Source organism: Desulfovibrio biadhensis (assembly GCF_055388615.1).
In genome coordinates this window covers 401006-514276 of sequence record NZ_AP042477.1, presented here as the reverse complement: position 1 = coordinate 514276, position 113271 = coordinate 401006, and the positions used below count along the sequence as shown (strand labels likewise).

The 113271-nt window shown below is 54.7% G+C and carries 108 protein-coding genes and 1 pseudogene (2 of these 109 only partly in view); 28 read left to right on the top strand and 81 right to left on the bottom strand.

Features of this window, described 5'->3' with window-relative positions; all coding sequences use genetic code 11:
* From fdnG to ACZ5EH_RS02215, 6 genes and pseudogenes are all read right to left on the bottom strand, one after another.
* A protein-coding gene (fdnG, locus tag ACZ5EH_RS02240) for a formate dehydrogenase-N subunit alpha (RefSeq protein ID WP_464276516.1) crosses the window boundary here: on the bottom strand, nt 1–940 show its start. It extends 2105 nt beyond the left edge of the window; 940 of the gene's 3045 nt are visible here — the first part of the coding sequence; its start codon is at nt 938–940; its stop codon lies beyond the left edge, outside the window.
* A 570-nt stretch (nt 941–1510) separates the two neighbouring features.
* Nucleotides 1511–2296 (bottom strand): ethanolamine ammonia-lyase subunit EutC, encoded by a 786-nt coding sequence (gene eutC, locus ACZ5EH_RS02235; protein ID WP_464276515.1) that lies wholly within the window; start codon nt 2294–2296, stop codon nt 1511–1513.
* Between the two features lie 23 nt (nt 2297–2319).
* Nucleotides 2320–3675: pseudogene (locus ACZ5EH_RS02230) on the bottom strand (ethanolamine ammonia-lyase subunit EutB).
* Nucleotides 3676–3799: 124 nt separating this feature from the next.
* The gene (locus ACZ5EH_RS02225; RefSeq protein WP_464276514.1) at nt 3800–5125 is read right to left on the bottom strand and encodes a TRAP transporter large permease; all 1326 of its coding nucleotides are present in this window, start codon (nt 5123–5125) and stop codon (nt 3800–3802) included.
* Nucleotides 5122–5658: a TRAP transporter small permease subunit gene (locus tag ACZ5EH_RS02220; protein ID WP_464276513.1), complete on the bottom strand. Its 537-nt coding sequence runs from the start codon at nt 5656–5658 to the stop codon at nt 5122–5124. The genes ACZ5EH_RS02225 and ACZ5EH_RS02220 overlap by 4 nt, the downstream gene beginning before the upstream one ends.
* Before the next feature lie 228 nt (nt 5659–5886).
* Complete coding sequence (locus tag ACZ5EH_RS02215; RefSeq protein WP_464276512.1) at nt 5887–6945, bottom strand: TRAP transporter substrate-binding protein; 1059 nt, start codon at nt 6943–6945, stop codon at nt 5887–5889.
* Between the two features lie 724 nt (nt 6946–7669).
* On the opposite strand from ACZ5EH_RS02215, the gene ACZ5EH_RS02210 reads away from it, so the two are divergent.
* From ACZ5EH_RS02210 to ACZ5EH_RS02175, 8 genes are all read left to right on the top strand, one after another.
* Nucleotides 7670–8698 carry a molybdopterin-binding protein gene (locus ACZ5EH_RS02210; protein WP_464276511.1) on the top strand — a complete coding sequence of 343 codons (1029 nt, stop codon included), beginning with the start codon at nt 7670–7672 and terminating at the stop codon, nt 8696–8698.
* 92 nt (nt 8699–8790) lie between these two features.
* Nucleotides 8791–11508, top strand: coding sequence for a molybdopterin-dependent aldehyde oxidoreductase (locus ACZ5EH_RS02205; RefSeq protein WP_464276510.1), 2718 nt, complete (start codon nt 8791–8793; stop codon nt 11506–11508).
* Between the two features lie 96 nt (nt 11509–11604).
* Entirely contained in the window at nt 11605–13938 is a 2334-nt protein-coding gene (locus tag ACZ5EH_RS02200; RefSeq protein ID WP_464276509.1) for a pyridine nucleotide-disulfide oxidoreductase/dicluster-binding protein, read from the top strand.
* Nucleotides 13935–14141 carry a DVU_1557 family redox protein gene (locus tag ACZ5EH_RS02195; RefSeq protein WP_464276508.1) on the top strand — a complete coding sequence of 69 codons (207 nt, stop codon included), beginning with the start codon at nt 13935–13937 and terminating at the stop codon, nt 14139–14141. Before ACZ5EH_RS02200 ends, ACZ5EH_RS02195 begins: the two co-directional genes overlap by 4 nt.
* Nucleotides 14142–14143: 2 nt before the next feature.
* Nucleotides 14144–14881 carry a DVU_1556 family methyltransferase gene (gene trsM / locus ACZ5EH_RS02190; RefSeq protein WP_464276507.1) on the top strand — a complete coding sequence of 246 codons (738 nt, stop codon included), beginning with the start codon at nt 14144–14146 and terminating at the stop codon, nt 14879–14881.
* A gap of 3 nt (nt 14882–14884) precedes the next feature.
* Nucleotides 14885–15349, top strand: a complete 465-nt coding sequence (locus tag ACZ5EH_RS02185; RefSeq protein WP_464276506.1) for a DVU_1555 family C-GCAxxG-C-C protein — start codon at nt 14885–14887, stop codon at nt 15347–15349.
* A gap of 25 nt (nt 15350–15374) precedes the next feature.
* The gene (trsS, locus tag ACZ5EH_RS02180; RefSeq protein ID WP_464278249.1) at nt 15375–16742 is read left to right on the top strand and encodes a radical SAM (seleno)protein TrsS; all 1368 of its coding nucleotides are present in this window, start codon (nt 15375–15377) and stop codon (nt 16740–16742) included.
* A complete protein-coding gene (locus tag ACZ5EH_RS02175) occupies nt 16739–18067 on the top strand; it encodes a DVU_1553 family AMP-dependent CoA ligase (protein ID WP_464276505.1) in 1329 nt (442 codons plus the stop codon). The genes trsS and ACZ5EH_RS02175 overlap by 4 nt, the downstream gene beginning before the upstream one ends.
* Nucleotides 18068–18087: 20 nt before the next feature.
* Here ACZ5EH_RS02175 and ybaK read toward each other — a convergent pair whose 3' ends face one another.
* From ybaK to ACZ5EH_RS02005, 34 genes are all read right to left on the bottom strand, one after another.
* On the bottom strand, nt 18088–18555 hold the full coding sequence (gene ybaK, locus ACZ5EH_RS02170; protein WP_464276504.1) for a Cys-tRNA(Pro) deacylase: 468 nt from the start codon (nt 18553–18555) through the stop codon (nt 18088–18090).
* Nucleotides 18556–18695: 140 nt separating this feature from the next.
* Complete coding sequence (locus tag ACZ5EH_RS02165; RefSeq protein ID WP_464276503.1) at nt 18696–20207, bottom strand: outer membrane homotrimeric porin; 1512 nt, start codon at nt 20205–20207, stop codon at nt 18696–18698.
* Between the two features lie 219 nt (nt 20208–20426).
* Nucleotides 20427–21938: an outer membrane homotrimeric porin gene (locus ACZ5EH_RS02160; protein ID WP_464276502.1), complete on the bottom strand. Its 1512-nt coding sequence runs from the start codon at nt 21936–21938 to the stop codon at nt 20427–20429.
* Nucleotides 21939–22226: 288 nt separating this feature from the next.
* On the bottom strand, nt 22227–22394 hold the full coding sequence (locus ACZ5EH_RS02155; RefSeq protein ID WP_464276501.1) for a FeoB-associated Cys-rich membrane protein: 168 nt from the start codon (nt 22392–22394) through the stop codon (nt 22227–22229).
* Nucleotides 22395–22442: 48 nt separating this feature from the next.
* Complete coding sequence (locus tag ACZ5EH_RS02150) at nt 22443–23162, bottom strand: FeoA family protein (RefSeq protein ID WP_464276500.1); 720 nt, start codon at nt 23160–23162, stop codon at nt 22443–22445.
* Nucleotides 23163–23172: 10 nt separating this feature from the next.
* A complete protein-coding gene (locus ACZ5EH_RS02145) occupies nt 23173–25287 on the bottom strand; it encodes a heavy metal translocating P-type ATPase (protein ID WP_464276499.1) in 2115 nt (704 codons plus the stop codon).
* Entirely contained in the window at nt 25284–25562 is a 279-nt protein-coding gene (locus tag ACZ5EH_RS02140) for a hypothetical protein (RefSeq protein WP_464276498.1), read from the bottom strand. Before ACZ5EH_RS02140 ends, ACZ5EH_RS02145 begins: the two co-directional genes overlap by 4 nt.
* Before the next feature lie 260 nt (nt 25563–25822).
* Complete coding sequence (locus tag ACZ5EH_RS02135) at nt 25823–26173, bottom strand: YtxH domain-containing protein (RefSeq protein WP_464276497.1); 351 nt, start codon at nt 26171–26173, stop codon at nt 25823–25825.
* A gap of 48 nt (nt 26174–26221) precedes the next feature.
* A complete protein-coding gene (locus tag ACZ5EH_RS02130) occupies nt 26222–26614 on the bottom strand; it encodes a hypothetical protein (protein ID WP_464276496.1) in 393 nt (130 codons plus the stop codon).
* Nucleotides 26611–27654 (bottom strand): hypothetical protein, encoded by a 1044-nt coding sequence (locus ACZ5EH_RS02125; RefSeq protein ID WP_464276495.1) that lies wholly within the window; start codon nt 27652–27654, stop codon nt 26611–26613. Before ACZ5EH_RS02125 ends, ACZ5EH_RS02130 begins: the two co-directional genes overlap by 4 nt.
* A complete protein-coding gene (locus tag ACZ5EH_RS02120; protein ID WP_464276494.1) occupies nt 27654–27929 on the bottom strand; it encodes an HMA2 domain-containing protein in 276 nt (91 codons plus the stop codon). Before ACZ5EH_RS02120 ends, ACZ5EH_RS02125 begins: the two co-directional genes overlap by 1 nt.
* A complete protein-coding gene (locus ACZ5EH_RS02115; RefSeq protein WP_464276493.1) occupies nt 27901–30198 on the bottom strand; it encodes a heavy metal translocating P-type ATPase in 2298 nt (765 codons plus the stop codon). The genes ACZ5EH_RS02120 and ACZ5EH_RS02115 overlap by 29 nt, the downstream gene beginning before the upstream one ends.
* A 57-nt stretch (nt 30199–30255) precedes the next feature.
* Nucleotides 30256–30423, bottom strand: coding sequence for a hypothetical protein (locus ACZ5EH_RS02110; RefSeq protein ID WP_464276492.1), 168 nt, complete (start codon nt 30421–30423; stop codon nt 30256–30258).
* Entirely contained in the window at nt 30423–31670 is a 1248-nt protein-coding gene (locus ACZ5EH_RS02105) for a DUF2325 domain-containing protein (protein ID WP_464276491.1), read from the bottom strand. Before ACZ5EH_RS02105 ends, ACZ5EH_RS02110 begins: the two co-directional genes overlap by 1 nt.
* 15 nt (nt 31671–31685) lie before the next feature.
* Nucleotides 31686–32018 carry a hypothetical protein gene (locus tag ACZ5EH_RS02100; RefSeq protein ID WP_464276490.1) on the bottom strand — a complete coding sequence of 111 codons (333 nt, stop codon included), beginning with the start codon at nt 32016–32018 and terminating at the stop codon, nt 31686–31688.
* Nucleotides 32019–32342: 324 nt separating this feature from the next.
* Entirely contained in the window at nt 32343–33623 is a 1281-nt protein-coding gene (locus tag ACZ5EH_RS02095) for a DUF4857 domain-containing protein (protein WP_464276489.1), read from the bottom strand.
* Nucleotides 33623–34294 carry a hypothetical protein gene (locus ACZ5EH_RS02090; protein WP_464276488.1) on the bottom strand — a complete coding sequence of 224 codons (672 nt, stop codon included), beginning with the start codon at nt 34292–34294 and terminating at the stop codon, nt 33623–33625. The genes ACZ5EH_RS02095 and ACZ5EH_RS02090 overlap by 1 nt, the downstream gene beginning before the upstream one ends.
* Before the next feature lies 1 nt (nt 34295).
* Nucleotides 34296–35174: an ABC transporter ATP-binding protein gene (locus ACZ5EH_RS02085; RefSeq protein ID WP_464276487.1), complete on the bottom strand. Its 879-nt coding sequence runs from the start codon at nt 35172–35174 to the stop codon at nt 34296–34298.
* 96 nt (nt 35175–35270) lie between these two features.
* Entirely contained in the window at nt 35271–36065 is a 795-nt protein-coding gene (locus tag ACZ5EH_RS02080; protein ID WP_464276486.1) for a DUF4198 domain-containing protein, read from the bottom strand.
* An 85-nt stretch (nt 36066–36150) separates the two neighbouring features.
* Nucleotides 36151–36468, bottom strand: a complete 318-nt coding sequence (locus ACZ5EH_RS02075) for a hypothetical protein (protein WP_464276485.1) — start codon at nt 36466–36468, stop codon at nt 36151–36153.
* Between the two features lie 12 nt (nt 36469–36480).
* Nucleotides 36481–39045: a ferrous iron transport protein B gene (feoB, locus tag ACZ5EH_RS02070; RefSeq protein ID WP_464276484.1), complete on the bottom strand. Its 2565-nt coding sequence runs from the start codon at nt 39043–39045 to the stop codon at nt 36481–36483.
* Nucleotides 39046–39151: 106 nt separating this feature from the next.
* On the bottom strand, nt 39152–39448 hold the full coding sequence (locus tag ACZ5EH_RS02065) for a FeoA family protein (RefSeq protein ID WP_464276483.1): 297 nt from the start codon (nt 39446–39448) through the stop codon (nt 39152–39154).
* A 237-nt stretch (nt 39449–39685) separates the two neighbouring features.
* Nucleotides 39686–40627 (bottom strand): nickel/cobalt transporter, encoded by a 942-nt coding sequence (locus ACZ5EH_RS02060; protein WP_464276482.1) that lies wholly within the window; start codon nt 40625–40627, stop codon nt 39686–39688.
* Nucleotides 40624–41343 carry a DUF1007 family protein gene (locus ACZ5EH_RS02055; protein WP_464276481.1) on the bottom strand — a complete coding sequence of 240 codons (720 nt, stop codon included), beginning with the start codon at nt 41341–41343 and terminating at the stop codon, nt 40624–40626. Before ACZ5EH_RS02055 ends, ACZ5EH_RS02060 begins: the two co-directional genes overlap by 4 nt.
* Before the next feature lie 89 nt (nt 41344–41432).
* Nucleotides 41433–42572 carry a sensor domain-containing diguanylate cyclase gene (locus tag ACZ5EH_RS02050; protein ID WP_464276480.1) on the bottom strand — a complete coding sequence of 380 codons (1140 nt, stop codon included), beginning with the start codon at nt 42570–42572 and terminating at the stop codon, nt 41433–41435.
* A gap of 55 nt (nt 42573–42627) precedes the next feature.
* On the bottom strand, nt 42628–43035 hold the full coding sequence (locus tag ACZ5EH_RS02045; RefSeq protein ID WP_464276479.1) for a DUF1987 domain-containing protein: 408 nt from the start codon (nt 43033–43035) through the stop codon (nt 42628–42630).
* Between the two features lie 5 nt (nt 43036–43040).
* Nucleotides 43041–43586, bottom strand: coding sequence for a SiaB family protein kinase (locus tag ACZ5EH_RS02040; RefSeq protein WP_464276478.1), 546 nt, complete (start codon nt 43584–43586; stop codon nt 43041–43043).
* Nucleotides 43583–44812 carry a SpoIIE family protein phosphatase gene (locus ACZ5EH_RS02035; protein ID WP_464276477.1) on the bottom strand — a complete coding sequence of 410 codons (1230 nt, stop codon included), beginning with the start codon at nt 44810–44812 and terminating at the stop codon, nt 43583–43585. Before ACZ5EH_RS02035 ends, ACZ5EH_RS02040 begins: the two co-directional genes overlap by 4 nt.
* Nucleotides 44813–44845: 33 nt before the next feature.
* Entirely contained in the window at nt 44846–45544 is a 699-nt protein-coding gene (locus ACZ5EH_RS02030; RefSeq protein ID WP_464276476.1) for an HD-GYP domain-containing protein, read from the bottom strand.
* A 409-nt stretch (nt 45545–45953) separates the two neighbouring features.
* Complete coding sequence (locus ACZ5EH_RS02025) at nt 45954–46409, bottom strand: Fur family transcriptional regulator (RefSeq protein ID WP_464276475.1); 456 nt, start codon at nt 46407–46409, stop codon at nt 45954–45956.
* A 191-nt stretch (nt 46410–46600) separates the two neighbouring features.
* Nucleotides 46601–47872, bottom strand: a complete 1272-nt coding sequence (locus tag ACZ5EH_RS02020) for a sensor histidine kinase (protein WP_464276474.1) — start codon at nt 47870–47872, stop codon at nt 46601–46603.
* 70 nt (nt 47873–47942) lie between these two features.
* The gene (locus ACZ5EH_RS02015; protein WP_464275709.1) at nt 47943–49400 is read right to left on the bottom strand and encodes an IS1182 family transposase; all 1458 of its coding nucleotides are present in this window, start codon (nt 49398–49400) and stop codon (nt 47943–47945) included.
* 42 nt (nt 49401–49442) lie between these two features.
* Nucleotides 49443–50069 (bottom strand): hypothetical protein, encoded by a 627-nt coding sequence (locus ACZ5EH_RS02010; RefSeq protein ID WP_464276473.1) that lies wholly within the window; start codon nt 50067–50069, stop codon nt 49443–49445.
* Nucleotides 50070–50095: 26 nt separating this feature from the next.
* Nucleotides 50096–50872, bottom strand: a complete 777-nt coding sequence (locus ACZ5EH_RS02005) for a substrate-binding periplasmic protein (RefSeq protein WP_464276472.1) — start codon at nt 50870–50872, stop codon at nt 50096–50098.
* 395 nt (nt 50873–51267) lie between these two features.
* On the opposite strand from ACZ5EH_RS02005, the gene ACZ5EH_RS02000 reads away from it, so the two are divergent.
* Complete coding sequence (locus tag ACZ5EH_RS02000; protein ID WP_464276471.1) at nt 51268–52272, top strand: zinc-binding alcohol dehydrogenase family protein; 1005 nt, start codon at nt 51268–51270, stop codon at nt 52270–52272.
* An 84-nt stretch (nt 52273–52356) separates the two neighbouring features.
* On the opposite strand, the gene ACZ5EH_RS01995 is transcribed toward ACZ5EH_RS02000, so the two are convergent.
* A complete protein-coding gene (locus ACZ5EH_RS01995) occupies nt 52357–52782 on the bottom strand; it encodes a rhodanese-like domain-containing protein (RefSeq protein WP_464276470.1) in 426 nt (141 codons plus the stop codon).
* Nucleotides 52783–53133: 351 nt separating this feature from the next.
* Between ACZ5EH_RS01995 and ACZ5EH_RS01990 the strand changes: the two genes are divergently transcribed.
* A complete protein-coding gene (locus ACZ5EH_RS01990) occupies nt 53134–54258 on the top strand; it encodes a metal-dependent phosphohydrolase (protein WP_464276469.1) in 1125 nt (374 codons plus the stop codon).
* A 110-nt stretch (nt 54259–54368) separates the two neighbouring features.
* Here the strand turns inward: ACZ5EH_RS01990 and ACZ5EH_RS01985 are convergent, their stop codons facing one another.
* A complete protein-coding gene (locus ACZ5EH_RS01985) occupies nt 54369–54965 on the bottom strand; it encodes a hypothetical protein (RefSeq protein ID WP_464276468.1) in 597 nt (198 codons plus the stop codon).
* A gap of 593 nt (nt 54966–55558) precedes the next feature.
* Here ACZ5EH_RS01985 and dctP point away from each other — a divergent pair.
* Together dctP and ACZ5EH_RS01975 are read left to right on the top strand one after the other, a co-directional pair.
* The gene (gene dctP, locus ACZ5EH_RS01980) at nt 55559–56581 is read left to right on the top strand and encodes a TRAP transporter substrate-binding protein DctP (RefSeq protein WP_464276467.1); all 1023 of its coding nucleotides are present in this window, start codon (nt 55559–55561) and stop codon (nt 56579–56581) included.
* Nucleotides 56582–56666: 85 nt separating this feature from the next.
* Nucleotides 56667–59183 carry an ATP-binding protein gene (locus tag ACZ5EH_RS01975; RefSeq protein ID WP_464276466.1) on the top strand — a complete coding sequence of 839 codons (2517 nt, stop codon included), beginning with the start codon at nt 56667–56669 and terminating at the stop codon, nt 59181–59183.
* Between the two features lie 69 nt (nt 59184–59252).
* Here the strand turns inward: ACZ5EH_RS01975 and ACZ5EH_RS01970 are convergent, their stop codons facing one another.
* From ACZ5EH_RS01970 to ACZ5EH_RS01935, 8 genes are all read right to left on the bottom strand, one after another.
* Complete coding sequence (locus ACZ5EH_RS01970) at nt 59253–60062, bottom strand: DODA-type extradiol aromatic ring-opening family dioxygenase (protein ID WP_464276465.1); 810 nt, start codon at nt 60060–60062, stop codon at nt 59253–59255.
* Nucleotides 60063–60090: 28 nt separating this feature from the next.
* Entirely contained in the window at nt 60091–61170 is a 1080-nt protein-coding gene (locus ACZ5EH_RS01965; RefSeq protein ID WP_464276464.1) for an ADP-ribosylglycohydrolase family protein, read from the bottom strand.
* A gap of 205 nt (nt 61171–61375) precedes the next feature.
* Nucleotides 61376–62563 carry a hypothetical protein gene (locus ACZ5EH_RS01960; protein ID WP_464276463.1) on the bottom strand — a complete coding sequence of 396 codons (1188 nt, stop codon included), beginning with the start codon at nt 62561–62563 and terminating at the stop codon, nt 61376–61378.
* A 10-nt stretch (nt 62564–62573) separates the two neighbouring features.
* Entirely contained in the window at nt 62574–63440 is an 867-nt protein-coding gene (locus ACZ5EH_RS01955; RefSeq protein WP_464276462.1) for a glycosyltransferase family 2 protein, read from the bottom strand.
* Nucleotides 63437–64639 carry an alcohol dehydrogenase catalytic domain-containing protein gene (locus ACZ5EH_RS01950; protein ID WP_464276461.1) on the bottom strand — a complete coding sequence of 401 codons (1203 nt, stop codon included), beginning with the start codon at nt 64637–64639 and terminating at the stop codon, nt 63437–63439. The genes ACZ5EH_RS01955 and ACZ5EH_RS01950 overlap by 4 nt, the downstream gene beginning before the upstream one ends.
* 6 nt (nt 64640–64645) lie before the next feature.
* Entirely contained in the window at nt 64646–65353 is a 708-nt protein-coding gene (locus tag ACZ5EH_RS01945; protein ID WP_464276460.1) for an acylneuraminate cytidylyltransferase family protein, read from the bottom strand.
* 166 nt (nt 65354–65519) lie between these two features.
* The gene (locus ACZ5EH_RS01940) at nt 65520–66566 is read right to left on the bottom strand and encodes an Ldh family oxidoreductase (RefSeq protein ID WP_464276459.1); all 1047 of its coding nucleotides are present in this window, start codon (nt 66564–66566) and stop codon (nt 65520–65522) included.
* Nucleotides 66567–66950: 384 nt separating this feature from the next.
* Nucleotides 66951–67916, bottom strand: coding sequence for a mechanosensitive ion channel family protein (locus ACZ5EH_RS01935; protein ID WP_464276458.1), 966 nt, complete (start codon nt 67914–67916; stop codon nt 66951–66953).
* A gap of 209 nt (nt 67917–68125) precedes the next feature.
* Between ACZ5EH_RS01935 and ACZ5EH_RS01930 the strand changes: the two genes are divergently transcribed.
* Both ACZ5EH_RS01930 and ACZ5EH_RS01925 read left to right on the top strand, forming a co-directional pair.
* On the top strand, nt 68126–68989 hold the full coding sequence (locus ACZ5EH_RS01930; protein WP_464276457.1) for a transporter substrate-binding domain-containing protein: 864 nt from the start codon (nt 68126–68128) through the stop codon (nt 68987–68989).
* A gap of 4 nt (nt 68990–68993) precedes the next feature.
* Nucleotides 68994–69215 (top strand): hypothetical protein, encoded by a 222-nt coding sequence (locus tag ACZ5EH_RS01925; RefSeq protein WP_464276456.1) that lies wholly within the window; start codon nt 68994–68996, stop codon nt 69213–69215.
* An 83-nt stretch (nt 69216–69298) separates the two neighbouring features.
* On the opposite strand, the gene ACZ5EH_RS01920 is transcribed toward ACZ5EH_RS01925, so the two are convergent.
* From ACZ5EH_RS01920 to asnS, 3 genes are all read right to left on the bottom strand, one after another.
* Nucleotides 69299–69886: an HU family DNA-binding protein gene (locus ACZ5EH_RS01920; protein WP_464276455.1), complete on the bottom strand. Its 588-nt coding sequence runs from the start codon at nt 69884–69886 to the stop codon at nt 69299–69301.
* A 641-nt stretch (nt 69887–70527) separates the two neighbouring features.
* A complete protein-coding gene (locus ACZ5EH_RS01915) occupies nt 70528–70746 on the bottom strand; it encodes a hypothetical protein (RefSeq protein WP_464276454.1) in 219 nt (72 codons plus the stop codon).
* Nucleotides 70747–70974: 228 nt separating this feature from the next.
* A complete protein-coding gene (gene asnS, locus ACZ5EH_RS01910; protein ID WP_464276453.1) occupies nt 70975–72363 on the bottom strand; it encodes an asparagine--tRNA ligase in 1389 nt (462 codons plus the stop codon).
* A 125-nt stretch (nt 72364–72488) separates the two neighbouring features.
* Here asnS and ACZ5EH_RS01905 point away from each other — a divergent pair, with 125 nt between their 5' ends.
* Entirely contained in the window at nt 72489–73727 is a 1239-nt protein-coding gene (locus tag ACZ5EH_RS01905; protein ID WP_464276452.1) for a glycosyltransferase, read from the top strand.
* A 112-nt stretch (nt 73728–73839) separates the two neighbouring features.
* On the opposite strand, the gene ACZ5EH_RS01900 is transcribed toward ACZ5EH_RS01905, so the two are convergent.
* From ACZ5EH_RS01900 to ACZ5EH_RS01880, 5 genes are all read right to left on the bottom strand, one after another.
* Nucleotides 73840–74709 carry a methyltransferase domain-containing protein gene (locus tag ACZ5EH_RS01900; protein ID WP_464276451.1) on the bottom strand — a complete coding sequence of 290 codons (870 nt, stop codon included), beginning with the start codon at nt 74707–74709 and terminating at the stop codon, nt 73840–73842.
* 315 nt (nt 74710–75024) lie between these two features.
* A complete protein-coding gene (locus ACZ5EH_RS01895) occupies nt 75025–75492 on the bottom strand; it encodes a hypothetical protein (RefSeq protein ID WP_464276450.1) in 468 nt (155 codons plus the stop codon).
* A 65-nt stretch (nt 75493–75557) separates the two neighbouring features.
* Nucleotides 75558–75926 carry a response regulator gene (locus ACZ5EH_RS01890; RefSeq protein ID WP_464276449.1) on the bottom strand — a complete coding sequence of 123 codons (369 nt, stop codon included), beginning with the start codon at nt 75924–75926 and terminating at the stop codon, nt 75558–75560.
* A 95-nt stretch (nt 75927–76021) separates the two neighbouring features.
* Nucleotides 76022–77746, bottom strand: a complete 1725-nt coding sequence (gene hflX / locus ACZ5EH_RS01885) for a GTPase HflX (RefSeq protein ID WP_464276448.1) — start codon at nt 77744–77746, stop codon at nt 76022–76024.
* A gap of 51 nt (nt 77747–77797) precedes the next feature.
* The gene (locus ACZ5EH_RS01880; RefSeq protein ID WP_464276447.1) at nt 77798–78397 is read right to left on the bottom strand and encodes an IMP cyclohydrolase; all 600 of its coding nucleotides are present in this window, start codon (nt 78395–78397) and stop codon (nt 77798–77800) included.
* 266 nt (nt 78398–78663) lie between these two features.
* Here ACZ5EH_RS01880 and ACZ5EH_RS01875 point away from each other — a divergent pair, with 266 nt between their 5' ends.
* Nucleotides 78664–80757, top strand: a complete 2094-nt coding sequence (locus ACZ5EH_RS01875) for a response regulator (RefSeq protein WP_464276446.1) — start codon at nt 78664–78666, stop codon at nt 80755–80757.
* 173 nt (nt 80758–80930) lie between these two features.
* Here the strand turns inward: ACZ5EH_RS01875 and ACZ5EH_RS01870 are convergent, their stop codons facing one another.
* Nucleotides 80931–81494, bottom strand: coding sequence for a tetratricopeptide repeat protein (locus tag ACZ5EH_RS01870; protein ID WP_464276445.1), 564 nt, complete (start codon nt 81492–81494; stop codon nt 80931–80933).
* A 741-nt stretch (nt 81495–82235) separates the two neighbouring features.
* On the opposite strand from ACZ5EH_RS01870, the gene flgB reads away from it, so the two are divergent.
* The 7 genes from flgB to ACZ5EH_RS01835 are packed head-to-tail and all read left to right on the top strand — an operon-like array spanning nt 82236 to nt 88212.
* The gene (gene flgB, locus ACZ5EH_RS01865) at nt 82236–82646 is read left to right on the top strand and encodes a flagellar basal body rod protein FlgB (RefSeq protein WP_464276444.1); all 411 of its coding nucleotides are present in this window, start codon (nt 82236–82238) and stop codon (nt 82644–82646) included.
* Complete coding sequence (gene flgC, locus ACZ5EH_RS01860) at nt 82646–83083, top strand: flagellar basal body rod protein FlgC (protein ID WP_464276443.1); 438 nt, start codon at nt 82646–82648, stop codon at nt 83081–83083. Before flgB ends, flgC begins: the two co-directional genes overlap by 1 nt.
* Nucleotides 83084–83101: 18 nt before the next feature.
* A complete protein-coding gene (fliE, locus tag ACZ5EH_RS01855) occupies nt 83102–83434 on the top strand; it encodes a flagellar hook-basal body complex protein FliE (RefSeq protein WP_464276442.1) in 333 nt (110 codons plus the stop codon).
* Nucleotides 83435–83492: 58 nt separating this feature from the next.
* Nucleotides 83493–85100, top strand: a complete 1608-nt coding sequence (fliF, locus tag ACZ5EH_RS01850; RefSeq protein WP_464276441.1) for a flagellar basal-body MS-ring/collar protein FliF — start codon at nt 83493–83495, stop codon at nt 85098–85100.
* The gene (gene fliG / locus ACZ5EH_RS01845) at nt 85093–86094 is read left to right on the top strand and encodes a flagellar motor switch protein FliG (protein ID WP_464276440.1); all 1002 of its coding nucleotides are present in this window, start codon (nt 85093–85095) and stop codon (nt 86092–86094) included. Before fliF ends, fliG begins: the two co-directional genes overlap by 8 nt.
* Nucleotides 86081–86893, top strand: coding sequence for a FliH/SctL family protein (locus ACZ5EH_RS01840; RefSeq protein WP_464276439.1), 813 nt, complete (start codon nt 86081–86083; stop codon nt 86891–86893). The genes fliG and ACZ5EH_RS01840 overlap by 14 nt, the downstream gene beginning before the upstream one ends.
* Nucleotides 86890–88212 (top strand): FliI/YscN family ATPase, encoded by a 1323-nt coding sequence (locus ACZ5EH_RS01835; RefSeq protein ID WP_464276438.1) that lies wholly within the window; start codon nt 86890–86892, stop codon nt 88210–88212. Before ACZ5EH_RS01840 ends, ACZ5EH_RS01835 begins: the two co-directional genes overlap by 4 nt.
* Nucleotides 88213–88359: 147 nt before the next feature.
* Here ACZ5EH_RS01835 and ACZ5EH_RS01830 read toward each other — a convergent pair whose 3' ends face one another.
* Entirely contained in the window at nt 88360–91074 is a 2715-nt protein-coding gene (locus ACZ5EH_RS01830; RefSeq protein ID WP_464276437.1) for a PAS domain-containing protein, read from the bottom strand.
* A gap of 213 nt (nt 91075–91287) precedes the next feature.
* On the opposite strand from ACZ5EH_RS01830, the gene ACZ5EH_RS01825 reads away from it, so the two are divergent.
* Together ACZ5EH_RS01825 and ACZ5EH_RS01820 are read left to right on the top strand one after the other, a co-directional pair.
* Nucleotides 91288–91725 carry a hypothetical protein gene (locus ACZ5EH_RS01825; protein WP_464276436.1) on the top strand — a complete coding sequence of 146 codons (438 nt, stop codon included), beginning with the start codon at nt 91288–91290 and terminating at the stop codon, nt 91723–91725.
* Nucleotides 91726–91730: 5 nt separating this feature from the next.
* Nucleotides 91731–92906, top strand: a complete 1176-nt coding sequence (locus tag ACZ5EH_RS01820; protein WP_464276435.1) for a DNA polymerase IV — start codon at nt 91731–91733, stop codon at nt 92904–92906.
* A 54-nt stretch (nt 92907–92960) separates the two neighbouring features.
* Here the strand turns inward: ACZ5EH_RS01820 and ACZ5EH_RS01815 are convergent, their stop codons facing one another.
* The gene (locus tag ACZ5EH_RS01815; RefSeq protein WP_464276434.1) at nt 92961–93938 is read right to left on the bottom strand and encodes a hypothetical protein; all 978 of its coding nucleotides are present in this window, start codon (nt 93936–93938) and stop codon (nt 92961–92963) included.
* A gap of 280 nt (nt 93939–94218) precedes the next feature.
* Here ACZ5EH_RS01815 and ACZ5EH_RS01810 point away from each other — a divergent pair, with 280 nt between their 5' ends.
* A complete protein-coding gene (locus tag ACZ5EH_RS01810; protein WP_464276433.1) occupies nt 94219–94953 on the top strand; it encodes a ZIP family metal transporter in 735 nt (244 codons plus the stop codon).
* Nucleotides 94954–94995: 42 nt separating this feature from the next.
* Here the strand turns inward: ACZ5EH_RS01810 and ACZ5EH_RS01805 are convergent, their stop codons facing one another.
* From ACZ5EH_RS01805 to ACZ5EH_RS01720, 18 genes are all read right to left on the bottom strand, one after another.
* The gene (locus tag ACZ5EH_RS01805) at nt 94996–95484 is read right to left on the bottom strand and encodes an RICIN domain-containing protein (RefSeq protein WP_464276432.1); all 489 of its coding nucleotides are present in this window, start codon (nt 95482–95484) and stop codon (nt 94996–94998) included.
* A gap of 219 nt (nt 95485–95703) precedes the next feature.
* Complete coding sequence (locus ACZ5EH_RS01800) at nt 95704–96129, bottom strand: iron-sulfur cluster assembly scaffold protein (RefSeq protein ID WP_464276431.1); 426 nt, start codon at nt 96127–96129, stop codon at nt 95704–95706.
* A 65-nt stretch (nt 96130–96194) separates the two neighbouring features.
* Nucleotides 96195–96800, bottom strand: a complete 606-nt coding sequence (locus tag ACZ5EH_RS01795; RefSeq protein ID WP_464276430.1) for a DUF4125 family protein — start codon at nt 96798–96800, stop codon at nt 96195–96197.
* Nucleotides 96801–96820: 20 nt separating this feature from the next.
* Complete coding sequence (locus ACZ5EH_RS01790) at nt 96821–97711, bottom strand: DUF4037 domain-containing protein (RefSeq protein ID WP_464276429.1); 891 nt, start codon at nt 97709–97711, stop codon at nt 96821–96823.
* 311 nt (nt 97712–98022) lie between these two features.
* Nucleotides 98023–99030, bottom strand: a complete 1008-nt coding sequence (locus ACZ5EH_RS01785; protein ID WP_464276428.1) for a methyltransferase — start codon at nt 99028–99030, stop codon at nt 98023–98025.
* 27 nt (nt 99031–99057) lie between these two features.
* A complete protein-coding gene (locus tag ACZ5EH_RS01780; protein WP_464276427.1) occupies nt 99058–99516 on the bottom strand; it encodes a MarR family winged helix-turn-helix transcriptional regulator in 459 nt (152 codons plus the stop codon).
* A 165-nt stretch (nt 99517–99681) separates the two neighbouring features.
* On the bottom strand, nt 99682–101346 hold the full coding sequence (locus tag ACZ5EH_RS01775; protein ID WP_464276426.1) for a nickel-dependent hydrogenase large subunit: 1665 nt from the start codon (nt 101344–101346) through the stop codon (nt 99682–99684).
* Between the two features lie 30 nt (nt 101347–101376).
* Nucleotides 101377–102339: a hydrogenase small subunit gene (locus ACZ5EH_RS01770; RefSeq protein ID WP_464276425.1), complete on the bottom strand. Its 963-nt coding sequence runs from the start codon at nt 102337–102339 to the stop codon at nt 101377–101379.
* 116 nt (nt 102340–102455) lie between these two features.
* Nucleotides 102456–102857, bottom strand: a complete 402-nt coding sequence (locus ACZ5EH_RS01765) for a cytochrome c3 family protein (RefSeq protein ID WP_464276424.1) — start codon at nt 102855–102857, stop codon at nt 102456–102458.
* 409 nt (nt 102858–103266) lie between these two features.
* A complete protein-coding gene (locus ACZ5EH_RS01760) occupies nt 103267–103641 on the bottom strand; it encodes a DsrE family protein (RefSeq protein WP_464276423.1) in 375 nt (124 codons plus the stop codon).
* A gap of 32 nt (nt 103642–103673) precedes the next feature.
* Nucleotides 103674–104600 carry a (Fe-S)-binding protein gene (locus ACZ5EH_RS01755; RefSeq protein ID WP_464276422.1) on the bottom strand — a complete coding sequence of 309 codons (927 nt, stop codon included), beginning with the start codon at nt 104598–104600 and terminating at the stop codon, nt 103674–103676.
* Nucleotides 104600–104902 (bottom strand): 4Fe-4S dicluster domain-containing protein, encoded by a 303-nt coding sequence (locus tag ACZ5EH_RS01750; protein ID WP_464276421.1) that lies wholly within the window; start codon nt 104900–104902, stop codon nt 104600–104602. Before ACZ5EH_RS01750 ends, ACZ5EH_RS01755 begins: the two co-directional genes overlap by 1 nt.
* A 38-nt stretch (nt 104903–104940) precedes the next feature.
* Nucleotides 104941–105276 carry a winged helix-turn-helix domain-containing protein gene (locus ACZ5EH_RS01745; RefSeq protein WP_464276420.1) on the bottom strand — a complete coding sequence of 112 codons (336 nt, stop codon included), beginning with the start codon at nt 105274–105276 and terminating at the stop codon, nt 104941–104943.
* Nucleotides 105277–105288: 12 nt separating this feature from the next.
* Entirely contained in the window at nt 105289–107181 is a 1893-nt protein-coding gene (locus ACZ5EH_RS01740; RefSeq protein ID WP_464276419.1) for a CoB--CoM heterodisulfide reductase iron-sulfur subunit A family protein, read from the bottom strand.
* Nucleotides 107168–108487 (bottom strand): FAD-dependent oxidoreductase, encoded by a 1320-nt coding sequence (locus tag ACZ5EH_RS01735; RefSeq protein WP_464276418.1) that lies wholly within the window; start codon nt 108485–108487, stop codon nt 107168–107170. The genes ACZ5EH_RS01740 and ACZ5EH_RS01735 overlap by 14 nt, the downstream gene beginning before the upstream one ends.
* A 52-nt stretch (nt 108488–108539) precedes the next feature.
* Nucleotides 108540–108974: a hydrogenase iron-sulfur subunit gene (locus tag ACZ5EH_RS01730; RefSeq protein WP_464276417.1), complete on the bottom strand. Its 435-nt coding sequence runs from the start codon at nt 108972–108974 to the stop codon at nt 108540–108542.
* Between the two features lie 13 nt (nt 108975–108987).
* Nucleotides 108988–109242, bottom strand: coding sequence for a sulfurtransferase TusA family protein (locus ACZ5EH_RS01725; protein WP_464276416.1), 255 nt, complete (start codon nt 109240–109242; stop codon nt 108988–108990).
* Between the two features lies 1 nt (nt 109243).
* Nucleotides 109244–109477 (bottom strand): sulfurtransferase TusA family protein, encoded by a 234-nt coding sequence (locus ACZ5EH_RS01720; protein ID WP_464276415.1) that lies wholly within the window; start codon nt 109475–109477, stop codon nt 109244–109246.
* A gap of 231 nt (nt 109478–109708) precedes the next feature.
* Here ACZ5EH_RS01720 and ACZ5EH_RS01715 point away from each other — a divergent pair, with 231 nt between their 5' ends.
* On the top strand, nt 109709–111100 hold the full coding sequence (locus ACZ5EH_RS01715; protein WP_464276414.1) for a sigma-54 interaction domain-containing protein: 1392 nt from the start codon (nt 109709–109711) through the stop codon (nt 111098–111100).
* Between the two features lie 189 nt (nt 111101–111289).
* The gene (locus tag ACZ5EH_RS01710; protein WP_464276413.1) at nt 111290–112009 is read left to right on the top strand and encodes a DUF599 domain-containing protein; all 720 of its coding nucleotides are present in this window, start codon (nt 111290–111292) and stop codon (nt 112007–112009) included.
* A 23-nt stretch (nt 112010–112032) separates the two neighbouring features.
* Here ACZ5EH_RS01710 and ACZ5EH_RS01705 read toward each other — a convergent pair whose 3' ends face one another.
* Nucleotides 112033–112704: an energy-coupling factor ABC transporter ATP-binding protein gene (locus tag ACZ5EH_RS01705; protein WP_464276412.1), complete on the bottom strand. Its 672-nt coding sequence runs from the start codon at nt 112702–112704 to the stop codon at nt 112033–112035.
* Nucleotides 112701–113271 carry the 3' portion of a cobalt ECF transporter T component CbiQ gene (cbiQ, locus tag ACZ5EH_RS01700; RefSeq protein WP_464276411.1) on the bottom strand. The gene runs 185 nt beyond the window's last position, so the window shows 571 of its 756 coding nt (coding positions 186–756); its start codon lies beyond the right edge, outside the window — the gene reads right to left on this strand; its stop codon occupies nt 112701–112703. The genes ACZ5EH_RS01705 and cbiQ overlap by 4 nt, the downstream gene beginning before the upstream one ends.

Genomic DNA, 113271 nt, shown 5'->3' with positions numbered 1-113271 from the left:
CATCAACGAAGTCAAAGTCCGGCCCCACGATAAAGGAAGCGTTGGTGTATTCCTTGACGTAGAAGTCGAAGAACTTCTCTTGTTCCAGAATGTAGTTGATCATGCCGCCAAGGAAGGCGATGTCCGTGCCGGAACGCAGGGGGACATGGAAGTCAGAGCGCGCAGAAGTACGCGAGAACTTCGGGTCCACGTGCATAACCACGGCGCCCTTGTTGTACTTGGCCTCGAGAACCCACTTGAAGGAAATGGGGTGGTGTTCGGCAGCATTGCTGCCCATTATAAGGATGGCGTCGGCATTTTTAATGTCGACCCAGTGATTCGTCATCGCACCGCGTCCGAACGACTCTCCCAGAGCCGCAACAGTAGCGCTGTGTCAGATACGGGCCTGGTGGTCCATGTGCACTACACCAAGGCTACGCATAGCCTGGTGCGCGAGGGCGCACTCCTCATTATCGGCGTGGGAAGTGCCCAACAGGAACATCCCATCCAGACGGTTAACGGTGTTGCCCTTCTCGTTTTTGATCAGAAGGTTTTCATCACGGGTTTTTTTGACGCGTTTGGCGATTTCCTGCAGCGACCACTCCCAGGACTTCTCTTCCCACTTGTCGGAGTTGGGAGCCCTGTACAGGGGTTTCTCCAGGCGATGCTCGTTGCGTGTCATGGAGAGCATGGCTGCTCCCTTTGCACACAAAGAGCCCTGGTTGATGGGGTAGTCCGGGTCACCCTCGGTGCCCACCAGCTTGCCATCCTTCACGTATGCGACGATGTGGCAGCTGACAGAGCAGAAAGGGCAGACCGTGAGGACTTCCTTGGCCCCCTCGATCTTCAACCCGGCCGCGTAAGCGTTCACCGGGGAGAGATCGAGGCCAAGCTGCGTCAGGCTCAGGCCAACGACTCCTGCACCTGTGAGCTTGAGAAAATCTCTGCGGTTACAATCCATAATCCTGCATCCTCCATTGGCTGGTGCTTCCGCTGCGAGCGCGCTTCACAGCAGTCGCAGTGTACCGGTTACATCGAGAATCCTGATCCTGCCATTCTCGATTATCTTGAAACCATTTATGCCAAGACGGAAACCTTCGGTCAAGAAAAATTCAATTATTTTAACATGTTAAAAATAGCATTTCAAGATTTTTACAGGCGCGGCCAATTCATTTGCATGACAATTCAACAGGTTTGCAGAACGCTGCTCGCGAAATCCTACCTCCCCAAAAAAATGGGATGCCCAGCAAAGGATTTTCTGTTGGCTGCCATCCAAGGATGGTAGAGCGCAGATGCCAAGAGAAAAGGCCGCCTGTTGACTTCGTGGCTTGAGTTACCCTCTGGAATCAAAGAGCTTTTCTTCTATCTATGTCAAAAATGGCATAGTTGCGCATTTGCGTCAATTCACCCTGCAAAACAGTTGAATTGTTTTGCACAAAGGGAGAGCGCTAACGTGCCCCCCGGAAACAATAAATTGCCGTTTCCGGGGGGCACGAAAGAATCCAGAAAAACCAGAAAAGGGGGATGACAGCTATTTTTCGGTGAGTATGCCGAGTTGGCTGAAAGGCAGGTAGTTGGCGGGCATCTTGTCCTTGAGTTGCACGCCGGAGGTCTTGATAAGAAACGCGTTCTCCACCAGGTAGGCCAGTTTGAGCGCTGCCTCTGTGGTGCTGTACCCACCGTGACGGACGTTGGAGATGCAGTTGCGGGATTCGTCCGTGGTTCCCGGTCGAGGGGCGTATGTCATGTAGATGCCCATGGAGTTGGGTGAACTCAGGCCGGGGCGTTCGCCTATCAGAATGATGGAAAGCTTGGCGTCCAGTGTTTTGGTTATTTCATCCGCTATGGCCACGCGACCGTTTTCCACTATGCTCAAAGGGGCAGGACGTAAGCCCGTGGGCGTGAGCAGCTTGAGAAACTCCTGAGCAAAAGGCACCGCGTTTTCATGGATGGCACGTGAAGACAGGCCGTCGCTGATGACCATGCACACGTCGTAGCCAGTTGGCTGCTTTGCAAGAAGATCACGGGAGGCGTCGCTGAGGATGCGCCCCTTGTCGGGACGGGTGAGATATTCCATGCGATCCGCCACGCTGCTTGCCAGTCGCAAGGTGGAATAGCCGGCAACTTCCAACTCCTTTTGCACCGTGTCAGCATTAAAAGGACTCCAGACAGCGTCGCGGGCTTTGGCGTGAGCGAGCTTGAAGGAAAGGCTTTCGTGCAGTGGCAGGCTGGAGCCGCAACGCCCTAGAGAGATTCTGGCGTCGGTAAACGCCTTGAGTTCGTACCAGGCGTCAGGGGTGAAGGGTTTTTTGTCCATGGCAAAAATCCTTTGACCGCAGATTAAAGAGTATCCGGCAATGCCAGCAATTTGCTGCCGGCGCCTATGGGCAACAACTCACCTTTTTTGTCCAGAATTCCCAGGTTCTCCAGCCAGGCGGCAAACTCTGGCGCAGGTGTGAGCCCGAGCAGCTTGCGCAGATACGCCGCGTCGTGAAAAGAGGTGGACTGGTAGTTGAGCATGATGTCGTCTGCGCCCGGCACGCCCATGATGTAGGTGCACCCCGCCGCGCCAAGCAATGTGAGCAGTGCGTCCATGTCATCCTGATCCGCTTCGGCGTGGTTGGTGTAGCAGATGTCCACGCCCATAGGCAGCCCGAGAAGCTTGCCGCAGCAATGGTCTTCCAGTCCCGCCCGCGTAATTTGCTTGCCATTGAACAGGTATTCCGGCCCGATGAAGCCGACCACCGTGTTGACGAGCAGGGGCTTGTACTTTCTGGCTACTGCATAGGCGCGGACTTCCAGGGTTTGCTGATCCACGCCGTGGTGGGCGTTGGCCGAAAGCGCACTGCCCTGACCGGTCTCGAAATACATGACATTTTCGCCAACAGTCCCACGTTTTTGCGAAAGAGTGGCCTCGTAGGCCTCTTGAAGCATGGCCAGGTGGATGCCAAAGCTCGAATTGGCTTTTTGCGTGCCAGCGATGGACTGGAAGCAGAGATCCACAGGCACGCCGCTCTCTATGGCTTCCATGGCAGTGGTCACATGCGTCAGCACGCAAGACTGCGTCGGTATTTCGTAACGCTGGATGATGGAGTCCAGCATTCAGAGGAGGCGCGAGATATTGTCTAGGTTGTCGGTGGCAGGGTTGATGCCGATTACCGCGTCGCCGCACCCGTAGCACAGACCGTCCAGAGTGGAGGCGGCAATGCCCTTCATATCATCTATAGGGTGGTTGGGCTGCAGGCGTACGGAAAAATGGCCCGGCAGGCCGATGGTGTTGCGGAACCGCGTAACCACGGAACATTTGGAAGCGACAAGCACCAGGTCCTGCAGGCGCATGAGCTTGGAGACCGCGGCAGCCATTTCCGGAGTTATGCCGGGGGTAAGCGCTGTAAGCGCCTCTGTGGAGGCGTCATCGGTCAACAGCCAGTCCCGGAATTCACCCACGCTGAAATGCTTGATCGGGGCAAAGGCTTCCTGGTCATGCTCGTCGATGATCAACCGCGTGACCTCGTCTTCCTCATAAGGGATGACAGTTTCGTTCAGAAATCTTGTGAGGGGCGTTTCGGCCAGTTCCATCTGGGCCTGAATACGCTCTTCCTCGCTTTCCGCTGCGATTCCGGCCAAAACATCGCCGGAGCGCAAGGGAGTGGCCTTTGCAAGTAGTTCACGAAGAGGGGTATTGCGCGATGCCATGCTGTTCGCTCGATCTGGACCTGTAATGGAAATCAAAGGGCGTTTGCGAGTTCATAAGTGAGCGCCCGGAGCGGAGCAGACCGCTCCGGACACTCGTTTGCACAGTAGTTTTCAGAAGCTGAGATCAGTTTCCATAATATGCGTTCGGCAGAAACATCGCAATCTCAGGAAACATCATTATTAAGATCAACCCTATGGTCATGAGTATTACAAAGGGGATGATTGACGCGTAGATGTCTACGAGCGTTATCTCCTTTGGCGCCATGGCCTTCATCAGAAACAGGTTGTATCCAAAGGGCGGCGTCATATAGGCGATCTGACAGGTAACAGTGTACAGCACGCCGTACCACACCGGGTTGAAGCCCAGGTGGATGATCAGCGGGATGTACAGGGGCGCTACGATGACCAGCATTGCCGTATCGTCCAGGAACATGCCCATGACGATGTAGGACACCTGCATCATTATCAAAACACCCCAGGGGCTGAGCCCCCAGTCTTCGATGAACAGCTTCTCGATTGCGTGCACGGCGCCCAGGCCATCGAAAACAGCGCCGTAGCAAAGCGCCGCCAGAATGATCCACATGAACATGCAGCTGACTGAAAGGGTCTTGTGCAGGGAGTCGTCCAACACCTTGCGCGAGAGACGCCCTTTCACCAGGGCGGCCAGGGTTGCCGCAGCAGCGCCCACGGCAGAACTTTCCACCAGGCTGGTGACGCCCATCATGAACAGACCAGTAACGGTGAAGATGATGACCAGGGGCAATATGCCGGCGCGCAAAAGTCGGATCTTTTCTTCCATGGTTATCTCTGCGCGTTCTTCGGCAGGAAGAGAAGGCCCGAGATCTTTCTGGAAATGGCAGCGGATGACAATGTACCCGGCGAAGAGCACCGCCAACAGCAGGCCGGGAAACACACCGGCCAGCCAGAGCTGGCTCACGGGCTGCCTGGCGATCATGCCGTAGAGCACGAGTACGATGCTGGGGGGCACCATGATGCCCAGGGAACTGCCCGCCTGGATGACGCCCGTGACCATACGTTTGTCATACCCGCGCTTGAGCATCTCAGGCAGGGCTATGCTTGTGCCGATGGCCATGCCGGCAACGCTCAGGCCGTTCATGGCGGAAATGGCCACCATCAGCACGACGGTGCCCAGCGCAAGCCCGCCATTCAGTGGCCCCATCCATACATGGAACATCTTGTAGAGGTCGTTGGCTATGCCGGAGTCGGAGAGGATGTACCCCATGAAGATGAACAAGGGCAGCGTCAGCAAGGGGAACCAGTTCAACAACTGGATGCTGGCGTTGAACGGCATCTCCACGCCACCTTCGCCCCAGAGAAACATGGACGCGGCAGCGCCGACAAAGCCGACAATGGCGAAGACCCGCTGCCCTGAAAGCAACAGGAGCAGCAAGCTTGAAAACATTAACAAGGCGATCATTTCATGGCTCATGGCAGGTAATCCCCAAAGATTTTTTTCGTGTCGAGGCCCCTGGCAGTGGCGATGTCTTTAATCAGACGGGCGGTGCACTGCAGCAGCATCAGCAAAATGCCGATGACCATGATGATTTTGATTGGCGACATGGGCGGCGCCCAGGCCGAGTAGTTGGTCTGATTGTATTGCAGGGAGTACGCGGTGCTGGAGATGCCGCCGTACAGCAATACAGCCAGGTAAAAGAGCAGGAAGAAGGCGGTTATCACGTCCATGATGGCGCGGGTTCTGGGGCTCCATCTACTATAGAGCACGTCCATGCGTACGTGCCCCCGAAGGATGACGGAGTAGCCGCCGCCAAGGATATAGAACGCGGCCATGGTGAACTGAGCCATTTCCACGGCCCAGATGACGGGCGAGTTCAAGATGGTTCTCGACAACGATGCGTACAGCAGGATGAGCATCATCACAAAGACGAGATACATGGCGAACTTGCCGACAAGCCGGTTCACAGCTTCTACGTATTTTACGTATGTTATTAGTGCTTTTGGCAAAATCCACCTCGTGGGCAGAGTTGTCCTGACGGCATGATGGCCGTGAGGCGTCGATAAAAAAATAACCGCTCCCTTGCTTGTCGAAAAAGAGGCCAGGATGCCGTCATTTCCGCTGGGACAAGGGAGCGACTGGCTTGCCGTTGGAGGCCATTCCCGGCCGGTCACAGCACCGGGAATGGCATGAAGCATCAAACGACATGCGCATGGCACAGCCATGCGGTGCGGTTTCTAGGAAGAATAACGGTAGGGCTTGCCTGCCTTCTTCATCATTTCGTTGTACTCTTTCAGTATTTTTACGACCTTGGCGCAACGGGGGCTGGTTTCGGCAACCTCGTCCCAGTACTTGTGGGCTTCTTCTTCAACCTTGTCCCACTCGCTTTCAGGAATAGAGGTCAGTTCCAGCTTGCCGCCGGTAACGCGGTAGTAGGCCTCACCCCACCAGTACCAGTACAGGCGGTAGTAGTTGGAGCTGTCCATGGTGACCTGGAACAGGGCTTTGAGGTGCTCGGGAACTTCTTCCCAGCGGTCGGAGTTGGCAAAGTAGGAACCGATCCAGCCACCGCTGATGTTGTTGGTAAGGTAGTACTTGGTAACGTCGGCCCAACCCACGGTGTAGTCTTCGGTGATGCCGGACCAGGCAATGCCGTCCAGTTCGCCCGTTTGCAGGGCGACTTCCACGTCTTCCCAGGGCAGGGTTACGGGCACTACGCCAAAGCGGGACATGAACTTGCCGCCAGTGGGGAAGGAGAAAACGCGCTTGCCTTTCAGGTCTTCCAGGGAGCGGATGGGCTCCTTGGTGGCGAAGTTGCAGGGATCCCAGGCGCCAGCGCCAAGCCAGGTCACGCCTTCCACTTCACTATAGGCTTCTTCCCAGATTTCCTTCAGTCCGTACTTGTGGAACAGGGTGGGGATGTCCAGGGAATAGCGGGTGGCAAAGGGAAAGTAGGCAGCGAAAATGGAAACATCCACGGGTGCTGCGATGGAATCGTCATCGCTCTGCACGGCGTCGATGGTGCCGCGCTGTACGGCGCGGAACAGTTCAGGAGTAGGTACCAACTGGTCGGCATTGTAGAGTTCAATGACCATATCGCCGGCGGCAATTTTGTTAAACGCTTCAATTTGCGGCTTGATGACATGCTCGGCAAGGGCAGGGCCAGCGTAGGTCTGCAAACGCCACTTGATGGGCGTTTTTTTGGAAGCGTGTACGAAAGGCGCGTTGACGATGCCGGTTGCCACTGCTGCGGTTGCGCCGACACCAGCCTTCTTCAGAAAATTTCTGCGTTTCATCGAGAGAGCTCCTGTAACTGATTATGTATTGTGTAACTAACAGTAAACCTTGCCGAATTTAATCTGTCCTCAAAGTTGCGCCGTGCGGTCTTGACCCATTGCACTGTGCGCTTCGTGGGCATTGGCTGTGGGCGTGCACCCGGCTAAACAGATTCGCTTTTTAGGCAATGTTTGTGCCCTCTATAAATAAATTGTGAAAAGACAGAGCGTTGTGGAAATTATCTGGATTCAAAGAGCGATAATCTGTAGAGAAAAATTAACAACTGTAACTTTATTGTAAAATTTTAGCAATAAAAAATTACGATTTTGTAATACATGGTAATCACTTACACTCCTTATTATTTATTCTGAATGCTGCGACCACGTTGCATTGGTATTGCAAATGGGACGAAGCCGCGCTCCCGCCACATTTCTTCTGTCGAAAAAATCAGTTCAAAAAATAGATTGTAGTGCCTGTTGCAGTATGAAACGTACCTTGAATTTATACTGAATAAGTATGAATATGGCGTTTTATACTGTAAAAGTGGCTGTGCTGTTAGCACTACAAGCACGTGTGGATGTATTTGTCGTGCTGTTTTATGTTTCGTATGGTGAAATTGACTGTAAATTTTGGGGCAGTAATGCAACAGTAGCGCGTATTCTTGACTTGTCACGAATAGGGGAGCATAAAAGAACAACAGAAGATATTATGTTAAGTTTAACATAGATTGGTGTGGAGTGTTTAATGGTAAAAGTTATTCCAGTAGAAGAGTCTGTCGGCACAGTTTTGTGTCACGATATCACGCGAATTGTTCCCGGAAAAACCAAAGGTCGCGCTTTCAGCAAAGGGCATGTGGTGCGGGAAGAAGATGTTCCCGTACTGCTCGAGCTTGGCAAGGAGCATTTGTACGTATTGCCGCTTTTGGATGGGCAGATTCACGAAAATGAAGCTGCAGAACGCATTGCCAGGGCGGTTGCCGGTCCGGGCATAGCATTTAGCGAAATTTGCGAAGGCCGCATGAATTTGCTGGCCGCGCGCAGAGGGCTTTTGTGCGTCAATGTGGAGGCGCTTTTTCAGATCAACAGTGAAGAAAATGTTGTTGTCGCAACAGCGCACACGCATCAGCGGATTCCTGAAGGTCGGCCCGTGGCGGGGGCGCGCATCGTGCCACTGCTCATCGAGGAAGACCGTATCCAACGGGTGGAAGCCATTTGCGCAGCGGCAGGGCCTGTTGTCCAGGTCAAGGAATTCAAGCCCATGCAGGTGGGGCTGGTTACCACTGGCAGTGAAATCTACCACGGCAGGATCAAGGACGCCTTTGGTCCGGTCATCCGCCGCAAGCTGGCGAGCTACGGCAGCACTGTCATGCACCAGGCTTTCGTCTCCGACGACAAGGAAACCACCGTGGCGGCAATTTTCGATTGTATCGAACGCGGTGCGGAAATGGTGCTGTGCACGGGGGGCATGAGTGTGGACCCGGACGATCAGACGCCTTCGAGCATTATGGCGACGGGGGCGGAGGTCATCACCTACGGTTCACCGACTTTCCCGGGCGCCATGTTCATGCTGGCGAACCTGAACGGTGTGCCCATCATGGGCTTGCCAGGGTGCGTCATGTACCACAAAGCCAGTATTTTCGAGCTGGTACTGCCTCGTGTACTGGCAGGCGAAACCGTCACCAGAAAAGACATTGTCGCCATGGGGCATGGCGGTTTTTGTAATGGCTGCGATGTTTGCCACTTTCCTATCTGCCCTTTTGGCAAGGGCGTTTGAGGCTTAACGCTGCGCGGCCATGGCTGGCGCGTGGTGGAAGTTACATAGAACCTGACGTGAGAAACACTGAGGAATCTTTTAAGGAGGACAGAATGAAAGGCAAGACGATTTTCGTCAACGGCGCGCCAAAAACCGTTGTGGCCAGCGATGACGTGATGCTGTCCGAGGTGCTGCGCGAGCAGTTGCTGCTTACAGGCACCAAGATCGGTTGCGGTCAGGGCCAGTGCGGCGCCTGTAACGTCATTATGGACGGCAAGCTGGTGCGCTCCTGCATCACCAAGATGAAGCGCGTGCCTTATGGCGCCCAGATCATGACCATTGAAGGCATCGGCGGCCCCAATGGCCTGGATCCTGTGCAGTTGGCCTGGATTGCCCACGGTGGCGCCCAGTGCGGTTTCTGCACCCCTGGCTTTATTGTCTCGGCCAAGGCTCTTTTGACCGAGAATCCGAAACCCACTCGCGAAGACGTCCGCGATTGGTTCCAGAAGCACAACAACGTTTGCCGTTGCACAGGTTACAAGCCCCTGGTCGACGCCACCATGGATGCTGCCAAGGTCATCAACGGTGAAATGAAGGTTGAGGATCTGGAATTCAAGATGCCGGCTGACGGCCGCATCTTCGGCACCAAGTACCCGCGCCCCTCTGCTGTTGCCAAGGTCACCGGCACCCTGGACTACGGCGCGGACATCGGTCTCAAAATGCCCAAGGAAACCCTGTATTGCGCCCTGGTGCAGGCCACGGTCAACCACGCCAATATCAAGGGCATCGACGCCAGCGAAGCCGAGAGCATGCCTGGTGTCGTCAAGGTCGTCACCCACAAGGACATCAAGGGCAAGAACCGCATCAGCGGCCTGATTACCTTCCCCACCAACAAGGGTGACGGTTGGGATCGCCCCATCCTGTGTGACGAAAAGGTTTTCCAATTTGGTGACGCCATTGCCATTGTGTGCGCAGAGACTGAAAAGCAGGCCAAGGCCGCTGCCGAAAAGGTGAAAGTGGACCTGGAAGAGCTGCCTTCTTACATGAGCGCGCCTGAAGCCATGGCTGAAGACGCCATGGAAATCCACCCCGGTACGCCCAACGTGTATTTTGAGCAGCGTTTGGCCAAGGGTGACGAGACCGCCCCTATTTTCGAGAAGGCGGACATGGTTATTGCGGAAGACGATTTCTACGTCAGCCGCCAGCCGCATATGCCCATCGAGCCTGACGTAGGTTTTGCCTACCTGGATGATGACGGCAATCTGATCGTGCATTCCAAATCCATCGGTATCCACCTGCATGCCGCCATGATCGCTCCTGGTCTGGGCGTGGAAGCTGAAAAGCTGTTCCTGGTGCAGAACCCCGCAGGCGGCACCTTTGGCTACAAGTTCAGCCCCACCATGGAAGCCCTGGTTGGCGCTGCCTGCTTGGCCACCGGCCGCCCCGTGTTCCTGGGGTATGACTGGTTCCAGCAGCAGACCTACACCGGTAAGCGTTCGCCGTTCTTCACCAGCGTGAAGATTGCCGCCGACAAGGAAGGCAAGCTGCACGGTCTGGAAGTTGACTGGAGCGTGGACCACGGTCCTTACTCCGAGTTCGGCGATCTGCTGACCCTGCGCGGCGCCCAGTTCATCGGCGCTGGTTACGACATCGCGAACATGCGCGGCACCGGCCGCACTGTTTGTACCAACCACGCCTGGGGTTCCGCTTTCCGCGGGTACGGCGCTCCTGAAATCGAGTTCCCTTCTGAAGTTCTGATGGACGAACTGGCTGAAAAGCTGGGCATGGATCCGTTTGATCTGCGCTACAAGAACGTCTACCGCAAGGGCGCAACCACGCCTACCGGTCAGGAACCTGAAGTCTACAGCCTGCCCGAAATGATGGACAAGCTGAAGCCCAAGTACGAAGAAGCCAAGAAAAAAGCTGCTGCCAACTCCACCGCTGAAGTCAAGCGCGGCGTTGGTCTCGCCATTGGCGTATACGGCTGCGGCCTGGACGGCCCGGATACCTCCGAAGCCTATGTCGAGCTGAATCCCGACGGCACCATCACCTGCTACAACTCTTGGGAAGACCACGGCCAAGGCGCCGACATGGGCACCCTGGCCACCTTGCACGAAGCTCTGAAGCCCATGAACGTGCCCCCTGAGAACATCAAGCTGGTGCTCAACGACATGACCAAGACCCCCAACAGCGGTCCTGCTGGCGGTAGCCGCTCGCAGGTTGTCACCGGTCAGGCCGTGAAGACTGCTGGTGAGTTGCTGGTGAAGGCCATGCGCAAGGAAGACGGTTCTTTCCGCACCTATGACGAGATGGTGGCCGAGAACATCCCCACCAAGGTCACGGGCAAGTGGACCGCGCCTGCGCACGACTGTGACGCCAACGGTCAGGGCAGCCCCTTCTCGGTATACATGTACGGCGTGTTCATGTCCGAGGTTGCTGTTGAGGTCGCCACCGGCAAGACCCAGGTAGAAAAACTGACCCTGGTCGCCGACATCGGCAAGGTCGTCAACAAGCTCGTCGTGGACGGCCAGCTTTACGGCGGTCTGGCCCAGGGTGTTGGTCTGGCCCTCACCGAGGACTACGAGGACATCAAGAAGCACTCCACCATGAAGGGCGCCGGTATTCCTTACATCAAGGACATTCCGGACGAAATCGAGCTCATCTATGTGGAAAGCCCGCGTCCCGAAGGCCCGTTCGGCGCTGGCGGTGTCGGCGAATTGCCGCTGACCGCGCCTCATGCGTCCATCATCAACGCCATCTACAATGCCTGTGGTGCCCGTGTGACCAAGTTGCCCGCGCTGCCAGAAAAAGTTAAAGCTGCAATGAAGTAGCTCTGCTACGGCATATAAGAGGGGGCGGTTTCGGGATTTCATGCCGGAACCGCCCCTTTGCAGTTAGAAAAACGCTTCACGATTCCGGGGGCTGGAATGGATCAAAAAGAACTTCGAGAACTTGAACATACCTGCATCCAGGAAGAAGCGCCCTGGTGTACTGCAGCCTGTCCGCTGCATGTAGACGCACGGGGCTTTCTTGCCCAGTGCGCAAAGGGTGACTGGAAGGCTGCGCGCAAGGTCCTTGAGCGGACCATGCCCTTGCCCGCCGTGCTCGGGCTGATCTGCGATCATCCGTGCGAGGCGGCCTGCAAACGTAGAGAAGCAGGGGGCGCCATCCGCATCGGCGCCATAGAGCGAGCCTGCGTCCAGCAGGTATCGCAACAATCCAGGCCCCTGCCTCTGCCCAAAAAGGATTTTCACGTCGCCACCATTGGCAGCGGGTTTTCAGCGCTTACGGTGGCGTACGACCTGACCCGCAAAGGGTACCCCATTACCGTGCTGACCACTGCGGACGCCATAGGGGGCAGTCTGCTGCAGTTGGATGCGGACACCCTTCCGCCGGCGGCCCTGCAGGCTGAAATAGACTTGCTGCAAAGACAGGGTGTTGTCTTTGAAACAGGGCAAAACCTGGATGCAGCCCGCTTGGCTGCTATCAAGGAAGAATTTGTCGCCTGCTATCTGGATATGGATGCGCCTGAAGCGCAAGCGCTTTTAGAGGGCGACATAATCCCGGAAACTCTGGAAACAGGAAGCAAGGGGATTTTTGCTGGGGGCGGCAGCGCCGCCAAGGGTGAGCTTTCCCCGATTTTCGAGGCGGCGCAAGGGCGCAAAGCCGCCAACAGTATCGACCGTTTCCGGCAAAACGTTTCCATGACGGCGCAGCGAGACAAGGAAGGGCCCCGCGAGACCAGGCTTTATACAAGCCTGGAGGATGTGCAAAGCCAGCCCGCTGTGGCCATGGCCAATGCGGCCGGTTACAGTGAGGAAGAAGCCACAACAGAAGCGGGGCGCTGTCTGCAGTGCGAGTGCATGGAGTGTGTGAAGAATTGTCTCTATCTGCAGCACTACAAGGGGTACCCCAAAAAATACGCCCGTGAAATTTATAATAATGAAGCCATTGTCAAAGGGCTGCACAAGGCCAACAAGCTGATCAATTCCTGCATGCTGTGCGGGCAGTGCACTGTTCTGTGCCCCAATGATTTTCCCATGGCTGCATTGTGCCGTGGCGTCCGGCAGAGCAAGGTTCGCATCGGCAATATGCCTCCTTCGGCCCATGACTTCGCCCTTGAAGATTTGCGCTTCAACATGAGCAACCGCTTTTATCTTGCGCGTCCGGCGCTTCCGGAAGACGGCGCCACGAAAACCAAGGCCCTTTTCTTCCCTGGCTGCCATCTTGCGGGAAGCCGCCCCGAGCATGTGGAGCGTGTCTGGGCCTGGATGCGTGAACACTGTACGGATGCAGACGGAGGCATCGGCCTCTTTCTGGGCTGTTGCGGCGCGCCTGCGGACTGGGCCGGCCGCGAAGACCTTTTCCAGCAGATTTTGGACGCCTTGCGTTCTAGCTGGGAAGAATTGGGGCAGCCGCAACTGGTGACGGCGTGCTCTACCTGCTGCACCACGTTTGGCAACGCGGCGCCGGAATTTCAGGCTGTTACGCTCTGGGAGTATATGGATGGCAAGCCCCTGCCGGAGGGCGCAGCAGCCTTGCAGGACGCCTTGCCCCTGCATGACCCCTGCACCAGCCGGGAATTGCCAGAAACACAGAATGCGGTGCGCAGGATGCTTGCAACGCTTTCACAAAAGGTGGAAGAGTTGAAGACGGGCAGGGAAGTGACCGAGTGCTGTGGGTATGGAGGACTGCTTTCCACCGTCAACCCTTCTTTGGGGCGAGATGTGGCCACCAGACGCGGCCAACAGGCCGAAGGTGATTTTTTGGCTTACTGCGCCATGTGTCGCGACGCTTTGGCGCAGGGCGGCAAGCGGACTCTGCACCTACTGGACCTGCTTTTTCCGCTAGAAGAAGCTGACCCGGCGGGAAGGGCTGCTCCTGGTTTTTCTGACCGCCATGACAAACGTGAAGCACTGCGTCGGAAACTGGTACAGCAATATTGGAAAGAGGAGCCCAGAGCCTTGGAAGCGCACGAATCGATTTCTCTGGATATTTCTGCGGCGGTGCAGGCGCTGCTGGATGAGCGTCGCATCCTGCGGGAGGACGTGCAGCGCGTCATCCACCACGCCGAAACCAGCGGTAAAAAGCTGACTGATCCGGATACCGGACATTTTCTGGCGTACCATCGTCCTGTCCGGGTGACGTTCTGGGTGGAGTATGCGCCCACCGATGCGGGGTTTATCGTGTACAATGCTTACAGCCACCGCATGGTGCTGCCCGTGAAGCCGGGAGAAAAGGACGAAGGAGACGGTCGATGAGCAAGCTGTCCTTTGTTGCGCCAACATCATGGAAGTGCGCCTGCGGTGAAGATTTGCAGCCCAAGACTGTGGATATCCGCTATCTGGGCTCGCAGTTCAGTGTGGAGCTGCTCTGCTGCGAAAAATGCGGCCTGGTTCTGGTTCCGGAGGAGCTGGCCAGGGGCAAAATGTACGAAGTGGAGCAATTGCTGGAGGACAAGTAGCCATGCTCCAGGCAGAGCCCGGCAGCCCCCCCCTGGGAACGCCGGATTATGCGAACAGCCCGCTTCTTGAACATACGGGGGGGCTGCTCCGGCCCGGTGGGCTCGAACTTACCGCCAGACTTGCCGCCCTAGGCGGGCTTGCGCCCGGAATGCGTGTTTTGGATATCGCTTGCGGCACGGGGGCGAGCATTGATTATTTGCGAAGGCAAAAAGGCATTGAGGCCTGCGGTCTGGATGTTTCAGCCGTATTGCTCAGACGCGCGAAAAGCAATGGAGCAGACGCCCTTGTTCAGGGGGGAGCTACGGCCCTGCCTTGTAAACCTGCGAGCCTGGATGCAGTCCTTTGCGAATGCGCCATGACGCTTTTTCCCACCCCAGAACGCGTGCTGCAGCAAATCCACTCCGTGTTGCGCCCGACAGGGCGCATGTTGCTGAGCGATATTTATGCTCGGGCGCCGCGAGAAGTTCCAACAGAGGAACCCGCGCTGCGTTGTTGCGTTGATGGCGCCCGCACTAAGGAAGATTTGGAAAAACTGTTTGCCGCCAATGGATTCATAGTGGAGAACTTCGAAGACCACAGCGGCAGCCTCAAACAGTTGGCGGCCGAGCTGGTGTTTGCCCACGGCTCCCTTGCGGCCTTTTGGTCGGCCCTGCTGCCTGGAGAGCTTGCGTGCCAGGCGGCGCGAAACGGCGCCAGGTTCAGGCTGGGGTATTGCCTGCTGGTCGCGAAAAAGAGGTGACACATGGACGAAATATCCTTGCGTCTTGCACATTTTGCGGCATCCGGACTTTGCTGCAGTCAAATCATCATGGCTCTGGCTCTGGAGCAACAGGGAGAGCAGAACCTTCCCCTGGTGCGCGCCATGGCAGGACTGTGTAACGGGCAGGGTGATTGCTCCGGGGATTGCGGCGTACTTACGGGGGGTGTCTGCGTCATTGCCATGCACGGAGCCAAAGGCACGGATGGGGATGAGGAGCACGAGCGGCTGCCCCTGATGCTGGCGACGTTTACCGACTGGTTCCGCAACGAGGCGTGCGCATCCTACGGCGGGTGCCGCTGCGCCGATATTTTGGGAGAAGGCAATTGTGGCGCGCCCGACAAGGAGCGCTGCGGCAATCTGGTTGTCACCGCCTATCAGCAATGCCTGCAAATTCTTGTAGATAACGGTATTGACCCCAGTCAGCCACGGGAATGTGATTGTGTCTGACGTGCCAGGAAGTTCCGATTTCGGGATGGTGGCCGGCCATTCCGGACACGGTTCCGGCCATGGGGTGGAAAGCATCTGCCCGGTGTGCCTGCGTAAGATCAACGGGCAACTGCGCAAGAAGGGGCAGGATGTGTACCTGGCCAAATACTGCCCCGAACATGGGGGCTTTGAGGCCGTCATTTGGAGGGGGACCCCCCATTTTGGCGATTGGCTGCGCCCCAAGGCGCCTTCCAAAAGGGAGGTCGCCTTTGGCCGGAAAAATCTGGGGTGTCCCTATGATTGCGGGCTGTGTGCCGATCACGGTCAGCAAACATGCACTGCATTGCTCGAAATTACGCAGCGCTGCAATCTGCGGTGTCCAATCTGCTTTGCCGATGCCGGCACCGGCAACGACCCCGATATGGAGACCATCGCCTTTTGGTATGATCGGGTGCTGCAAGCGTCCGGCGCGTGTAATATCCAGCTTTCCGGCGGTGAACCGACCGTGCGGGACGACTTGCCCGACATCATCGCTCTTGGCAAAAAAAAGGGCTTTGGCTTCATCCAATTGAATACCAATGGCGTGCGGCTGGCCCGTGAAGCCGGTTACGCAAAGCGTCTGCAGCAGGCGGGGTTGTCCTCTGTGTTTCTCCAGTTCGATGGGGTGGACGATGGCCCATACAAGGCGTTGCGCGGCTGTTCTTTGTGGAGCGAAAAGAAGCGCGCGGTGGAGCTTTGCGGCGAGGCTGGTCTTGGCGTTGTGCTTGTGCCCACGGTGGTTCCTGGTGTGAATGACCATGCGCTGGGAAACATTGTCTCATTCGCACTAGAAGCCGGCGCCCATGTCAGGGGGGTGCATTTTCAGCCGGTCAGCTACTTTGGGCGTTACAAGCAAGCGCCGGATGACGCTGCCCGCATCACGCTGCCAGAGCTTATGCGAGCTCTGGAGGAACAGACCGGGGGCATGGTGCAGGCGGATCAATTCGCCCCTCCCGGGTGTGAACATGCGCTGTGTTCCTTTCACGGAAATTTTATGCGGACAGCAGGGGGCAACCTGGCGCCTATCAAGGCTGAAAGAAGTTGTTGCTCATCCAAAGCGCCCCCCATTCCCGCCAAGGAAGGGGCGGAGCAAAGCATTACCTACACCGCCCGACAATGGGCGGGTAAGGGCGCGTGTGACTGTTTGCCGCCAGATATGGAACAACCACTTGATCTGAACACTTTTTTGGACCAAGCTAAAATGTGGAAGTTCAGCATTTCCGCCATGGCCTTTCAGGATGTTTGGACAGTGAACCTGGAGCGGCTGCAAGGGTGCTGCATTCATGTTGTCAGCCCGGACGGGCGACTTGTACCTTTTTGTGCATACAATATGACGGCTGCGGATGGCACCCCCTTGCACAGGAGCAGTACATGATACCAAAAACTTCGATTGATGCCTGGGTGGCGACGCAGATCGGATGCAGGGACACCTTTGCCCGCAATGCACTGGAATCTTACCAGTTGCTCGCCCTGCACAATACGCTGCGCTACGCCAAGGCTTCCAGCCCGTTCTGGCGAGAGCGGCTTGAAGATGTGGAGCCCGCTGCAATCAGCAGCCTGACGGATCTGGTGAAGCTGCCGTTTACCACTTCCCAAGACATTCGCCAGCACGGAGAGCGCATGTGCTGCGTGCCGCAGGATGCGGTAGCGCGCATAGTGACCATGTACAGTTCCGGCACCACTGGTGAGCCCAAGCGCTTGTTTTTTACCCAGCGGGACCTGGACGGCACCATGGAGTTTTTTGAGCACGGTATGCGCACCATGGTTGCAGGCGGTGACTGCGTCATGATTCTGCTTCCTGGCGCAACGCCGGACAGCACTGGTGATCTGTTGGCCCGGGGATTGGAAAAAAGCGACGTGAAAAGCATATGTTATGGACTGGTGCACGACCCCCTTGTGGCCGTGGAAGCCGCCAAGGGGCAAGACGCCACCTGTCTGATCGGCTTCCCGCTGCAGATTCTTGGCATGGCCAGGATGTGCGAACAGGCGGCAGTGGATTACCGCCCCAAAAGCGTGCTGCTCTGTTCGGATTATGTGCCGGATTCTTTGCGCCGGGAGCTTGCGCGCATCTGGAATTGTAAAACCTATGCACACTACGGCACCGTGGAAACAGGACTTGGGGGCGCTGTGGAGTGCCAGGCCACAGCTGGCTGCCATCTGCGCGAGGCTGATCTGCTGGTGGAAATAGTGGATCCTGAAACCGGGGCGCCCTTGCCAGATGGCGCCTGGGGAGAGATAGTTTTCACTACTTTGAGCCGGGAAGCATTGCCCTTGATCCGTTACCGTACAGGGGACGAAGGGCGCTTGTTATCCGAGGTGTGCGCCTGTGGCAGCGAACTGCGCCGGCTGGATAAGGTTAAGGGGCGCATCCGGAATCGGGCGCTGCTGAAAAATGGGCACGCGTTGCACCTGGCCACCCTGGATGAGGTTCTGCTCGATCACCCCCTGATCATGGATTTTGAGGTGATGCTGGAAAGACAGGACGGTAAGGACAGATTGCGCGTTTTGCTTTTCGTTTTGCCAGCGGCCCTATGCAGGGCGGTGGAGACTGTTGCGGACGTAGAGGAGAGGCTGCAACGCGATGTGTTGGAGCCTGCTGGCATTTCCAGCGAGGTTCTTGGTCTGCAAGTGGATGCAGAAGCCTGGGCTCCCGGCAAAGGGGCCACTGCAAAGCGTTGCCTGCACGATATGCGGCATTGAGCTTGTACTATAGAGGCTGCCTATCGAGCTACTGCAGCAAAGGACGCATTGGTCAGTTTCGCCAGATCGGCAGGGGCCAGTTCAATTTCCAGACCTCTGCGCCCTGCACTGACATGCATGGTGGCGAGCGCCTCGGCTTCGGCGTCTATCACGGTCGGCAGCGGTTTTTTCTGCCCCAGAGGACTTACACCGCCGACAACGTATCCCGTCACACGTTCCACCACTTTCGGGTCGGCCATGGCGGCCTTTTTCGCGCCAATGGCTTTGGCCAGCAGCTTTAAATCCAACTGGCAGACCACCGGGACAATGGCAACGAACAGGTCTTTGCCTCCGGTAGTTGCGACAAGGGTCTTGAACACGCGCTCAGGCGCAACGCCAAGCTTTTCGGCCGCCTCCATGCCAAAGGATTCTGCGGCGGGATCATGTTCGTATTCATGGATGGTAAAGGTAATGCCGGCTTTTTTGGCCGCGTCTATGGCCGGGGTCATTTTCTCGCTCCTACTCGCTGTTCTGAAAAAAGGTCTTCTTATAGCTTTCACGGCAGCTTTTCAAATTTCTGTTTTGCAGCTGGCAAATAAAAACCGGAGCCCGAAGGCCCCGGTCCGTGGTTGCGCCGGGTTGCTGTCTGCTAAAACCGGTATTGCAGGCCCGTGGCCAGTTTCCATGCGGTGCTGGTGTCCCACAAACGGGGGCCAAAGTTCGTGGTGCGGTCCGCCTGAGTCTCCCAAGCGTACTTTTCACGATGCACATCCACCATGCTCATTTCAGCGACCAGGGCCAGGTTTTCATAGATGCGGTAAGAGTGGTCAAAGTTTACTTCCCAGGCCCAGTCGGCTGTCGTCAATATGGTGTTGCTGTTGTTGACGAATGCCGGGTTCCAGGCGCCGCCGTTTACGCGGTAGTCACGCATGGATTCCGGGTCGTTGGTGCCCCAGTAAACGGCAACGGTAAGCTGGTGGGTCAGATCCTTGATCAAGGAAATATTCTGCAGCTTGAACGCAAGCCCCCAGGTACCTTCCGCACTTTGGGAAAGAAGGTCTCCGGTGCCGAGCAGAACGTACCCGTCAAATCCTTCACTGGTCCCTTTGAAGCTTCCGTCAATGCTGGGAATACGTTCGGAACCGTTCCAGATGTTGCCGTCATCCCCGGAAGTCCACCAAGCTAGCAGCCCGGGAGTGACATACGGGGTCTGATACTCCACACTACCGGCGACATACCAGCCGGAGCGGTTCAGATAGGCTTCGCTGGGATCAATGGAGGTGCCCCAGGCAACATCGAGGGCAAAGGTCAATGGATCCAGCAGGGTGAGTTCAAAAGCACCGCCAAGCCACCAGAAATTCTGGTAATCATTATTGTAGCGGGCATCGAAGCCTCCGGCCGTAGCAGAGGTCTGGTAATTCGCGTTGTTGGCGGGGTTGGCGTTGGTAAGCAGCAGCGGGTTGTTCATCTGGTAAAGAGCGTCGGTGCCGGCGAGCATGTAGGACACGTATGGCGTTACCGTCATAACGCCTTCAACATTGACGGGGATATAAAACCCGAACATGTCGACCTCATCGTTCAGCGAACCATTGCCATAGGCTGAAGCACTTGAGCCCCAGGCGTCACGACGACCACTACCATTCCAGGGGCGCGCCCAAAATGCACCTAGACTGAACATATCATCAAGCGGGTACAGGGCCACGATGCCCGCCATATCGGTACCGCCCGAACCTAAAATGGGACTGCCTACAACGGCGTTGGGCATGTCCAGCCCCTGCATGCCCACACGCAAGAAAAGGTCGGTATTGGGGATATTGAGTTCGATGTATGCGCGGCGGACTTCGACAGAGATGTTATCCATGCCGATCTGGGCCTGGCCGGGAACGCCCCATTCGTCTTCACCGATTTCGAAATACAAGGTGCCTTGCACGTTTTCGGACGCAATAAAGTTTACCTGTATGCGTTCGCGTTGGCGGGCAAAGAACTTGTCTTCGCTGCCATTGCCCTGGCGCCAGTCATTTGTGTTGTTGTGAATGTTCTGATCCCTCCACCCCCAGGTGAAGTCGAAGCTGCCGGATGTGGTGACCTCGACGGCGGCGGCATGACCGACAATGCTCAAAACAAGGCTTGCAGTGAGAGCGAATACCAAGAGCCGTTGCATAATACTTCCTCAATTATTTTTGATGTGCATAGGATACTAAGAAGAATGGTCTGGAACAGAAATCTTCGAGATTTCATTAGGATAATTATATGAAGATGCTGTTACATCCAGGAATCATACTTCGTAAATAACTGGATGAGAATTATTTTAGATACGGGCAGAAATAAAAAAACCGGGGCCCGAAGGCCCCGGCTCGAGGGTTGCGTCAGTTTGCAGGGGTTAGAATCGGTATTCCAGACCTGTGGCCAGCTTCCAGGCGGTGCTGGTATCCCACAGACGGGGGCCGGCATTGGTGGTGCGATCGGCCTGGGTTTCCCAGGCGTATTTCTCGCGATGTACATCAACCATGCTCATCTCGACAACAGCGGCCAGGTTTTCATAAATCTGATAGGTGTGGTCGAAGTTGATTTCCCAGGCCCAGTCGGCGGTGGTCAGGAAGATGTTGCTGTTGTTGATAAATGCGGGATTCCAGACGCCACCCGCGACACGGTAGTCACGCATGGAATCGGGATCGTTTGTGCCCCAGTATACGGCGACGGTGAACTGGTGCGTAAGGTCTTCAATAAAGGAAATGTCCTGCAGCTTGAGGGCCAAACCCCAGGTGCCTTCAGCCGTTTGCGAGAGCAGGCCGCCGGTTCCAAGAAGTTCGTTACCGTCAAATGCTTCACTTGTGGTTTGAAAGGAACCGTCCACACTTGGCATGCGTTCGGAACCGTTCCAGATGTTGTCGTCGTCACCGGAGGTCCACCAGGCAACAAGGCCGGGAGTGACGTACGGCGTCTGGTAGTCTACGCGACCTGCAACGTACCAGCCGGAGCGGGTCAAGTATGCTTCGCTGGGATCAACAGAGGTTCCCCAGGCAACGTCCAGACCAAAGGTCAGAGGATCCAGCATGTTGAATTCCATGGCGCCGCCAACCCACCAGAAGTTCTGGTAGTCGTTGTTGTAACGAGCGTCAGCGCCGCCAGCAAGAGCGGAGGTGGGGAAGTTCCAGTTGTTGCCGATGTTTGCGTTGGTGCTCCACAGAGCATTGTTCATGGCGTACAAACCATCGGTTCCGGCAATCATGTAGGCAACGTAAGGCGTTACAGTCATAATACCTTCAACGGTGAAGGGAACATACACGCCGAACATATCGATTTCGTCATTGAGAGAACCATTGCCGTATGCGGAATTGGTCGTTCCCCAGGCGTCACTGCGTCCGGAACCGTTGTATGGGCGCGCCCACAAGGCGCCAACGGTGATCATGTCGTTGATGGGGTAAACTGCCACGATACCGGCCATGTCCGTGCCGCCTGAACCCAGGATCGGGTTGCCCACAACGGCGTTGGGCAGGTCCATGCCCTGCATACCAACACGAAAGACAAGTTCGGTGTTGGGAACGTTGAATTCGATGTAAGCGCGGCGGACTTCAACAGAGACGTTGTCCATGCCTATTTGGGCCTGGCCGGGAACGCCCCATTCGTCTTCACCGATTTCAAAGTACAAGGTGCCCTGTACGTTTTCTGAAGCAACAAAATTCACTTGGATACGTTCGCGCTGGCGGGCGAAAAACTGGTCTTCACTGCCATTGCCCTGGCGCCATGCTTTAGTGTTGTTGTAAATGCTCTGATCCATCCAACCCCAAGCGAAGTCAAAACTGCCTTGTGCGGTGATCTCGACTGCAGCTGCATTCAATGCGGCGCCCAGCACAAAGCTGGCTGCAAGAATGAGCGTGATAAGACGTTTCATTTCCTTTTCTCCTTTTGCGTGCATACGAGACGTTACCCTCGAAAAATGGTGCTGGTTGCAGCAAAAAACGCTGAACGTATTTCAAAGCAAATTTTTCAAAGCTATTTTTAGTTATGAGAAAGGGGGTAATGCCGCCTCAGCTGACAATTCCCCCGTGGCGCAAAAGCGCCGTATAGGGAGGGCAGCCATCCTTTGTCCGCCATCATCCGGAAGGCAGCGTTTGGAAGGCGTGCACCTTTTAATGTCGCTTTTTTGGGGCTCCTCTCTTATACGCCACCGGATCCACGGCTACTTTTCGTTGTCATTGCCCAGGTCATGGATCTTGCCTGTTTTTGCGGTCGGGCAGGAACCGGAACCGCACCCGCAGCCGCACCCTTTGTTGCGGCCGAGAAATTTGCGGAGCAAGTAAAGGACGGCAATGAGAATGATAGCAATAATCATTATCGTTTCGAACATGAGACCTCCTCACCCTTTTTAAGGAAAATGTCCAGCATTTTTATACGTTCAATTTTTAACAGGGGTTACAAGAATGCCTGCTTCCTGGTCCGGCCGTAAATGCAGGCGCAGGCCAGGTTTGGTCTGCAGCACGTTGTGTCCTTTGCAGGCGCGTCCGGAATCAGAGGCGGGGCGCACGTTTTCAAGCTCCAGAACAACCCCCGGCGTAAGCCCGAGACGGCGCAGCATGGATACTGAATACGCGCCTCCGAGTAGGGAAGTGATGGTGAAGGGAGCCCCTTTTCCGGCAGAAGCAAACTGCATTTCGCGCCCCTGTGAAGTCCCCCATAATTTGGAGGCAACGCCTTCAGTCAGGCTTATGCGCATGCCATTGTGAAGTGTAATGTAGTCCATTGGTGGCAGGCGGCGGATCATTGTTATGCGGTCGTTTTCCCGGATGCCTAGTGTCTTCAGCCCCTGCTCCAGGGAGGAGCCGCACACAAGACCTTCTACATGGCCTTCTTCATTGGGCTGCATTTCGGAAATAGGGGTTTTGTGTCCGTCATCATGGTGAATGATGACCTTGGAAGCCATACCCACGCCGAGAATGGCCTCGCCTGTCGGTGTTTTTATCCGAACGGGGGAGGCGTAGGATACTTCGTTGAGCCGGAAGACAATGTCGCCTTTGGCAATACCCAGACGTTCAAGACGTTGGGCAAGTCCTTTGTCCGCGGCATGCTCGTAGGCTAAAGGCGTATCGAATGGTGCTTGGGAAAGTGGAAGAAACATGCGCGGTCCTTTACGTTTCGATTGAAGTGGGTGACGCGCTGCCACGGAGCGCAGCGTACGCAAGAAGGCCGATGGTGCTGCCGTTGTGCACGGCAGCGGATGCAACCGCCGGAATTGCGCCGGTTCCGGCAAGGGCCAACAGGGCGGTATTGACCCCTACAGAGGTCCAGAGGCTTTGCTTGAGAATGGCGCGGGAGCGAAGCGCCAGAGCCCGTGCCGTAACCAGACCGCTCAAGTCGTCCTTAAGGAGCAGCACCTGAGAGATGTCGCGAGCCAGATCCGCACCTGAAGGCATGCTGATGCCCACCTCCGCAGCTATCAGGGCAGGCGCGTCATTGACGCCGTCACCTATAAAAGCGACCTTTCTGCCTTCGGCGGCCAGTTCTTCCAATATTCCGGCCTTGTCTTCGGGTTTGCATGACGCGTGTATCTGGTCCAGTTCGGGCAATTGCGCCCAGAGCGCGTTGGCTGCGCCTTGCTGATCGCCGGTGATCATCACCAGCCTGCTGATGCCAAGGGCCTTCAACTTTTTGAGGGTATCCACAGCCTCCGGGCGCAGATTGTCGCTGATGACTATGACGCCAAGGAGGGTCTGCTCCCTGGCGACATAGAGCAGGCTTTTGCCCTGGCTATCCCTTTTGGCTGCCACTTCATCCGCCATGGAACAGTCAATACCTTCATCTTCTTCCACAAAATGGCGGCTGCCAACAATAACGCGTTCGTTTTCCAGAAAAGCTGAAACACCATGCGCGACGACAAAGTCGACCCGACTCATGGCAGGAAGCTCCATCCGGGCATTCCGGGCGGCAGTCACGACGGCGTCTGCAACCGGGTGGGAATAATGCTGCTCGGCCCCCGCTGCGAGTGAAAGCAGTGTCTCGGCGTCCAATTGTTCGGTGGTCAAAGGCAACACTTCGATGACTTCCAAGGCGCCCTGTGTCAAGGTTCCGGTTTTGTCAAAGACGATTGTGTCTACATTTGCTAATGATTCCAGAGCTTGTGCGCCTTTGAGCAGCACGCCTTCCTTGCCGGCCACGTACATTGACGCCCTCACCGTGACAGGGGTGGAGAGCTTGACCGCGCAGGAGTAGTCGACCGTCAGGATGGAGGCGGCTCTGGCCAGGCTGCCAGTAAGGGCGAAGATGCCCAGCCCCAGGCCGAATGTCAGGGGTACCAGCCTGTCGGCCAATTGCTCGGACCGCTCCTGCTGGACGGATTTGTTGCGCAGGGATTTCTGCATGTAGCCTGTTATGCGCGCCATGCTCGTATCGTTACCCACGCTGTCGGCTTCGATCACCAGGCTTCCCTCTTCCACCATGGCGCCGGAAAGCACGGTATCGCCGGGGCGCACGTGAAGGGGCAAGGATTCACCTGTTATGGAGCTGGTATTGAGAGAAGCCTCCCCTTCAATAACCACGCCGTCTACAGCCACCATTTCACCGGCGCCGCACAGCACCTTGTCGCCGATGACGGCTTCTTCAAAGGGGATGTGCGTGTCCAGACCGTTGCGGCGTACACGCAGGGTTTCCACCTGTGGACGCAGCAGACTTTCCAGCAGGTCGTGCGTTTTTTGCTGGGTGGCGTGTTCCACATATTCGGCCAATACCAGCATTGCGCCGATGGTGTTGGAAGTGAAGTAATCCCCCCGTAATAGAGAGAATACCTTCACGCTGCCGTCGAGCACCTCGACCTTGAGTCCATCACTGGCCAGGGTTGCTGCCGCATTGATGATGGTCGGTATCGCCAGAACCCAGCTGATGGTCGCCTTAAGCGGCAAAGGCATGAAAGGGGTCAGGGCCGCCACTGCGCTCCGCACCACAACCTCTGCCTTATCAGGGGGCGCAGACATGAGCGCATCCGCCGTATATGCCTCTGATGGCAGCTTATTCAGCAGCGTGCGCAAGGCTTCCTTTTGACCTGGAGCAGCGTCATGTTCAATGACGATACTGGCGGCAGGGCGATTGATGCGCACGGTTTTTACCCCTGGCTGTGATGCAACCAAGGCAGCCACATAATGTGTATCCAGGCCAGGATCCTTCAGACAGTTGCATTTGAGCCGGATTCTGCCCGGAATCTCGTGCACCAGTCTGAAGCGCAACTGACCTTTGCGTGGGCCTCTTGTCATGCCTTTTCCGGGTCCTTTACCCCATTGCTCTTGTTCTTTTTCTGAGGGGAATAGAGCATGTGATGCCAGGCGCTCAGACCAATGAGCGCCCCTCCTGCAATGAGGTGCAGGCGACGGGAGCCACGGGATTTTATGAAGCCCGTGGCGACCAGAACGCCCATGGTAATGATGAGCCCGTTCTTTGCGAGTTCTCTTTCGGAATACCGCTGTGGCGTTTTTGCATTGGCCACGGCAACTCCGTTTTGTGTTGTTGTCACGCTCTCTTGTTCACTCATATTCTGTTGGCTCCGGTCTGCCTTGTATGGGAACGGCCCGCGCCCGGGCCATTGTTATGCGAGGAGTGCGCATTTCGGGCGCGGGCCGGTTCCATCTTGCTCATTTGCCCAGGTGAAGCACGCAGCGTGTTTGCTCGGCACGCACGGCACTTCGGAATGCAGCTGGGTAGCAACTGTGTAGTAACTGGGCAAAATATTGAAATTCTGGCTCCGGGGGGGTGAACGCAAGCCCCCCGGAGAAGAGTAGTGCCAGTAAGCTGCTATTCCTTGCTGCTGATCTCCGCCGAGATATCTTTGACGTGCTCTTTGATCTCTTCAACACCGCCCTGTACACCGGACCACAGTTTGACGGCGCCGGATACAAGCGCACGCTGCACAGTGGGATTTGCCAAAACAAGGGCAACCCCAGCGCCGATGACAAAACCCTTTACATAGCTGGGATTTTTGAACTGGAACCAGGTCTGCATGGTTGAGGGCGCCTGCTGCGCCTGCAGGTTCTGGTAGTATTGCTGGTAGGCCGGATCCATCTGGTTCTGATATGCCCAGTTGTTCTGCGGTACATTTGCATACTGGTTCGGATACTGGTTGGGGTACTGTTCGTCGTAGCTCATGTTCGTCTTCACTCCTTGAGAGGTGAACGCCACCATAAAGGGGCGCGGTTATTTTTTACCCGTGTTCTTGGTTTTCGTTTTGGGTTTTTCTTCCACAGGCGTCGCAGGGGCGGGCTCACCGCCAGCAAGGGCTGGCTTGGAGCAGCGCTTTTCCAGCATTTTGTCCGCCAGATGCTTTGTGCCGGCCGTGGCCAACACCATGCCGGCCAGAGAAACGATGCCGGTGAACCCCATGGCGCTGACCAGGGCAGTGGCAGTCGCCGTGGCGATGCCGGTCGTGCCGGATTCCTTGATCACGTCCTTAACGGCTGCTTCGCGCGTGATTTCATTCTTTTTGACCTTGTCGTAGTTCTTGGCGGCTGCCACTGCGCCACCGACAAGCGCACCAGCGGCTCCCATGGCCACGGTTGCTCGCGGGGCGTTCACATAAACCTTGCTCATTTTGCTGCCTCCCTGGCTGCATGTTCTTCGGCTTTGCGGTCTTCTTCAGCTTCCATGTCCTCGGCGCTCTGGCTGAACATGCCCATTACGCCGGCAAATCCTTTGGCCAATGTTTCTTTCACGGTGTCGTTTGTCAGCAGCAGGGTCAGCCCTGTGCCGATGAGAGCGCCTTTCCAGAAATCAGAGCTGGTGCTTTGGAAAAACCGCATGAATTTGGATACATCGGCATTTCCATTGGCGGCCTCGTTGATCAGGCCGTACAACTCACCGTAACGGTTTTCCTGCCCAAGTCCTTCCATGCCCGGGAATTGCCCCGGCTGTTGGGAACCCATGCCCGGGAACTGTTGCGCTCCATACGTAGGAGCGGTTTGAGGGCCATAGCCGGTTGGTCCGTAAACAGCTGGTCCATACTGCGACGGATACTGCTGCGCCTGCCCTTGCGGGGCGAATTGCGGCGGAAACTGAGGGGCTCCCGGATACCCTCCCTGTTGCGGATAGCCGCCCTGCGTGGGGTACCCTTGTTGCGGGGCGCCAGGCATCTGTTGTTGTCCGGCGTATTGAGCGCCTGCCGGCTGCTGGCTGCCGTACCCGGGCATATCGCCCATATTGGGAGCCTGGTTGGAAAGCGGTGCTCCCTGATAGGGCGCTGCACCCGGCATTTGAGAAGAATAGTGTGGCTGCCCCATGTCTGGTCCCGGCTGTTGCGGCGGCATGCCCGGCGCTGGTTGCTGGACATACCCGGCGGCGTTCATGCCCACCTGGGACGGAATACCGGTGATGTGTTCCGTAAGGTGGGCGTGCCCCTGAGCCTGGTCGGACGGGCCGCCAGCCCCAGCGGAGGGCGCGTTTCCAGTCTGGGACATGCCGCCCCCGGTGTCCTGCTGGGGGGGAGTGGTCTCGCTGTGCGAGGAACATTCCGATTCCGCGCCGGGTTGGACGCCAGAATACATTGCGGCCGTCCCGTTTCCGGACATTCCAGTGGGAGATGAGCCCGTCTGCGGCATAGCCTGATTTCCGGCAGGCTGTTGTTCCTGGTGCATCAATGTACCTCCTTCGAGCTTATGTTTTGCAAAAGCGTATCCAGTTCATGCAGCAGTTCGGCTGCCCTTGCGTCGTCCTTTGCATGCATCAGTTCCTCCAACAGGGAGGGGGGAATGCTTTGCGGCGAATATTCTATGACCACTGAGCGAGCCAGGGCGTTGAGCCGCATACTGTGAACGCCCGGAGGCAGGGAGTCGTGTTCGTCCACAAGCTTTTTGGCATCGGGATTCGAAATGATGGCCTTGTCAAACTTGATTCTGATCCTGCCGGGCACATGGTGTTTGATCGCAAGATATTTCCGTAGTTTCGATAGCGTTTTGAAATCCATTGGAGGCTCCGGTTCCGGTTGATTCTTTAGAGGTTGTCTGGGGAAGATGCAGAAGACGTGAGGAATTGGCCAAAACACCCAGGGAATGGGCGATGTGGACGACGCCGGCCGTGACCGGCGAAAGCAGGCCCATGGCGCCGAGAAGAACGCCCACAATGTTCGAGCCGGTGGCTATCCAGAAGTTTTCATGGGCAACCCGCAGGGTTTTCCGGCTCAGTGCGTAGACAGCGACCAGCCCCTGCAGATCATCCTTGACGAGGGCGATATCAGCCGCTTCGATGGCCACCTCGGAACCGCTGGTTCCAAAGGCCACACCCACGTCGGCCTTGGTCAGGGCCAGGGCGTCGTTGATACCGTCACCCACCATGAGCACTGGACCATGCGTTTGCGAAGTCTCGATTATTATGTCGGACTTTTCCTCCGGCATGGCTGAGGCGTGGCAAGCGTCGAGCCCCAGACGCCAGGCCAGTTGTCGGGCCGAGGCGTCCTCATCGCCCGTAATCATGGCAATGCGTTTGACGCCCAGCTTGCGCAGTTGTTCCAGCACTGCGGTGGCTTCAGGCCTGAGTTGCGGCTCAAACCCCAAAATGCCTTCAAGGGTTCTGTTGCGAAACACATAGAGAACCGTGAGCCCCTGATTCTGAAATGCCTTGGCTTCGTTTGCGAGACCTTCTGCGTTAGTGATGGGAGCATCGTACTGCCTGGCGAGTTTCGCGTTGCCTACGAGGATTTCGTCTTCTTTGATGACGGCGCGCATACCCATGCCCATGTGATAGTCGCACTCCTCATGGGGGATGGGCGTAATACCGCGGTCTTTTGCCGCGGCCATTATCGCCTGGGCTAGGGGGTGGTGGTTATGGGTCTCTGCCGAAGCAGCAAGTTGCAGCAGACTCGCCGTATCTGAACCATTTGCGATGGCGGTGCGTGCAAGCTGCGGTTCTGTTGTGGTCAGCGTGCCGGTTTTGTCGAAGAATATAACCTTGCAGGCTCCTGCTTCTTCCAGATAGCGGCCGCCTTTTATAAGGATGTGGTTGCGGGCAGCCGCGCTGATGGCCGCGCTGACGGCTGTGGACGCGGCAAGGACAGTGGCGCAGGGGCAGGCCATGACCAGCAGCACGGTGTATGCGCGCCACAGGCTGCCTGTGAGCAGAAAGGTGCCGGCAGTGGCGAAAAAACCCAGTTTGACCAGGCGTGAGGCCAACCTGTCCGCCACGCCTTCGATGGAGGCGCGTGTTTCCAGGGAATCCTGCACCTTGTGCATGATTCTGGCGAGATAGGTGGCGTCTCCTGCGCGCTCCGTAGTGACCCTGATGATCCCTTCACGTACAAAGGTGCCGGCAAAGACCACATCCCCTTCTCGTTTGTGTACGGAATCGGGGCGCCCTGTAATGGGTGCTTCGTCCAAAAGCGCTTCGCCATGGACAATGGTGCCGTCCACTGCGACTTTTTCACCCGAGTGGAGCACCACCACGTCGCCAGGGCGCAGGGAGGCGACTTCGCGCTCGACTTCCACACCATCGACCAGAACAAACGTGTGGTGGGAGGTTATTTCCAGAATTTCAGAGATATGCTTGCGTGAGCGCTCTGCAATCCAGGCGCTGAGCAGGTCTGCGCCGGAATTGATCCACAGAATTTCAAGGGCAGTGATGGCCTGCCCTCCAAATACTGATGCGATGACACCACCGGCGAGGAAACTGTCAATGGTAGGCTTGCCGCGCACAAGGCTGGATATGCCCTTGCGCGCAATGGGCAGACTGCAGGCCATCACTGCTATGCCCAGTGGGCTGGCTATGGTTTGCGCCACAGCGGCGCCCAGCAGTGTGGTGCGGATGAAAACGCCACCTGCCAGCGCAGAAACAATTGCAAAGCGGCGCATGGCTGTGCCTGTGGATTCGTGGTGGTCGCCACTGCATGCACAGGGACTTTGCGCAACGCAGGACGTTTTGTTGTCCGCAGCGCGTTTGTCCAGCATGGCCCGGCCAGAGGCAAACAGCTCGCACACCCGCAGGAGCACATGATCCCGGGTAATGGTCTCCGGATCGTAGCGCACGATCAGGGATGCGCATTTCGGGTTGGTGCGGATGAAGCGTATTCCGCGGCTGTTTTGCAGGGCCTCAAGCCCGGCATCAGAAGGGGCGGCTGCGCCTGCTTCGGGGAGGTGCAGGCGCAGCCGGCCAGGTATATCGTGTTTGATGGTGAATCTCTTTGCTGTCACGTTCTAATATCCGGTTTACGTTTCACATCTTTTTTGTGGATACGGCGTGGAGTCGATTCAGCCGTTTTGCCCATCACGCGATGTGTGCTGTTTGGGTGGAAGCGGCAAAAAGGGTGACGCGTTTTCAGGTTTGGCGTCGGCCTTCTTCTCCACACAGGCGGCAAAGAATTTTCCCAAGAAATCTTTTGGTCTGGAAATGCTGCAGATGCTCGTTTGCGAAACCATTACGACCTCCTTTCGGTTTGCGGGGTGGCTATGAGCTCTCCCAGACTGCGCACCAGGCTCGAAAGTCCGGAGCTGCGCAGCAGTTTGCACGGCTTCATGGTGTGCTTGCACACTTCCTTCACACACTGACAGGCGTCGTGGCTTACGCAGTCGACAGGGCAAAGCACCGCATCAACGGCATTGAGCAGCTTGGGGAGCGCCTGGCGCGCCTGCTCTACGCCACCATCATGGTGGATGAATTCCCCGCCGCGTTGCTCCACGACGTTGCGGTAGTGTTGAACGAGGTTGGCGCGCCCCCCGACGTAAAGGATGCGTTTGCCGCAGAGATCTGGCCCGGGGCAGTCCGGTGTGCCTGCATCTTCGCACCCTCCCAGACATCCACCAGGGGTGCCTGCAGTACAGGTGCCTGCGTTGCAGGGCGCTCGAAGCGAATGCATCTTCTCCATCTGGCGCTCGAGTTCTTCTTCCAGAAAATCGACTTCTGCCTGCTTTTCGCGCAGTTCTTCTTCCAAGTGCTCCATACGCGATGTAAACGCCTCGAATTTGCGTTGCAGCGCGTCGTTACGGGCCTGCTCGTCCGCAAGGAGGGCGGATTGCGCGGCAAGGGAGCGCTGCAAGCTTTGGTTTTCGCGATAGACGAGCTCGTTGCAATGCTCACGGGCCTTGTAGCGCAGCGTTTCCGTTTCCTTGGCCATGGATGCGAGCTGTTTGGTCATGGTCCTGTTGTAATCGGTGACGTCCTTGAGACGCTTGCGGTAGACGCTTCTGGTCTTTGCATGGCGCTCGTGCATACGCGAGAGTTCGCTCTCAAGCTCTGTCAGGCGGCGGATATCGACACGGTTGCTGCTGCCCACAATGTGGGAGAGCATGTGTACATCCCCGAAAATCTCTCTACGCAGATCGGCGGATGCGTCTGGGTGGGTCATAAGCGCCCAATAAGGGCCAGGAATATCACCCTTGTTTCTGCTTTCCTCCCACAGGGCCTTGAGTTCCGCATCAGTGGAAGCCTTGGAAAAGCGTTTGATGGGCGTTGCATATTTGCGATCAAGCGCCTTGTTCACTGCCTTGGCCACAGGGCCGTTCTGGCTGCAAAGCCGCACGAAGGTCGCGTGGATTTCAAACTCGTTGGACTTGGGCTCCAGTTGCAATTTTGTTTGGCGCGCTATCTTGCGCAATTCGCCGATGCCCAGGCAGGTGCCTATGATCGAGCATTGTATATCCATATCTTCCCATATCTTGCGTCGCATAGGGACTCCTTTGGCTCAGGCGGCCAGGACCATCTGGTTGATTTCCTGTTGCAGCGCGCGGGCCTGGTTGCTTTGCAGCACCCTGTAAAAGCGGTTATCCGTGCCCACTCTGGCGGCAACCAGGGACATGGCTTTAGAGAACTGGCGTGTGGCCAGCTTTTGTTTGTTCGCCATGAGCATGACAAGGGCCATGTTGTTGCGGATTTTTGCTTCCAACATGCGGAAACGCTTGCTGATGGAAAGGCGCAGCGCCATGCCGAGAATCATCAACGCGCCCTCATGGTCTCCACTGGTGGAAAGGTGCATGCCGAGGCGGTTCAGTATGGTGAGTTCTTTAGCAGTGCACATGGGGTGCCTCCCTTTCGGCTTTTTGCAGCCGTGTATGGTTCCAGCCCTGACAGGTTTGTTCTTTTCTTTGCTGTGTTGCAGCGCGTATTGCCGGGACGCGTGACCAGGGAAGAAAAGGGCCGCCGCGGTGCGCCTGCCGCTTTCGGGAGGATTGGCAGGATAGGGCAGGAAGCGCAGGCGCACCGCTGGCGGTCTGTGTGAGGGGGACTGGAAAACAATGGTTGAACGCAACAAGGCGTTTTTGTTTATTTGTCCTGCCGTAGGCGCTTGAAACGCTTTGGCTGGTATACATGAGATTGAACTTCATTATCAATTACCAATGTTTTACGAATCAAATTCGATCACATTCAAGGAGATGAGGCCATAAATTCCAGTGAGCGCCACAAGCAACAGCTCCACAGTTTTAGGGGCCCGTCTGTCCACAAAACCGCGATACAGCAAAAGGAGGATCAGGCTGCCCGCCATGCCGAAAAGGGCGAGTTTGCCTCCGGATTCAAACGTCGTGTCAAGGTACCCGCCATCCTTCTGAACAAGGTGCATTGCAAAAGGGAACAAGGCATTGTGCAATACATCCGCCGCGGATATCTCAGCCCGTGACATGTGATGCTCGTACCGGGACAAGGGTGTGTAGGCTGTGTCCATGGCCAGGGCGCGGATCGTTGTGTCGTCAGAATACACGGCTGTACGGTAGAGCGGGTTTATGAGCAGCTTGAAGTCCATGGTGTCGGGATCGTAGTGCTCCACTGGAATTTGAATCAAATTATAATTATCGTATGAAATAAGATAGATGCCATTATTCCCTGAAAGCAGTAGGCCGTAGTATTCTTTGCGCTTGTTTTCGGAAATCTTCATGTAACGAGTGTGCAGTTCCGCTGGAATAGGTGTTTTCACAACAACAGGGGCGCCTCTGTGGCGTTTGACGTGGAACACATGGGACGCCGCATCAACAATGAACACTCCTTCGTCAAAGGACTTGAGCACTGTGAATTTTCCGTGGACGGAACGGGCGGGGAAAACAAAGCCCTTGTCCTGCAACGCCTGGGTGAAGCGTGCGGTCAGCTCTTTGTCCACGCGGTTATAGTCAGCATTGACGAACTCCATGGCGTCTTTTGTCATACGGAAGCGGTCTTCAGGAAATACCAACAACTTCTGCCCAGGGTCGGATTCAATGAGCGGCCAGAGAGGCACTTCTGTCTGCTGTTTCTTAACCGTACTGGCTTTGAGCTCCAATACCTGCCGGTTTTTGCGGATGGTATCTTTATCCAGCACCTGGCCATTTATGTGCAGGGGGAGCAACCCCCAGACATCCATGTTTTTGTAATAGATGAAGGGGAGCAGCTTTTCGAATTCTTTACGTGAATACCAGGCGCCGTCCTGGTCGCGGTATGCGATGGCGGCATGGTGATCCTCTGCAAGGGCCAGTGCTTCCGGTGGCAGTTCCCCGGTGATCTTCTCTGTGTAGATGAAGCGCTTGAGCACAGGGCTGTAGAACAGATGTGTCTTTTCAACATCATCATGAAAAACAGCATCATAAAGGTCAGGCAAATAGGTTGCGCAGACCAAAAGCGTCAGCAAGACAAGGGCGATATTGGCGAGTTTTCGCATCAGGAAACCCTCCGCAGCCTGAAATGGTAGCCGGGCAGCAATACAGCGGGTGCAAGCAACAGCATGAAAGCCAACAGCAGGGGAAGCGCCTTGGCATAGGCGGCAGGCGCAGCGTGGTGCAGAAAAAGTCCGGTCACGCCTGCGGCTATGGCCAGATTGAAGAGTCTGCGTTTTATGTTTGGTTCCAGCAGGCCAAGAGTGCCCCCGAGATACGCGGACAAACCCGCGGCGCACCAGGGCAGAACGGTGAACAGAGCGGTGTGGACCGACTCCACCGGAAAATAGGTGCTTTCAATTGCAGTCAAGGCAACCAGGTCAATGCCGATAATAAGGGCAACTGCAGCCAGACCCGTGATAACATGGGCCAGGATCAGCCTGTGTGGAGAAAATGGCAGATGCAGGGAGAGTCGCAGCCGTTCCCCGGTCATTTCCGGCAGAAACTGGAAGCAGGAAAGCGACAATCCGGTCAGCAAAGGGGCGTACTGGAACATTTCATAATTCATCTGCCCCAGATGCATGACGCGGTACCAGACGATTTCGGCGTGATCCTGGAGAAATAGCTGGCGGGTATCAATGAAGATTTTTGCCAGTAAAAGCAGGTTGCAACTGGCGATAATCAACCAGGCGCGCCTGATTTTGAGATACTCCTTATAAAATATGGAAGCGAGCATCTCAGTATCTCCCGGTGTAGCCGATGAAGGCGTCTTCGAGCGTCATGCTTTTTTGCGTCAATCCGGAAGGATCGAGTCCCTGCTTGTAAATGACGTCTGATACGGCTTCTGCGTCGTGAAAGCTGAAGATGTCCCAATGTCCGGAGTGGCTTTCCACGTTTTTGACGATGGCATCCGGTTTGGGAACAGCGCTTGAACCGTTACGCTCCAGACGGTAGCAACGGAAGCTCTGTACAAAATCTTCCAGGGAAATGCGGAGCAGACGGCCGCCGCGCTCGAGAAATATGACTTCGTCGACAAAGCGCCCCATGTCTTGAATGACATGGGAGGTGAGGAAAACGGTTCTGTTGCTGTCTTTCAGGTACTCGTTGAGATAGTCCAGAAAAAGCCGGCGGTACCCGGCGTCAAGTCCCATGGAGTAGTCGTCGAGTATGAGCAGGTCCGGCTGCTGCGCCATGATGAGGCCAAGCACGACCTGAGAACGCTGCCCGCAGGACATGTTCTTGATTTTGTGGCTACGGGGGAGCGCCAGTTTGTCCACAAGGTCGAAATAGGCGTCCCTGTCCCACCTGGAATACATGGGGGCGTAAAATTTTTCGATTTGCTCGATACTCATGAACTCATAGGCCAGGTGCCCTTCAAAGAGCAGGCCGATGCGGGCCCTGGTGGCCGGAGAAATAGTGTGTGACTCCTCGCCGAAGACAGTGCAGCGACCGGAAAAGGGGCGCAGAAAGCCCATGAGAATTTTGATCAACGTGGTCTTGCCCACGCCGTTCTTGCCGAGCAGACCAAAGGTCTTGCCGGCCGGAACAGAAAAATTGAGATCCTTGTAGATCATTCTGGCGCCGTATTTATGGGCCAGATGTCTTACTTCGATCACGTTGTCTCTCATGGCGCTTGCTTCTTTATGTTTCGATTGGTCCGGTTGATGCGGGCAGCCACCCAATGCGACTGCCCACATCGTTTCCCCGGACAGCTATTTCATATCAACAGCTTTGACCCAGATTACGGCGTCCTGGGACAGTTCTTTGCCCTTGTATTCCTTTGCAGCGCCAGAACCCAGGGCCGCAAAGCCCCACCAGCCGCCTTTAGGAATACCGTAAGCAAATTCGCCATTTGCATCGGCCTTGATGCCCATGGTCACAAAGGAATCCTGGGGCGCTTCGGCCAGCGCTTCTTTCTGGAATTCGTTTTTCCCAGGAACAGGGGGGTGGTTCATGTATTCCACTTCGATTTCTGCAAAGGGCACGGGCTTGCCGTCAGCCATGACAATGCCGCGGAAGACGTTGCCGGTCCAAAGCGCATAGGGCTTGTCCAAAGGCAAAATCTCGGTGGCCATGCCGGTGGGGGCGTCCCAGTCAGTGGGCAGTCCGGCATTGTTGATGACCACCTTGGTCAGCTGTTGAATATAGATATCTTCTTCAGTTTCAAGGTATGGTTCGGGAACCAGGCAGAAAACATAGTCCCCCATGCTGCGGGCCTTTACCTGGGCTTCATAGGCAGCGCCGGAGTTGGTCAGGCTGGACCAGGTGATCTCCTTCAGGGCGTCCTTGAGATCGGTTTTTTTGCCTTTGTGGAGCATGAAGAAATCCACAGGGGCGCCCATATCCATGGTATGGCCTGCTTCAAAGGGGTGGGTGAAGACCAGCTTCAAATCAACATTACCCCCTTTTTCCTTTGCCGCTTCCGGCGTATAGATCATCTGGAAGTGGGCAAAAGCGGGTACACTCATGGTCAGGACAAGCGCAGCGGCGAGGATAAGTCTGATCATTTGGAACTCCTGTCTTTGTTTGCGGACATGGGGGTTTCCGCGATTCTGATTACGAGATTCATTCTCATTAAGGTGTCAAAAAAAATTACTCTACGATATCACTGCCTGGAACCTTGATTTTATGCCCTTCACCAGCATCGAATTGCACAGCGTAGCTGCCTTCGGGTTTGTCGAAGGTGACTTCGCTGAATTCGTCCAGGCTGGTTTCCTGGGCAACATTGTCGGAACTGTCCAGGATGTGCACTTTAACGCCTGCAGCGGAGGAACCATCGGAGAAGCCGCCTTCACAAGTGACGGTGCCATCGCCGTTGTCGTAGCAGGAAAAGAGCGGGGTGTGCGCGAATGCAAGGCTGCTCAGAGCCAGCAGGCCTGCCAAAAGTGCTGTCGCAAGGATGAAACGCATGAATAAGACCTCCTATGTGTCTGTTGATTTGGGTTTTATTAAACCAGTGGCAACGGTGGCCACCACTGCCAGTCCATAAAACAGGGCCATGGCTTGCGTTCCGCTGAGTCCCATTGCAGAGCCGCCTGAGTAGATAAGAATGGCGACACTTGCCCCCAGGCACATCATGTAGGCAAGGGAGAAGAACATCAGCTTCCACGAGCCGGATTGAACTTTAACAACCATTGTTGTGGCCATGCACGGTGGGTACAGGGCCATGAACAGCATCAAGGCCAGCGCATGCAAGGGAGTGAAGCCTTCCTCCTGCTGGGCCATGCGCGACCCGAGTGCCCCCCCCGCGCCTTCGTTGCTGGTGACGGGGGTATCCACATTCTTTTCTTCTGCATCAGAATCGGCTGCATCGTCCGCTTCTTCAGCCTCGGCCATTTGCGCGTCCGCGTCATCGGGCTGATACAAGGCGCCAAGGGTGGCGACGGTGTTTTCTTTGGCGGCAAGGGCAGAGAGCAGGGCCACATTGACCTTCCAGGTAAACCCCGCATACTGCGTTACCGGCTCCATCCAATGGCCAATGCTGCCGAGGAAGCTGGCGTTGATGACGGCGTCCTTGGCTTCCTTGCGCAGTGTGAGGCGGACCCTGCGGAGCTTTTTGTAGGCGCGGTTAAGTTGCTTCTGACTTGCAACCTTTCTGTCGGGTTTGATTACACTGAAATAGATAGGGTTTTCAGCAATGAAATCCTCTTCGAGTTGCTGCGCTTTTGTCTTGTCGGAAACGCCCATGCGAGCGTTTTTGTAGCGGTTGGCAAAAGAGAAGAACGCGTCGATTTCTTCAGGGCTGTCAAAAGCCTCCCCAACGCCGGCCTTGGCTGCAGTCTGAGCGAATTTAGCCTGCGCCTGTTGCGCGCTTTCTTCCATGGCGGTCATCTTTTCAGCAGGGACGCCCGGAAACTGCATGAGCACGAAAAGCACGACCGCCACGGCAGCGACCACGGTGATGATCTTTTTCATGTACAGCCATACGCGCTCCAGAGCGCGGCGGATGATGTTCCCCACAGTTGGCATGTGGTAGGGGGGCATCTCCATAATGAAAGGGGCGGATTCCTTTTCTTTGAGCACCGTGACATTGAGAATTTTGGCCGTGGTCAGCGCCATGAGCACGGTGATAGTGGCGATGAAGAACATTGCCTGCCCTTTGTAGGCAGCGAAATAGACGCCGATGAGCAGTACATACAGCGGAACTTTTGCCAGGCAGTTCATCATGGGCACCACAAGGATGGTGGTCAGCCTGGCGCGTTCGTCCGGAACCGCCCTGCACGCCATAACGCCGGGAACCGCGCATCCGCCCACATAGACGCCACCCAATACGAGGGGGAGTGTGGACTGGCCATGCAGGCCGTAGCGGCGGAAGAAGGCGTCCAGCAAGAACGCCATGCGCGGCATGTAGCCCAGATCTTCCATGAACGCGATGTAGGCAAAAAGTATGAGGAATATGGGGATGTAGTTCAGAAGGGCGTTCACGCTGTCCACAACCCACAAAACCAGGGAGCGGAGCATGGGGTCGCTGATGAATCCTTCAGCCGGCAATATGCCGGCAACAAGTTCGCGAAAGCCAGCAAGGACGGGCCATGTGTAGTTGGTGAGAGAGTACCCCCATTCGATGGACAGGTAGTACATCAGGTACATCACTGCGAAGAGGATTGCGTACCCCCAGACCCGGTGGCAGATGATGCTGTCCGCCTTGTCTGATTTCGTCGCCTGCCCCTCGTTGGGCGCTTTCACGCATTCCGTTGCGATGGCGGCTGCGGCTGCATAGCGGCGTTGTTCGATATAGGCATCTGTGGACTGTCCGGTGGCATCCTGAAATTTGGCGCGGAGCACTTCTGCCGTGTGCAGCAGTTTGGAAACATCTTCTCCGGTGGCTTGCAGCAGTTCTTTTATGCCTTCATCGCCCTCAAGGAGCTTGACGGCCAACCAGCGCGCCGGGGCATTGCCGCGGTCAAATTCAATAAGTTTTGTTTCCAACTCACCAAGATACGTTTCCAGTTCACCGTAGTCGATGCGCAGGGTGGCGTTTTGCTGGGTTTCTTCCATGTATTGGGCAATGGCTTCACGCAGCAGGTTTTTTCCCGTGCCTTTGCGCCCTATGGTGGGTATGACGGGCACACCGAGTTTTTTTGCAAGTAATTCAGGGTCGATAACCTGTTTTCTTGCTTCTGCGACGTCCATCATGTTCAGCGAAACAACAACGGGAACGCCCATTTCGATGAGCTGAAAAGTGAGAAAAAGATGGCGTTTGATGTTGGAAGCATCTGCCACGTTGATAACCACTGCAGGGTTGTCGCGGAGCAGAAAATCTCGCGCAACACGCTCTTCCAGGGAGTAGGAAGTGAGGCTGTAGGTGCCTGGGAGGTCAACGAGTTCAATGGTGGCGCCGTTTTGGGAATAGAAGCCGACCTTTTTTTCGACAGTGACGCCCGGATAGTTGGCAACGTGTTGGCGGGCGCCGGTGAGCATGTTGAAAATGGTGGATTTACCGGCGTTAGGCTGTCCCGCAAGGGCGACGAGAAGTTGTGTGGGCATGATCGATCCAGTCAGGGTTGAGCGCTTTAGATTTTAGTATTGATTTTCATTATCAGTAGAAGGCTGATAAAAAGGCGCCCGTAATAGTACAAGCGCCTCAATAAATTTATATAACCTGAACCTGAACTTTTTCGGCAACGCCGCGCTCTACCATCAGTCGGCTTTCACCTACAGACAGAAGCAGGGGGCCTATACCGGCGTTTGCAACCACTTGCAAAACGGAACCGGGGATAAGGCCGAGGGAGGCCAGTCTGTATCTGGCTTTGCATCCTGTGGTCACACTGCAGACTTCGGCCTTGCTGCCAGGGCGCAGCCTAGTCAGTTGGCCACAATTGTCACCGGAAAGGGAAGCTGCTTTGGGTAGATTTGAGCTGTTGTGCCCTTTGCGATTTCTCCAGCGCATACCATCCTCCTCGAATGCGGCGCCCTTGCCGCGGCTGTCCATGAAAATGAGTTTGAGAACCGTTCTCAGTTCCAGGTTCTTGTTTCATCCTCAGCGATAATTGTCAAGGCACTCTCCTGGGATTTGTGAAAATATTATTTTATCACACTGAAATAACGACGTATTCTTTTTTAGTGTTTGACCAGATGGTGATTTTAGGAATCGGAGGGAGGCGTTTTTAGAAAAAAAGCACGGGCTTCAGCGTGAGAACCACCACCCGGTAAAGAGCAGGATGCCCAGGCCGGCCATGCAGCTTCCGCCGACATAAGGAAGAACCGATTGCAAGACATGCGCGGCCTTGCTCTGGCTTTTGGGGGCGCGTGAAATCAGCGAGCGTGAGTAGATGGTGAGGAGCGATACAGCCGATATGGTGGTGCCCATCCCTAGAGAAATGCTGCCAAGGGCGGCCAGGCCGGTTGCCGGGATTCCTAACGAAATACAGAACAGCAAGACCAAAGATGCACCGGGGCAGGGCACCATTCCCGCAGCAAGGGCAGTGAACAGCAGGTCTTTGCGACCACTGCCTGACGTTGTGCGGCTGTTTTTTTCGTTGGAGGAGAAGCGCGAGAAGATTCTTTTCGCTACCATCACCAGTCCAATGACCCCGAGGAGCGCATAACTTATTCCTTCCAATAAGAAGCCTGTGTCGTTGACAAGGCCGGAAGCGGTTTTCTCCACAAGGTATTTTCCTGCAAAAACAAGGATTGCCGCTGCGAGGACATGGCAGAGCATGCTCAGGTTGCCGAAGAGCAGGCCAAGTGCAGGAGAACTGGGGCGTTCCAGAAAGAAGGCAACGGCAAAGGCCTTGCCATGGCCAGGCCCCAAGGCATGTGCGGCTCCGTATGCCATTGCCGCCAGCATGAACAACCAGAAGGAGCGCCCCATCGGGGTGGTTTGGATGTCCTTGGCCAAGGCTGTCATAGAGGTGCGCAACCGTATTTGCCAGCCGACGATGGTCTGCAGCAGGGCGTTTGGCATCATCCCCGGCGCTGCGGGAGAGATGTCTGTTGTCGTGCCTTGATCGTGCTGCCTGTCTGTAGGAAGAAAAGGGTTGCGAGACGCAAGTACAGACGCAGGGAGCAGGCAGCAGCAGGCAAGTAAAAGAGAGAGAATCAATATTCCTGCTTGAAGGCGTTTCATGGGAGGCTGAATGTGATGTTAAATGCTTGCGGGATGATTTGTCCTTGCAGGTAGGCGAGTGCCGGCTCCTCTACCAAAGACGCTTTGATAGTAAATTTGTTGGTGGGACCGGTAACTTTGATGTCGCCGGAATAGGATTCAAGGCCTGTGGCTGCTGCAAAGCGTTGGAAGTCGCCGGGGTTGGCTGCGGCTGCCGGGTTTCTGAAAAGAGGGTCCTTGGTGGGGTCTATGCCGCTGCCGGCTTCCGAGGCGTATGCCACATAGATGTAGAAGGTAGGGTCAAAAACGGCCACCTTGATATTTTTGGGGGTCTTGATGGCCTTTACATGGCAGGGGACGAAAAACGAATAAATGAGCTTCGCGCCTTCCAATGTGACTTTGAAGTCAGTGGCCCATTTTATCTCGAACGGTGCGCCGTCAATAAGAATGCTTGTAAAATAGCTGTAGTCGCCAATACTATCAAAGCTTTCGCGCTCTATCGCCTTGATTTCCTCTGCATCCAGAGCGCCATCGCCATTTTCGTTTATGACTTCGAAAATGGTCAAGGTTGTCCATTCATCTATGGTCCAGCGCTCCGAAACGCCGGAAAAGCCCTGTTCGTCAAACACCAGGGCGACTTCCGCCTCGACAAAACCATGGGGGTGCCCCATGCAAACCGTAGGGAAAAAACAATACAAAAGGACCAAGCCGCATGTGAGAAGAGTTGATAAGCGCATGGGGTCTGGTATGGCGACTTGGCCTGCAAGTCAACGAAAAGGCTATTCTATAAATATTGCATCCGAAAGCCAGAAGCGATCTTTCATCTCTATGTATCTGCTTCTACAGAAAATATTAGATGGGTAGCTTTTGAATCAGTGACACAAGGCAGCACGCAGTTGCGGCCGGAATGTTTTGCTTCGTAAAGAGCCTTGTCTGCAATGGAAACGAATTGCTCTATCCCTGTACAACAAGGGGGGCGCTGGGCAACTCCAAAACTGGCTGTGAAGCGGATTGTGGCATTGGCGACAGGAATGCTGTGTTCTTCAAATGCAGCACGAAACTTTTCCGCTACGTGGAGAGCTCCTTCCAGAGGCGTTCCTGGAAGGAGAATGGCGAATTCTTCGCCCCCCATACGACAGTAGAGATCGATTTTGCGCAGAAAGCGCGAGCCGTGCAGGGCGATTTGTTGCAGCACCTTATCGCCGGCTTCGTGTCCATGGGTGTCATTGATGTTTTTGAAATGGTCGGCATCGAAATAGACAAGGGAGAGGGGGGTGTTCTCACGGATTGATCGGTCTATTTCCCGTTGCCCTATCTCAAAGAAATGGCGCCGGTTGCACAGACCAGTAAGTCCATCACAACGGGCCAGAATTTCCAGCTCTTCAAGCATGCGCCGTTTTTCGCTGACATCAGCGACCAGGCCCTCCATCTCCAGCAGATGGCCTTGTGCGTCAAAAATGCCGCGTGCACTGATTTCCACCCAGATTGTTTCCCCGTCGCGCCTGCGCAACTGGAGCTGGTAATCCGCCACCATCCTGCTGTGCTGCAGTTCCGACAGCAGGGCCTGCCGCTGGCAGGGGGAGATATAGAGGTGCTGCCCTATGTCCTGGACTTCTTCCAGCATTGTGGCGGCGGATGCATAACCAAAGATTCTGGCCATTGCCGGGTTGAGGTCCAAAAAACGTCCTTCTGGGGTGGACCGATAAATGCCCTGGATGCTTGTTTCAAAGATACTGCGGTATTTTTCCTCACTTTGGGCAAGCTGTTCGTTAAGCCGGTTAAGCTGCCCCTGCATGCGGTCCCCCATTTTCACCAGGAGCACGCTCTGCCTGTGCAGTCGCTTGTACTGCTTCAATAATTGGGCGTAATCGGCCCTGTCCACAGTGGTGTTTTCCTGTGCCAGCACCGCTTCGCCATGCGTGATGATGCGCTCTTCCTCGCGAAAGAGTGAAGCTGTTTCTTTCACAATACATCCTTGCAGGAATATGGTTGCATCTAGCGGGATCCCTTGTATTTGTACATCAGGAATCCTGATGTTCGCTGTCGGTGTATGCGATCATGGAAAAAGAAGCGTGGTCGAGGTCTTCGCCAAATTCTTCGCCGCATTCCTGAGCTATTTCGTTTTCTTCGTGGTAGCGCCAGAAAATGGCGACAGTGATGCCGTCTGCGGCAGCTGCGTCAAAGGTATCAAAAAGGTCCATCAGTACTTTGGAGCTGGATGAATTGAAGTAGATAATATCAAGGTCCACAGTGACGCTCGATCCGGCCTCAAGGCTGCTGAAATAGAGTTGCAGCCATTCGAAGATCGGCGCAAAAAACTTCAACGCATTTTCAGGGTACGATTCGCCGCGCATTACCAACGTGCCCGAGGGGGGGGCGAAGTGCACACCCAGGGTTGAATCCGTCTGATCAATGACGAGAGGTTCCATTATGACTATCCTATTGCTTTTACGGAAAAGAAAACCGTTTCTGCATCTATGGGCGTGGCGTGGCATTCCAAGGGTTCACTTGCGCGACGAAACATTTCTATAAAACCGAGCCCAGCGCCTTTACTATCGCTGTCCGGGTCCATGCGACGCATGCTTTTGTAATACTCCTTGAGCTCCTGCTTGCTGAGAGTTTGCAAATGCTCGATACGTGCAAGCATCTTCTCACTCTGCTCAGTATGCACCTTGTTGCCACAGATGATATAAAAACCGCGCTCATCGCGCCCAACTATGATCATGCCATGCCGTAGCTCATCGCCATTTTCAGTTTCTGGCGGAGTACGCTCTATGGAATAATTGACGATATTTTGCATTTGCTCGACAAATATGGAGAATACTCGCTGGATGGTGGTCATGCCTGCGTCTTCGAGTTCCATTTTGCGTTTCAAAACCTTACCGATACCCTCCACAACACTTTGGGATGTGGGGCCACTGAAGCAGAAGATGACGCCCTCGCGCTTCAATTCCTCATAAAACGAATACAGATGCTTCATCGAGAAAGCTCCTTGATGCTGAATCCCAACACGGTGACGTCATCGCGTTGCGCGTTGCGCCCCTTGTATTCTTCGTAGGTTTCAATAAGCGCCTGCCGCTGCTCTTCCATGGAGCAGGAGGCATGCGCGCCCAGCCAGTCCTTTAGCCGGCGCCGTCCAAAGGGCAATTTTTTGTGCCCCCCTATCTGGTCGGTGATGCCATCCGTAAAAAGGTAGCCCGTGTGGATGCCTTGTAATGATATGTGGTGGTTAGCGTATTTTTGGTCAGTGGGGACCCTGATAAAGCCAACACCGCTGGAGTCTCCCTTGACAGCCTGGATACCTTTTTCTCCAGCAAGCAGCAGTTGGCTTCGTGCGCCGGCAAAGGTCAGAGATTTGGAAGCATGGTCAATGCAGCAGAGACCGCCCTCAAGTCCATCATCCGAGAGCTTTCGCTCGCCATGTTGGGAAAGGGCGTTTTTCAACCCTTTGTTCATTTTAGAAAGCAACTTTGCGGGGTCTCCGGCGCAGTCATCAGAAAAATTCTGTTCAAACAGAGAGTTGACGATAAGGGTCAAAAAAGCGCCTGGTACACCGTGACCGGTGCAATCGAACACTGCCAGAAACGTTTGTGAGTCAGTTCGCTTCACCCAGTAGGCATCGCCCCCAACACCATCCCTGGGGAGCCAGACCAGGAAATGATCGCCCAGGATTTGCCTGAGTTTTTCTGCAGAAGGCAGAAAAGAACGCTGGATCAGGCTGGCGTATTCAATGGATTCAATGACTCTGCGTTGGGCGGTTTCGAGTTGCTTCAGTGTGTCGTTGAGCCTGGTTTCCCGGGTCTTCAGTCCCTGAACCATCCAGAATATGTTGCGCTGCAGACGCAAAAAATCGTGCTCATCGCCTTTTTCATCGGGCAATGTAAAATGAGGCGCACGGCGGCCTGATTTGACCTCGTCAACGTAATTGTTGATCTGCCGGGTTTGGCGCAGCACAAGCAGTTCCTGCAGCGCCTTGGCCAGGGGATAAAAAACCAGTACAAAACCAGCTATGTACAAGGCCAGGATGCTTTGAAAGCGCTCCATGGGAATGTGTTGCAGATACAATAGGGTTGCCAAAGGGGGGAGCAGCCCCAGAATCAGCAATAGCACGTTGATTTTTATGCCAACGCTGGATGCGGAAAGCCAGTCAAGGACATACGCAAGGCGATTGCTGCTCGCGGTTCGAGCGGAAGCCGTCTGAAACATGATTTGTCCTTTTGCGTCTATTTTTGCAGGTAGCTAGGCCTGAATAATTTCTTCATGTCGGGCGGGGGCATGCGCATCCTGGCCGCGGACGGCCTGCAACAACTCGTAGAGCTTGTCGTGGATAGCGCAAAAAGCGCGGACGACAGCCGGGTCGAACTGGGTGCCGGCATTGTCTCGGATTTCCTTGAACGCCGTTGTCAGGTCCAGCGCCGCGCGGTACGGCCGGCTCTGCAGCATGGCTGAAAAACTGTCGGATACGGCAATGATTCTGGCGCCCAGGGGGATGTCCTCTCGGGAAAGACCATCAGGATAGCCGCATCCGTCATAGCGTTCATGGTGGTGCAGCACCATTTCCAGAATACCGCAATCACGCAACGCCTTTACAGGGCGGATGATGCCCGCGCCAATGGCGGGGTGCATCCGCAGCATCTCCCATTCCGTGTCAGAAAGCGGGCCAGCTTTGCGCAGAATGGAATCAGGAACGCCGATTTTTCCCACATCATGGAGGTGCGCCGCCACGTGGATGATGCTTGCTCTGTGATAGGGCACTCCCATTTCCAGGGCCAGGGCATGGGCGACAACGGCAACTTCAGCTGAATGCTGCCATGTGTGTGGGTCCTTGGCATCTACTGCAGCACCAAGGGATTCGGCCAGTTCATGCAGAACCGTGGTGACCAGGCGAGGGTAACATGCTTTGTTGCCGGGGCTGCAAGCTGCACTGTCTTCAAACATCAATGTCTCCTTTATGGAACCTTTGGGCCACGCGTTGCACGCTGGTCGCGGTTGTTCCCTTTGTAACGATAAGGAGCACTGCTCCAGAATTGATTACCGGCAAGCAGTGCTCAATTTTTGAAAAAACAGTCCGCTCCTCTTTTGGACCGTCACTTTTTAAGGGGTGGTCCTGCATGAAGTGGAGAGGGTGCCCCCCGGGCTGTTTCCGCGCATCCTAATGAAATCGAGAACCATTATCAATAAAAATTTATAGGTGTAGCAATTTCCATTGAAATCGTGCGCATGTGTGCCCGGGGTGAAGACTCTGCCGTATAAAAGGGATGCAGGTGATGGGTAGAAAGACGGGAAAAGACGCTTACTAAACGAGAGGGCCGGTTGCCATTCGCGACACGGAGCAAATGCAACAGGGCTATTCCAGATCTCCTTCGCTCTTTTTGCGTTTGCAAGCCGGACACAACCCGTACAGATAGAGGCGGTGTCCTAGCAGTTCAAAATCATTTTCTTTTGCCAGACGCTTGTGCAAAGGCATGATATCCTTATCGTAAATATCCACCATCACCCCGCAACTTTGGCAGATCAGATGGTCATGGTTGCATGCGCCATCGCATACTTCATAGCGTGTCGCGGTGCCTTCATAGGTTTCGGAGGAAACGATGCCGGCCTCTTCGAGCAGCTTCAGGTTCCTGTAAACCGTGGCCAGCCCCACACCGGGGTCTGATTTCTTGATCAGGTCGAACAATTCTTCCGCGGTCAGGTGTTTTTCCGCCTTGACCACTGCGTCCAGTATGACACCGCGTTGGGCCGTGAACTTAAGCTGCCGGGTGCGAAGAAATTCGAGAAAACGCTGGTGGTGTTCTTTGTACATGGCATGCCCTTTCGTGGACGTTATATCTTGTATGGCTGGCAGTGGCTCTCTGGTGCAACCGGTGGATGCATATCCGGCAATTACACGGACAGCGGTCGGGGTCATCTGACGTCATGAAATGCGTGTCGCCAGTGGCTGCGCCATCCAGTCTGCTTCCTAGGGGGAGCAGGGGGATATTGTCAAACGAGAACTCAGACTTTTTTCTGCCGCAAAGGGAGAGTAAAAACAAAGGTGCTCCCCTGACCAGGGGCAGACTCCACGTAAATCCTCCCTCCATGTTGCTCGACTATTTCTTTTGAGATTGCCAGCCCCAGGCCTGTGCCTTGGGGGCGGTCAGTTAGCGTATCTCCAAGTTGCTTGAATTTGTTGAAGATTTCCTTCTGATCTTCTGCAGAAATACCTGCCCCGGTGTCTTGTACGTTAACGCGCACCTCGGTTGCAGTATGCTCCAGTCGGCAGGTAATGCCCCCTTCGTGGGTGAATTTGACAGCATTGGCCAACAGATTGATGCATACCTGCACGATGCGGTCTTCATCAGCTTCTACGAGCGGCATATCGGGCGCAACATTCTTGGTACAAGTAAGTCCCTTTTCTTCCAGCAGAAAGCCTACGGAAGAAAAGGCTCTGTCCAGCGCCTGGGAAAGATCCACCTTTGTAATGTGCAGTTTCATGTTGCCAGATTCCATACGAGAAAGATCTAAAACCTCGCTGATAAGATTCGAAAGCCGTTTACTCTCGTGGACAATGACGGAAAGATTATCCACTACCTGACGTGCAGCCTTTTGGCAGGCTGGATCATCTTCTGGCAATTTGGGGAGAATATCGGCCGCTAGTTTTTTGGTGATCATTTTGGCGAAACCCATCACGGAGGTCAGGGGCGTTCGCAACTCATGGGTGACCATGGAAATGAAGTTGGATTTCATGCGGCTTGCTTCTTCCGCGGCTTCCACGGCCAGTTTCATGGCGCTTTCGGCCTTTTTGCGTTCGGTCACATCCGCAGACATTCCCTCGATAAGAACAAGTTCACCCGCTGCATTGAAGATTGGCCTGGCGTTCAAGGCTGTCCACACCACGCTGCCATCCTTGCGATAGGTCTGGGCCTCAAAATCGGTTACGTTTTCCCCCTTGCGCAGTCGCTCCATGAAACGAATACGGTCTTCCGCATGCACATACACCTGATGCTGCAAGTCGTTTATGGAGCTTATCAGGTCTTCTGGGCTGTCGTATCCAAGAATCCTTGCCAAGGCGGGGTTCGCATCGACAAATTGGCCTTTGGGAGTGGACTGAAATATGCCTTCCACTGCATTTTGGTAAATACTCTGATATTTTTCTTCGGCTTCTTCCCTGGCGATACGGTGTTCATTTATACGCGCAAGCATGGCGTTGAAGGCATCCTGCAGCGTGCCAAGCTCTCGCAATCCCTTGGCGTGCAAGTTCACGCGTTGGAGCAAAGGAGTCTCCATGGAGACTTCAGCTCATTGACAAACCCCGCTTTTTGCAAAGTGGGGTTTGTTTTTATGAACCGATTTCTTTTCAGGCCGCTGCCAGCTGGGATGTTGGCTCGATCGGCCCCAATCGAACGAGACAGAGAGACTGAGGTAGAAAGTACAGGCATTTGGGCTGCAAATATTTGTATGACAGCTCCAAAGGGGCCAGCAGCAAGGCCATTTTCTTCATGTTTTGACATGTGGCGGAAAGCAGGCTTTGAACCTGGACCTTAGCCAGGCCGCAGAACCGAGCATAGCGTTGCCCGTGCAGTTGTTTGGCGTCGGCAAAGCTGCGCTCTACGGTCTCTTTCCGGCGAGCATAGATTCTTTTTCCGAATTCCGTGAGCCGGTGCGCATCCACCGTATCCACGTATTCCCGCCACACATGGCGTGTCACTGTTTTCTTGCAATTCCGGTTTGTTGTGCACTCTTTCAGTAACGGACAGCGGCGGCAAATCTTTGGTAACGAGTCATAGAGACGATATCCTTCGCGGTTGGTGGTGGAGTAGTGAAGCTCCTGGCCTTCGGGGCAAAGATAGCAGTCCTTGTCCGGCAGGTATTCAAAGGCGCGTTTGGGGAGCATCCCTTTGCGACGAGTGGGACGACGATAGCCAATGACACCATAAATATGCTTTTCTTCCAGCGTCTTGCAAATGTGTGAGGTGAAATATCCTGCATCGAGGCCGACGTGCTTCACAGCAAAGCCGAAGCGGTTGATTTGTCGGTCCAGCCGATCGAGATAGGGCATGCTGTCATGCACCGAGGCCGGAGTTACGTAACTGTCGGTGATAATGTTGTGTCGGCTGTCCACAGTGCGATGATCCAAGTAAAAGAAGCCCTTAGGCTTGCCCTCGCGTACCATGTACCCGCTGTCCGGATCGGTTGTGCTCTGCTTGATCCGCTTGGACCCCGCTTCGCGGTTGTCCTGCTTCAGCGGTTTCTTTCCATGCCTGCGCCTGTCTTCCTCCACGGCGTCTTCAAGTTCGCCCAAGTATGACTTCGTGCTTTGGGCAACGAGCTTTTCCGTAAATTTATGCTTGTTGGCGTTGGCTTTCAGGTGGGTGGAATCGGTGTAAAGCGTGTGTCCGCCGACAAGCCTCTTTTTCATGGCCTGGAACACTATACCGTCAAAAATGTCCTGGGCAACGCTGGTGTCGTTAAATCTGCGCCGCCGGTTTTGGCTGATGGTGCTGGCATCGGGCACTTTGTCCTGCAATCCCAGGCCAAGGAACCAGCGATAGGCAACATTGACCTGGATTTCCTTGACAAGCTGACGCTCGCTGCGGATGCCAAACAGATAGCCGATGAATAGCATTTTGAAGAGCACCACCGGTTCAATGGCCGGACGGCCATTGCCCTCGCAATACAAATCCTTGGTGAGCTCATGAATAAAGGAGAAATCAATAACCTTGGCAATTTTGCGAAGCAGATGATTCATGGGGACAAGTTCGTTGATCGAAACAAACTCCATTTTCACCTGCTGATTTTTGGGCGGCTTTAGCATGAAGATAGTATAAGAAAACCCTCGCCGATTGGCGAGGGTTTGTCAGCATTCTGGAGTCTCCATGGAGACTTTGGTGACGGCCTGGGTCATTTCTTCCAAAGGGCGTGAAACAAGCCGCTTGCCGAGAAGAAAGATGACCAGGCAGACGCAGAGCAGCTTGATGGCCGACGTCATCAATATGGCGAACAGGCCTGAGCGCACTTTTCCGAACACTATTTGCGCGCTTGATTGCAAAGTGAGCACCCCTACCTTCACCGTATCGCCATCCAATTGGGCGTATTTGAGGGGGATGGTAACTTGGAAGTCCGTATCGTTCATGGAAGAGGGGGCGGTCGCAGCGTCTTGAGAAGAGTGCAGATGTCCGATGGTTATGTCCGGTTGAAATTGACGCTGCACACGTACGATCATGATGGAATTACTGGCTTCAAGGCCGGAGAGAATGGCAGCAACCTGTTCCTCGTCTACACTGTATAAGGCAGCCGCCAGTCCGGAGCTGACGGCGTTTCCCATGTTGTGCAGTTCTTCGAGCACGGCGTTTTTGACTATGCGGAACTCAGCCCCCACTTGCAGGGTAGTGAGCACAATGGTGATCAGCACATAGACAGCAGTCAGGACGATTACAAGGCGTCCGGCTATGCTTTCGCGAAAGGGGATGTGATACGTTTTCATGTGCAGTACACAAGGAGCGCGGCAGCTCAATATTTATCAAACTGGGGGTATGGGTGCCCCCATTTGCGATAAATCGCTTCAAGTTCATTTGTTTCATGCAACCGACGCATACCGGCTTCGTAAAGTTCCATGACTTTTGCAGACCGCTTCGTCTCTGCAAAAACAGGGAAATAGGCGCGAGAGCCGATTTTTTCCGTGGCGTAGGCATCGTGATCGAATTTTATTTCTGATTTGGCTATGGATTCCTGGATGAGTTTCAGGTCGTCGACGTAAAAATCCATGCGTCCGAGAAGAACCATGGCAAGGGCCGCTGTTCCTGTTTTAACTTTATGCAGCAGCACCGGAACTTTAAAATTGTTTTCCGAATAGTATCCAATGCGGCAGACAATTTTGCGCCCCCGCAATGAGTCGTTTCCTTGCCATGCGCCTATGCGCTGCTTGTTGAAAAAGACATAGTAGGCGTTTTCGTACATGGGCACTTTGGCCAGCACATACGGCAGAGGAATGCTGTCATAGCATGTTTGGAAGTCGGCCTCGCCATTGGCGATGAGCTGCAGCCCCCGTTCTGAAGGGACATACTGACGCTGCACGGTGATGTGGTAGAGCGCGAAGACCTTATTCAATATCTCATGATAGAGTCCCGTACCATCTTCATTGGTGAAACTTTTCCATGAAGGGCCAACCGCAATCACCTTCCGGATGCCATCCGCATCCGGAAGCGGCGCCAATTCCTGGGCAGAAGCATTTTCCAAAGAAAATGTATGCAGAAGCACGATCAAAGCAAAGGCCGTGAAAGCTCGCAACGATCCCCCCTCTTTTATTTTTCTCTGCCATAAAAATATGTCCGCCAGCAATAGAAGCGCAGTCTGCGTTTGAAATACAGGCGGATAGTAACGTATATGCAACCTCGAATATAACTTTTTATGACAAGGTAATAATAGCTTGCTCTCCGTATTGGGGCAAGCGTCTTTCGAGTTAATGGCCTGAATCTGACGAACAGCCCCCTTTACGCGAAAGATGTTCATTTCGCACGTTGGGTATAATACCTGATTGTCAAACATTACATGATTTTTGTTTCAGTTGTGAGGCTGGTAGTTAGATTTTTTCAAGATCAGTCAGGAAATTATGTCTCACACATTGCAGCAATCCCACGTTCGATCTATTCTAGTACTTTTACACGCATTCAAGGAGAATACATATGAAGGTCATTGTTGCAATCGGAGGCGCCTCTCCTGAAGGGGCGGAAGCTTTCATCGAAGAAGAACGCCCTGTCCCGGTGGCGGAAGGCAAGGATATTCTGGTCAAGGTCAAGGCCCTGGCTATCAACCCCGTGGATACCAAGATCTTCGACCGCCTCGAACAGGGGCAGCGGCGTATTCTTGGATGGGATGCCTGCGGGGAAGTGGTTGGTGTGGGGAAAGATGTCAGCCGCTTCACCGTGGGGCAGCAGGTCTTTTATGCTGGCGACATGACCCGCGACGGCAGCAATGCAGCCTATCAACTTGTGGACGAGCGTCTGGTAGGCCCGGCGCCTGACAGCCTTTCCCCGGTCGATGCTGCAAGCCTGCCCCTGACCAGTGTGACTGCCTGGGAAGGTTTGTTTGACAGACTGGAGTTCACTCCAAAAGAGGGCGCCAATACAGGGAGCAGTCTGCTTGTCATTGGTGGGGCCGGAGGCGTGGGGTCCATGATTACGCAGCTGGCTTCCTGGGCTGGCATTACGGTGGTCGCCACGGCGGGAAGGCCGGAGTCTGCGGCCTGGTGCCGCGAAAACGGGGCTTCCATCGTGGTGGGGCGCGATGACTTGCCCGCCAATATGGCAGCTGCCGGCATGCCCAATGTGAATGCTGTCTTTTGCACCACCCATATGGAAGAGCACTGGAGCGCCATGGCGGAAGTCGTCAAGCCGCAGGGACGCATCTGTCTTATTGATGACCCCTCCGGTCCCTTGGACATACGGGTATTCAAGCAAAAAAGCGTCAGGATTTGCTGGGAATTCATGTTCGCGCGCTCCTTGTTCCAGACAGAGGATATGGCGCGTCAGGGAGCTATCCTGGAAAACGTGGCCCGGCTTATTGACGCAGGAAGCATCCGCGCCACCAGGGCGGAAACCATTCAGGGATTGAGCGCAGACAATATCAGGAATGCGCATTTGCGCCAGCGTAGCGGCGCCATGGTTGGCAAACAGGTGGTGGCGCTATAAAAGGCGCTGCCGGCAGAAGGGAAAATAAAACGCCCCTTACCTGTTTTTCAGGAAAGGGGCGTTTTTTATGCCAATGATGTGCGGCTATTTTTCAAGCAACTCAGGGTAGGGCCAACCGGCCTGGCCATCTTCCAGAATAAGCAGACGCTCTTCAGCGATGCCGTTATCCTTCATGTAGTTATAGGTACGCTCGGCGCCGCCCTTCCCGCGAGGGCAAATTATGACCACAGGATTCTTGTCCTGCTTGGCTTTTGCGGTCACGTCCTCCAGCTTGGCTTTGTCTTCGTCCGACTTTACAGGGTAGGCCGTAGTTTTGATGGCGCCCTTGATGTGATGGTCGTTGAACTCTTCTTCTACCTGGATGTCCACCAGGTGCATGGGGTGCCCCTTCTCGATCATTGTCTTGACCTGTTCTGCCTCGATGTAATTGAAATCTCCAGCGAAAGCAGCGGAAGCAGCCACAAGGACGACAAACAGGGCGCCAAGAAAAACAATACTTTTCAGCTTCATGAGTATCTCCTTTTATAGGGTATATTCATTTTTGATAGCAAAAGGGCGCACATTTTAACAATTCATTCTCGCTATGCAGAGGGGCAACAGACATTATTCATTGTTATATGTCTAAAAAGACATGTAAAAAATGCAAAGCACCGGAAACGTTCCTCCATTCTGGTGATTATTGCATAGGCTGTATGTTTGAAATGGCTGTAATTTAAGGGTTATTTTGAAGACGTAATGCAACAGATTCTTCACCTTTTAGTCATTGCAGTGCCACGTAGGTAACATGTCCATGGGTGAGTATGGGGTCATTGGAGTTGAGACATTCTTTTGAATTTCCTTGAAATTATGGAGGAACGGGAAATGAACCCTGAAGGTGTTAGCAGAAGAAATTTTTTGATGATGGGTGCTGTGGCGACCGCCGCCGTGGTGGCCATGCCCAAGTTCAGCCTTGCAGACGTAAAACAGGTGACCCTGGCCGATTGCATGGACATGAAGGCCGAAGACATGGCCGGCCAGTCCAAGCTGGTCAAGGACAGCTATGCCTATCTGATGTCTGTTGTGGTTTCCATTCAAGACCCCGCCATCAAGAAAGGCGTCAAGGGTATTCTGGAGAATCCCGCCCCAACAATGCTCTCTGACTTGGCGGATGCCGGCAACCGCAAGGAAGCTTACGAGCGCATGGCCTCCATGGGGTTTGTGGAAAAAGCCAGCATCGAGGATTTCCTGCCTGCGGGCAGTGCCGACAAGGCTCCCCAGGCGTTTTTGTCCGCGCCGGGCAGCGGCTATCAAAGCCACCATGCATATCCCGGCGGCGTAGTGACCCATACCGCCGCCAACATGATGCTTTCTCTGGCGCTGTATGACACCTACCAGAAGACCTACGGCTTTGACCTGGATCGTGACGTGGTCATCGCCTCTCAGGCTCTGCACGACTTGCATAAGCCCTGGGTATTTCAGTGGGGCAAAGACGGCGAGTCCCGTACCGAAGTGCCCTTGGCCGGCACCGGGCAGCACCACCCCCTCGGCGTGGCTGAATCCATCCACCGGGGCCTGCCGGCTTCGGTGTGTGTGGCCCAGGCCTGCGCGCACAATCATCCCGGGTTTGCTTCCGATGAACAGGGCCCGGTGAACTGGATCAAGGCCGCCAGCGGTCTTTTGGGCAAGGACCCCGTGGCTGCCGGCCTGCTGGCTGAAGATGGCAAGACCCTGCCGCTGCCCCGCCGCATGGAAGGTTTTGTTTGCCACCTGGGCGACCACGACTGGATTCTCACCGTGCCCGCCGCCAAGTGGACCATTCCTGCCCTGGGCGAGATCGCAATGTCCTCCTACGGCATGAGTGAGAGCGATCTGAAGGGACAGAAATTCAACTCCCTGCGCAACTACGTGTTTTCTCAGGCTTCCATTATGGAACTCTACAACACCTACAGCGCTTCGGGCAAAGACGCTCTCAAAAAGACTGTGTTTGAGATCGTGAAGCCTGCCTAAGAATAGATAGAGATCGTATTGTTAAAAAAGCGGGGAGTCCTGTGGAAGGGCTCTCCGTTTTTTTTGTTTAGAAGGCCGGATGATGCCTGGGGCGGTGGTCATGATGCGCGTTATTGCTGCTCAATGGTCATGTAAACTTTTTCGCCCTCGATTTCTTCTGAAAAGGGAATATCTGCTGCGATAGATTTCAAGGCGTCCACGAACTGCTCCAAATCTTCTTCTGAAGCAAGGTCAACCAACATTGCCTGCTCGTCCCTTTTGGGATTCTTGTGGCGGATGCGCTCCTCGGGAAATCCTGCCGCCACTATCTTGCTGCGCACGTCCTTATACCCCTTGCCTGGGTAGAAAAACAGTTTATCACCGTCGATCTTGATGATTGTGGTGATTAGTTTTTCCTTGGATTTCTTTTTCTCCAAAAGCTGGACAAGGTACACTGCATCCTCAAGTTCGATAAACCGCACGGTTCCGGCAGCTTTATCCCGTATGTTTTTGTAAGTGTATTCTTTTGAATCGGAACTTTTCTCGATGGAGAACATGTCGATCCGCTTTCCCTTCTTGTTGATTCCATAGAGTATGGCATTGTCCAGGTCAGCTACCTCTGCGCACTGCTCAAGGGGAAAGCGATAATCGGTGCTAAACGAGTACAGACATGCGCTCAATGTGCAAAGAAGTACAACGGAAAGGAGAAGAGATAAGATTCTGGGCATATAAAATCCTTAGAATAGTTTTTATGCTGTTTGGTTGTTTTTAAAATTAACGTGCCCCCACCTTTGAAGTTTGCCTGTATTGCATTTTTTTTACGTGTTTTTTGTGGCGACCATGTTCCAATCGCGTCAATCTGTTTCCTGCCACACGCAGCAACAGGGTGGATGATCACAACTGGTATAAAGGTGCTTTTCACCGGAATGCCTTTGTAAGGCAAAATGACAAACACAAGGGCATACCCGAAAAGATGCGGGAAATATTATGATTGGAATTGAGGCGTCTGGCCTGTAAGCGCCGGGAGTTTACTTTAGGTCTTCGTATTGTGTGTTCTGGCTGATTTTGGCAGATAGAAGCTGTAGGCTGAAATGAATAATAATGTCGCTGCGCCTTTTTTTGAATTAAATATTAAAAAAGTATTCATTTTTTCGTTTGTATACAAGGTTTTGATTTATATGGTGATTTTTTCAATTGAATTAGGGTGCTCAGTTTGAGGTCGCGCCATGCCTTTGGAAAGTCTCACCTTGTTTTCCGGAAAGATATTCTCCATTCCCCACCTGCCATGGTCATGTTGTGGCGGTTATGCTAAGGAGTTTTCATGATTCCCCGTTTTTCAGCGTGGTTGTTACTCTTTATATTGGGGTGCGGGCTGCTTGTTGCTCCAGCAGACCGCGCGCGTGCTGCACACATTCTGTTCCGCATCTCTGTAGAAAACGATTCCAACCATATCCAGGCTCGGGCGGTACGCCGTTTTGCAGAGGAACTTGCCGAGAAGACAAAGGGAGTGCTCAGGGTCGAATTTCGCGACAATGCCAGCATGTTCCGCGATAAAGACGTGTTCAGCGCCCTTTCTGAGGGTAAAGTGGAAATGGCTGTACCAGGCACATGGCATGTCGCCCGCTTTGTTCCTGACGTGGGGATGTTCCTGTTGCCATACTTTTACGGTCGGTCGGCAGAGGATACCCACGCAGTACTCGCCAGCGATGTTGGGGAAGAGTTGAACAAACGGGTAGAAGATTTCCTTGGTGTTGCAGTGCCGGGCCATTGGCTTGATTTGGGGCACGCCCATCTTTATACACTGGATAGAAAGCTTGAAAGTTTTTGGGATATCGATGGCTTGAAAATGCGGGTGGCTGGGGGCAGAGCCAATGAAATGCGTTTGGAATATGCCGGCGCCAGGGTGGTTTCCATTGCCTGGCCCGACTTTCCCCTCTGGCTGGATAACAGGGAAGTGGATGGCGTGCTCACCACCCATGAAACCGTACGCAGCGCAGCGCTATGGAACAATGGATTGTCCTACTGCCTGGAAGATGGGGAATATTTCCCCATGTATGTGCCAATGATCGCCAGCAGGGTCTGGCGGCATCTACCCCAGGATGTGCGCAGTCTCATAGTGGACATCTGGAATGGAAGCGCAGCCTGGGAGCGTGAAATGGCGCTCAAGGCGCAGCAAGACGCTCGTCAGGATCTGGTAGCAAATGGAATGACAATCGTAACGCCAGATAAGGACGAAATACGAGCTTGGCGGTCGCGGCTGATGGAAATGCAGGATGAGATGATTTCCCTGCTTGGCGTTGATGCAGCCCTGTATGCCCGGGCCATGCACGTACTTGGGAAATAGGCTGTTTTTTAGATACGCGTGATTGCAGTGTGAAAAGCAAGAGGAAGGCTTCGGGGGCGCTGGATTCCAGAAGGGTGCATACAGTATGACCATACTCCAAGAGCGAAAATTCCTCATATTCTGGTTCGCGATCTACGCCGTGGTCGTTGTTGGCGGGTTGGTACTTATTTATTACTTTCTGGCCCAGCAGAGACAGGCATCCCTGGCCCTTGCCGAACAACGGATAAGCAATGAATCGCAGCAGTTGGCGACGCAAATCGGCAATCGACTACGGATCATCGATTTGGGCATGATGGCGATTACTGAAATGGACGCCTTCAAGCAAAGCGTTGCTTCAAAAAGAATAGGCAGCCTGACCACAGCCATTCGACGAAAACTCCCCCAATTCCCGGACTCCACCTCCATCCAGCTGTTTGCAGCTGACGGCACGATCCTTTTCAAGCAAGGCAGTATTCGCGGGGGCATCCCCACGCCTGAAAAGCAGGCATTCTTCTTGGAACAGCAAAATTCCATGCAGGGATTCATGGTCTTTTCCGCGGCTTTTACCGACGATCAGCCGTCGATCTATCTGAGTCGTCGCATAGAAAGTGATAACGGTGAATTTCTTGGGCTTCTTGTGGCGGAACTTTCCAGCTTTTCCCTTTTCAGCCAGTACCAAGACCTGCGGACGCAGAGCGCCAACATCATACTGCTGTACAACAACAATCTCGATGTGTTGACGTCGTGGAGCAGCATGGGGGGGGGCAGCTCCTACTTCCCCAATGTCCTGGACGAAGAAACCTATTTTTCCTCGTTGGACAAATCCTTTTATTTGCAGGGCGGCTCAAAGTTGGTGCGCATCGACAAGGGCATCTTCGCCACCACACAGCTCAACCGTTTTCCTTTTTATGTGGGGGCAGCTGCAAGCACGGATAGTCTGCTTGCGGGGTGGAGGGATTCGGTCGCGCGTATGATGTTGCAGTTCGGCGTTTCCTTGATCGTGATAACCTCGGTGCTGCTGTACGCCGCCAAGCAGTTTACGAATCGGGCAAAACTACAGCGGGATTTTTTGCGGATCAAACTTCGCGAAGCTATTTACGCCGCCATGTTTACGAACAACCCTTCCATGCAGGTTCTCATCGAGCGTGAAAGCGGCAGGATTCACGACGCCAACCCGAGCGCCAGGGAGTTCTACGGGTTTAAGGAATTGAAAAAACGCCCGATATACTGGAACGCCCTCGATGCTTCGCAAGCCGATTCACCTCAGGGGATCGAAATCTTCCGTCCGGAAAGGGATGCAAGCTACGCAGTCTTGAAGCAATATGTCGCAGAAGGCCAGGTGCGGGACGTGGAAGCCTTTGCCGGGAGCATCATCCTGGATGAAATTGCCTACATTCATCTGGTGCTCAATGACATAACCCCACGCTTGCAGGCAGAGTCGGGCTTGCGTGAGGCCAAGGAACAGGCCGAGCGCGCCAATCGCGCAAAATCTGAATTTCTGGCAAACATGAGCCACGAAATCCGCACGCCCCTCAATGGCGTTTTGGGCATGCTGCAACTCCTTGAATCCACAGAACCTTCTGCAGAACAGGAAGAATACATTCAGGTTGCCATCGGCTCTTCCCGGCGGCTGACAGAATTGCTGACGGATATACTGGATCTTTCCCGTATCGAGGCCGGCATGCTTGAATTGCAAGCAGCGCCATGCAACCTGCACGCTCTCTCCAAATCCGTTAAGGATATTTTCACCGTGGATGTGCAGCGAAAAAAAATTGCATTGGAAATAAACATTTCGCCTGAAATGCCCAGCGAGGTTGTTTGTGATGAAACACGCGTGCGGCAGGTTCTGATAAACTTGGTAGGCAATGCCGTGAAATTCACGGAAAAAGGTGAAATCCGGGTTGATGTGAGCCCCTTGGGGCCAGTGCGGGAGGGCATGCAGCGTACGCTGATCACAGTTCAGGATACAGGCATAGGCATACCAGCAGACAAGCTGGACAATATCTTCCAGCCCTTTGTGCAGGCAGATGGTTCCCTGGCCCGGAAATATCAGGGTGCAGGACTTGGACTTTCCATCGTGAACAGATTGATCAAGATGATGGAAGGCAACATGGCTATTGAGAGCAGTCCTGATGAAGGGACGACATTTTACATTTCGTTGCCCCTAAAAGTCTTGGCATCACGTGCAAAAGAAACCGGTAAAAAGGACATTGAATCCTACGCGGACAATAAACTGCACATTCTTGTGGTGGAAGATGACGAGGCAAGTCTGTTTTCCATGAAAGTAATGCTCAAGAAGCTGGGGCATGAAGTATTTTTGGCCATGAATGGGGAAGAAGCGCTGCACACCATGACCAGTGAGAAGCTGGACCTGGTGCTTATGGACATTCAAATGCCGGTGATGAGCGGCATCGAGGCAACGCGCGCTATAAGAAACGGCACTGCGGGCAGGGACAAGGCAGGAATACCGATTGTCGCGCTGACGGCCCATGCCATGGCTGGTGACAGGGAGCGCTTTTTGAGCGCTGGCATGGACGATTATCTGGCCAAACCAGTAAATTTTGGTGAAATGAAAAGTCTGCTTTCACACATCGAGGAAAGCAAGAGTCTATCGCCTCAATAGGGCACCTCAGGAGGGCGCATCAGTGGTTTCTCTTTTCCCTCCTTTTGTGCGCTATCTGCCTGATGGCCATCACCATAAAAAAGCGCTCGCCTTTTTGCCGAAGATCTCCAGATCAAAAACTTTTGTGGCAGGTCCCCCCGCCACGCCGTAACACACGTGCAAGGGCAACAGGTGTTCTTCCCTGGGGTGACAATAGCGTGCATGGGGGGCAGTTTCCCAATTTTTCAGCCGCTCCTGCCGCACGGTTTCGTCCATTTCTTTGCTGGAGCAGGTTTCCTGCAACCAGGAGTCAAAAGTCGCATTCTGTTCTCTGGTTTGGGGCGTATCCGGGCTAAAAAAGGCACGCATGTTGTGAAATGAAAAGCCGGAGCCGATCACCAGCACATCTTGTTCATGGAATTTTGCCAACGTCTCCCCAAGATGCATATGGGCCGCAGGGTCCAGCCCCTGGAGCAAGGATAGCTGCACACACGGCACATCCGCTTCCGGATACATGAGCAGCAAGGGAATGAACATGCCGTGGTCAAAGCCTCTTGTGGTGTCCTGATCGCAGAGAAAACCACCCTTATCCAGTGCGTCGACAAGCTGCGCCTCCAGCTTGGAACTGCCTTTCGCCGGATATTCGAGGGTATACGCCTCCTGAGGAAATCCATAGTAATCAAAAAACAAAGGGGGCGAATCGCCGCTTGTGATGGTGGGCTGCACAGCTTCCCAATGGGCGCTGACAAGTATGATGGCTTTGGGTTTCTGGATAAGAGCGGCCAGGTGTTTCAGGTTTTCGACCATTTCCACATGTCTGGCGTCTCCCAGCACCGGCAAGGGGCCAGCACCATGGGAGATATACAGGGATTTGCAATGCTTTTGTTTGTCAGTGCTCATGGGAGGTGTCCATTGTGTGCTGTCAGGCTTAGCTGGTTGCCTGACGCGCCAGATTTTTGGCCATTTCCACAAGTTCCGGACCTTTTTCCAAACCTTCTATGAAGCGTGCCGGGATGCGTGAAAGTCCTGTTTGCGCACCGGCGAGTGCTCCTGTCAGTATGGTGCGTGCCTGATTTTGACCGCCCCCGTTGAGCGAATGGAGCACGGCCGACTCGAAGTCGTCGTGAAAGCGGGCAGCCAGGTAGTATGCGGCGGGCAACATGTGGTAGATGGCGCAGGGCATTCCATAGACCAGGGACACTTTCCAGGCGGGTTCTATGCGGATTTCCGGGTCTGCTGCGGCCCGGGCCATGAAGCTTGGGGAGAGCAGGGCGTCAGGTGATGCAAAGCGCCCTACCCGTGGAGGGTCAGGATCGCCTGGGCGAGGGGCCTGCATGCCTTCGCGGGTCACGGCATGGAAGGGAAGTTCTCCGCTTTTCACAAGCGCCATCAGTTGCATGGAGAGATCGGTTCCCAGGGTGCGCCCTTGCACCAGCATGGCCAATACCGCGCCATAAGCCACGGTCATGGACACGACAACATCATCTGCCTGGGTAAGCACCGTGTTTTCACTGATGGCGGTGGCCAGACGTTTTGGCTGAAGCGCATAGCGTATAGCAATGGCCAGGGTGCGTTCTATGGCCTCTGTGGTATCCGCGTGCCCTCCGGTTTCCCCCCAGGCCAGCCCTTGTTGGACCCGTCGACGCCAGGCTTCGCGGATGGACTGGCTGGTGTAGCCGCCTGGGCCGTTGGCTGGTTCTCCATTCAGCAGGGGGAACAGCTCCTGGTCCATGCGTTGGCAAAAGTCGGCCTGATCGTATTCGCCACGATCAAGCAGGGAGCGGACTGTCAGTTCGAGAATGAATCCTGCCTGGGAGAGTTGGCCGGCATGCATGCCCTCGTGATACCGCCCTGGTTTTGGATCGGTATAGCCGCTGATCCACGTGCCGTAATCGCGGTGCATTTCGTCCAGGTCGTAGTACCAGTGGGGCCCCAGGCCCAGGGCGTCGCCTATCCATGCGCCCAGCAGCGCGCCGGCGGCCCTGTCTTGTATGTCTGCATGTGTCATGGGTGTGCTCCTTTGCCCCCCGCAGTGTGTGAATACCGGCAGCACGCCGGAACAGGGGGAAAAGGCACTCTACCACAACAGGAAACGCCTGTCATAAGGGTATTCTTCAGGGATAGGGCGCGGCGGTTGCCACCGCGTCGCCCTGTGGCTGTTACCTGCAGCACGGATAGGTTTCTGGCTGCAGCAGGAGAAAAAATGGGGCGCGTTATTTTTTGAGGGCCGCCATGACCTCAATGACGTTCTGGATAGGGGAAACAGGACCGCGAACCTGACCAAAGGCCTTCTGCTGCTCTGCTTGTAGCGTTTTTCTGTAGCCGGAATCATGAAGCAGTTTGCGCACCAGTTCGTCCAGTTCCTGCTCGTTTTCAGCAGGCGCCACAAGGCCTCCAGACCGGTAGATGCTTGTCAGCTTGTCCTGTTTTTTGGAAAAGGTGAGCCAGTTCTGGTCTGTGTAATCAAAAAATTCAATAACAGGGATATTTACGGCTATGCAGTCCATGACGGCGCTGGATGGAAAGGCAATGGCGAATGCGGCGCCGCATGCAGCATGCAGCACGCTGTCGTGGACAATGGAGACGCCTTCTTCGGGAAGGGCGGCGAGCACACGCATGACTTCGCCGCGCTCTTGCCTGGGGTGGCGGCGGATGTGCACCTCCACGCCATGGCTTTGCAGCACCTTTACCGTGGTCTGCAACAGCCAGATGTAATAGTTGCTGTTTATCTTGCGCGCAGGGATAGGCAGCAGAAGGGCGATGGGCTTGCCATCCGATGGCGCCCGTTGTTCACACTTGCGCTTTACCCAGGCGGGGTCGAATTTTGGGTAGCCCACAGCCGTAATCTGTTCCAGCTTTGTCACCTTGCGGAAGTAAGGGATTTCTTGCTCCGCCCCAACTATGAGGGCGGCGTCTCTATTGATGGTGTTGTAGGCCAGAACACTGCTTGCCAAGTCCACAAGCTGGTCCTGCACTTCGGAGTACTGGAAGGTGCCATGGGGAAAGACGACAACGTCGGCGTCGGGAAAAATATTGTAATACGAAGACATGTCGATGCCGCTGTAGTCGTGCAGGATGAAGTCGCACTGTCCGTCCATGAGTTCGAAGAGCAGCTCGCGGTCGTTGCGCAACAAAGGCTTTCCGGCTTTTTCGGCGGCGTCACGCAGCAACCGCTCGTGACTGCAGAGGGCAAGGCAGACGTTTTCAAGCTCCAGGGCCAGGTCCTGAAAGTCCTCTCCCTGCTGCAGCAGCCATTCATCCAGAAAATGCGCATAGATGGTGGCGCCTTGTTCTTTCAGGGCATGCAATACCGGCAGAATCCAGTCCACTTCGCCCCAAGAGGAGTTGAACAGGACGAGAATTCTGGCGTTCCCGATTTCGCTCTGTAAGTGGGAGTTCATTGGACGCTCCTCATGAGGAAGGAAAGATTTTCAGGCCGTTTTCATCCATGAACTGCTTTACCTTGCATTCATTGGACGGCTCATAACGCAGATGTTCCCAGGAGCGGTTCACCAGGCTGAAGGGGGTGCCCAGGGGCTCGAAGTCTCGTGTGACGACGCAGTTCTGGCCGCTGCCGTCAAAACCGATGTTCACTATCAGACTTTCACGGGGGTATACGGCGTAGGTCTGGGTAAGGTAGTGCAGCACGCTCCAGTTCAGGCTCCAGATGTCCATTTGCCCGTCCAGGTAGCAGTCGCGTGCGCAAAGGGTGGCGATGTCCCCCGCCAGCTCGTTGATATTGATTCCCTTGGTGTCCAGCCGGTTCACCAGGGTGCGCAGGTTCTCGTCGTATTCTTGCCAGCGATCGCGCCAGGTGGCCCAGCCCCAGGTGTTGAAACGCTGTAAAAGCAGGAGCTCGGAGTTGCCGTTCCAGGTAAGGAAAGGCACCGGATACAGGTAGCCGCAGATGGAGCGGATATCCTTTCTGTCCCGCAGGTTGAGCAAACCGTCCTGGAAGTAGCGCATGGCTGTGGGGCGCATGACGCAATCGTCCTCCAGAAACACCACCCCATCAAATTCTTCCAGTGTGGTGTTCATGGCGTTGACCACGGATTTGGCAAGCCCCCTGCGTTCATTGCTGCGGATGAGGTCTATGTCGATGCTCTTGTGGTTCTCGATGTATTCGACCATCAACTCCTGCTTCTGGGCCACTTCAGGCGTATCGCAGCCATCCATGAACGCAACGCAGTGGCGCACGCCATTTTGCACCAGACTTTCAATGACACGCACCGAATGTTCGGGGCGTTTGTAGAGAAGCAGGGCTACCGTGGTCTTCATTCCGACGCTCCGGAGGGGGCAGTCTGATCAAACATGTCCAGCCAGGCGACCGGGGACTGATGCAGTGGTTTCGGGGGGTGATGGTATTCGTACACAAGGCTTTCAAGAGCTTCCAAAGAAGGAACCCGTTGCGCTGCTTCTATGGCGCGCATAACTGTTTGCCCGGTGGGGCCCTTGAGCAGTTCCAGCGCCAGTTTCCTGTTTTCCCTGTCGCCTACGCCCTTGCACATCTGGATGTTCAGCCCGGAAAGCTGCAGCAGGGAGTGCTCCAGCACCAACCGTTTGAGGCCGAACCCGAAAAGTATGCACAAGGTGCCGGGGCGGACAATCTGCGGTGTGGCCCACAGAGATGTGGCGTCCTCGGAGGCGCAATCCATCACCAGGTCGGGGCCGTGTCCGTCAAACCATTCCTTGCATTGTGTGCTGAGGGTTTCCACATCTGGCGCCACGACGGCGCGGATACGTTCGGGGTCCATGGCCGAAACAGCTTCCGCACGCTGCCTGGAAACATCGACCGCCACGATTTTGCAGTTCGGGTTTTCCTGCAGCAGCATGGACGCAGCCAGACTGCCGGAGAGCCCGGCGCCGATAAGCAGCGCCCTGTTCCGTTGGAGTCCCTCGGGGTGGCGGGTCAGGGAATTGCGAACGTCTGCAGCAAGAAATGCGTATAAAAATGGGAGCAGGTCCTGCTTTGTGGGGCTATCCGAAGCCTTGTAACAAAGCCCCCAGGTTTCCCTGGGCAGGTGGACGTACTGGGCAAGTGTGCCGTCCACGCCCCCTTTGCCATGGCCGATGATCGTGGCCTTGTTGTATTCGCACTCCACGTAGCGGTGCGCCTGGCGGCAGCTCAGACAACCCGGCTCATCACAGGGCACATGACCGAACACAGCAATGTAGTCCCCTGCCGCAACAGCATCTGGGGCAACGTCTGGTCCCAGGGCGACAACACGGCCGACACCGCCGTTGCCAAAAACAAACCCCCCGTTCTGCATGAATTCTTTCCAGCGGGGGTGCAGCAACTCGGGGTGTGTGGCTAGCCAGAAGCTGCCATGAAGTCCCACGCCCAACATGCGGACGAGAATGTCGCTGCCCTTTGGCGGGGCAAGCGGGGTGCGTTTCAATGCCGTACGCAGCGTGCCGCCGGGCTTGTCGGCCCAGGTGGTCGCCAGTTGCAAATTCTCGCTGTCGGTCAATGTCATGCGGCGCTATGTCCTTTCAGGGGCGATCATCGTCGAGTACAGGGCTCTGGCCATCAGCAGGTCGCTGTGTTCGTCTACATCTATGGAGCGCCAGGATTCCATGGGCACATAGCCGATGCGCCCCCCAAGACGACAGCCGGAATTCACCAACAGATCACGCTTCATGACGTAGATGGCTTTGTTCTCGGCCCACTGGTTCCAGTTTTCCATCTGGCGGGGCATTCTGTTGCACGGGTCGTAATTTGTCGGCGCGATGGTGTCGCCCTCCGTTGCCCAGAGATAGCGGGTATCGTGGTACACCGAGAGCACCGAGTCATACCCTTGCTCCAGCACCATTTTGACAGCTGTGTCGATTGACGCCACATCCCGCAAAGGCGCTGTGGGATACAGCAGCAGTACGATGTCGAAGCTGCTGCCCGCCTTTTCAAGCTCCTCCACAGTCCAGACGAGCAGCCTATCCACTTCCTGCAGGGTGCTGTCATGGGAAAGGGAGTCGGGCCGTCTGCTGGTTTCGGCGCCATGGGAGGCGGCTACGGAAAGGATTTCATCGTCATCACTGCTGACCACCACGCGGCCGATGTCCTGGGCAGCCAGGGCGTGTCCGATGGTGTGCGCAACCAGTGGCTTGCCGCCGATATCTATAAGATTCTTGCGGGGTATGCCTTTGGAGCCCCCGCGAGCAGGAATAATTGCCAGAATTTTTTCGTTCTTCATTGTGTCGTCCTCCTGCGCCGCAGATGAAAAAGGTGGTCGCGTGTGGTGTAGAGGCATGCGCCCCTTGCTGCAGGCGGATGCCGTTTACTTCATAAAAAAAAGGTATCATACCCAACAGCCTTGACAGCATCAAGCCTTTGGGGGGAACGATCATTTGTAAGTAAAATCAGAGTAGTGCAACGATGGCGTCGTGCGTGTGCCGCGGCAGGGGGATGCCCAGTTCACTGCGTTGCTCCCATGCTGCGTTTTCGGGATCACCCGGCGCCATGACTGGCGTATCTGGGTCGATGGCCGGCTCGCTACGCAATTCCTGCATCATTTGGCTGAGCTGTTCACTGAAAACCTGCGGGTCCACAAAGCTTGCAATGTTCATGGCGCAGAAAAAATGCCCCAATTTGCGTTTTGGGCTGATGTCCTCGCCATACATGTTGCTGACGTGTGGCCCAAACGGCATGCCTGAAAGCAATGCGCACAGGATATCCACCACCATGGACAGGCCAAACCCTTTGTACCCCCCAATAGGGATGAGCAATTGCGCCTTGTTCGGGTCCAGCGTTTCGTTGCCCTGGGCGTCGGCCACCATGCCGGGGGGCACAGGCAGACCTGCGGCGGCAAAGGCTTTGACCCTGTTGAAGGTGATGCCCGTCGTGGCGGCATCGAAGCAAAAGGGTGCTTGTCCAGCTGCAGGCGCCACCATGCAGACGGGGTTGTTGCCGAAAAAGGCGCGTTTGGCGCCTGGGGATATGACTCGCGGGGTTGCGTGGGTAAAGCACAGGCCGATCATGTCGTGTTTAGCCGCCTCGAAGCCGAACCAGGACATGGCGCCGCAATGGCTTGAGTTTGCAACGGCTACCGCGCCCAAGCCGCTTTCCCGCGCAAGGGAGATTGCATGGCGCATGGCGGTTATGCCGGCTGCATGCCCAAAGGTGTCGTCGGCATCCAATGTTCCCACGCTAGGGGCGCGTTGCTCAAAGCGCATGTCCGGCGCAGGGTTTATACGCCCGCTTTTTACGCTGGCGACATAATGGGGCAAGAGCCGCACCCCGTGTGAGTCGATGCCGCGGAGGCTTGTCCAGACCAGACCCTGAGCCACAGCTTCTCGTACGTCTGTACGTACGTTGACCTTGTCCAGGGCGGTACGCGCCATATCCAGCATTCTATCCTTGGAAACGATGATCGCTGCGTCAGGTGAAGCGGAGGTGTCTTCATGCATGAACGTGATCTCTTGATGAAAAATGCCGTACGCAATGTGGTGAGTGATGCTTGTTGTGGAGCGATGCTCGCCTTTTCCGTTTGCCGTTGATTGAAAAGCTCTACATAAAAAATGTGGTAAGCGATGGTCAGGGCTCCACTTACATGCTTTATGTCCATGCGTCGAGGATGCGTAGGTAGATGCTTTATCTGGTTACAATGGCTAAGATATTTAAAATCAGCAAAATGGCGTCCAGAGGCTGTCTATCCGAAATAAAACTCATATTCAAAACAACACGATGGAGGACTGTGATTTTGATTGTGATTATTGCTTCTGCCGGCGCGTTGCAGCGTAGCGGCCCCCTCAACGGCGGAGGGGCGAAAAAAGCAGGAACGTACACCAGAATCAGAAATCAGGGGCCTTTTCCAATTCCACACGTGCACGGGGCAGGCAATTGGGGTGATGTTCGGCCAGCCAGGTTACTAGCTTCTCTCGTACCAGGCAGCGCAGATCCCATGCCATGGAACTGTTGGCTGCGCTCACAAGACAGCGTAGCTCCATCACTTCCTTGGTGGTGTCGGTGACTTGCAGGCTGCAAACCCGCTTGTCCCACATGACGCCAGCATCTTCCTCGCAAATGTGCTGCAATACTGTCCGCAATTCCTGCACTGGCGTAGCATAGTCCACGTAAAGATATACTGTCCCCAGCAGGTCGGAGCTCACGCGTGTCCAGTTCTGAAAGGGCTTTTCAAGGAAATAGGCAATGGGCACAACGAGTCTGCGTTGGTCCCAGATGCGGATGACGACGTAGGTGAAGGTTATTTCCTCAACGCGCCCCCATTCGTTTTCTACGATGACGACATCATCCAGCCGGATGGGCTGGGTGAAGGCGATTTGTATGCCGGCAAGCACTGAGGCGATGGTTTTTTGCGCGGAAAATCCCACAATGATACCGGCGACACCTGCAGATGCCAGCAAGCTCATGCCCAGGTTGCGCACCTGTTCAAAGCTCATCAGCATGGCGCCCAGAGCGAAAAGCGCGACCACAACAGCAAGAATGCGCTGCAACACAGTGAACTGCGTAAGCATTTTGCGCATGCGCAGGTTATCGCCCTCATGTATGCGGGCAGTGAGCGCACGCTCCATGAACAGACTGACATTGATGAGCAGCCAAGCCACGGCACCTATCCAGATAAGGAGCAGCAAATGCGCCAGCCAGTCGTCGGCAGCTTTCGGCAGACGGGCGGTATTGCTTGCTAGGCCCACGAACAGCAGAATCAACATCAAACGAACGGGGGCGTGCAGTTTGGAAAAGAAATAGTCGTCCAGTTTTTGTTCACTGCGCCGGACAATTCTTTTCAGAAGACGCATGAACGCCCCATGCAATAACATCGCAGCTGCAACGGAAAGAAGCAGTACGAGGATAGGCCATACCCAGGTCCAAAAGACGCCGTTTATACTATTCATAGTCATACAACATTACGGAGTAGACGAGAACAGCGCAAGGGGGAGATGCGTGTCATTCAAGTGTCACTTTACTGGGCTATTTGTTTGCAACACGCAACAGGGGGAGGAAAGCCATGTCACGTACAGCATGTATTGCATTGTTCTGCATGCTTGTAGCAGGGGTATTTGCACCAGTATCGCAACTGAACGCCCAGGAATTGCTTGTGGGGATTTCGGAAAATGAACCCTTTGTGTTCATTGATGAATCAAGCGGGAGGGTCAGGGGTTTTTCCATTGATCTTTGGGACATGGTGGCTGACAAGCTGGGTGTGAAGTACCATTTCATCCGCAGCAAGAATCTGGCAGGCGAATTGGATGACGTAATAATGGACAGGGTGGATGTTGCTTTAGGCGGTATTGCCGTGAACGAAGAACGGGAGCGGCTGGTGGATTTCACCTACCCGTATTATCGTACGGGGCTGGGCATTCTGGTGCGGACGGACCGCAGCTTTTCACTTGGCCGGTTTCTTGCCTCCTGTTGCAGTGTGAGCAAACTGCAGGTCGCCGGATTTTTGTTCGCCGTGATTCTTCTGGCAGGTCATCTCATCTGGCTGGCGGAGCGCAAGGCTGATTCCGGGAAGCGCTCATTCAATAGAAAATACGTGCCAGGCGTGCTCGAGGGCATGTACTGGACCGTGGTCACGGCAAGCACCGTGGGGTATGGAGACAGGGCGCCTGCCACTTGGCCTGGCCGGATTCTGGCGATTTGTCTTATCGTGACAACGCTGCCCCTGTTCGCATTTTTCATTGCAGAGCTTTCCTCCAACATCACCCTGTATGAACTGCGCACCAATATAACGGGTCCGCGCGATCTCATCGACAGGCGGGTTGGCGTGATGGAAGGCAGTACGAGTCTGGAGTACGTCAGCAAGATCAATGCTGTGAGCATGGCCTTTGATACCAGGGACGCCGCTTATGACTGGCTGCTTGCCGGGTAGCTTGATGCGTTGGTATCGGACCGCCCCAGCCTTTTATATTTTGCAAAAAAATCATGGTTTGGGGCGTGTGGAAGTGGTGGGGAAGACCTTTGCGCCCCAGGATTACGCAATGGCCACCGTGCAGGGGAGCCATCTGCGCGAAAAACTGAACCGGGTGCTGCTGTCACTAAAAGAACAAGGGCACATAGACGAACTGCGGGAGGAGTGGTTCGGCGCTAAGGAATAAGGGGCATTGCCGCCTGATGCGCTCAGGCAGCCTGCCCCTTTGCTGTCATGCTTTTATTCGCAAGCAGGCGACGTTGTTGTGTGCTAAAATTTACCTTTGGCCCTCTGGTAGGCTTCGCTCAGATGTTCCATTGCTTTTTCCATGCCCTGGCGCAACTCGTGCCATGCTTCGCCACTGCTCCCCGTCAGCTCGCGCAGCTTCAGCTTGGCGTCTTCATAGCTGCTCTTGAGCCGCTCCATGGTGTCTGCGCCTTGCCCATCGTTATATTCCTCATCAGGATTGGCGCTGGAAAATCTGAAACTCTGCAGATGTTCCTTAAGCTCATCGAGCTGCTGCGCAATGGTGCGTGAAAAATTACGAAAATCCAGCCACTCTTCTATGCTGTGTTTGCCCCTTGCAGCCGCGGCCTGTTGCAGGTTTTTGCCAGGTGAAAAGCGCACCACGTTGTGCGCAGGGATTTCCAATGACTCTCCTGTCTGGGGATTGCGCCCGGTACGCGCTTTGCGAAAAGCAACGGTGAACGACCCAAATTCGCGGATAGTTACCGGTTCCGCAGACGCCAGTGTTTCACTGAGGCTTTCGATGATGGCGTCATAGGCGCGTTCTGTAGCTGCGTGGCTCTCCAAAGGGGCGGTTTCGTGCATCCTGTTGACAAGTTCCTTTTTGCTCATGGGCACGCTCCTTAATGAGAAGTGTGGATAAGATATTTCTATTGAATAAATATTATGTAATGCCTGAATATTTTGCAACAGGTAGAAAAAAGGCATGCACAAAGAAGAATTGCTCCCTTGTGCATGCCTTTTTTATGTATGCGTGAGGAATGTTATTTTACAGCATTTTTCCGGTGGGAGCCATGTTGTCTGGCGGAGGTGTGCCATTTGCCTTTCTGTATTTTTTTCTTTCACAAGACTCTGATTTCTTTGCATCCTTGCAATACAGAGAGACAAAGCCATTTGCCGTTGCGCTGCTTTTACAAAAATTATTGAAAAAACCACATTTAGACAACAATTCACAGTCCATGGAAAATATCTCCCGTTATGAATTTATGTATTCAACTATTAGTGAACGTAAAATGAAGTGGTGTCAATATTTATAAATTGATAGATAATTATGGTATAGAAATAATATGTGCAGCTTCTTTGATTGAATGCATAAAAAGACGAAAAAAATATTATTACAGTGATTGGATTGTATTACGTATAGTGAATGTAGGTTGAATATGGGAAAAATGAATTATTGCTTGTAGCTTGGTAGGAAATGGCAGAAAAGAGAGGTGTCTGCTGCGTAGTAAAAAAGAGGGGTGTGGTCGCTGTTACTGATTTGCAGATAGAAGATCACCAAATGTTGCACCAAGAACATTGCTTGCATCTGGTGGAATAAGAAATTCGGCGGCCGTGGCCGCATGGGCAGGGGTGGTAGGAGGCGGTGTGGGCAACCCATAGGCAGCGCGGGTAATAGACGTACCCTGCAAAAAGGTGGCGCCGCAAATGCTGGCTATGAGCAGCAGGGAAAACAGCACGATGTTACGCATGGCACGACTCCTGGGTTTGCTTCTGTAATTCGTGAGTCCATGCCATGGATACAGTTGTGCAAAGGCATCATGAAGACGTCCGCGTTACGCTCCTGTGACGGGTATTTTATGTATGTACATTTGTGTACATGTATTATTTTCTACAAATTCGGCGGGCGGAAAAGGGGCTACAGAAAACGCATGGAGAACGCCAACTTTGTTATAGTTCTCCATGCGTCAGGTAAGACATCAGAATTCCAGGCTTCGAGGCGTGCGCGGAAAAGGAATCACATCCCGGATGTTGGTGACGCCGGTGACGAGCATGAGAAATCGTTCAAAGCCCATGCCGAATCCAGAATGCGGGGTGGTGCCAAAACGTCGTAAGTCTAAATACCACCAGTAATCATCTTCCTTGAGGCCTTGTTCCGCCATGCGAGAGAGCAGGACGTCCAGGCGTTCCTCGCGCTGGCTGCCCCCGATCAGTTCGCCGATACCGGGCACCAGCACATCCATGGCGGCGACTGTCTCGTCATCATCGTTGCACCGCATGTAGAATGCCTTGATGCTTTTGGGGTAGTCGAACACGGTCACCGGGCCCTTGGCGTATTCTTCCGTAAGAAAGCGCTCATGCTCGGTTTGCAGATCACTGCCAAATGAAACGGGGTATTCGAACTTCTTGCCGGACCCCTGCAGAATGCGGACTGCCTCGCGATAGGGGATACCGACAAAGGGGCGCTCTACAATGGTGGTCAGGCGCTCCATGAGATTCTTGTCAACGAAACGGGCGAACAGTTCCACATCCTTTTCACAGGTCTTCAATACGCCTTTGATGCAGTGTTTCACGCATTGTTCTGCGAGATCCATGTCGTCGTTGAGTTCCTCGAACGCCATTTCAGGCTCGATCATCCAGAACTCGGCGGCATGGCGGGGAGTGTTTGAGTTCTCCGCCCTGAACGTGGGGCCAAAAGTGTAAACGCGCCCGAGTGCCTGGGCCATGGCTTCTGCTTCCAGCTGGCCGGAGACCGTGAGCATCGCCTCCTTGCCGAAAAAGTCGCTTTCGCGAAGTTGTTCAACCGTCTTGCCTGCGCCTTCTGGAAGCAACTCGTGGGTTGTCACGCGAAACATTTCCCCTGCACCTTCGCAGTCCGACCCGCTCAGAATAGGGGTGTGGATATGAAAGAAGCCGCGGTCACGGAAAAAATTATGGATGGTCAGAGCTGCTTCCGAACGGATGCGGAACATTGCACCATACTTATTCGTACGGGGGCGCAAGTGCGCGATGGTACGCAAGAACTCATCAGAGTGGCGTTTTTTCTGCAGCGGATACTGTTCGGGGTCGGCATGGCCGATGCAGCGCAGCCATTCCACTTGCAATTCCCATAATTGCCCCTTGCCTGGAGAAGGCACGAGATTGCCGCGCAGTTCCACGGCGGAGCCCGTACTCAGATCCTTGAGCAGTTCATACCCTCTGGTCTCCTCAGAAATGATCCCCTGGAGATTTGCCAGACATGAACCATCATTGATTTCCAGAAAAGAGAAGCCTTTGGCGTCACGCCTGGTGCGCAGCCATCCTTTTACCAAAACTCCTTCTTTTTGCTCTGCGGCCTCAAGAGCCGCTTTTACACGTAAACGTTCCATACATATTCTCCAAAGCGGGGGCGCACCGCCCGCAGGGGTTGTCTTGACTGTATCCCGATGCTAGTTCGCTTTGTGCCACAACAGCCATACTAACAATCATATCCAAAAACGAACGCATGGAAAAGATGCCCGAAAAACACCCTCACCAAGGGATCAAGGTTGCCTACATCCTTGTCTGGTTTCCTAAGGCTTCGGAAACTTTTGTTTTCCGTGAAGTGTGCGAATTGATGGCCCTGGGCCGTGAAACAGGGCTGCAGGTGGAAGTATTTACCTTGTACGCCGCTTTGCGCAAGGACCTGGACACTGCAATGGCCGGTTTCGACGGGCCCGTCACGCGTTTGGGCATTGCAGGTATACCGCGTATGGCGCGGGATTTTTTGTGGTGGATGCGGCGCGCGCCAGGGAAAAGCTTGCAGGTGCTTTCGCTCATGTTGCGGCGCTGGCGCTCATTGGAAACAACAGGGGAATCCATTTGGAGTATCTTGTGCTCCTTCTCTTTTGCCCGGGCGTTTATGGAAAAAGGTATCACCCATATTCATGCTGATTGGGCCAATGGACCGGCAACTGCGGCCTGGGCGGCTTCCAGGCTGACAGGTATCCGTTTCACGTTCACAGGCCGTGCTGGCGATATTTTTCCTCCTGATGGCGCGCTTAAGGAAAAAGGGCGTGATTGCCACGCCATCCGTACTGATGTCGCGCGAAATGTTCCCTATCTTATCGAGCATGCGGGCGTGCCCCCCGAAAAAGTGCGATTGATCCATGCCGCCCTCGCCCTTACCCCGAAAGGAAAGGCTGCATTGGGGTTCCATAGTCCTTTTGTGTTGGTCGCTGTGGGGCGATTTGTGCCTAAAAAAGGGTTTGATGTACTGCTGCAAGCTATGAAATTGCTGCGGGAAAAAGGGGTGGAGGCGTGGCTGGTGCTGGCCGGCTCCGGACCATTGAAACGTGAACTGGATTCGCTGCGCCGTGAGTTGGGGCTGGAAGATTGCGTTGAAATGCCGGGATTTTTGCCCCATGACGAAGTTCCTGATTTGCTGCTGCGGGCGGACTGCTTTGTCATGTCCAGTGTGGTCAGCAAAACGGGAGACCGTGACGGTATCCCCAACGTGATACTGGAAGCCATGGCCCACGGCTTGCCGGTGGTGGGTACGGATGTCTCGGGTATCGGTGAGGTGGTCAAAAATGGCGTCACCGGATTGCTGGTGCCGCCGGGAGACGCCGCGGCACTGGCGGATGCCCTTGGGGCGTTGTTTGCAGACCATGAGCGCGCGAAAAAATGGGGCGAAGCAGGGCGTGCAATGGTGCTTGAGCAATTTGACCCAAAAAAGCGGGCGCAGGATCTGGCTTCCCTGTATGCAGAATAGGAAGCGTACTTTCATAGAAACGGCTGGATATCTCCGGGCAATGCGGGCTCACAGTGTTGCAAATATGCGTTTGAGTCAAAAAAAATGAATATTGTAAATGGATATGAAATATCTACGAACTTTCTTGCCTTTTCGATGCTATGGCAATTAATGAGACGCCAAAAGGGATTTTGAGATTTCTCAAGATGAAGTAATTCTCCAAAGAACATATTGTGTAGAAAATTTTGTTCAGTATAGGGCTGATTTCGAACTCTTCGGTAGCTGATTTGCTGCGGCTAAAACGTCGGGATAGATATATTGGCGGCATTAGCGTGCTGACAAAAGAACTCATGAATGCAACATCGAAACCAGCAGTCATAAGTTTCGAATACAATTCATTCGCTGAGTATCTTCTGCAATGGCAGGCAAGTGTATCTTGATCAGACCATAGAGACATGTGCTGTGGAACTGTAATAATGAAATTTCCATTGGATGTCAGGGCCTGATTGATGTTTTTGAGTGCAAGCATGTCATCATTGATATGCTCAAGAACATCGAAGCATCCAATAGCGTCAAACTCATTCACGAAAGGGATATTCTTTATATCCATTTGCATGAAATGTGAGTCAGGCGCACGTTTTTGAGAATTGTGCAGTGCGTCGAGATAGATTTCTGAGCCGTATAGTCTCATTTCCTTAAAATGTTGCTGTATTTCCTTGAGAAGGGTCCCGTTCCCACACCCTATCTCCAGGTAGCTGCTAGCAGAACTACAGTATTTTTTGAACAAGTTTCTGATGAGCTTCTTACGTGCTTTGAACCAAAAGAAGTTGTCCTCCACTTTGTCAAGTGAATCATGTATATTTGTTACAAATGATTCTGCTCCATTTAAAATTTCTTCGGCATGGATAGGAAATCCATCTTTAAAATGAGTTTCGTAGGAGCAATTTGGGCATATCCAGTCTGGTTTTTCAAAAAGTGCATCACAACGTAAACATTTTTTCATTAGAGAGCCCAAAAAGTATACATAAAGAGAAGGTTTTCAAGATAACTGTATGAACAATAATTGTTCTTACCAGTAGTAGTGTTCAAACAATATGGGACAACATGTTCAGGCTGTGCATCAAAAAAAGAAAGCAATTTTAATACAAGCATGCATGACCATGAACTTCTGTGCTTCAGGCCAGCATAGATGGTGCTTCTGTGTTGAGTCTACAGTTTTTGGTGGGGAGAAACAACTGAAACGCAGCAGTATCAAGGGGCGAGGTTCCCCTGTTTTTCTGGAATATGAAAAATAATTTTCAACGGTAGTGTTTTGTATTTATTTGGAATTTGTTTGACGAGAAGATGAGGTGCCGGTGGGCGAGCTTTCATTCGCTAACAATAACGAAAAAAAGACACGTCCTTTGGGAATAAAAAGGGCACAGAGGTTGACGGGCTTAATGCTTCCATCCTTCATTTGGATGGGAATTTTGCGGCATATTGGCCCGAGGGTTCCAAATTCAGCTTCTATATAGTGTTTTTGGCGGGATTCGAGAATCAGTTCTCGTATTTTGGGATCAGGATACAACATAGCAGAACGCTTGTCGCCGGGGTTGAGATCTTCCAGCTCGTAACCGGAAATTTCGGTCAGGCGTTTGTTGATGTATAGCAACTGATCGCCCTCTGCGTATGCTACGGAAAGGGGCGCATCGCCAAAAAGCTTGTCCAGGTATTCCTTGGTGAAACAGGCGCGCATTCCCGGAGGCAGCCTGTCCAGGATTTCTCGTCGAAAAAACTCGCGAACCATCTCGAGTTCTTCGTCTGTAGCTGCTCTGCTTTGCGCCGTAACGTTTGCAGCATTTTTCCGACGTTCTACAATCTTGTGAATGTGTTTACCTGGTTTACAATAGAAAGCAGGTCATTTTTACGAACAGGCTTTGTCAGATACTCAAACACGCCAAGCTCGAAACCGCGGCAGACGGTTTCCTGTTCCGGCTGGCCGGTGACAATGACAACGGGGACGTCAATGTGTTGGTTGGTTAGCCATTCAACGATTTCAAGTCCTGAATGTCCAGGGAGAAGCAGATCAGAAATGATGAGGTCGTAACTGTTGCTTGAGAGCAGTTCCAGCGCGCTGTCGTAGTCTTCGGCAGTGGCAACTTGGTGGCCAGCAGTTTCGAGGATCAGCGCATAGCTCCAGCGTAAACTTTCCTCATCATCAATTAGCAGAATCGAGGACATGTTTGAAGCTTAATTGGGCAAAATATGTCACGTCAATGATAATCAGTAAGAAATCAAGGTATTTGCTGGACTATATCTATCATTGATATGTGTGCTTAAGCGTCGATGAGCCCTCGTTTCCAGTCGATACGGGAGATGATCGCAGTTGATAAATCCTCCAAACCTTTGCGGTGCAATGCTGAAACAAGTATGGCGTCAGGAAAGCGGAGGGAAAGACCTTCCCGCTCGTCATCTGCGAGGGCGTCAATCTTGTTGAGCACAAGAAGCTTCGGAATTTCAGCGAGCTCCATATCTTCAAGAATGGAGTCCACTGCCGTAAGTTGTTGTTCCAACTCAGGGTGCGATGCATCGGCAACATGGAGGAGCAGGCTGGCGGCTTCCAGTTCTTCCAGGGTGGCGCGGAAGGCTTCAATTAGTTCTGCTGGCAAGTGGCGGATAAAGCCAACCGTGTCTGTGATGATAAGCTCGCGATCTTCAGGAAAGCGCAGGCGTCTGGTGGTGGGGTCCAGGGTGGCGAAAAGCTTGTTTTCAGCCAGCACTTCTGCATTGGTCAGGGTGTTCAAAAGCGTGGATTTGCCTGCGTTGGTGTAGCCCACCAGGGCGGCGACCGGCGCCCCTGCCTTGGCTCGTCGGGCACGGGCCGCAGCGCGTTGTTTGCGCAGTTTTTCCAAATCCTGTTTAATGCGCGTCATGCGTGTACGAATTTTGCGCCGGTCAAGCTCGAGCTTTGTTTCACCAGGGCCTCTGCCCCCAATACCGCCTGCCAGCCGGCTGAGCGCGGTGTTTTTACCCACAAGGCGCGGCAGCGTGTATTCCAACTGGGCTAGCTCCACCTGCAGTTTTCCGGCGCGGGTGGTCGCTCTGCCGGCAAAAATGTCCAGAATGAGCTGGGTGCGGTCAAGGACTTTGCGCTCCGTGACCTCGGCAAGGTTACGCATCTGGGCAGGGGAGAGTTCACAGTCGAAGATGAGGATGGAAGCTCCCTCTTGCAGGGCAAGCACTTCGAGCTCTGTGAGTTTGCCTTTACCCAATATGAATTTGGGATTCAGTTTAGGCACGCGTTGCAGCATGCTTCCTGCCACCACAAGCCCGGCTGTCTTGGCGAGTTCGGTCAGTTCCGCAAGGGAACGCTCCTGTTCCACCTTGGGCGCCTGGCTGACACTGACGAGCAGCGCCCTGTCCATTGCATGACCCTTAAGATGGGGCGCTTGTCCTGGTTCGTCAGTCGTGCGTCCGCTTTCGGTCCTGGCCAGCTCTTCTTCCAGCGCTTCGGTCACAGCCTCCAGATCGATATCCGGGTGGTCCCACGGCATGGGAGGAAATACGCGGTAGGGGTCGTCTCCCTGTTTGCTCGGCAGCAGATGCGCAAAGTGCAAATGCCGGGGGTCCCCCTCTTCCGAAACGGTGAGCGCAGCAATGGAATCAAGGCGCAGGAAGAGCATGTCCATGAGGTCTTCCTGGGATAACGGGGTAGGCCGCAAATGGGTATGCAGCAGTCTGAGCCCGCGCAAACGCCCTGCACCCTGGCGGGAGCGTTCGATTTCAGGAATATATATGGAATCGGGCTTTCCTACGATTACCATTGCGGGACGGCCTTTGCGGTCGATGAGCAGACCGAGTTGCCGTCCGATGCCCAGGGAAATGCCTGCCAGCTCCCGCGCCTGCTCGAGGGTATAGCCCCCCGTGGCAGGGTAGCGCCGCTGGTAGAGGCGGTTCACCGCCTTGAGTTGCCCGGGCTTGAGGCCTTGCAGATTGCCGAATGCCTTGCTGGCTATGTCAGGCTCCTTGAATGCTGTCGCCTTTCCAGAATACGGCCGCATGAGCGAGCAAGCGGTATCCTGTGAGGCATTGCAGTAAAATCATTTCGTTTGTTACTGTGCAGGGTGTTCCAGGTAGTCTGCAATCATGTTGTCGTATCTGGAAACGGAAGCAAAGGTTTTTGCGGCGAGTTGCCTGCGGAGCTCGAGGCTGACGCCCCCGTTGTTGGCCTGCATATCCTCAAGTATCAGGTTGTAGTCATCCGGAGTCGGCGCAACCACGATACTGTGGTAGTTCTTGGCAGCAGCGCGCAACAGGGTGGGGCCGCCAATATCGATTTGCTCCACGGCTGCCTTGGCTTCCAGGCCCAGGTCCTTTGCCTTGGCAAAATCGTACAGGTTTACGCAGATAAGGTCGAAAGCCTGGATGCCTAATTCCTCCAGCACGCTGAGGTGCTCGGGCTTGTCCTTGTCTGCAAGAATGCCCGCATGGATGCGGGGGTGCAGCGTCTTTACCCGGCCATCAAGAATTTCAGGGAAACCGGTAACCTGACTAACGCCCGTCACATCGAGACCAGCTTCGCTGAGTACGCGTTTGGTGCCGCCGGTGGAAACGAGCTCGACACCTTTTTCCTGTAAAGCCCGGGCAAAATCAGCGAGCCCGGTTTTGTCCGTAACGCTCAAAAGCGCACGGGAGATCGGCAAAAAAAGCATTGGGGTTCCTCCTCGCGTTTTCGTGCATCTGCCACAACTCCTGATTTCTCGCAAGACAATGGCGACTGGCAGTATTGGTGCATTGGCATAAATAATATTTACTGTATTTATTTATTGGCAAAGTAAATAAATGTATGCAAAGCAAACACTCCGTTTACAAGTGGCATGAACATGGGTAAAAAAATAAAATCAGCGCTCTACTAAATAGATAAATAATATCCTTCGGGTAACTTTACGAAGAAATCAGCTCAAAGGGAGCAACGCCTATGTCTAGGGCTTCCAGTGACCAGGATATTCTTGGCTTGGCGTGGAGTCGCGCCATGCTGGATGCGACAGGTGATCTGATCGCATTGCTGGACAGCGATGGAACCTTGCTTGCTGTGAACAACGCTTTTTCCGCGGCGTTTGCGTTTCCCAGGGAGGAAGTTGTCGGACAGCCCCTGAAGGAAATGATGCCTGTCGCGATCTGGGACGAATTCTTTGTGGACCGGCTCAAGCAATGTCTGCAAGGAGAGCGCGTGGATTTTCAGGTGGAGCTTGAGGCGCGTGGAAGTGGGGATATTTGTTACGACATTTCCCTCATGCCCTCGAGTGATGCAGCGAACGCAGTAAACGGCTGTTTGCTCCACATGCGTGATATCACCGTGCGCTATCAAGCCCTGCAGGAAACCACATCCAAAAGCCGGGTTCTCGAAGACACCCTTGAATCCATGGCCCAGGGGCTGTTGATGATGGATGCTGCGGGGCGCGTTGTGTTGCACAACCACAGGATTCTGGAATTGATGGCGCTGCCGGGTGATTATTTTGCACAGCAGCGGACCTTTGATGATGTGCTGCTTTGGTGGTCAGCTTATCATGACTATGATGAAGAGTGGATGGCCAAAGCAAGAAAGCGCGCCATGAGCGGGGAGTCCTTCTGCTTCGAGATCGCCGGCCCGGGTGATACCATGCTGGAAGTTGCCCATTGCCCCCTGGCCAATGGCGGTTTTGTGCGGACGTATATGGATATAACCAGGCGCTACCAGGCCAGCTTGGCGCTGGAGCACGCCCGCAACCAGCTAGAATACCTAGTTGAGTTGCGCACTGCCGAGCTGGAGGAAGCGGTAAAGACCTTGCAGCGGGAGGCGTCGCAACGCGAGCTGACAGAAAGCGCCCTGGGTGAAGCACGTAATCAGGCCCTGTGTGCAACAGAAGCCAGAACGCAGTTTCTGGCGAACATGAGCCATGAGCTCAGAACGCCGCTTAATGGTGTTCTTGGTGTTGCGCAGCTCCTCCTGGAATCGGAGCTCGAAGACAGCCAGCGTGAATACGTGGACATCATGCGTCAATCGTCCACCGAATTGCTGCACACGCTCAATGACTTGCTGGAGCTGGCCAGTCTGGAGCAGGGCATATTTCATCTTCACGAGACACGTTTTTCCCTGCGAAAATGTCTGGAACCGGTTCTGAATGGGGCGGAAGATCTGGCAAAAAAGCGGGACATTGATTTTGTGTGCACCGTCGACGAGGATGTGGAAGATTGCCTGTTTGGTGACGTGAACCGCATAGGTCAGGTGCTCCAAAACCTTCTGGACAATGCCTTCAAATTTACCAGGCGCGGCACCGTGACCCTGACAGTGAGCACCATGGATGGTCCTTCCCGGGAAGCTGCGGTTGCACGCTACGGGGAGGACGCAACCGCATTTCTCTTTTCTGTGTCAGATACGGGCATAGGCATTGAAGATTCCAGGCAGGAGAAAATTTTCGAGCGATTCCTTCTGGGCGAAGAAGTTTTGACCAAAAGTCATGCAGGGGCTGGCGTGGGCCTTTCCATCGCCCGGGAAATCATCACCAGATTGGGGGGGCACATTTGGGTGGAAAGTAAGCCCGGCACCGGCAGCACGTTTTATTTTTGGCTGCCGTTTCGGTTGTGTCACGAGACATTGGAAGTGTGCGAAGCACCCCCTCCCGCAAAGATGGAATTGCGGAAAAGCAGTTCGGATCTGAATGTGCTTTTAGTAGAGGATGATCCCATAAACAGGGCGTTTATGGAGCGTGCACTGGCCAACATGGGGTACAGTATGACCACCGCGGAAAACGGACGTCTGGCCCTGGAGATGCTTGCTTCGCGACAATTCGACCTGGTGATCATGGACGTGCAGATGCCGGAGATGAACGGCCTGGACGCAACCCGCGCCATCCGCTCAGGAACAGTGGAGGGCGTCTCGCCCGCGCTCCCTGTCATAGGTCTGACAGCCTTTGCCATGGAAGCCGACAGGGAAAAGGGACTGGATGCCGGAATGGACGCGTACCTGGTCAAACCCTGCGACTTGCAGGAGCTTGCCGCTGTGATTGAGAGCACGGCAAACAAGGGCGAATAGCAGACAGGCAAAACACTTTTCTTGCAACAGAGCACGACAACCGCACCGGGCCACGTATCCGTGCCGGTTGCAGCCTCCCTCTGGTAGAATGATTCTCCGGCCCTCTCGCGCCAGCTAAAGAAGGCCGGAGAATCTAATGGGGAGGGGAGATATGATGAAATTTGCCTGTCTGACTATGCGGCGAGCTGGGTGTAGAGCTCCAGAGCATGGGCATTTTCAGGATCATACTCCAGTACCAGCTCCAGCTGCGCCATGGCTTCGTCAGTGCGCCCTGCCTTTAAAAGGCAGCCCGCCAGACTGAAGCGCACGTCGGACTTCTGCGGCGCTGCTTCCAGAATGGCCAGGAGCGGCTCCGTCACTGCTTCCAGTCTGTCCATGGCGAACCCGGTCTGCACCAGGCCAAAGACGGCCACGGTATTGTCGGGGTTCAGCTCCAGGGCCTTGTTGAAGTGCTCAAGAGCGCTTTCGTGTTCACCCTTTTCCAGCTCAACCAGCGCCATGCCGGCCAAAGCCTTGTCGTTGGGTTCGATGCCGGCGGCGCGGCGATAAAGCCCAAGGGCCTGTTCCAGGTCGCCCCGCTGTACAGCGATGGTCGCCAGCCCCAAATAGGGGTCAGGGTGGATGCCATTCGAGCTTGCCGCCTTCTGATAGTACTCTTCAGCTTTGTCCATGTCACCCATGAACAGGTAGCACTCGCCCAGTTCTTTGTTGATTTCGTAGTCCAGATGGTCACTCATGGTTCCCCTCCATTTCGGAAGATGGTTTCCCCATTCTTACGCTGTTCTTCCTGAACAATCTTTCCGAGTTCAGTTGCGTCTGTTCCCGGCGATATTTTGCCGGTATTAAATCTATAGCAAGCGCCGTGCCATAAATTTGCGGCAGGCTTTGCCGACCAGCATGTATGCTGTGACGACATTGCACCTTTCATGCCGAAGAACATGGTGTAGCACCCCCTGAAACCCTTTCGTAGCAACATTTCCACGTAAGCGGCTTCAGAAGAGGTGGTTCCTCGATTTTTTCACAGGAGCGCGTGTGCTGTGGCGGCGCTCCCCTCCCTGGCTGCGATTGCAGCGTGCATGTGCCGGCAGAATGTGTCGACTCGCTGGCGGCCGGCAATGCTCTCATCGGCGGACAAGCAAAACCCTTTAGGGTTTGACGTCCTTTAATATTGCACCTTTCTACTTTCAATTTGTGTCGTGGTTTCAAGGGGGTGCTCCAAAACTACGCGAGAGGCACATTCGTGCGTCGGTTGCGAGGAGGAGGGAAATTGCTGCCGGGGGCACAGCACATCTTAACATTCACGCAGCGGTTTCAGGCAGCGGGCGAAAAGGCGGGATTCTGGCTCATGAAAAAAACAATTTTGCGTAAAATATCAAACAAAACAGTATTTTGCTGGTGTGGAACGCTAGTTGCAAAGTGAAGCGCGAATTCCCGGTTCCATAGCAGACGACCGGATAATGACTCAGGAGGAAATCAGCATGAAAGGCATGTTTTCCAATCACATAGAGCTTACAGGCAAGGTCCTGGACCTGCGGATGAAGCGTCAAAATGTCGTCATGAGCAACCTGGCGAACATTGACACGCCCAACTACAAACCCCTCGAAATCGAGTGGGAAGGCCAGCTCCAGTCGGCATTGAACAATGACGCCAAAGGAAAGATGGCCCGCACAAAGTCCGACCACATGCCGTCCGTGTTCAATCCAGAGACCTTTGGCGCGGACTTTCAAAAGGCTTTCCAGCCCCATGAAGTGCCAGGCGACGATTCTGTGGACATGGATAAGGAGATGGCGAAACTCTCCAAGAATACACTCATGTACAACGCTTTGACCACCATCATCAAAAAGAATTTCGAAGGGATGAAGACCGTCATCAGGGAGGGCAAATCATAATGGATTTCATGACAGCTTTTGATATCGCATCGTCCGCGCTCTCTGCAGAGCGCACCCAGATGAACGTCATTTCCATGAACATGGCCAACGTGAAGACCACGCGGACGGCGGAAGGCGGACCTTACCGGCGTAAAAGCGTGACCATGGCCGCCACGCCTGTGGAATCCCCTTTCAGCAAGGCAATGAACTCCGCTCTGGACAGGGAACTCAACGGCGTTCGCGTTCTGGACATCGCCACTGACAAGCGGCCTTTGAAGCGCGTGTACGAGCCGGGGCACCCTGACGCCGATCCCGAAGGCTATGTCTTCTATCCCGACATCAACGTGGTGGAGGAAATGACAAACATGCTCACCACCATGCGTTCCTACGAAGCCAACGCGACCACAGTGGAAAACCTCAAGGGCATGTTCAACAAGGCCCTGGAAATAGGCCGCTAAGCCTGAGGAGAAACGACAATGGCTATCCCGAATATCGCGATGAAGGCCTATGCCAACGCTATAGCCACAGGCGCGGATGGTACCAAGCAGCAAAGCAACCACATGAAGACCTTGAAGGTCGATGAAGGGAAGGACAGCTTTGCAGATGCCATGGCCGACACCATCAAGGGCGTCAACGACATGCAGACGCAAAAGTCCCAGGCCATTGAATCATTTGTTTCCGGCGAGAACGAAAACGTTCACGAGTTGATGATCACGCTGCAGAAAGCCAGCATCACCATGAGCATGACAAACGCTGTGCGCGGCAAGGTAATGGAAGCGTACAAGGAACTGATGCACATCCAGTTCTAGGCGTTCCTGACAAGACAACAGATTGTACTGAGATTACGCCGCAGCAAGGAGAACAATCATGGCGGGCATGAAAGAGTATTTGGGCAGACTCAAAGGATTCTGGGACAAAACCAACGTCACCCAACGCGTGTTCATAGGCGGACTGTCTGTTGCAGTCATCGTCGCCTTTTTCCTGATGTTGTTCTGGATCAACCGTCCCAACATGGCCGTTCTCTACAGCAACCTTTTTCCAGAAGACGCCGCCAAGATCGTGGAGACCCTGAAATCGGAAAAGATCTCCTATGAACTGGCAAACAATGGCGCCACCATCCTGGTGCCGGAAGAAAGAGTCTACGACCTGCGCCTCATGGTCGCCGGCCAAGGCTCCATGGTAGGGCAGGGCGTCGGCTTTGAAATTTTCGATGAAGTCAAGGTCGGACAAACAGACTTCGTACAAAAAATCAATTACCAGCGCGCCCTGCAAGGTGAACTGGCAAGAACCATTGCAGAATTTCCAGAGGTGGAGCGCGCCCGCGTACACCTGGTCATACCTTCTCGTAGCTTGTTCATCGAAGAACAGCGCGACCCGTCCGCTTCCGTGGTCCTTAAGCTCGTCAAAGGGCAAAAGGTGGAAAAGGGCGAAGTCGAAGCCATCGTCAACCTGGTGGCAATGTCAGTAGACGGCATGCAGCGCAACCGCATTACCGTTGCCGATACATCGGGCAAGATTCTTTACAGCCCCAGTGACGATACGCTTCAGGGCATGACCACGGATCAGCTTGAATACAAGATGACGCTGCAATCCAACCTCGAACGCCGCATCGAGGAAATGCTCTTTCCTGTCATCGGCCCCGGCAGGGTCATCGCCAAGGTCAACGCCGACATGGATTTCAGTCAGAAAACCATCGTTAAGGAAGAATACGACCCGGACAGCGCCGTTGTTCGCTCCGAGCAACGCAGTGAAGAAACCACCCAGGGCCGCGCCAACACCGAATCGGGCATTCCCGAGGCCAACTTCCGCGGTGACGGCATAGCCGGCGCCATCAGCCAACAGCAAAGCACACGTGAAACACGCACCACCAACTTTGAAATCAACAAGGTGGAGCAGCAGATCGTGGCCAACAGCGGCGTCATCGACCGGATGACAGTTGCCGTCATAGTGGACGGCACCTACGAAACCAACGAAGAGGGCGAAGCCATCTTCGTGCCCCGCAGTGAAGAAGAAATCGCCCGCATCCAGGCATTGGTGGAAAACGCCGTGGGGTATGAGTCCGCACGGGGTGACACCGTAGAAGTGACCAACATCGCCTTTGGCGGTCCTGAGGAAGAGATCAAGCCCAGCCTGGCTGAAATGATCATGGACTATGCCTTGCGGTTTGGTAAGCCACTTTTGAGTGCGCTGCTCATCTTCCTTTTCTTGCTCCTCGTGGTCAGGCCGGTTATCCTGGCCCTCATCCGCCCCAGAGTGGAGGGCGAGATGGTCGAGGGATTGGAAGGCCTGCCTGAAGGTCAGGAGCGCCTGGCCCTTATGGAAGGGGATGATGAAGAAGCAGACGCCCTCGACGCTTTGCGCAAGATCGAAGACATAAAGGCGCACGCTGCTCAGTTGAGTGAACAGAACCTCGACCAGGCAGTGGCGATCCTCAAGCACTGGCTGAAAGAGCCAGAGGGGGCTAAAGTTGGCTGATCAACTCACCGGTCCGCAAAAGACGGCCATTCTCCTGCTCGCCATGGGCGACAAGTTCACGTCCGAAATGTTTAAACGCATGGACAGGGCTGAGATAGCACAGGTCTCCAAGGCTATGGTGGATATGGAAACCGTACCCAAAGAGCAGGTGGAAGAGGTTATCCGTGATTATCACCGTGCCCTGATAACCGGGCAGGAAATGATCACCGGCGGCGAGGATGTGGTCAAGCGACTGCTGACCAAGAACCTGGATTCTGATACTGCAAAGTATATTATGGATGCACTGGATTTGGACCATGGACCTGTGCCTTTCCGGGAGCTGGAAAATGTCAGCCCCAGGATTCTGGCGCAGATTCTGCGCAACGAGCACCCGCAGACCCTGGCCCTTATTCTGGGGCATTTGCAGTCGGAACAGGCTGCGGAACTGCTTTCCAACCTGCCTGCTGGTGTGCGTCCCGAAGTGTTGATGCGCCTGGCCAAATTGGAAGCAGTCCCCGAAGAAATGCTTTTGGAAGTGGACAAGGTGCTGCAAAGCCAGTTGATAGCCATGGGCGGAAAAGAAGGCAAAAAGGTTGGCGGCGTACAGGCTGTTGCCGAGATTCTCAACGCGGTGGATCGCTCCACCGAGGAAGAGGTCCTTTCCGAGATCGAAGAGGAATCTGCGCAGATGGCCGAAGAAATCCGCAACCTCATGTTCGTGTTCGACGATATCAGAAGCCTGGACGACCGCTCCATCCGCGAGCTGCTCAAGGAAATCTCCAACGAGGATCTGACCTTGAGTCTGAAGGGCGCTTCCGAGGACCTGCAGGAGAAGTTCTTCAAAAACCTCTCCGAGCGCGCGGCCACCATGATCAAGGAAGACCTGGAGATCATGGGACCAGTCAGGCTTTCCGATGTGGAAGCCGCACAGCAGAATGTGGTCAAGACCGTTCGCAGGCTGGAAGTGGAAAACCGCATCGTGATCAGCAGAGGTTCCAGTGATGTCTTCGTCTAATGTTGCGAAAAACGCCGCACCCGCTGCCGCAGAGGCAGGAGAGAAACAAACGCGCATCACGGGGCGTGTCTTTCTGGGCGCTGGCATGAGCCGCGACTCTCTGGTGGCGGTGGAGGATATTGCCGGCATCGGCTCGGCCAAGCGCTGGAGCAAGGAAGTCGAGCAGGAAGTCATGCAGCGGGTTCAGGAAAAGGCTGCCGCCAAGGCCAAGGAGATCGTCAGCAATGCTACGGTGGAGGCCAAACGGATACGTGAAGGCGCCTACCAGGAAGGACTTGAGCAGGGACTGGCGGAAGCGCAACAGCAGCTCGAACAGGCCCACATAGAGATGTCTGAGTCCCTGGCCGGTGCGTTGGAAGCCATCAACAGCGGCCGTGAGAGTATCTGGAAAACCCACCGTCAGGATCTTGTCGCCCTGGTCCGCCTTGCAGTAGAGCGCATTTGCAATCTTGAACTGGACCAGAACCGCCGCGAGGTCCTGTCGGGATTTCTGGACCAGGCCGTTGAATCCCTGGACGAACTTTCCGGCTTGAATATCACGGTGCATCCGGACGATCGCGAGACAATCGAACAGCTTCTGGCCGCATCGAGCCAGCGGCATCCAAAACTTTCAGCCTGGCGCGTAAAGGACGACCCCAAAATGCAGCCAGGCGGGCTGCTGGTGGAAAGCGACCATGGCATGGTCGACAACACCCTGGAAGGGCGCCTGGCCATTGTTAAGCCTATTCTCGATTCTTTGAGCCTGGAGCCTGAAGACAGCTGCGAAGGCAATTGCGAAACCCCCGGAGACGGCGCATGACCTTTGACCCGCATACCTGTTGCAGCATGCTGGAAAGCCTGGATCCCTGCAAAACCTTCGGCAAAGTCAACAAGGTCGTTGGCATGGTGGCGGAGGGGCAAGGCATCAAGGCTCCTTTGGGCGCTGTCTGCCGGCTATTGCCTGAAAGCGCAGCCACAAACGAGGGCATTGCGGCGGAAGTGGTGGGCTTTCGTGAGGGAAGCTGCCTGTTCATGCCATACGGCGACATGCGCGGCATACGTCCCGGCAGTTTGATACAAAATGACAGCCAGCCCCCCCTTTTTCCTGCGGGAGATTGTTTGCTCGGACGCACGTTGGACGCTTTTGGTAATCCTGTGGATGAAAAGGGCGCCCTGCGCAATACGTCGTACTCGCATCTTTACAGTGATCCGCCTTCGCCTCTCTCGCGCCCCCGCATCAGTGAGCCGCTGGATGTGGGTGTCCGCGCGATCAATGGTCTGCTGACGCTGGGCAAAGGGCAGCGCGTAGGCATCATGGCCGGTTCTGGCGTGGGCAAGAGTACGCTCATGGGCATGATGGCGCGGTACACCAAGGCGGACGTCAACGTCATCGGTCTGGTGGGGGAGCGCGGCCGCGAGGTGTTGGAATTTATCGAAAAAGACCTGGGCCCGGAGGGGCTGGCGCGTTCCGTGCTGATCGTGGCCACTTCTGACCAGAGCCCGCTTGTGCGCATGCGCGCCGCCTATGCAGCCACCGCGGTAGCCGAGCATTTTCGCGACAAGGGCAAGGACGTACTGCTGATGATGGACTCTGTGACGCGTTTCGCCATGGCGGCCCGTGAAGTGGGGCTGGCGGTGGGTGAGCCTCCTACCTCCCGCGGTTATACGCCTTCTGTTTTCGCCCAGTTGCCCAAATTACTGGAACGGGCAGGGCGCAACAACAAGGGCACCATCACCGGCATATACACCGTGTTGGTGGATGGTGATGACTTCAACGAACCCGTTGCTGACGCTGTGCGCTCCATTTTGGACGGGCATATTGTACTGACGCGCGAACTGGCCGACCAGGGGCACTACCCAAGTATCAACGTGCTCAAAAGCATCAGTCGTTTGCGGGGCGATGTGGCGCCGGAAGACGCCATCAAGGCTGGCCGTCAGGTCATTCGCCACCTGGCCACCTACAATCGCGTGGAAGACATGGTCAACATCGGCGCCTATTCCCGGGGGTCCAATCCCGAGATAGACAAAGCCCTGGCCATGATAGGCCCTATCCGTAAGTATTTGCAGCAAAACATTACTTCCTGCAGTCCTCTGGACGACAGCTTTGGCAAGTTGACCGGTCTGGTGGAAGCGGAGTAGCCGCCAGCCGCCAAAAAAACGCCAGTCGCCTACGGTACGCCAGCCGCGTTGCCGTACGTTATTCGCTACCTTCCTGAATTACTACCGTATTATTGCCGAATGCCGCCCGTTATGGAAACACTGTCCTTTTGCAAAGGAAAGGGGGGCTCAGCAGGGGAGTTTTACGGTGACCGCGGTTTCGTTTGTCGCATCCGAGGTCTGCATGGAAATGCTGCCCCCTTGCGCCTCCGCAAGCAGGCGTGCCGAGTAGGTGCCCATGCCTGTTCCGTTTCGCTTGCCGGAGGTAACGTATTTTTCAAAGAAGCGCGTTCTGATCGCTTCTGGAACCACCCCTTTGTTGCGCAGGGTGATGGCTGCTTCGCCATCATGGTGGCTCAGAACAATTTCAATGGTTCCTTGTTTAGGACTGGCTTCCATGGCGTTGGCAACCAAGTTGGAGAACAGACTGTAGCAGAGCATGCGTTCGCCTAGGAGTGTGAAAGGCGCATCCTGTATACCTTCAGGGGGCGCATCCTGGCGTACGATAGTGGCGGACACGCCGTATTCGCGCATGGCCGGCTTGAGTTCATTCAGGATGGCGTGCAGCGTCAGGAGCAGGTCAAAGCTCTCGGATTCGCACACGTAGCGCCCGTTTTCTATGCTGAAGAGCACCAGGGAAAGGTTGATCAGGTGCAGCATGCGCAGGCCGGCATCGTTTATGATTTGCAGAATTTCGCGTTGCTTGTCCGTGATGTTGTCGTCGTCGAGCAGGACCGTGGGCAGGCCAATGATGCCATTGAGCGGCGCCTTGAGGTCGTGGCGGTTCATGATTTCAATGTCCTGGCGCAGTTGCTCCAGTTTCTGGCGCTCGCTGATGTCCAGGAACATGCCAAGTACGGCCTGCTTGCCTTCATGCTCCAGCATGGCGGTGCGGATTTCCACTGGAATGAGCTTTCCCGTGGCAGTGACTATTTTCAATTCCTTCATAAGGCTGTTGTCACCGGCAAGGTACCTGCGGAACACTTCTTTGTAATGCTCGCGATGTTCTTGGGGGTGCAGGTCTCCCTGATGCTTGCCGATCAGCGACTCATATGGCACTTCCCACAACGTGCCGGCCTGTTTGTTGGCATCTAATATGACGCCGCTTTCTGCGTCTGCAAGCAGCAAGGCGCTGCCATGGTCAGAGAACAGGGTGCGGTATTTACGTTCACTGGCTGCAAGGTCTTCCTTGGCCTTTTCGAGCTCCGTGACATCGTGGATTGCGCCAACTATGCAGCGTCCTCCAAACCTTTCTGCATCGACCACCGCCTTGCTGAAACAAATGTTGCTGAATCTGCCTTGAATATCCATGCCCATTGTACAATAGAACTGTTTCCCTTCTGTGGAGGCTAGCAATTCGATATCTTTGGCGTGATACTCTTCAGCCAGTTCCTTTTTTGCTATATCCCACGACGTTTTACCGATCACTTCTTCGGGGGGCCGGTTCAGGCTGTCACTGAAGGCCTTGTTCACCATCTGGTAGCGTAAATCCTTGTCTTTGAAATAAACAGGCTCTGGAAGAGTGTCCAAAATGGTTTGCAGAAATTCATGGTTGCTTTTGAGGCTTTTTTCCAACTCCAGACGGTGGGTAATGTCCTGGCTTATGACAAGGGCGGCCTGGACATCGCCGCGAGAATTATAAACCGGTTGCGACCTTACTTCGTATGTTTGCGCGCCCATGGCCATGTTTTCTATACAACTTTCCCCGGCAAGGGTTCTGTCTACGATTTTTTCCTGGACCCCGTTTTTTTGGAGGGGGAAAATTTCTGAGATTGTTCTGCCCATGACGTGTTGCGCTGTTGTTTTTAGTTCCCCCAGGCGAAGCCCACCAAAAAGGGTGAAGCGTTTCTTGTGGTCAAAGATTGCAACGCGTCCGTTTGGGAAATTGTCGACAAGGAGATTAAGCTGATTTTCGCTTTTACGAAGACGTGCTTCAAGGGCATTGCGGTCCGCAACCGCCCCTGCAATGAGCAGGGTGCTCAGCGCCATGACTCCCAGAAACAGGCTGAGGGCAACAAGGCTTGTCATAGTGGTATCCAGGGTGAAGAAGCCCACCTGGAAAATGGTCGCACCGGTGAGAACGGTGGCGATGAGCAACGTGATTCCCGTAGAGACGAGGGGGCCAAAGCGCATTGCCCCCCAAACTGCATAGGGGAGTAAGAGAAAGCCAAGGGTTCTGCTCAGATTTGCCGGAAGAATGTTGCTGAAGAGGAAGGCCATGGTCAGCACCAGGCCTGAAGCCAGAAGGATTGCTTCCCTTTTGGACTCTTGCAGGGTGCGGCGTTCTTTGACTTTGGCGTCGGGGTCTTTCAAATAGTGCAAAACGGCAAGAGTAAATGGGCCCATGACAAGGATTCCCAGACTGTCTCCCAGCCACCAGGTGGCAAAGAAGCCAATCCAGGAGTTCGCAATATAACCATGCAGAAGCGCGCTGCTGGAGCCCAATACCGCGCTGAAAGGGGATGCGATGCCGCAGGCAATGGCTGCATAAGCCACAGCCTTGTGCAGTTGTGAATGCCTTATATCTGCGTAGCGCCGGAGAATGCTGACAGCAATCAGTCCCTCCAGGATATTTGCGATCATGTTTGTCAGGGCGGCGCCAAAGGGGAGCCCCATGAAAAACATGCCAAGGAAAAGCCCTACAGCAAGGTGGGGTATTATAGCGTTGCCATAGAACAAAAGAAGGGCCAATACAAAACCACTGGGCGCCCATACGGGAGAGACGTGTCCAGGTCCTAACAACTGAGTCAGGAATACACACAGAGCCACCAGTATGAACGTCAGCGCAGCAATTTTGATCTTTGTACGGAATGAGGCTGAACACACCTCACTGGTATAAAACATGTATCCTCCCGACAGTTCCACAGTAAAGAACCGTCCCCCAAATCAGGAAGCTTCAAGTATCGGTGGCGTAGAAAGATGATAGCAAAATAAAGAGCAAATACAATAAGCAGTAAAAGCGCTGTCGATCATGGCGCTGGCAGGAACATGGTCTTTTCAATACTTACATTGTATAAGGTTCAAGAGACGTTAACATGCCTGGCGGGTGGAGAAGACATGGTAAGATGCGATGTCTGCGGCAAGGAAGTGCTGGCAGGGTGGATATGCGGCATAGTGCCGGCCCATGACAGTGACAAGCTGGGGCTTTGTCCGGAGCATGACACGCCCACAAACCGGGAGCATGTGCGCCGCAAGTGGGAAGATATGCTCCAGGAGCAACTGGGGCGAACGCTTGCGCTGGAGCATGAAGATAACGGCGTCAAGCCGGGCGCCTACCATGTCACCATTCATTGGCTGGGAGGCGGGGTGCAGCGTTTTTTCTGCCGCGCCTGGGACGTGAATCAGGATGGCGACCTTTTGTTGCTGAAAAAAGATTTGGAAATCGATTTTTACCCATTGCAGCACATCAGGCGTTTCAGCGTGGAGGAAGCCCCCTCCGGGGGTGATCCTGCTCCGGATGGCGGGCAGGGAGCGCTCCCCCCTGCACACGAGTAAGCAACGTGAATGAGGTGCAACGCTACATATTGCATGTGGACATGGATGCGTTTTTTGCTTCCGTGGAGGTGCTGGACGCGCCGGAGCTTGCGGGCAAGCCAGTTATAGTGGGCGGGGAGACCAGAGGCGTGGTTTCTGCCTGCAGCTATGAGGCACGCAAGTTTGGTGTGCACTCTGCCATGCCCACGGCACAGGCCAGACGCTTGTGCCCCCATGGTGTGTTCTTGCGCGGCAGGGGGGGGCGGTACGCCGAAGTTTCGCATCAGGTCATGGATGTCCTGCAGAATTTTTCTCCCTTGGTGCAACAGGCCTCTGTGGATGAAGCCTACCTCGACGTCACCGGGCTGGAACGTCTTTTCGGACCTCCTGAGGAACTGGGCGCAACGCTCAAGAACGCGGTGCGCCAGGCCACGGGGCTCACCTGCTCTGTGGGTATTGCCCCTGTAAAATTTCTGGCGAAAATTGCGTCTGATTATAACAAGCCAGACGGCTTGTTCATCCTGTACCCCGATCAGATGGAAGCGTTTTTGCGTGATCTGCCAATCTCCAAGATTCCTGGTGTTGGGGGGAGCATGCTATCCCGGCTCGAGCCGCTTGGCGTGAAAACTGCCGGCGATGCGCTGCGGTTCTCCCAGGATTTTTGGGAAAAGCGCTTTGGCAAATGGGGGGGAGAGCTGTACCGCCGCTGCTGCGGCATTGACCCCCGGGAGGTGCACCCCTCAAGCGAGGCGAAATCGGAAGGCGCGGAAAATACGTTTTCTGAGGATACGGATGATCGTGAAGAGCTGCAGCGCTGGTTGTTGCATCAGGCAGAGCGCGTAGGGCGCAGGCTCCGGCGGGACAAATACAAGGGGCGCACGATCACCCTGAAAATAAAATTTAGTGATTTCAAGTCTATCACGCGCAGTAAAACAATCAAAGCGCCAACCAATGCCACGCAGGTTATCTTTGAAACCGCTACGGCGTTGCTGGCAGCGGAAACACTGCCTAAAAAAGTGCGGCTCATCGGTTTGAGTGTTTCCAACTTCAAGCAGGGTGTGCGTCAGTTATCGCTTCTTGACGAACCAGCGACCCGAGAGAGCGATCCGCTGGATGATACCCTGGACGCCATCCGTGAGAAATTCGGCACTGATTCTCTTGTCAGAGGGCGTGTTTTCGGATTCAGAAAGAAAAAGGAATAGCAGGGAGGCAGCGCGTTTTTCCAGGATGCCTGGGGAATAAGAGGATGGATGCGCCTATTGCGCGTTCAGAATGGCCTTTTGCACCGCGCGCATAACAACGGCCTGACCGTGCTCGTTCAGTTGCGGAGAGTCCTCTTTATAGCAAGGGGCAATCTGTTCCGCCTGCCGCAGCAGAGGAAGCATATTCACCACGGTGAGGCCTTCTCTGCCGAGCAACGCTTTGGAAATGCCCTGCACAAAAGGGTAGCTTTCAGCCATGAATACGGAGCGATCGGCCATATCCCGCCCCATTTCTTGTCCCATGTCTGCATAGGCGGCAAACCACTTTTCACTGACCTGCGACTTATCCGGCAGCACAACCACAACGCATCGCCTGTCCTTGGCTACATTCATCAAGCCCTGCATGGCGGAGATGTATTGTTCATAGACGCCGCTGTAATAACCGCTGGTGGTAATCTGCTCCGCAATACAGCGGGGGCACTGTGCAAGTAATCGGGAAGGGGACGTATACAATGGCGCCGGAACGGGTTGCTCCCGCCAGTGATAATATTGTCGTTTTATCCATGTGGTCACGGCCAGGTGGTTTTCCAGGACGAATAAGATGCTTTGCTGCCAGTCAACGCCGCTCATGCCGGGGTCTTTACGCAGGTCCATGAGGTCGTTTCCTGCGCTGACCTGGTACACGAGTGCGTCGGGCTCAAATTCTCCAAGACGGTTCGGGGTCATGGCCATGGCTTCGATAATTCCGGTGTACGCCACTGCGGAATTGACCACAGTGAGGTCGGAACGCTCTCTGCGCAACTGCTCTGTCCAGGAATCCGCCCCAATGGATGCTTCATCGCCCAGAACAAGCAAGACTCCGGAAGAAGGCGGTGAGTTGATCACTGCTGCAGGGTTGTACTCCTTAAGGGGGGCTGCAAAAAAATCAATGCGTTGCGTAAGATATAAGTATTGCAGCGCGGCCACAAAAGCGAACACGATGACGAGCACTGCAAACAGGCGGAGGAAGATGGAGCGGAATACCGAATACATGCCGGAGGCAATATCACCAGAGGCTATAAAATGCTACCGGAAGATGCTGGGAAAATTGTATGACACGGCGAGAATTATATCCGTGACACCTTGGAATGAAAGGATATAATTGGGGCGATAAAGATTGTCTGTTAGTGTGATGACAAGAAGTTTAGCCTCTGTGCCCCCTGGAAATAAAGGAGCATTGCTTTCCTGGATTTATTTGCTACATGATAAGGGTGTAAAAAAGATAAGAAAGCGGTTTTTTTGCCAGTAAAATCTGCTGCAAGGCGGCTAGATCATGGAAACCAGTTTGATGACGGTGGTAGCCTTGGCCATGCTTCCTGCCATGGGTAATTTTGCAGGCGGGGTGTTGGCCGAAGTGCTGCAGCCTTCGCCAACCATGCTGAATCGGGCGCTTCACGCCGCTGCAGGGGTGATATTGGCCGTTATCGCCGTGGAAGTGATGCCGGCAGCTCTGCAGGGAGCGCCTGCATGGTTGCTGGCGTTGGCTTTTATGGCAGGGGGGTGCGCCTACCTGCTCATTGAAACCGGTGTTGCGCATTGGACTGCAAAGCGTGCTTCCAATACGGGCAGTGGGGCCTGGATGGTATATATTGCAGTGGCTGCCGATCTGCTTGGCGATGGATTGCTTATAGGTGCAAGCGCCACCGTCTCCAGTGCATTGGCCCTGGTTCTGGCGCTGGGGCAGGTGCTGGCCGATGTGCCCGAAGGTTTTGCCGTCATCGCCAATTTTCGTGAGAAAGGACTGCGCAAAAGAAAACGTCTGCTGCTGGCGGCATCGTTTGCCCTGCCAGTGGTGGGCGCTGCGATTCTGGCGTATTTTTTATTGCGGGGGCAGTCGGAAACGCTGCAATTGAGCTGCCTGGTTTTTGTGGGGGGCATTTATACTCTTGCCGCTGTGGAAGATATGATAGGCGAGGCCCACGAGGCTTCCGACGACACAAGGTGGTCGGCAGTCAGTTTTCTTGTCGGCTTTGCCTTGTTTCTGCTTATTTCAGGCGGGGCGGGATAGCGCAACGTAACGCGCTCCCCCACCCACCATATTGCTGAGAAATCAGTACCCCATCCAGTATTGATCCATATTCCCGTCACAAGGCGCGAGATAGGCATTGGCGCGGCTTTTGCCGTCGTACCCTGCTATGTCCAGGCAGAGGCCGCTCTTGCGGTTCACCATGGCCCAGGAGCCATTGGGTCCTTCTATGTTATACCACTCCTGGTCGGGGTAGCCGTCGCAGGCGTACAGCATGACGTTGTCCCCAGGTCTGGCGTCGTAACCTTTTACATCCAGACAGAGTCTGTTCTTGGCATTGATGAGTTTGTAAAACTGATTGCTGGTGGGCTGCTCGGTCCACAGTTGGTCTTCATATCCATCGCAGGCGTAGAGCATTACATTGTCACGTGACTTCCCATCATAGCCCTTGACGTCGAGACATAATCCGCTTTGCACATTTCGCAACGTGTAGGCGTCAAAAGATAAAGCGATCTGGGGAATGGTAAGGATAAATAAAAGGAATAAGAACAGTAAAAAAGTAGGCAAACGCATGTACACACTCCAAGGTAAGGTTGTATGAAAATGCAGCGGAACACCGTGATTGCCGGAACTTATTGCTCCATGTCTGAATGAATTGTCAATAGAGTGGATCGTGTTTTATGATTTCTTCAAAGGGAAAAATTCATCTCTCTTAATAAAATAATGCTGCAAGAGTATGAAAATGTCTCTTGCAGCATTTTATCCTGATGAAGATAAGAAATATGTTTTGCTTTATTTGTTGCTGCGGTGGTCCTCCAGTGCTGCGTGTACTGCATTGGCAGCGAGAAAAGCGCAGTGAGCATCGTCTTCTGGCATGGTTCCAATGGCCTGCAGTACAGCTTCTCCACTCAATTCCATCAGTTCATCTTCTGTTTTGCCGGACGCCATTTCCGCCGCCATGGAGGCGGAAACCGTGCTGGAGGCACAGCCATTGGTCCAGAATGTGGCCTGGTGCACCCGGCCTTCAGTGAAAAGGAGATATATGCGTATGGTGTCGCCGCAGGTGCCAGTCTGTTCGCCCATGGCTGCATTTTCCAGTTCGCCGAAGTTCGGGGGCGTGCGCCAGCGTTGATAAAATGCCTCTCCGTAGTACTTGCGCACTTCTTCGTCCACATCCTGCTGCACTTCCTGAAGAAACATTTCCAAGTTGTCTGTCATTTCTTGTGCCTTCCATAATTCCGCTGTGTAACGGGTAATGTTATAAGGGGGGACACGCAGGGGCATCAGGCTTCGGCTTCGGCCTCGGCCAGAGACGTGTAGCCATACTCCTGCACCATGTTCAGGAGGTGCACTTCGGCCCCGTTGACGCCTTTTTCCTGTTGGGATGTTGTATGCTCGTGAAGAAGGCGGATTGTGGCAGGGGAGTAGGTGGTGAGCTCGCCCCTGAGATAGGTCTCGATGGAAGTCGTGTAGGGGGAGTCCTGACTGGAGCGGATGGGCCTGCCTTTGCCGTTCAGCGTGGGATATTTGCTCGCCAGCTGTTCCTTCCAGACAACGTTGATGGCGACAATATCCTCTATGAGACGCTGGGTCTCGGTATCCACCGGCGGCAGCATCCCGGCAATACGGCTGTACTCTTCCGGATAGGTGGAGGCCATCATTCTGGCGTATTTTTCGGTCATAAGGTTGCGGCCCTGGCTGTTTGCCGTCTTCAGGTCCTGCAGGTAGCTTTCCTGCACTTCCTTTGACCATGCGTGCAACTGGCTGCGGCGCATGATGGCAAATGTTCCAGGGTCAGACTGGCAAGAGGCGGGGCCTCCCGTGTTTTCCACCTGAGAAAACATGCTCCATTCGAGTTCGATAATTGCAGATATGAGTGAATCCTGCATTGGATGCCTCCGGTTGGGCGTTACCCCAAGAATACGTTTACTGCTTTTATGTCACTGTCGCTTATGCTGTTTTGGATCGCAAACGCATGGTCGAGCAGAAAGGAACTCTGGCTGTCGCTAAGTTCCTGATGCGTCAGCACCTCAATCAGCATTACGCTGATTTCTTCGATCAGTTCGATCTTCTTTTCATAAGACGAACTGTTGCCCCCGGCAAGGGCGACCAGGTCCGATAATTGTGTCGCAACAGGCGCGCCGAGCAGCGGGAGAGCGCGCAAGGCTTTGTGCGCCCACTTGTAAAAGGGCATGTATTGCTTGTTCAGTAAAAAAACAGCGGAACAAACCCCATCCATAAACTGGCTTTCCGCCATGGCTGCCGCAACATATTCCCTGCGCTTTACGCACCGCGGCAGATTGTACTGGCCGGCCTGGGCAATGGTTGCACAACGCGCCGCCAGTTTTTTCTTGCGCACGTCTTCAGGATAAAAAGCGAGCAAACGCCTTCTAATGGCAGTGAACTGCCCCGCAGGGTCTGCGAAAACCGCGCCGTTGGTCGTGGTATTCAGTCTTGTTTCCTGGATGCGCAGCCAGTCGGCAAGTGTTTTCGGCCCTTGTGGATAGCCAATATGCCTGTAATAGAACTGTTCGATTTCAAGAACGCCGGAACGCCCGGCCGCCATGGCGCTTTCCTGGCGCACCGGATACCCCTGTATGGACTGGGGCAGCTCTGCCAAGGCGTGCTGGAGCGTGGTCCCATGCTCCTGGTAATCCTGTTTTTCCAACCAGAGGCAGACGGCCGCGCCCCAATCGTGATCCTGTGAGATCGTATCGTCAAACCCCAGACATTCCGAGCCCTCGCCCACCAGACCGGCAGCAACCCGTCGGGCAAGTTCCGGGAATTGTTCCCGAAGCATCGGGGCGCAGTATGTCTCATAATACATGCGTGAAAGGGTAAGAGCATTCACTTGATTGGGTGCCGCCTTGTTGTTTGTAATCCTCTGATGCAAGAAGGAGAAAGGCTTATGCCGGTTGTGCAACCAAAAAGAGTGTACCGCGTTCGCCGGCGTTGCCGCAACCTTGCAGCGCAACAGATTGTAAAAAGAGTTGTGACTGGAAAGTAACTTACGGCGAGGAACACCGGCAGTGGCGCGGCAACCGAATGAAAAGGCGGCTGGTTGCAATGGGGAAAGGGGGCCTTTGCAGGCCCCGCATGTTGTTCATTACCTTATGCTTTCCTGCCTGCCAGGAGCAAGCCCCCACGGAGTTTACCCGCGGGGCTCCATTGGATGTCCGTAAAGCCGGCAGCGGCAAGTACAGACTCCAGTTTGCTTTTTTCCAGAAAATGAGTCGAATAACCCGATACGTTGGTGATGAACTGAACGGTGGCAATATAGCGCGGGTCCAAATCTCCCGCCGGGTTCAGGTGATGCGATACGAACCAACCGCCGGGGCGCAATGCGCTGTGGAGCTGGCGCGCAAAGTTATCAAGTTCATTTACAAAGCCGTAAAGCACATGAGAAGCGAGAATCAAATCGTAGCGATCAACCGGCAAAGGCTTCTCACGTAAGTCATGGGTAACAGCCTGCAGCCTCTCGCTGTAGCCCCGCTGCGCAATGCGTTTGTTGGCGGCTTCCGCCACATGGGGCATATCAAGTATTTCCCCTGTCATATCTGGGTACAGCTCGAGGACTGACATTGAGAACTCACCGTGGTTGCCGCCAATGTCGCACAGCATGCCTGATTCGTTCAGGCCAGACAGTGTGGTGACCATGGTGACGGTATCCTGCAGGGCGCCCATGCGTGCGTGTTGCAGTGTGCCGGTCATATTGTCCTCCATGCCCCAGCCGTCGTCCACGCTCTTGCGCATGTCTGCCTCGCCTTTGAGCAGGGCGAGAAAGTCGCTCTGAATGAATTCGTTGAAGCGAGTATGAAGCTCCAGCGCCTTACCCTGGTAAAAAGGAGAGGTGGAGACCAGATGTTCGCTGGCGACAAGGCTGTTGGCATACCCCGCAGGGCCCTGCAGGAGTATACCTTGCCCTGCAAGCAGATCGAGCAGTGCTTTTGTCGGGTTTTCTTGGAAGCCATGCTTTTCTGCAATGTTAGCAGCGTGTACAGGGCCGTTGTCCAGATCGTCGAACAGATGCAGGCGCATGCTTTCCAGGATGGCTCTGAATGCCAGGTTCTGCATCATCATTGCTTCTACAAATGAGAAATCGCTTTTTGGTGACTGCATAGTTGCTCCTTGCGACCAGGTTGTGCGTCATTCCAGATAAGAATCCATCCACAGGTGCATTTTTTCGCATAGTTGCTCGAACATGGCTGCCTGTTCCGGCGTCATGGACGCCAGGTAGTGAATGAACTCCTTGTCGTGCTCCATATGAAATTCCATGTGTTTCTCATGGGCATTGCGCCCTTTGTCCGTGACGGTGACAAGTATGCGGGAGAGCTTTTCAGGATCGGGTTCTTTTTGCAGAAAACCCCTTTCCACCAGTTTCGTTACGATTTGGGAGGATGCCCCTTTTGTCGTACTAAAAGCCTTGCCGACTTCAGAGACACTGACTGGAGCATGCTTTGTCACCCAACTGATTGCGTGGATTTCTGATGGGTACAACGTTTCGCCTGGCATAAATTCAATAGGAATTTTACTTACCCTGAGAAATTTCTCCAGGATGGACCCAAGGGATGAAAAGGCTTGCTGGACTTCTTGAGTAGTTCGCATGAAAGATTGGTATAGCAACTAAACAAAAAGGTCAAGCTGCTAAACTGTTTTTGGTGTGCCTGGCAAGAACCAATGGGTGCTATGCAATAGTTGGGGGGTGAACGTTAGTTGAATAAAGGGAAGGCCGGGAGTATGGCTCCCGGCCTTTCGGTCATTGATGGATGCTTACAGTACCTTGAACTTGCGTACGCTTTTGTCGCGCTGGTCAATGATGTGCACGGCGCAGGCCAGGCACGGGTCAAAGGAGTGGATAGTCCGCAGAATCTCTACAGGGCGCTCCGGATCAGGGCAGGGGCAGCCGACAAGGGACTCTTCCGCAGGGCCGATTTTGTCGTTGGCGCAGCGGGGGCCAAAGTTCCATGTGGAGGGCACCACCAACTGGAAGTTGTCGATCTTGCCGCCCTTTATGCGAATCCAGTGGGAAAGACCGCCGCGGGTGACGCAGCATGTGCCCACGCCCTGGGCGGTGTCCGGCATTTCCCAACTCTGGTAGATCGTATCCTCCCCGGCCTGAATGCGCTTTTCAGTGTCGTCTATCCACCCTTTCAGGCGGCGGGTGAGCATGGTGGTTTCCAATACGCGGCACACCGTACGGCCAAGGGTGGAAAAGAGGTTCTCCGGCTTCATGCCAGAGGCTTCGAAGAACGCGTCCATGATGGTTCTTGTTTCTTCCTCCTTTTTTGCATAAGCAATGGCGCGCCGGGCCAGGGGGCCGGTTTCCATGGGCTCCCCTTTGTAGCGCGGGGATTTTGACCAGGAGTATTTTTCCTTGTCATCGTAGCTGGTATATTTAGGGGCGGTGACGCCGTCATATGGCTTGAGCGCTTCGCTCCCTTCGTACCAGCTGTGGGTCACGTCCTCGGCAATGGCGTCCATGTCCATCTCTTCCAGCTTGTTGAAGTCGTTGCCCCAGAGCACCCCGGATGTGAAGTAGGGGGCTTTACCCGTAACGGGATCGTGGAAGTCAGCAAAGGCATAGAAGTTGGATGTTCTGCCGTAGTTCATGGCCTCGGGGTAACGCTTGGCCAGCATCAGAATGTCCGGCATCATGGCGTTTTCGCAAAACTCCATGGTTTTGCTCCATATCGATTTGTAGTGGTCCATGACTTCCTGTTTCAGAGTCTCGTAGCAGGTCATGCCCCCCACAACCATTGTCTGCGAGTGCGGGTTTTTGCCGCCGAAGATGGCCATGGCGCGGCCCAATTCCAGTTGGATGCGCAACCCCTCAAAGTAGTGCGCCGAGAGGATAAGGTTTTCTTCCGGAGTGAAATGATAGGCCGGGTTGCCCCCAAGAAAGTAGGCGTTTTCCAGAAAGCCCAACTGCCCCGACGCTACGAAATCCTTTAATTTTTTCTGAATGATGAACAAATGCGAGGGATCATCGCCACGTTTGCTGGTGCTGCCTACAAGTTTGCCTGCCTTGACCGGGTCGGCCTGGGTGGCGGAAGCCATGTCTATCCAGTCCAATCCGTGCAGGTGATAAAAGTGCACCAGGTGGTCCTGGATGAGTAGAGGCGCCAGGATGAGATAGCGCATCAACTTTGCCAGGGGCGGCACCTGAACGCCTATGGCGTCTTCAATGGCCCGGATGCTTGTGAGGGCATGGGTATTTGTACATACACCGCAGGCTCTCTGGGTGAACAAGGGAGCGTCCTGGGGATCGCGCCCCTTGAGTATGGTTTCCAGTCCTCTGAACAGCTGGGCGCTGGACCAGGACTTGACGATTTTGTCTTTTTGCAGTTCGACTTCGACCTTCAAGTGGCCTTCAAGACGCGTCACCGGATCAACAATCAACCGCTTGCCGGTGCTGGTGGCAGTCGTTTGGCTCATGCGGAATATCCTCCTTCCAGATGGCGCGGGTTATATGTTCCCATCTTCAATGGGCTTGAAAAAGGGAGAGTACTCGTCCCAGAAATTGGGTTCGCTACAACCGATGCAGGGCGCTCCTGCCTGAACAGGCCAGCTGACCTGGTTGAACAAGGCTGTGGGGCAGTTGTTGTAGGTGTATGGCCCCTTGCACCCCATCTGGTAGAGGCACCAGCCTTTTTTGGCTTCCGGACTGTCAAATCCTTGCGCGAATTCGCCTTTATTGAAGTGCTCCTGTCGGGGGCAATGGGCGTGCACCGTATCGCCAAAAAAGAGTTTTGGCCGGTTCCACTTGTCCAGCTTGGGCATGCCCTTGGTCAGCAGGTGCACCACCGTGCCCACGAAGTTCATGGGATTTGGGGGACACCCGGAGATGTTGATTGCGTTGACGCCGACGGCTTGCAGGGCATCGTTCACGCCTTTTGCCCCTGAGAGGTTTGGCTTGGCAGCTTGCACGCCTCCAAAACAGGCGCAGGAGCCTATGGCGATGGTGGCAGTGGCTTTGGCGGCAACACGGGCGCAGAGCTGAAACATGGTTTCGCCGCCTACTTTGCCATACTCGCCCCCGTGATATGTGGGGATACCGCCTTCAATCACGCAGATGTAGCCTTCCGGGTTGGTGATGGCCTTTTCCAGTGCTGCGTGGGCTGCATGGCCGGAAGCCGCCATCAGGGTCTCGCAGTAATCCAGGGAAATGGTGCTCAGGATAATTTCATCGAAATAGGGTTGATAGGAGCGCAAGAGCCCTTCCGTACAGCCGGTGCACTCTGCGCAATGCAGATACACCACGGAGGGGCGCTTTTTGGTGGTCAGGGCATGGGCAACCTGGGGCGCAAAGGTGGGCCCCATACCCAGAAAGGTCGCCATGACACCGCAAAATTTCAAAAAATCTCTGCGATTCGGCTTAGTTTCACCGACAAGCATCTTCAGAGATTCGAATCTGTTCCCGTTCGACATGGTATCCTCCTTAATAAAGACTGCTTACTTCCGCCTCTACGGGCCAGTGGCATGGCCAGGCTGGCCAGCGAATTCAGGGAAGCGAGCAACAACAAAATGCGCAAAAAGACGACGAATTATTCAGGTTTGTGGCAGGCTGTTGTGCAGCCAATGGGATTCTTGCCGCCTGTGACGCGCATTTGCGTGTGGCAGCCAAGACAGCTGGGCGGTCCTTCGGAATGCCAGGCGCGGTAGAAACCTGTGGGGTCGTTGGGGTCGTCGCCGGAGTGGCACTGTCTGCAGGGGACGAAATTGCCGAGATCCTTGTCCGTTTCCTTGTGATGACAGTCTCTGCAAGGCACGCGAATGGCGTGAAAGCCGTGGGGAAAGTCCACATTCTTCACCCAGTCATTGAGAACTTTATTGTTTTTAGGGCGTTCCAGCAGGATTTTATCAGGAACGTCGTAGGCCATGGCCACGGTGACCGTGACGATAGCGATCACAGCCGCAGTCGCAGAAAGCAACACCTTACGAAACATAGGCCCTCCATGTGGCGGTAGAATTTCACGGCATACTCCTCAATATCGAAAATAAGGGGATTGTACATTATATTGTTGTACTGTTTGCATGATAATAATGCTGTCTCAGTGACCGGACAGACGCAGTAAAATTGTATTGGCGCAGGATGCTATGCAGTGTCCGTATTGAAACGGCTTGTTGCGTTTTCTTACAAAACAATAAAAGGTTGTAAGTGAATTTATGTAACACGAATTTGTGATTGGTATAACTGTGTGGACGCACGTGGTAGTGCACGATACGTCGTGAGGTAAGGAGATACAGCTCCATAATTCCAGCAGAGTGCTGTAGGGGGCGTTGCCTGGAGAGGAAAAAAGAAAAAGGACCGCGGTTTATCGCGGCCCTTGTGCAGCAGAAAGTGGGTGTGAAGAGCTAGAACGAGAGTACGGCGTCGGCCTCGATGGCGGCGATATTCAATGCGCCGCCAGCAGTGGTGGCAGCTCCTTCGATGAGATCGCTTTCATCGATGTGGCGTTCTGCGATGCAAGGTTTGCAGACCTTGATCTCGCCTCCTTGCTCCAGAAAGTCTTCCAACAGTTTTTTGATGGGAGGAAACCCACCGCCAGCAACCATGTTATCCACAAATCCCTTCTTGGCCAGGTACACACCGTTGGACTGCAGCACCACTGTAGCCTTCACGTCCATGGCCAGGGCCGCGTTTCCCAGCACAAAGGGAAGGTGAGCTTTTTCAGGGTCGTCATTAGCATGGGTGCAGATGTAGAGTATTTTTTCCTGCTTGTCGGACATGTCTTTTTCCTCGCGTTTGAATATTTATTGAATTAAAGGCTTTGGGCCAGAACATGGGAGAGGTCGACCACGTTTGCCCCTGATTTTTCCAGGTTGTTCAGGCACAGGGGGCACATGGAGACGATCTGCTCCCCAGGCCCCTGCAGGGTTTCCACACGGCTTTTTCCTATGCGCGACGACAGCTTGGGGGAAATGGATTCGGCCGGCCCCCCGCAGCAACTGGTGAAGGTCCCGCATTCACGGAGGTCTACGCATTCATAGCCAAGGCCGGAAAGGGTCTTGCGCGGTTTATCCGAAAGCTCGAGATAGCGCCCGTAAAAGCATGGATCATGGAGTACGAGTTTTTCTCCCTGGTGGCTGCCGTCAAAGGCGAGTTCTTCGAAGTAGGTGCTTACCTCGAAGGAAACGCCCGTATAGCGGGGGTAGAGAACCTTCACGGCATACGTGGTGTGGGGGTCTGTTGTTATCAGCTTGCGGACCCCCGCTTTTTGCAGCTTTTCGGCAATGCGTTTGGCGTGTGCTGCAAAGTTGTGCTGATCGCCAAGGTCATAGAGAAGGATACCGCTGTATTCATCGAGTTCGTGGCTGTAGTAGAAGCTTTTGCCCGCTGCCTGCAGCACCTTGACGATGTCCTGAAGATGGGCGGCGGCGCGTTTTTTGCCCGCTGCGGGCGTCATCATGGACAGGCCAAGCCCGGAAATGAGCTTGGGTACGTAACGGGCGTAGGGTAAATAAGTGGCCCACTGCGTATCCTCAAAGCGCTCGAGTTGTTTTGTAGCCGCCTCGATGAATGGCACGAACTGGTACATGAGGCCGGTGAAGAGCAGGGCATCGCCTTGGGTGGGCAGATTCTGTCCCTTCCACCAGTCATTGACCATGGATTTGGGCACCGCAAAGGGGCTCATGGTCTTGCGGACGTTATCGGCCAGCGTTTCAATGATGTCTCGTGGTTCGTACATCAGTCTTCCCTCCACTTGGCGACCACGTGTTCCTTGAGTGCAAGGATGACTTCGCCGGGATTTGCGCCGCGGGGGCAGGTCTGCGTGCACAGGCCGCAGTGCAGGCAGCGCCACAAGTCCCGGGCGTGCTCCAGTATCAGATCCTCTGCGCCTAATTGGGCATAGCGGATCATTTTTCTGGGAAAGTGCCCCTCAATGAGGGGGCAGATGGCGGCGCAGGTGCCGCAATTGAAGCACTCTGCTCCAGTGTCGTGTGCCACCAATGCTAGCCTGCCCATGAATTCGGGATCGAGCATGGCCATGGCGTTTCTCCTTTTTGACGTATACGGCCAGGGGCCGGCTATTGGGCAGGAGCTTCGGCGCTCCCGGATTCAGGTGTCTGTCCACCGACAAGGGTGTAGCGGTAGAAGTCGCCGTCCTTGCCGGCCTCGGCCACTTCGCCGAACTTTCTCATGCTGGCCAGCAACCAAAGGGCTTTATCAGTCTCAAGTCCAGTGGCTGCAGCGACCTCCGGGGCCGTGGCGCCATCGCCCTCCAGCGCCCCACGTATGGCCTTCAATGCTTTTCGGGTTTCACGCGCATTGGCGGCAGCGGCATCCACCCATTGTTTCCGCTCTTCACGCAGCGCTTTCATCGTTTCCTTGTCCAATCCAGCCTTTGGGGTTTCGCGTCCCATGGCGTTTCTCCTTTATGCTCCAGTCTCCATGCCCGCGTCGGAAACGATCATGTCGACCATGGCTTCGTATTGCCCCAGGGTCCAACCGTTGACGTCGATGGCGTTTTCCGGGCAAACGGCCACGCAGGCGCCACACCCCAAGCACAGGGCGGGGGTTATCTGGGCCCTGACAGTGGTTGTGTCATCGGTGTCGGTTTGCACCAGAGAGAGCGCCCCGTCGTTGAGGCAGGCGTCCACGCACGCGCCGCAGCCGGTGCATTTTTTCAAATCCACCTCGGCTACAAAGGGGTCGAGCTCCACAAAACCCTTGCCCAGCAGCGCCGCGGCCTTGACCGCAGCGGCTGACGCGGCGTTGCATACCTCACCTGCATCCATTGGTGCCTGACAGGTGCCGGCCAGAAAAATGCCCGACACGGGCAACTCCACAGGCCGCAGTTTGGGGTGCACTTCCAAAAGAAAGCGATCCGCGCCGACCGGGAGCTTGAGCAGGTCAACCAATTCCGGTATGGGGCCAGGCTCCATACCTGTGGCCAAGACCAGCAGGTCCACGGGGACATCGAGCTCCTCGCCGAATGTGAGTTCATCCTTGACACTGACCACCAGGGGGAAGCCGTCCTTGTCCGAGCCACCGCGTACGGCGGGCATTTCCTCATCGCCAAAGCGCATGAATACGACCTTGTTGGCAGATGCCTTGGCGTAGAGTTCCTCCTGCCCGCGTCCGTATGTGCGGATGTCGCGGTAGAGTTCGTAGATGGTGGTGCCAGGCCAGGCCTCGCGTACGGTGTTGGCCGCATTGATGGAGGCGGAGCAGCATACGCGTGAGCAGTGCTCATTGAGCTGCCCTTTTTCGTTTTCCTTATGTATACCGGGAATCTGTCGGCTCCCTACACAATGGATGATGGCCATACGTCGGATGGTGCGGCCGTCGATGGTCAGGGACTGATCCGGGTGCCCCTTGTGGTTGTCTTGGGCCGCGAGCTCGCTGAGCAGCCTGGGCAGGGTGATGACTTCGGGATGCTCGTTATAGCCGTATTCTCCGGTGCGGGGCTCATAGGAACTGAATCCCGTGGCCAGGACGATGACTCCCGTCTCCAGAGCAAGGCCCTCAGGGCCAATCAGGGCCGGGGCCACAACGCCCTTGCCAGGCACCAGTGTGCCGGGCTCCTGATCCGAAAAGCCAGATATCCCTGATTGTGACAGCGTGATTTGGAACTTGCCCACATAGCCGCCAAAGCTGGTCAGCACCGCGCCTGCATGCACCGTGATATTCGGGTGCGCAAGGGCCTTTTGAGACAGGTCGGTCAGCAGGTCGGCGGCCTGTTCTCCTGTTGGCGCCAGGCGGCCGAGACGGGCTACGCCACCACCGAGAAAGGGTGATTTTTCGACCAGCACCACCTCTATGCCACGATCGGCCATATCCAGGGCGGTGCGCATGCCGGCAAGCCCGCCGCCGATGACCACGGCGCGACGCAGAGCGTCCACGCGAATGGGTTCCAGGGGCGTGAGCTGGCAGGCTTTGGCCGTGGCGGCAGAAACCATGCGGGTGGCCTTGTCCGTGGCAGGGGCGCCGTGATGTACCCAACTGACTTGTTCGCGGATGTTGGCGTGCTCATACTGGTAAGGATTGCCCCCTGCACGGGCGATGGCCGCCCGGAAGGTGGTTTCGTGCAGGCTCGGAGCGCAGGAAGCCACGACAACGCGGTTGACGGCGCCGCTTTTGAGGTCTTCCATGATCTGTTCCTGCCCTGGGTCGGAGCACATGAACATATTGGTTTTCGCCACAGCAACGCCCGGCACCTTTTCCATGCGTTCGCGGACTTCTTCCACGTCTACATGATCGGAGATGTTGCCCCCGCAATAGCAGATGTAGACGCCGACTTTTGGCTCATCGTTATGCGTAGGCATGGTTCGCCTCCTTCCGTACCGTGGCGCGGGCGCTGAGGTATTTGGCCGCTTCCATGGCGGCAGCGCCCGCTTCGGTGATGGTGTCCACAATGTCCTTTGGGCCTGCGGCCACGCCCGCGACAAAGACGCCTTCCATGTCGGTGAAAGAGGGCGACGTTTTGGGGCGAGGAGTGAGGAAGAACCCGTCGTCCGCCGTGGAAGTGGGGCAGGCGTCACCAGGCTGCCAGCCAGGCAGCATGCCCATGGAAAGCACCACCATGTCATGTTCCCGTGTTGTCACGCCTTCACCGGCCTGGTCCTCAAAGCGGACCGCAACGGCGCCGTTTTCACCTGGGTCCAGCCGCGCCACCTTGGCCTTGACGAATTCAATGCCCATGGCTTTGGCGTTTTGGTAGAACTGTTCGTAGTTTTTGCCGAATGCCCGGATGTCCATGTAATAGATAGTGATGTCGGCAAGTGGCAGGGAGCCAGACAGCAGCATGGCCTGTTTTATGGCGTACATACAACAGACTCGCGAGCAATAGGGCACTCCCATGCTGGCGTCGCGCGAGCCTGCGCATTGCACGTAGGCGATGGAGTCTGGAATCATGCCGTCAGAAGGGCGCAGTACCCGCCCATAAGGGCCATGGGGTGCAAGCAGGCGCTCCATCTGCATGGAGCTGACCACATTGGGAATGTCACCCATGCCGTATTGTCGCTTATCTTCTATGGGGCTGAGCTCAAACCCTGTGGAGAGCACCACGGCGTCGGCCTTGATACGCAGGGATTCGGGCTGCTGGTTATAGTGTACCGCCCCTGTGGGGCAAACACTGGCGCATTTGCCGCAGAGCATGCAGTTCTCCACGTCCAGCACGGCCTTTTGGGGAATGGCGTTGGAAAAGGGGATGCGTATGGCCTTACGGCCGGCAAACCCGCCTTGTTCCGCATCTGGCACCAGCACGGGGCACTCATATTCGCATTTGCGGCAGCCGATGCAGGCGTCTATGTCCACGTATCGCGGGCGCTGGGTGACGGCTGCCGTGAAGCCACTTTCTTCGCGAGTCAGACCATCCAGATCACAATAGGTAAAAAGGGTTATGCCCTCGTGATGGGCAGCTGCAGCCATTTTTGGCGTGGTGATGCAGCTTGCGCAATCAAGGGTGGGAAACACCTTGGACAGTCGGATCATCTTGCCGCCGATGGAGGCGTCCTTTTCGATGACCGCTGTCTTGTAGCCCTGGTCGGCTAGGTCCAGGGCCGCTTGCAGCCCTGCTATGCCGCCCCCGACCACCATGGCGTCAAATGTCTGTTCTTGTATCGGATCCATGTCTTGCTCCACGCCCGGGCCCCGTCTAATGAGCGGGGCCCGGTTCAGCGTTTCAGGCCGGAACTGCTTCGCTCAGTTCCTGCTTGTCCAGTTCCTGGATCACCTGTTCCATCTGGTTCACTTCGTTGAGAAAGGCCCTGTTGCAGACCGTGCAAATCGCGGTCAGTCGTACCCGGCGTATGTCCATGCCTTCCTCTTTCATCAGTTCGTAGATGCGATCCAGTCGCCTTGCCATGGCCTTGTAAGCTCCTTCATAGGGGCACTCCTCACCGCAGGACATGATGATGATTCCGGCGATGCCTTTTCTAAGGCTTTCCAGGTAAAAGGATTCCGGAAACAACACCGGCGCCTTGACCTTGAGGATGTGGACATTGGCCGGATAGCTGGAGTGGGCCTGCCCCACGGAATCCGCTCCTGGATAGGCGCAGCTTTCCGTAGCCAGAACCAGGATCTTGCCTTGTGTGCTGCCGCTTGCCTGGCTGCCCATGGCATACCTCGCCTTATTTTTTCCTGCGGATGAAATGCTTGTCGTAGCCATCAGCCTCCAAGACGCCCAGATAGTCGTGGCCGACTTTCTTGGCCCACGCCGGAATGTCGGTCCTGGTTCCGGAATCGTTGGAAAAAATTTCCAGGATTTCACCCACCTTGACTTTGCCAATGCCTTTTTTGGCTTCAAGCAGGGGGCCGGGGCAGGCGCTGCCACGTGCGTCGGCGGTGTTGTTGGCAGTGATGGTGGAGAGGTCGAGTTCGGACATGTCATGGCTCCTTGGTTTGTTGTGGTTTGCGCAGGGCTAACAGCCAGCCCGTTTTGCTTTGACGCTCCATCCGGCTGCATTCACAGTCCGGATGGATACGCTCGATGTCTTCCAGCAGAGACGCGTCGTCGCAGAGGATTTCCAGAATCTCGCCAGGGGCGCTTTTCTCCAGATGCATGCCGATCTCAAGCATTGCCAGCGAACTGATGCAATTGCGTGCGTCGATACGGGTCATGCGATGTACTCCTGTTGCGTCGTCTCTTTGCCCCTATAAAGCGACAAACATGCCAAGACGTTCGGGTTGCAGCGTCTGTGGTAAAAAATGATATTATTAAAGAATGATAGGAGCGCGTGGCAGCCTGTCTCCACGTGGAAATCAAGATGATTCCTTGTGTTAACGCTGTTCATGTGTTAACTATGTGAACATGATTTATGTTTACAAAGTGAACAGCAAGGGGGCTGCGTGGTGAACAGCTTGAACGAATATTGGAAAACTGTAGTCAATACGATTCCAGACGGGATCATGATCGTTGATCTCAAAGGGCGCATTGTTTCAACCAACGATGCACTGAGCAGCCTGACCGGCTTCAGTCGGGATGAACTGCTGGGCTCGCTGTGCACAATTTTTCACTGCACGTCCTGTGAAAAGGCCCTGGACCCCAAGGGATGCCACTGGTGCGTGATGTTCGAAAAGGGCGAGCTACGCAAACAGCGCTGCGCCATCAGCCATAAGGATGGCTCCACTGTCTATGTGATCAAGAACGCTTCTGTGCTCAAGGATGATACGGGCACTGTCATTGGGGCGGTGGAAAGCCTGACGGACGTGACCGCGTTGTTGGAAAAGGAAACACAGATTGAAAGCTATCGTCGGGAGCTGTTGGCCGAAGACACGTTTTACGGACTTATCGGCCGCTCCCCGCGGATGATCGATGTGTACGACATGATTACGCGGGCCGCCCAGTCCGACGCGCCTGTGATCATCTATGGTGAATCGGGGACAGGTAAGGAAATGGCGGCCGCCGCCATTCACAAGGCAGGAGCACGGGCAGGCAAACCGTATGTGAAGGTCAACTGCGCCGCACTGAACGAGGCGCTGCTGGAGAGCGAACTTTTTGGCCATGTGAAAGGCGCCTACACAGGGGCGCACTGCGACCGCTCAGGCCGTTTTGAAATGGCAGGGGAAGGGGACATTTTCCTGGATGAGATCGGCGATATGCCCCTGACTACGCAGGTCAAGCTTCTGCGCGTGTTGGAAGAAAAGATAGTTGAGCGGGTGGGGGACAACCGTGCTTTGCCTGTGCAGGCCAGGATTATTTCAGCCACCAACCGGGACCTACCACAGCTCATCGAGCAGGGGACATTTCGGCGTGACTTCTACTACCGTATCAATGTCCTGCCCATCCACATGCCTGCCCTGCGAGAACACAAGGAAGACATCCCACTCCTTGCGGAAGCCTTTTTCAGGCGTATCAAACTCAAAACAGGCAAGCACATTCGCAGCATTTCCCACGAGGCGATGGAACTATTGATGCGCTACTCCTGGCCTGGAAATGTGCGTGAATTGAAGAGCGCCTTCGAGTATGCGCTTATCTCTTGCGCTGGCGACGTGCTAGAGCCCCGTGATCTGCCAAAGGACGTCAGTCGCGGCTCCCTGGCAACGCCCCTCGCATCATGTCTGGGGGGGAGCGTTGAAACGGGCGCTACGGAAAATGTGGGTGATGACCTGGATGCCATCAAGAAACAACGCCTGGCTGCGGCCCTTGCGGCCAGCGGGGGCAATCAGTCCGAGGCCGCCAGAATGCTGGGGCTCTCTCGTACAACAATCTGGAAACAGATCAAGAAGTACGAACTTGCGTAAGAGCTGGAAAAAAGAGCACGTTTTTGCAAAGGCATCTGGAAGTATGTCCGCGGAGGTGGTATTGGGGGGCAGTGGTATTTTTGAGCTGCGGTTGTAGGAGTCGCTATGTATCTTTAATGAAGTGCATGGCGCCATCACGATATGTCGTAACATTTTAAGGCAGTACTTCGCCTGCAGAGGTCGTTTTTCATGTATGACATGGTTTCTCCGCATATTCTTGATATAGTTTGTCTTGTCCTCTCCGCCGGTTTGTTTACGTTTTACCACATGTTTGTGCTCTGGAAACAACGAACCAACCCCATCTATTCGCTTTATGGCGCGACAACGCTGGCCAAGACGGCCTGGGTGGTCAATGTCATGGAGGAAAAGCGGGATATTCTGGCCGTGCAGACTCTGCGCAACTCCACCATGGCCGCCACGTTTCTGGCGTCCACCTCTGTGCTTTTGGCAGTTGGGGTGCTGACGCTTTCAGGACAGGCGGACAAGTTGGGGAATACATGGCACAGCCTGAATCTCTTCGGCTCCACTGCACAGAGCACCATGACGCTGAAGCTGCTTGTGTTGTTGGGCAACCTGTTCATCGCCTTTTTCAGCTTTTCATTCTCCATCCGCCTGTTCAGCCATGTGGGGTTCATCATCAATACGCCCACCACGGACGGCAATTACGGCACATCCATCACCTTTGTGGCCATGCAACTCAACAAGGCGGGGAGCTATTTCCACATCGGCATGCGCGCGTATTACTTCCTGGTGCCGCTCGTGTTCTGGCTTTTCGGCCCCTTGTTCATGCTGGCTTCAGCCCTTGCCCTGGTCATGCTTATGTTTTTCATCGAAAAAACGCCAAAGCTGGATTGCAGCTTCTTGTCTGAATTCTACAAGCAGACATCATGTGATTTGCACAGGAAATAGGGGGCGCATGTGCAGATGTTGACTCACGTAAGAGCATGCGCGGGGGTGACGATTTTTCCAGCCTGCAGGTGAACTGTGCGTGTGACCAGTCGTGATAGAAAGGCGTGATTGTGTGAAACGAGCACCAGCGCGATATTCTCCTCGCGCAGGATGCCTTCGAGGCGGACAACTCCCTTGCTGTCCAGGTCGTTGGTGGGTTCATCCAGCACAAGGGCTTTGGGGTGCATGGCCAGGGCAGTGGCAAGGGCAACAATGCGTTTTTGTCCGCCGGATAATGTGTGCGTCAGCCTGTGGGCAAAGTCGGCCTGGCCAAGTCGTTCCAACGTTTCCATGGCGCTTGTTTTGGCTTTTTCGGGAGGGAATCCTAAATTCAATGGGCCAAAGGCAACATCTTCCACGACTGTGGGGAGAAAGAGCTGGTCGTCGGCGTTCTGGAACACTATGCCGATATCGCGACGCAATAAAGTGAGCTGGCGTTGTGTGACCACGGGCTTGCCGTTATGGAGGAGCCGCCCTGACGTTAGGGGGCGTAGCCCGGTAAGGGCCATGACCAGTGTGCTCTTGCCGCTGCCGTTGTCTCCTGTCAGCCCTACTCGTTCGCCGGCGTGCAGAGCAAAGTTTACAGGGCCAAGGGCCGCTTTTGCGCACTTGGGATAGTAAACAACTCCGTCTTCCAGTGTCGCTATTGCTGTCATGCCCACCACCTTCTGTCGAGAACGGTGATACCGCAGCAAACTGCCAGAAGCAGAATGAAAAATAGTGGCCCTGCTTTTCCTGGTGGGGGTGCCGGCTCCAGGCTTCGGAAGTGACCGTCAAAACCTCGCGCAAACATGGCGTTTTGGATGCGCCGGGCTCTGTAGAGACTGCCCACGAAAGTTTGGGCCAGCAAACTGGCTATGGTGCGGTAGGTATGCATGTTTATGCGCGGGGTAAAGCATCGCGCTGTGCAGGCCAACCAACGGCGTTCGAATTCTTCTGCTGTGATGAATATCTGTCTGTAAGAAAAAGCGAGAAGCAATACGAATTTCTGCGGCAGGCCAAGCTGTTGCAGCCCATGCGCCACCATGGGAACCGTGGATGTGCCTACCAGTGTCAACAGTACGCAGAGCATGGCATTGCCTTTAACGGCGATCTTCAGACCGAGCCAAAAACCGTCAATGCTCACCATAGTCCAGTGAGACCACCGGTGTCCTGGATACGTAAACACCAGGGCAATCAGTACGAACGCAAAAAATCCATTGGGCGGCGCCAGTCGGCGTAAA

Bases quoted from the DNA above. Each gene is read 5' to 3' on its own strand.
- ACZ5EH_RS01955 (WP_464276462.1), bottom strand. From the start codon at position 63,440: ATGAAGACCACGGTAGCCCTGCTTCTCTACAAACGCCCCGAACATTCG.
- ACZ5EH_RS01705 (WP_464276412.1), bottom strand. From the start codon at position 112,704: ATGACAGCAATAGCGACACTGGAAGACGGAGTTGTTTACTATCCCAAG.
- ACZ5EH_RS01765 (WP_464276424.1), bottom strand. From the start codon at position 102,857: ATGTTTCGTAAGGTGTTGCTTTCTGCGACTGCGGCTGTGATCGCTATC.
- ACZ5EH_RS01815 (WP_464276434.1), bottom strand. From the start codon at position 93,938: ATGTATTCGGTATTCCGCTCCATCTTCCTCCGCCTGTTTGCAGTGCTC.
- ACZ5EH_RS02175 (WP_464276505.1), top strand. From the start codon at position 16,739: ATGATACCAAAAACTTCGATTGATGCCTGGGTGGCGACGCAGATCGGA.
- ACZ5EH_RS02225 (WP_464276514.1), bottom strand. From the start codon at position 5,125: ATGAGCCATGAAATGATCGCCTTGTTAATGTTTTCAAGCTTGCTGCTC.
- ACZ5EH_RS02135 (WP_464276497.1), bottom strand. From the start codon at position 26,173: ATGAGCTACGACGAACAGTACCCCAACCAGTATCCGAACCAGTATGCA.
- ACZ5EH_RS01915 (WP_464276454.1), bottom strand. From the start codon at position 70,746: ATGCGTAACATCGTGCTGTTTTCCCTGCTGCTCATAGCCAGCATTTGC.
- ACZ5EH_RS01920 (WP_464276455.1), bottom strand. From the start codon at position 69,886: ATGAGCAAAAAGGAACTTGTCAACAGGATGCACGAAACCGCCCCTTTG.
- ACZ5EH_RS02150 (WP_464276500.1), bottom strand. From the start codon at position 23,162: ATGTTTCTTCCACTTTCCCAAGCACCATTCGATACGCCTTTAGCCTAC.
- ACZ5EH_RS01880 (WP_464276447.1), bottom strand. From the start codon at position 78,397: ATGCTTTTTTTGCCGATCTCCCGTGCGCTTTTGAGCGTTACGGACAAA.
- eutC (WP_464276515.1), bottom strand. From the start codon at position 2,296: ATGGACAAAAAACCCTTCACCCCTGACGCCTGGTACGAACTCAAGGCG.
- ACZ5EH_RS01760 (WP_464276423.1), bottom strand. From the start codon at position 103,641: ATGTCCGACAAGCAGGAAAAAATACTCTACATCTGCACCCATGCTAAT.
- ACZ5EH_RS01725 (WP_464276416.1), bottom strand. From the start codon at position 109,242: ATGTCCGAACTCGACCTCTCCACCATCACTGCCAACAACACCGCCGAC.
- ACZ5EH_RS01800 (WP_464276431.1), bottom strand. From the start codon at position 96,129: ATGACAGACAACTTGGAAATGTTTCTTCAGGAAGTGCAGCAGGATGTG.
- ACZ5EH_RS01945 (WP_464276460.1), bottom strand. From the start codon at position 65,353: ATGAAGAACGAAAAAATTCTGGCAATTATTCCTGCTCGCGGGGGCTCC.
- ACZ5EH_RS01710 (WP_464276413.1), top strand. From the start codon at position 111,290: ATGTATGACATGGTTTCTCCGCATATTCTTGATATAGTTTGTCTTGTC.
- ACZ5EH_RS01890 (WP_464276449.1), bottom strand. From the start codon at position 75,926: ATGTCCTCGATTCTGCTAATTGATGATGAGGAAAGTTTACGCTGGAGC.
- ACZ5EH_RS02015 (WP_464275709.1), bottom strand. From the start codon at position 49,400: ATGCTAAAGCCGCCCAAAAATCAGCAGGTGAAAATGGAGTTTGTTTCG.
- ACZ5EH_RS01780 (WP_464276427.1), bottom strand. From the start codon at position 99,516: ATGCGAACTACTCAAGAAGTCCAGCAAGCCTTTTCATCCCTTGGGTCC.
- ACZ5EH_RS02035 (WP_464276477.1), bottom strand. From the start codon at position 44,812: ATGTTTCAGACGGCTTCCGCTCGAACCGCGAGCAGCAATCGCCTTGCG.
- ACZ5EH_RS02030 (WP_464276476.1), bottom strand. From the start codon at position 45,544: ATGTTTGAAGACAGTGCAGCTTGCAGCCCCGGCAACAAAGCATGTTAC.
- ACZ5EH_RS01960 (WP_464276463.1), bottom strand. From the start codon at position 62,563: ATGAACTCCCACTTACAGAGCGAAATCGGGAACGCCAGAATTCTCGTC.
- ACZ5EH_RS01985 (WP_464276468.1), bottom strand. From the start codon at position 54,965: ATGCCCAGAATCTTATCTCTTCTCCTTTCCGTTGTACTTCTTTGCACA.
- ACZ5EH_RS01925 (WP_464276456.1), top strand. From the start codon at position 68,994: ATGCGTTGGTATCGGACCGCCCCAGCCTTTTATATTTTGCAAAAAAAT.
- ACZ5EH_RS02130 (WP_464276496.1), bottom strand. From the start codon at position 26,614: ATGAGCAAGGTTTATGTGAACGCCCCGCGAGCAACCGTGGCCATGGGA.
- ACZ5EH_RS02000 (WP_464276471.1), top strand. From the start codon at position 51,268: ATGAAGGTCATTGTTGCAATCGGAGGCGCCTCTCCTGAAGGGGCGGAA.
- ACZ5EH_RS02185 (WP_464276506.1), top strand. From the start codon at position 14,885: ATGGACGAAATATCCTTGCGTCTTGCACATTTTGCGGCATCCGGACTT.
- ACZ5EH_RS02125 (WP_464276495.1), bottom strand. From the start codon at position 27,654: ATGCACCAGGAACAACAGCCTGCCGGAAATCAGGCTATGCCGCAGACG.
- asnS (WP_464276453.1), bottom strand. From the start codon at position 72,363: ATGGAACGTTTACGTGTAAAAGCGGCTCTTGAGGCCGCAGAGCAAAAA.
- ACZ5EH_RS02075 (WP_464276485.1), bottom strand. From the start codon at position 36,468: ATGCGTTTCATCCTTGCGACAGCACTTTTGGCAGGCCTGCTGGCTCTG.
- ACZ5EH_RS01840 (WP_464276439.1), top strand. From the start codon at position 86,081: ATGTCTTCGTCTAATGTTGCGAAAAACGCCGCACCCGCTGCCGCAGAG.
- ACZ5EH_RS01785 (WP_464276428.1), bottom strand. From the start codon at position 99,030: ATGCAGTCACCAAAAAGCGATTTCTCATTTGTAGAAGCAATGATGATG.
- dctP (WP_464276467.1), top strand. From the start codon at position 55,559: ATGATTCCCCGTTTTTCAGCGTGGTTGTTACTCTTTATATTGGGGTGC.
- ACZ5EH_RS01750 (WP_464276421.1), bottom strand. From the start codon at position 104,902: ATGGCCATGCTCGATCCCGAATTCATGGGCAGGCTAGCATTGGTGGCA.
- ybaK (WP_464276504.1), bottom strand. From the start codon at position 18,555: ATGACCCCGGCCATAGACGCGGCCAAAAAAGCCGGCATTACCTTTACC.
- ACZ5EH_RS02205 (WP_464276510.1), top strand. From the start codon at position 8,791: ATGAAAGGCAAGACGATTTTCGTCAACGGCGCGCCAAAAACCGTTGTG.
- ACZ5EH_RS02200 (WP_464276509.1), top strand. From the start codon at position 11,605: ATGGATCAAAAAGAACTTCGAGAACTTGAACATACCTGCATCCAGGAA.
- ACZ5EH_RS02165 (WP_464276503.1), bottom strand. From the start codon at position 20,207: ATGCAACGGCTCTTGGTATTCGCTCTCACTGCAAGCCTTGTTTTGAGC.
- ACZ5EH_RS01970 (WP_464276465.1), bottom strand. From the start codon at position 60,062: ATGAGCACTGACAAACAAAAGCATTGCAAATCCCTGTATATCTCCCAT.
- ACZ5EH_RS01950 (WP_464276461.1), bottom strand. From the start codon at position 64,639: ATGACATTGACCGACAGCGAGAATTTGCAACTGGCGACCACCTGGGCC.
- ACZ5EH_RS01810 (WP_464276433.1), top strand. From the start codon at position 94,219: ATGGAAACCAGTTTGATGACGGTGGTAGCCTTGGCCATGCTTCCTGCC.
- ACZ5EH_RS02065 (WP_464276483.1), bottom strand. From the start codon at position 39,448: ATGCGCTGGAGAAATCGCAAAGGGCACAACAGCTCAAATCTACCCAAA.
- ACZ5EH_RS01790 (WP_464276429.1), bottom strand. From the start codon at position 97,711: ATGCTTCGGGAACAATTCCCGGAACTTGCCCGACGGGTTGCTGCCGGT.
- ACZ5EH_RS02055 (WP_464276481.1), bottom strand. From the start codon at position 41,343: ATGCGCTTATCAACTCTTCTCACATGCGGCTTGGTCCTTTTGTATTGT.
- ACZ5EH_RS01740 (WP_464276419.1), bottom strand. From the start codon at position 107,181: ATGCCTACGCATAACGATGAGCCAAAAGTCGGCGTCTACATCTGCTAT.
- ACZ5EH_RS02045 (WP_464276479.1), bottom strand. From the start codon at position 43,035: ATGGAACCTCTCGTCATTGATCAGACGGATTCAACCCTGGGTGTGCAC.
- ACZ5EH_RS01825 (WP_464276436.1), top strand. From the start codon at position 91,288: ATGGTAAGATGCGATGTCTGCGGCAAGGAAGTGCTGGCAGGGTGGATA.
- ACZ5EH_RS01730 (WP_464276417.1), bottom strand. From the start codon at position 108,974: ATGGGCAGCCAGGCAAGCGGCAGCACACAAGGCAAGATCCTGGTTCTG.
- flgC (WP_464276443.1), top strand. From the start codon at position 82,646: ATGGATTTCATGACAGCTTTTGATATCGCATCGTCCGCGCTCTCTGCA.
- trsS (WP_464278249.1), top strand. From the start codon at position 15,375: ATGGTGGCCGGCCATTCCGGACACGGTTCCGGCCATGGGGTGGAAAGC.
- ACZ5EH_RS01735 (WP_464276418.1), bottom strand. From the start codon at position 108,487: ATGGATCCGATACAAGAACAGACATTTGACGCCATGGTGGTCGGGGGC.
- ACZ5EH_RS01835 (WP_464276438.1), top strand. From the start codon at position 86,890: ATGACCTTTGACCCGCATACCTGTTGCAGCATGCTGGAAAGCCTGGAT.
- fliF (WP_464276441.1), top strand. From the start codon at position 83,493: ATGGCGGGCATGAAAGAGTATTTGGGCAGACTCAAAGGATTCTGGGAC.
- feoB (WP_464276484.1), bottom strand. From the start codon at position 39,045: ATGCCCACACAACTTCTCGTCGCCCTTGCGGGACAGCCTAACGCCGGT.
- ACZ5EH_RS02195 (WP_464276508.1), top strand. From the start codon at position 13,935: ATGAGCAAGCTGTCCTTTGTTGCGCCAACATCATGGAAGTGCGCCTGC.
- ACZ5EH_RS01940 (WP_464276459.1), bottom strand. From the start codon at position 66,566: ATGCATGAAGACACCTCCGCTTCACCTGACGCAGCGATCATCGTTTCC.
- hflX (WP_464276448.1), bottom strand. From the start codon at position 77,746: ATGCGGCCGTATTCTGGAAAGGCGACAGCATTCAAGGAGCCTGACATA.
- ACZ5EH_RS02145 (WP_464276499.1), bottom strand. From the start codon at position 25,287: ATGACAAGAGGCCCACGCAAAGGTCAGTTGCGCTTCAGACTGGTGCAC.
- fliE (WP_464276442.1), top strand. From the start codon at position 83,102: ATGGCTATCCCGAATATCGCGATGAAGGCCTATGCCAACGCTATAGCC.
- ACZ5EH_RS01905 (WP_464276452.1), top strand. From the start codon at position 72,489: ATGCCCGAAAAACACCCTCACCAAGGGATCAAGGTTGCCTACATCCTT.
- ACZ5EH_RS01975 (WP_464276466.1), top strand. From the start codon at position 56,667: ATGACCATACTCCAAGAGCGAAAATTCCTCATATTCTGGTTCGCGATC.
- flgB (WP_464276444.1), top strand. From the start codon at position 82,236: ATGAAAGGCATGTTTTCCAATCACATAGAGCTTACAGGCAAGGTCCTG.
- ACZ5EH_RS01870 (WP_464276445.1), bottom strand. From the start codon at position 81,494: ATGAGTGACCATCTGGACTACGAAATCAACAAAGAACTGGGCGAGTGC.
- ACZ5EH_RS02100 (WP_464276490.1), bottom strand. From the start codon at position 32,018: ATGTGCACTGCTAAAGAACTCACCATACTGAACCGCCTCGGCATGCAC.
- ACZ5EH_RS01755 (WP_464276422.1), bottom strand. From the start codon at position 104,600: ATGTACGAACCACGAGACATCATTGAAACGCTGGCCGATAACGTCCGC.
- ACZ5EH_RS02140 (WP_464276498.1), bottom strand. From the start codon at position 25,562: ATGAGTGAACAAGAGAGCGTGACAACAACACAAAACGGAGTTGCCGTG.
- ACZ5EH_RS02215 (WP_464276512.1), bottom strand. From the start codon at position 6,945: ATGAAACGCAGAAATTTTCTGAAGAAGGCTGGTGTCGGCGCAACCGCA.
- ACZ5EH_RS01770 (WP_464276425.1), bottom strand. From the start codon at position 102,339: ATGTCGAACGGGAACAGATTCGAATCTCTGAAGATGCTTGTCGGTGAA.
- ACZ5EH_RS01795 (WP_464276430.1), bottom strand. From the start codon at position 96,800: ATGCAGGATTCACTCATATCTGCAATTATCGAACTCGAATGGAGCATG.
- ACZ5EH_RS02105 (WP_464276491.1), bottom strand. From the start codon at position 31,670: ATGCGACGCAAGATATGGGAAGATATGGATATACAATGCTCGATCATA.
- ACZ5EH_RS01805 (WP_464276432.1), bottom strand. From the start codon at position 95,484: ATGCGTTTGCCTACTTTTTTACTGTTCTTATTCCTTTTATTTATCCTT.
- ACZ5EH_RS01720 (WP_464276415.1), bottom strand. From the start codon at position 109,477: ATGACCCGTATCGACGCACGCAATTGCATCAGTTCGCTGGCAATGCTT.
- ACZ5EH_RS02010 (WP_464276473.1), bottom strand. From the start codon at position 50,069: ATGAAAACGTATCACATCCCCTTTCGCGAAAGCATAGCCGGACGCCTT.
- ACZ5EH_RS02090 (WP_464276488.1), bottom strand. From the start codon at position 34,294: ATGCTCGCTTCCATATTTTATAAGGAGTATCTCAAAATCAGGCGCGCC.
- ACZ5EH_RS02095 (WP_464276489.1), bottom strand. From the start codon at position 33,623: ATGCGAAAACTCGCCAATATCGCCCTTGTCTTGCTGACGCTTTTGGTC.
- ACZ5EH_RS01830 (WP_464276437.1), bottom strand. From the start codon at position 91,074: ATGTTTTATACCAGTGAGGTGTGTTCAGCCTCATTCCGTACAAAGATC.
- ACZ5EH_RS01875 (WP_464276446.1), top strand. From the start codon at position 78,664: ATGTCTAGGGCTTCCAGTGACCAGGATATTCTTGGCTTGGCGTGGAGT.
- ACZ5EH_RS02060 (WP_464276482.1), bottom strand. From the start codon at position 40,627: ATGAAACGCCTTCAAGCAGGAATATTGATTCTCTCTCTTTTACTTGCC.
- trsM (WP_464276507.1), top strand. From the start codon at position 14,144: ATGCTCCAGGCAGAGCCCGGCAGCCCCCCCCTGGGAACGCCGGATTAT.
- ACZ5EH_RS02210 (WP_464276511.1), top strand. From the start codon at position 7,670: ATGGTAAAAGTTATTCCAGTAGAAGAGTCTGTCGGCACAGTTTTGTGT.
- ACZ5EH_RS02025 (WP_464276475.1), bottom strand. From the start codon at position 46,409: ATGTACAAAGAACACCACCAGCGTTTTCTCGAATTTCTTCGCACCCGG.
- ACZ5EH_RS02110 (WP_464276492.1), bottom strand. From the start codon at position 30,423: ATGGTTTCGCAAACGAGCATCTGCAGCATTTCCAGACCAAAAGATTTC.
- ACZ5EH_RS01965 (WP_464276464.1), bottom strand. From the start codon at position 61,170: ATGACACATGCAGACATACAAGACAGGGCCGCCGGCGCGCTGCTGGGC.
- ACZ5EH_RS01900 (WP_464276451.1), bottom strand. From the start codon at position 74,709: ATGAAAAAATGTTTACGTTGTGATGCACTTTTTGAAAAACCAGACTGG.
- ACZ5EH_RS02155 (WP_464276501.1), bottom strand. From the start codon at position 22,394: ATGTTCGAAACGATAATGATTATTGCTATCATTCTCATTGCCGTCCTT.
- ACZ5EH_RS01990 (WP_464276469.1), top strand. From the start codon at position 53,134: ATGAACCCTGAAGGTGTTAGCAGAAGAAATTTTTTGATGATGGGTGCT.
- ACZ5EH_RS02080 (WP_464276486.1), bottom strand. From the start codon at position 36,065: ATGATCAGACTTATCCTCGCCGCTGCGCTTGTCCTGACCATGAGTGTA.
- ACZ5EH_RS01895 (WP_464276450.1), bottom strand. From the start codon at position 75,492: ATGGTTCGCGAGTTTTTTCGACGAGAAATCCTGGACAGGCTGCCTCCG.
- ACZ5EH_RS02160 (WP_464276502.1), bottom strand. From the start codon at position 21,938: ATGAAACGTCTTATCACGCTCATTCTTGCAGCCAGCTTTGTGCTGGGC.
- ACZ5EH_RS02040 (WP_464276478.1), bottom strand. From the start codon at position 43,586: ATGAAGCATCTGTATTCGTTTTATGAGGAATTGAAGCGCGAGGGCGTC.
- ACZ5EH_RS01995 (WP_464276470.1), bottom strand. From the start codon at position 52,782: ATGAAGCTGAAAAGTATTGTTTTTCTTGGCGCCCTGTTTGTCGTCCTT.
- ACZ5EH_RS01935 (WP_464276458.1), bottom strand. From the start codon at position 67,916: ATGCGTCTTCTGAAAAGAATTGTCCGGCGCAGTGAACAAAAACTGGAC.
- ACZ5EH_RS01745 (WP_464276420.1), bottom strand. From the start codon at position 105,276: ATGGGACGCGAAACCCCAAAGGCTGGATTGGACAAGGAAACGATGAAA.
- ACZ5EH_RS01775 (WP_464276426.1), bottom strand. From the start codon at position 101,346: ATGAGCCAAACGACTGCCACCAGCACCGGCAAGCGGTTGATTGTTGAT.
- ACZ5EH_RS02020 (WP_464276474.1), bottom strand. From the start codon at position 47,872: ATGGAGACTCCTTTGCTCCAACGCGTGAACTTGCACGCCAAGGGATTG.
- ACZ5EH_RS01930 (WP_464276457.1), top strand. From the start codon at position 68,126: ATGTCACGTACAGCATGTATTGCATTGTTCTGCATGCTTGTAGCAGGG.